This is a genomic window from Nonomuraea sp. C10, from assembly GCF_008017515.1.
Lineage (GTDB): Bacteria > Actinomycetota > Actinomycetes > Streptosporangiales > Streptosporangiaceae > Nonomuraea > Nonomuraea ferruginea.
In genome coordinates this window covers 1301993-1413009 of record NZ_VPFF01000003.1, presented here as the reverse complement: position 1 = coordinate 1413009, position 111017 = coordinate 1301993, and the positions used below count along the sequence as shown (strand labels likewise).

Here is a 111017-nt window from a genome sequence, read left to right as displayed (position 1 = left end):
AGAGCAGCGGCTCCGCGACCTCGATGCGGCACGTACGGCTCATGATCGCCAGGCCGCCGCCGACTCGAAGAGGGTCGCGGAAGCCAACGCCCACCTGAACCGGATGCGTGCCGACTTCGAGACGGGCCGGCCAGAAGCTCTGGAGTGGTTCACCACGAGGGTCCTGGAACGATCGGCGTATCCCAAGGGCTTCCCCAAGCTCTTCCAGGTTGCATACCGCCCGGAGAATCGTGACCTCGTCGTCGAGTTCGAGCTTCCGCCGCAGAGCGTGATCCCGAACGTCCGCGCGTACAAGTACGTAAAGACCAGGGACGCCATCGACCCGGTGCCGCGAGCACAGATCGAGGTCAGGCAGCGGTACGCCAAGCTTCTGGCCTGCGTGGCACTCCGCACGCTCCACGAACTCTTCGCCTCCACACCGGGCGATCTCGTCGAGGCGGTGGTGTTCAACGGCCGCGTCAACACCGTCGACCAGGCGACCGGCAAGAAGGTACGCCCACATCTGCTGAGTGTGGAGGCCGAACGGAGCGAGTTCGAGGATCTTGTGCTGGCCGAGGTGAACCCGGTGGCATGCCTGAAGCGGCTCAACGCCCTCGTCTCGCCGAACCCGTACGATCTTGAAGCCGTCGAACCATTCATCACCTTCGATCTCAAAAGGTTCCGGTTCTCCGAGGACATGGGCGTCGTGTCTGGACTGGACTCACGCCGTAACCTGCTCAAGCTCTCACCCACCGAGTTCGAGCACTTGGTACGGGAGTTGTTCGTGGCGATGGGAGCCGAAGCCTGGACCACTATTCCGTCGAAGGACGGCGGCGTGGATGCCGTGGCGACGAGCGACAACCTGTTCTTCGGCGGCGTCTGCCTCATCCAGGCGAAACGATGGGCAGGGCTTGTCGGCCTGGAAGCGGTCCACGCGCTCACGGGCGTGATGGCCGATCACAACGCGACCACGGGCGTATTGGTCACCACGTCGTGGTTCGGACGAGCCAGCGAACAGTTCGCCCAGCGCAACAGGATCACGTTGATCAACGGTGCCGAGCTCAAACACCTCATTAAGAGGCACCTGAACATCGACGTCATCCCGGGCACCACACCGCCGCGCAACGCCAAGGCGTCCGACAACCGGCAAACCGGCCGGCCTGGCCCAGCTGTTTAGTCTGCTGAACCTGACCGCACGAAGCTCGCCCCAGGAGCGGCCGTAGAGATTCTGCGTCTTCCGGAAGGCATCCACGCAGGTCAGCCCCTAATCACCCAATCGCAAGGGTGGGCGAATTAGGCGTTTTGCTATGCTTTGAACGATTTTTAAAGGGCGTCGTGACCCGGTATAAAGGTCATCACAGAACCTTCGCCCTCATCTGGGCTGGAACGTTCTACGATTCCCCATGCCCCTGCGGCGCTTACCTCATCATGCTTGTAGGCCGGTTTTTCGACATCTATGGCTTTTGCGGCTTTCCATCCAGGTGCCTTGAAGGTAGGTAGCGATGACCACGACATCCCCCCGACACTCAACATCCGGCCGCGACAGCGGCCCCGTACCGACGACCGTGCAGCGCGCCGTCGTGGCCGTATGTCGTGACGCCTTCTACTTCCGAGACGACGTTCGTGCCGTCTTCCTCCAAGCTGGGACGCCTCGGACTCTCTATGACAAATATGACGACCCGACTGTGTTCAGCAAGGCAAAAATTGCCCGAACCGTGCAGGACGAACTGACCAGTATGGGTCAGCCCGGCTTCCTGATCCAGCGCAAGATCGTCGAAGAACTCTGTCGGATGACACGTCCGCATTCCAAGGCAACCGACCAGCACGCGGGAGCAGCTGCTTTGGAAGAACTCAAGCGAGAGGCTCAGGCCGGACTGATCCTGGTTGATCCTGAGCAAGCCGCAATTGACGCGCGCCGAGCAGCCAGCCAGCGTCGAGCCACCGCTCTACAGGAGCGTCAGCAGCGCTTGGGAGACCTGCGCAGCGCCTTCCTCTCACAAAGCAGCCTGGTCCCGCGGACTGATGGCGAGCGGCAGGAACGCGGCTACAAGCTCGAGCGACTGCTGGCGGACCTGTTCCGGCTGCACGACCTGGAATACCGGCCGTCCTACAGATTCAAGGGCGAGCAGATCGACGGCTCCTTTCATTTCCGGGGGTTCACCTACCTCACCGAGGCCAAGTGGCGGATCTCGACGCCGACAGCTGGGGACCTGCTCGAATTCAAGGCCAAGGTAGACGGCAAGATCGACAGTACGCGGGGCCTCTACATCTCAATGTCCGGGTTCGATGACGACGCCGTTGAGCACGCACTGCGAACTGCCCGAGGTACACGCAACAACCTGATCCTTGTCGGCGGCCGCGACATCGCCCTCCTCTTCGAGGGCCGCTTCGGACTTGTCGACGCGTTGACCTACAAGATCGACGCGGCAGAGCAAGAAGGCAAGATGTGGCACCCACTGCATTGAGCTGGAATCCGTGAACACCCCCCTGACATGTGGACCCCCCTCAGCCCGTCCTGCGCGTGCCGAGGCGGCATGGTCCATCCCGAACAGCAAAGGAGACACGAGGACTTGTACATCGCGCGAGTACGGCTGCAGCGTTTTCGTGGATTCGCCGAACAGGTGATCATCCCCCGGCGACACGTGGCGATCGTCGGAGAGCCCCGGGCAGGCCGAACAGATCTGATCACAGCCGTGCGCCGGGTGCTCGACCCACGCAGCACGTCCCGCGCCCCTGATCTGTCCGACCTGCACCAGTCTCCGACACCGGCACAGGGCAGTGAGGAGGTGCTGGCGACCGAAGTCGAGGTCACCCTCCTCGGCCTCGACCCGGCCAGAGAGCAGGACCTTCACGAACGTCTCGAACTCATCGACCCCAACAGCGGCCTGCCAGCCGACCAGGAGCAAGGCCATCAAGGACAGTTGGGCGTGCGAATCTGCTACCGGCTGTATCTGGACGAAATCACAGGCGAATACGAGCACATGTGGCTGTACCCGGCCACGGGTGCGGCTGTCCCCAGAGCTGAACGCCTGCTGCTGGCAGTAGTGGTCATCGGATCCAGCCTCCCACTGCAACTGCGTGCGGGAGGCGTACTGCGCCGGCTCGCCAACGACCTGGACGCCGATGGGTTGGCGACGGCTTTTCGGGCCTTGGGCAAGGACGTGACCGCGGCCACGGGGAAGCTGGCAAAGGTGAAGGGCGTCGAACAGAGCATCACTGCGATCCTCGGCACTGGAGCCGCCCAATTGCTCGAATTGGACGGACCGAACCCTCAATCCGCATTCGCGTTCACGAGTGACGACGGTTCCGGTGAGGCCGTTCTGCGGCGATTGCAGGCGACCTTGGCACTGGACGGCCCCGTCGCACTCCCCTTGTCGTCGCACGGGTCCACGACGTCCGCTGTGCTGTCGGTGGCCGAGGCTATGGTCGCCTCAGCCGCCGATCTCCCCGGCGCCATCATCCTGGCCGACGACTTCGGTGACGACCTCGACGCGGCAGCCGGCGAGACATTGGCCGCACTGCTCCGTCGCAAGAGCGGCCAGGCCTGGATATCCACCCGACGCCCCGAGGTGGTGCGCGCATTCGACCCCACCGAGGTGCTGCGGCTGACGTGCAGCCATGGCGAGCGTCGTCACCATCAACTCGTGCCGACCACCGATCGCAAGCTTCGCGTGGGTCGCCGCTCCCTCTTCTTGCTCCTGCCCGCGATGACCACAAAGGCCGTAGCCCTGCTGGAAGGGCCTCATGACCTGGAGGGCTATGGCGCGGTCGCCGCCCGCCGCGTACAGGACAGCGGCACCTTGCCTCCTTCCGCCTTTGGCGTGCGGCTGGTCGCCCCTGGAGTTGCCGACGGCGGCAAGGACCAGTTGCCCAAGCTGGCCCGACTGGCCAACGACCTTGGATTCCACGTCCGTGTCGTGCTCGACAATGACAAACCGGGCAGCGATGAGGGGCTGATCGAGGAGCTGAAGCCGCTCGTCGAGCAGATCATCCGACTGCCCGCGTGGACGGCCATCGAGAAGGCTCTCGTCCGCGGCCTGCTTCCTGATGACTTGAGGTCGGTGCTGGCCTCGCTCAATGACGATTTCGGGCTTGGCCTGGACGTCCTTGCTGTCGATGACCTAGAGGGCTGCCTCGTGACGCAGCTGAAGAAGAAGGGCGGTCTGCACCAGCCTTTCGTTGACGCACTCCCATCCGGAGCCATCCCGCCGCTGGCCGCCGCGGTCCTCGACGCCCTCAGCCGTCCCTGTGATACACAGGTCCTGGTGGAGGTTGGCACCGCCTCATGAACTACCGGCCGACTCCCTCCCAGCGAGCCGTGATCGACGCCTCGGACCCAGTACTGCTCGTACTGGGCGGCGCCGGCACCGGCAAGACCACGACAGCAGCCGCTGCTGTCCGATCGACCCTGCAAAGGCTCGACGAACAACTCCAAGGCGTCGAGCCATCGAGACTTCTCCGAACGCCGCCCGCACGCGCCCTGTTCGTCTCATTCTCACGCGCGGCTGTCGCCCAGATCCTGGAACGCACGGCCGAGATCCTCGGCCCCTTCCAGTCGAGAGTGGAAATCACCACCTACCACGCGCTCGCCTACCAGCTGATACGCCAATACGGCACCGCCATCGGTCTGCCCACGCCGACGCTCGCGACAGACTCGGAAGCCAGGCTGTTCGCACAGCAGTCGACGCTTCGCTACACGGATCTGCTCCCCCACGCGCTACATCTTTGCGGGCTTCCGGCGATCGCCGATCATCTGCACGCACGTTGGTCTCTGATCGTTTGTGATGAATTCCAAGACACCAACGACATGCAGTTCCAGTTTCTCAATGCCATCCGCGGCAACGCCCAGCTGCTCTTGCTGGGCGACCTCAACCAATGCATTTACATCAATTTGCCCGGCTCCACAGGGGTCGGTCCGCAGCGGCTTACCGACGCTCTCAGCCTGCCAGGTGCACGGGAGCTGGAGTTGCCTGACGTATCTCACCGCGATCCCAGCGGGGTTCTGCCTGCTGCGGCCGCTGCAATCCGGCGCCGGGAGTTCGGGCACCAGGCCGTGATCAAGGCCATTGCCACCAACCGTCTGGAGGTGCGAGCGGATCTTCCACAGGACCATGAAGCGGCTGTCGTGGCGTCCGTGGTCCGCGAATTGCGAGACGAAGGCCGTACTGTCGGAGTCTTCAGCCACCATGTCGACTCCACCACGATGCTGTCCGATCAACTGTTGATCCATGACATCGACCATGAGGTCATCGGACTTCCCGACTGCATGATCGCGGCCCTCGACGCCCAGCATGCCATGGTGTCCTTCGCGTGCGGCGAGATCGAGTGGACCAATGTCCGGCAGCGCCTGGCAGTCTTCGTCTGCAGTTGCGTGCGCGGTAACGCGATCCCGCCTCTCGCCCACGCTCTGCTGAGCAGAGCGACCTTCACTGACCTCGAGGTCGGTCTCGGCATGCTGCGTATGAGACTGGCCGGCTGTGATCCGGTCGCCGCCACCGACCTGGCGAGCCAGGCCCACGCGATGCTGAGCCTGCCCCGCGGGCAGCGCCACTGGCAACGCGCCGCGCAGCTACTGAATTCGATGCTGAGTCGCAGCATGCGTGTCACTCGATCAGCTGCCGTGCTCACGAATCTTGCCAAGGCAGTAGAGCAACAACGGGCGGGGTTGCTCACCCATGCCACGGGAAACCGACCTGCGCCTGTACAGCTCATGGGCCTCTATCAGTCCAAGGGGCGCGAGGCGGACGCCGCCGTCGTGGTGCTGCGCAGCACCGACTACTTCGGCAACGAGCCTCCACCCTACGAGTCTGGGTCTCGGCTGCTGTATGTCGTCCTCACCCGGGCTCGCCGTAAGACAGTCATCCTGCTCTTCGGCAGTTCTCCACCGCCACTCATCGAGCCTCTGGCTGAACTCGGCCGGCAGACCAGACTTTCAGCGGAGGACAGCAGCTTGGATTCGGAAACCTGCGCTGACTCAATCGTCGTAGGTCCATGAGGCGTCCTTTCCAATCGACAGTCCGAAAGGTCGCGGATGAGCTACTTATAGAGCCAGGCAATTCCTGGACTCATTAGTCCGGCTCAATAACCCAAACATCGATAGTGGCCCCCGGGAGCTCGCCCGCCCCTGCAAGGCGCTTGACAGCCGAGATGCGTTCGACTCTGTCATCGGCGGGCTGCGGCGCCCCTCGCCATGCCCGTGTGCCGAAGATGCCCTCCATCGCATCGAGGGTGGGCTTGATGAGGTTATCCAAATCCCAGACCTCGTTCGCATTGCGGGCCGTAGCAAGCCGGAACTCCAAACGGATCGCGAAGCGCGCAACCTGCGGCTCCACTCCGCTCTCAACGACGGCCAATCGAACAGCATCTTTCCAGGGCTTTTCGTGAGCGGTGGCGAAGGTAGCAGGCCGACCGGTCACCTGAATCGTCACCACGTGCCGATCTGTCATGCGCTCCAGGATCGCACGCAGCCTGGGCGCGGCTAAGAAGACTCCGGCTACCTTGTCCCGCATCCGCGACCAGGCCTCCCACCTCGTTTACGGGCAGGAGGCTGAATGCCTGGTTGAGTGTCTTAGGTGGTTTCCAACCGCTCCAGTAGAGCGGATCGGCATGAGAATCGCCGTTCTACGGAGCCTCGCTGCATGTCAGGGTCCCGCCACCCCGCTTGCCAAGATCCTTCCTTCAGAGGCAGAATAATGTCCCTACGGAGGTGTTCCAATGGGAAATGGATACGGCACGTGCACTTACTGCCACAACGGTCGGCATGACATGTGCAATGAGAACCGGTGCGCTTGTGCCGATAACCACCACATGTGATGTGGTTTCTCCGGCTCAGTATGGGATGGGGAACGGTTTGGTAGCTGCGACAGAGCCGTCTACTGAACAGAGCTGACAAGCACGAAGGCCCGCTCCAGGTTCCCCCTGGTAGCGGGCCTCTCTGCTGTGCGCAGCCGAGAGAACTCTAACCCCCAACCTTCTGATCCGTAGCCGGATCAAGGCTGTCCATGGATGTCCGCATCAGCCTTCTCCTCCTACTAACGGCTATGCGGCTCCTCCGGAGATTCCACTACCGTCCATGGTCATCCAGGAGCGTTGTTAGCATCCGCGTTAGCAAGACCGCTGCTTAGCCCGCGCGGCTCGGTGGCAAGCGGACCCGGAGCACAGGCCCCCAAGGCCCGAGCACCGGAAGCCGCGCGGCAGCACTTCATTATGAGATGCCATGATCGTCCACGTTGGTGCACTGAGGTGCTCCGCTGCCTGTCACCGTCACTTTCAGCGAACCAAGAATCGCTCGGTGTCCCGCCCGCTGGTAGACCCGCCCGGATGACCCTCCTGAATGCTCACACTTCGAAACCTAGCGGCACGACAGGCATGCCGCCCGAAACAACGTCACACTGTACAAGGTCTCCAAATCCTTGAGCGTCTCAGGGTGGCCTTCCCCATAGCGCCTCTGATCCATTGATGCTGCTTCCTTAGCAGCATCAATGGCCTCGTCGTGGCGATGCAACGCAGACGCAGCTAGAGCCAAATGAACCAGCACTGAAGGAAGGACCTGAACTGCAGGTCCGCTGGCGGGGCGCAATATTTCTATGGCACGCGTCAGATCCTCGTATGATTGCTCCAAAATAGCAAGATTGTCCGGAGCTCCGCGATGCAGCTGGAGCCTACCCCTAATGCCAAGAAACTGACCCATAACCGGGTGGCCATACATCCATTCCGCCATTTCTTCATGCGCTTGGGTCAAGAATTCTTCCGACTCGGAAAGGCTCCCTGCATCAATATTTGCGTCAGCCAACGATAGCAGCATTCCTATGCGGCCTAGCCTCTTAGACCGAACCTGGGAGGCCGGCTCGCTGATGGAAAATACCGAATGTTCATGCCTCAATAGCGCGTTCAGGTCCATGCGATCCCGAGCCAAAAGAGCAGCGTCCCCATGAATAGCCTCGTGGATGTGAGCCGGAGTCTCAGGAGTTGTCTCCAGTAGGCGAAGTGCACGCCGGTTTTCATCGATCGCTTCATCCCTTCGATTGAGCAGCCACAGGAGTTGCGTCCTTGAATGCATGACAACTAGACGCGTCAAAGGATTCTCCTGAATGAAGTCGTCCACGTTAAGCAGCCTAGTCAGAGCTTGGTCGGCAATGGTTCTATCGCCAGCCCATATAGCAACCCTAGCCAGCATTAGCCACCCTTCGACGATATCCTCATCGCGACCGTGAGATATCAGGAGGTCCATATTCTCATCGAGCAAGAGAAGGGCTTCATCAATCATTCCTAGACGCGTCATGGCGGTCACAGAAAAAAACCTAAAGCTATATGGTGCATGATAAGATATATCGCCTCGATCCGCACGCTCCACGCATTCGCTAAGAAGCGGCCCGATGTACATCTGTGCCGATTGATAGTCATGCATATCGAGAAGGTGCTTTACGACCTCAGAGCCTGCGGCGATAACACCAGGCCCGTACACATCCAGCTCAAGTGCTATCTGAAGGCTTGCCTCGAGATGTATTCTGCATGCTTCCTGGGTCAATTCATCCATACCACCACCGTGCTCTTCGTCCGCAACGATTGGGCAGAGCAAAAGGCCGAGAGCTGCAGTGAGCCATTCCTTTGGCGTTGCACTTTGATCAAGGTTTCGAGCAATTAGCCTCACCATGGGGTGAGTAGTAATTCCAGTGGAGTCGCGACGGACAAGGGATAGTCTTATCAATGCCTCCAGGGCGGCATCAAACTTCTCCCTGTGAGATAGGCTCAGCCGACTTTCCCATGCAACTCCAGACATACGGTTTGCCTTTGAAGTGTTTGGCTGTTCATTTTGGTCTGGATATTCTCCTACAAACGGCCATAGTCCAATGAGAGAGAATATATCTTCCGGAAGCCCGCTGGATCCCATATAAGAGAGAATGGCGAGCAGGCTGCGCGCCAGTGGCTGCTTCTCCTCTGCAGCCGCCATGCTCAACCTAATTGCTTGAACGATGGACCGCTGATATCCGCTCGCTTCACCCTTCTCTAAGATCTCGACGGGGGTTCTGTCGATCCTAGAGATATACTCTGGAATGCTGTATGTCATTAGTCTGCAGTAATTGACCGCTTGTGCTATGGCCAAGGGGTGGTCGTGAAGCTTGTTTGCAAGAAGATCCAGATCTGCAGTCGAATGTCCTGGCAGTAGTCCCTGTGCATAAGCAACACTCTCACTTCTAGTCCACGAGTCAAGCGCAATTCGGCTGTATCCATCGTCTACGTTCGGGATAGTGCTCGTAATTATTACCCTGCAGAGTGATCGTCTCGGGATGAGGCCTTGGATAGTGCGCGGATTGACAACACCATCCAAAATTAGAAGCAAGCTGCCATTTTCTGGAAGGCTTGGAGTAACCGGACCTCCGCCTCCAGCAACCGCAGGGCTCGAATGGAGGGCTAGATCGGAAAGCCCCAGATGTGTCAAAACGTTGATCACTTGCGATCGCATACTTGCGTCAATATAGATTGGGCGGAAAGCATCTCTGGTGGCCGCGTAATGCAAGGCGAGAAATGATTTGCCTGTACCGGTTAGACCGTGAATCACAACAGGCGAGACCGGCATGCCACTACCTGGGGCTAGCAGTTCATCCAGTTTCTCCAGTTCTTTCTGCCTGCCTGCGAATAGGGGATCGGCTGTCCAACGTCGCCCGACGTCGGATGGTCTTAGCCCTTGGGATTCGTCGTAACACTGTAGAAGTTGTGCGCGGATCCTGGCGGCCGATATATACTGGCGATGACTCTGGTAATCGCGTGTCAGGATTACGTGTTCACGCGTGGTAGCTCCCTTCGCGGCTTTAGTTGCATCGCGACTTTGCGGAATATCAGTGCCAGCCATTCGAATGATATTCAACAAAGCCAGATACACTGTATCTGCATGGGAGCGAGTCCTGCCCTGTGAGATCAAGAATTCCTCAATCCGTCGGACCGCTACGTCCGTTATCTCCTTGCGTCGTGGCAGCGGCTCCAACGGCACTGACATTGCCGAAATGAACTCAAACGCTTCGTCCGTGGTGCAGCCTATTCTTTTAGCAACGGTCGGTGCGATTTTTGCTACATCTTCGGGCGAATGTGTGGTGCACGCCTTCCAGAGGTCCTTGGCGGGTCCCGAAAATCCAGCATTGCTGACGAATGCAACATATGCTTGTTTCTTTGTTGCTAGCCATGCGGAGTAGAGATCTTCAAGAACGGATTCTTTTGAGAGCGTGGCCCATGTCCAGTTTGAGTCAGCCTTGTGGTTCGGTTCGCGGTGCTTTATTGATACTAGTTCAGGGCGGCCTTCGTGGGGGATAAGAATGAAGTCGGTGGAACGCTCAACGTAGATACCCATCAGAGCGGGACTCATCAAATGCGTTGCTAGAGTGATGGCAATGCATTCGTCCTGGTACTCATATCTTGCGCGTGTTTCAGGCGCAGTGTTGGCCAGATCTGGCGACAAAAAGGTCGATACATCACTAAGTCGTCCATTTTCGCCTACGTGAGCGTGATGCGGCCCCATTGCACAAAGGTAATACCAAGTGGTTGCTGGTGGAAGCCCTGGAGGGCTCGCATGATGACCACGACTGGCCACTGTGCGTGCGGGCGGCGCTGGCCGCGACCGGCCGAAGAGCCGCAGCGCGGCCAGCGACCGCCCGACACACGGCAGGCCGCCGCGGGCGGCCTGCCCTTGAAGACGTAGAGAAAAGTCTCATCCGGCGATCTTGAGAGCCTTGAGAGCCTTGTCGGGTCCCACTTCGCCATCGGTGCTCGACCTGATCAGCATTTACGTGCGGGCCAGGCTCGCGTCGACCTGCTGCAGCCCCGCTACCGGCACGTCCGGCGACGTCACCACCCACGGTTCCCTCCGGCCGGGCTCCGCCGAAGTCCGTCCGTGACAGCGTTGAGATCTTCATTCGCGAAGATCTCCCACGGCCTCCGTTCCGGACGGCACGGAATCGAGCGGGGAGTGCATGAGCATGGGTCGATGGACGATCGGGCTGGCTCTCGTGCTGACAGCATCGGTCTCGGTCATCGGCCCGCACGCCGAAGCCGTCACCGCTCCCGGTCCGGTCGCGGCGCTGAAGCGGCAGCTCAATGGTCATGGCGGGGTGCGGGAGACTTCGGTCTACCGAAGCGTCTGGGGTCCGAAGAAGGATAACGTCACCACCCGAGGGCGGGCCGTCTACAAGTTCGGTGGCGGTGGAATCGTGGCCGTCGATGTCCGCTACTCCAAGCCCTTACCTGGCGGCCCCTCCCGGGGCATCGGCTTCCCGGATCGTTCCTACGGCTGGTACCCCGACCGCCCCGCCTACCTGCCGGCGGGCAAGTCCTGGGTCTTGGAAACCAAGAAGAACGACCTGTCCCTGGAGTGCGGGCAGATCAGGCTGAGCGATCCCGCCACCCTCCGGCACGTGCTGTCCACCGCGGCGGCCAAGCGGCCCGCCGGCGTCTATGACGGCACCCGCACCACCCTTTATGAGGGCAGCACCACCATCGGCGAGCTGTACAAGCTCAATCCGCGTCTGTGGGTGGGCATGCTCGAAAAGCCCACGGGACGGTACGCGAGCTACGCCAAGTTGCCGGTCAAGTGGCGGCTGTGGCTTGGCTCGGATCAGCTCGTACGCAGGTGCCAGACGCGGTATGACGAGCCCGACTCCCCCTGGAAGGTCAAAGACCGCACTCTCCGAACCGCCGATGTGCGGTTCTCCGGCTGGGGCGACGCGATCGACATCAAGCCGCCTCCCGCCGAGGAGGTGGCTACGCAGGATGAACTGGACTTTTCCGACTTCGACTAAACGCGGCGATGGTGGGGGGGTCCGCTCGGTTGCGCTCGCTGCGCCGCTCGCGCCAGTATTCGCGTCGATACCCGGAACGATAGCGAAGCTTGCACTGGCTAGGGCTTCAGGCCGGCTACAGCGGTGAGACGCGGAACCAGACGGAAACCGCGCGGTGAGCTGCCTCCGGGACGCGCTGCCGCCGGACCCGAACCACGGCAGGCCGACGAGCCGATCCGCGTGCAGCGGCGCGTCAGCAGCCGCGGCCAGCTCTCCATCGCAGGCCAGCGCATCCGCGTCGGCATCGGCATCGGCATCGGCCACGCTGCCACGACCGTGACCATCGAGGACACCGACGAGACCTTCCGCATCACCAGGCATGCCAGCCAGGTCATCGCCGAGGTCGCCCGTACCACCATCAAGCCGATCGCCTGGTTCAAAGTCCGCAAGCCCCGGCACCAACGGAAGGTCACCTCGGGCGGGTAGAACTGCGTCCATGGACGTGATCAAGCTGCAGCAGGCATTGGACGACCTCTTCGACCAGTCCCTGCTGCGGCACGGCTTCGTGGATCACATGCGCGACTACCAGCTCGCGATCCTGCCGATGCCCGATCCCCGGACCGGGACCACACCGGCGCCGCTGCGTTACCTGTTCCGGTACTGCGTGCAGGCCACCTGCACCACCGCGCTGCCGGCCCACACCTGGCGGGTATCGCTCGACGACCGGCTCACCACCTACGAAAGCGGCGTCGAGCTCGACGGATACGTCTGGGGCGTCAACTTTCAGAGCCTTTATCCCGGTGCCACGCTCGTCAGCGACTCACCCATCGCCCGCAGCTGGGCCGCAGCCATCGGGATCGATTTCCATGAGGTCCGGATCGAGACCAACGTGCACGACCTCACTCTGGTCTTCTCCGACCTGCACATCGAAGAACTCCCGCCCCCTACGTCGGGACACGGTCACGAATTCCCGGTTCAATAGGCACCAGGAGAACGACAGATTATCTAGCCGGAGTGTCACCCACTCCCGAGCCGGATCTGTCACGCAGGTCCTGAGACCTGACACGATCTTGAGAGCCTTGATGACCTTGGCCCCCGGTCTGCGATGTCCGGCTGTCTGGACGGCACTCTACGGTTCCCTGGTGTGCTGAACCGGTCGGCTGCAATTAGGCGCTGGGCGGGTTGTCGCCAGTGCCGGGTTCGGTGCGCTGGCCGACGAAGCTGCCCAGGTTGGGGATCGTGTAGATGAGCTTCTCGTCGCGTAGCCGTTGCATGGCCTTGCGGAGGGTGCCGCGGGCTACACCGAACTCCTGCATGAGCTGCACTTCGGACAGCTTGTGTTTCGGGGGATAGGTGCCGTCACTGATCCGCCGGCGGAGGGTGTCGGTGATCTGCTCCCACCTGAAGCGATCCGGCTCGAACTCCATCACGGTCTAACCATAGAAATACCTGAACATACGTCTCGTTCCAGCCCATGCTTTGACATGGCATGGACAGGCTTGAACAGGGCCGCTACTGTGCCCGTATGGCGATGCCCGGCTATGACACCGACACGTTCCGCGTCGGCGGTGAGCAGATCAGACCACTCGTTGCCCCACATGGGGTCAGGAACGCAGGGCGGTGAGATCGTGACTCGTCTGGGTTCTCGTTCCGAGTACCACGGCGCCCACGCCAGAGCTCCAGAGCCGGACGCAGAACCGGTCGACTGGAGCCCGCCAACGCGCCGGGCTCAGCGGGTACGAGTGCGCGCACACACCTGTTGCTGTCGTCGACCCGCCTTCGAGTTGTGCGCGGCCGCCGGCCTGTGGTTTGTGCGGCGCATGACCGACAATGGCGTGGCCATGGAGAGCCCCTGGACGTCGCCACGGGCCGCAATGGAGCTGTGGGAGCAGATCCTCCGTGGTCAGGCGCGGTGAATGGATGGCCTGGCCCGGTGATTGGGCGCCGCCGCTCGTGGGTCCTCGAAAGCGCGGACAATTCGGCGAGCGGCCCCGGCAGGCGTGATCTCGTGGGTGCGGAAGCGGCAGGTGAACAGGCTCTCGTCGTAACGGTTCAGATCGGCCATGGCTTCGTCCCACGCGCGCAATCGCTGAACAGTGTCGTTGTCCCCGCGCTGGCGGGATCGCTGTTCGCATACCTCACGCGGCACCCACAGCAGGACGAGCAGCCACGGGCCGGAGTCGAGCAGGCGGCGGATGTCGGGGATGCTGCCCATGTGCACGACCGGTACCTGCTTGGCCATGGCGATCCGCTCGACCTGGTGGCGGTCGACGGCGTAGGCGTTGCCGTATCGGTGACTCTCGACCAGCAGCCGCCCGGCGGTGCGCAGCTCGGCCAGGCGCTCGAAGCTGACGAACTCGTACTCATCGCCGTTCCGGGTGCCGGCCTTGAGCTTGCGTAGCAGCACGAACCGGGGATCGAGCGAGGTCAGGGCGGCGGTCAGGGTGCTCTTGCCACTCGCCGGCGGCCCGTACAGCACCACGCCTCTCACGCGAGAATTCGTTTCAATGTCTCGCGGGTCTGGTCGGCCAGGCTGATCGCGGCTCCGAGGCGGTTGTCGACGGTGATGTGGGCAGTCTCGGGGCTGCTGTCGGTGTCGAGGCCGCTGATGTACGTCTCCCAGTTCTGCAGCTTCCACGCGTCCCGAGGGGCGCCGCGGAACTCGATGTACTCCCGCATGGACTCGACATCGCAGCGCACCCAAACCACCGCGACATCGATGCCCTTGGCGGCGCACCGGTTGGTCAGCCGGGAGATCCAGGCGGGGTCGGCCAGCTCGGCGATGAACGGTGCGGCCAGGATGGCTGAGGTGCCGACCTTGAGGTTGTCGAACGCGGTCTCCATCAGGCACCGGTACTCCAGCGGCCGGACCTCGCTCAGGTAGAGCTCGGTGTGCCGGTCGTGTGGGTCGCCGCCGAGGGAGACGAGCAGCCGTTCGACCATGGCGCGGGTGATTGAGTCCTTGTCCAAGAAGGCCCAGCCGGTGATGTCGGACAGGAAGCGGGAGAACTCGCTCTTGCCCGATCCGGCGTAGCCGCCCACGAGAATCAGGATCGGTTTGGGGCTGCCCTGCCCGTGTCGGCGTCGCCAGGCATCCACGACGCGGTTCAGGAGGGCGTTCTGCTCAGCGTTGGCGGGGGCGCCGGAGACTTTGACGAGTGTCTCTTCGATGACCTGGGCGGCGGCGTTGTCAGCGGCGGGGTCGGAGGGTTGAGGCAAATCCGAGATGGAATTTTCCACTTCGGCTATTTCGCCGGGAAGCGGCAGCCGGAAACCCAGGGTCGGCTCATTCGCCTGATAGAGCAGGCAATAGGCACGGCGGTAGTGAGGTCCGGGATATACCGATCCCTGTTCGTGTGCCCAGAGTGTCTGGAAATTGGCGGCCGGTGCGGACAGGCCGTGCCTGCGGGCGACCTGGCGGAGCTGGTCACCTGCGGCTTCCAAGGTGAGGCCGTGTGCCTCGCGGTGCTGGCGCAGGATGATCGGCTGCCATCCGGGGCGGTGAATTGTCTTCATCGCATCCTTTTGACGCACTTCGAGGGGCGGGCATGTGTAAGAGCATGTGTAACCGCCGTGCAGGCAGCAATGCAGAAGCTTAGCTAACGCTCCGTGATACTCAAGAGCGCGAATCCGCGGTGAACTATCGGCATCCCCGCCGGGATAACGACCAGCCAGAAAAGGGGTGCCGAAATGACCGCAAACAAAGAACTGCTGGACGAGCTTCGTGCGATCCGGTCCGAGATGGAGGAGCTGGCCTGTCGGGTCAGCGAGATCGCTTCGGCTCTCGGAACACGGCCTTCTCAAGGTCGGCGATCCGCTCGCCGAGATCCGCCAGAGCGCCGCGCATCTGGGCGAGCTGCTCCATGAGCTCAGAAGAGCCGGCCTGCTCGGATCGGTCGGCCTCCTCGGCTCGGGCCGCGGCGTCCTCGCGCACGAAGACGCCCTTGCCCTGCTGGCCGACGATAAGCCCCTCGGTACGAAGCACGCTGATGGCCGCCTTGACCACGCTGGCGGACACGTCGTAGCGCTGGCCTAGCTGGGCGGTCGACGGCAGCGCGGCGCCGGGCGCGAGTGAGCCCGATCTGATCTGCGCGCGCAAGTCGTCGGCTATCTGGAGATAGCCGGGCCGACCGGTCTTCTCGACCATCCGCCGCCTTCCACGAGGTGCCTGTCTCTCCAGTTCAGCACAGGCGACACGACATGCCAACCAAGTCTGCGTGGAAGCCCTTGACAACTTGGAATGCTAAGCGTTCTATGTATGCAGAGAGTCACTGATCCGATACTCGAAGGAACCCGCCATGCGTACCGTCCCCATCCCTGTCGACACGAACAAGCTCACGATCACCTGCGTGAAGGCCCCGCGCCCTCGCGTCCTCAACCGCGACACCGGCGAGATCAAGACCGACAAGAACGGCAACACCGTCTACGAGGTCACCGTCTCCGTGGAAGACGAGACCGGCCGGATCGAACTCGTCAAGATCGGCATCACCGGAGAGCCGCCCATCAAGGCCGGCGACCCGGTCAACGCTGTCGGCCTGCTCGGCTACGTCTGGGAGATCGCCGGCCGCTGGGGCATCTCCTACCGCGCCACCGCCCTCCTCCCGCTACGGGAGGCGGCCGATGTCTGACCTGCTCTGGTGGGCGCTCGGGGTCCTGGCCGCGGTCGCGGCCGGGCTCTGGGCCTGGCGCCGCTGGCACTACCGGTCCTTCTGGTTCGTGGTCGGCTTCCCGATAGTGGCCATCACCGTGCGGGCCACCTGGCGCAAGGTCGCGCTCGGCTGCGGCCTGACCAAGAAGCGGCAGCGCTTCTGGTTCACCACCGTCCCCGGCCTGGTCTCCTCGACCGGCGTCGTCCGCGTCCGACGCAAGTTCCAGCGCGTCGCCGTGGACACCAAGCCCTGGATGTGGCTGCCCCTGCCGACCCGGCACGGCTGGCGCGTCACCCTGCACACCCTGGAAGGCCAGATCCCCGGCGACTACGCCGACGTCGCCGAACGGCTCGCCCATTCCTGGGGCGTGCACGCCGTGCGCGTCTCCTCCGACAAGCCCGGGCGGGTACGGCTGGCCGCGACCATGCGCGACCCGCTGGTCAAGGTCGACGAGCTGCCGCCCTCGACCGAACTGCTCAAGGTCACCGTCGGCCGGTTGGAGACCGGCGGGCCGTGGGTCGTCGACTTCAAGACCGTCCCGCACTGGCTGAACGCCGGAGCCACGCAGTCTGGCAAGTCCAACCTCGCCAACGCCCTGATCGTCGGCCTGGCGCCACAGCCAGTGGCGCTGGTCGGCTTCGACCTCAAGGGCGGAGTCGAGTTCACCCCGTACGCGCCGCGCCTGTCGGCGCTGGCCACCAGTCGAGCCGAGTGCGGCGGGCTGCTCGATGACCTGGTGGCGCTCATGACCGACCGGATGGGCGTGTGCCGGATGGCCGCCGCGCGCAACATCTGGCAACTCCCGCCCACCATGCGGCCGGTCCCGGTCGTGGTCCTGGTCGACGAGCTCGCCGAGCTCTACCTGATGGCCGACAAGAGTGAGAAGGACGAGATCGCCAAGACCTCGACCGCGCTGCTGCGGGTGGCGCAGCTCGGGCGGGCGTTCGGCATCTACCTGTTCTGCTGCGGCCAGCGGATCGGCTCCGACCTCGGGCCTGGCGTCACGGCGCTGCGGGCGCAGTGCTCGGGCCGGATCTGCCATCGGGTCAACGATCCGGAGACCGCGACCATGACGCTCGGCGACCTCGACCCGGCCGCGCTCGACTCCGCCCGCGCCATCCCGTCCGAGACACCCGGTGTCGCCATCGTCGCGAGCCAGGACGGCCAGTGGTACCGGGCCCGCTCCTTCTACGTCAGCGAAGCCGCGGCCGAACACGCCGCCCGCACCTACGCCGGCCTCGCCCCGGCCTGGGCGGACGTGATGGCCGCGCAGCCTCACGAACTGCCCGACTCGCAGACCGCCTGACCGCCTGACCAGAAGGGAGGAATCGTGATGTGCCGCTTGGCCGCCTGGCTGCTCGACACCGGCCCCGTCCTCGTCCTGGCCCTCATCGCCGGAGCGGGCTCGTTCACTCACATCCGCGACACCGCCACCGAGCACGGCCAGCACGGCTGGATGGCCTGGGCCGTGGCCGTCTGCATCGACCTCACGTGCGTGATGGCCGCTCGCGAGCGCCAGCGTGACAAGAAGACCGGCCGCATCCGACGGGGCCCGGTCTCCTGGCCGGTGCTCGTCCTGGCCGGCGGCGTCGTGCTGTCGCTGGCGGCGAACCTGCAACAGGCCGACTCGACCGTGTGGGGCTGGATCACGGCAGCCACCCCGGCCGCTGCGTTCCTCGTCGCCGTCTCCATGCTGGAGCGCCGCGCCGCTGCCAACCGCCTGGAGCCGTCCCCGGACGTGCCGCAGACGTCCCCGTCCTGGACGGCGGCGTCCCCGCCCGTCCCCGAACGTCCGCAAGCCGTCCCGTACGAGGACCGTCCCGCGCTCGTCCCCGCCAGCCAGGACGGCCAGGACGACCGGCAGGACGACGGGCCCACGCCCGACCCGGCACTCGTCGACTACGCCCGCCGCGTCGCCGACGAACATCACACCACCTACGGCAAGCCCATCACCCGCGACCAGCTCCGCGCCCGCCTGGGCGTGTCCAACCAGCTCGCCTCAGACCTGCTGCGCACCCTCCGCACCGCATGACAAGGAGATCACCGATGACCAACGACCGCACCGCGTTCATCCACGGCCTCATCCACCTGGCCGTCTTCCTCCAAGCCAACCCCGACGCGCCCACACCCCGGAGGGCCGTCGTCCACTACTTCGCGCGGGACGCCGACGACGACCAGATGCGCGCCCAGATCGACGCCATCGCCGACCTTCTCGGCAGCCCGGTCGACCCGGGCGGCGGCCACTACGCCACGTCGGTGTGCTTCGGCCCTGTCGAGTACCGGGCCGTGGCCATCCTGTCCGACGCCCGCGCCCGCCACGCCGCCCACGACAGCTACCGCGACTGCATCACACCCGACACCAACTGAAGGAGAACCACCATGCGCATCCGCCTCGAAGGAAACCGCGCCGAGATCGCGCTCGGCATGCTCCACCTGCGCGAGGTCTTCGACGTCACCTCGATGTCGCGGGCCTACCCCGACCGCGCCCGGCCCCGCAGCTACCGCATGTACGTGACGATCACCCCGCGCAAGAGCCGGTGACCGCCATGACCGAACAGCCCTGGGCCGACTGGCCCGAGATCCTCGACGCCATCCCGATCGTCCGCTACCGCTGCTGCACCTGCGGCGGCACCGGCCTCACCGACGACACCTGCGCCGACTGCCACGGCACCGGCATCGACAACCACGGCGCCTGAATCGCTGTAGCGCCCCCCGCCTGGCCACACATCCGCCAAGACGTCCGCCAGGCCGGGGGCCATCCCACACCAGCAACACTGGATAGGACGGTCCCATCTTGCCCTGCCTTGCCCACTCCCACGCCGTCGCCGGAATGATCGACCGGCTCAACCACCCCGACTACGACCGCTGGGCCTCCCAAATCCGCGCCACCGGCGGCTGCCGCCAGCCCATCCACCTGCGCGGCAAGGTCGACCACTACGACCAGGCAACCGGCCAACTCCTGCACCGCTACACCACCCGCACCGAACCCGACGGCATCCTGCGCGTGCCGTGCAAGACCCGCCGCGCCTCCCGCTGCCCGGCCTGCGCCGAGACCTACCGCGCCGACACCTACCAACTCATCCGCGCCGGCCTCGTCGGCGGCAAAGGCGTCCCGGAGACGGTCAGCGCACACCCGTGCCTGTTCGTCACCCTGACCGCCCCGTCCTTCGGAGCCGTGCATGTCCGGCGGGAGAAGAACGGCAAGGTCCTGCCCTGCCACGCCCGCCGCAACGCCGACACCTGCCCGCACGGACAGGTGATGTCCTGCACTGCCCGGCACTCCGCCGACGACTCCCGACTCGGGGAACCGCTCTGCCCGGACTGCTACGACTACGAAGGCTCAGTCCTGTTCAACGCGATCAGCCCCGAGCTGTGGCGGCGCTTCACCGAAGCCCTACGCCGCCGCTTCGCCAAACTCTCCGGCCTCACCCTCAAGACCCTGCGTGAGCAGGCCGTCATCTCCTTCGCCAAGGTCGCCGAGTACCAACGGCGCGGCCTGGTCCACTTCCACGGCGTCATCCGCCTCGACGGCCCGGACGGCCCCACCTCACCGCCCCCGGCCTGGGCCACCGCCGACGCACTGGCCGACGCCATCCAACACGCGGCGACGGTCGTGACCGCCGAGGTCAAGCCGCTGGCCCGGACCTTCCGCTGGGGCGAGCAGCTCGACATCCGCCGCATCACCCTGGACGGCGAACTCACAGAGCAGGCCGTCGCCGCCTACATCGCCAAGTACGCCACCAAAGCCGCCGAGTGCGTCGGCACCCTGGACCGGCGCATTCAGTCCCTCGACGACCTCGACGCCCTCCCGATCCGGCCCCACGCCCGCCGGCTGATCGACGCCTGTATGCGCCTGGGTGCCCTGGAAGACCTGGCCGATCTCCGGCTGATCCAGTGGGCCCACATGCTCGGCTTCCGCGGCCACTTCTCCACCAAATCCCGCCGCTACTCCACCACCCTCGGTGCCCTCCGCGCCGCCCGTGAAGAACACATGCGCGCCGAGAACATCACCACCGGCCGCCTGCCCCTCTTCAAGGAAGACACCGTCCTCGTGATCGCGCACTGGGAGTACGCCGGACAAGGCCTCACCCTAGGAGACCAGATCCTCGCCGCCGCCCTGACCGGAACCCAGCTCGGAGCCCCAAATGACCTCTGAACTGCTCACCGTTCCTCAAGCCATGGCCGTGCTGAAGGTCAGCCGCTGGACTCTCTACAACCTCATCCGCTCCGGCGAACTCGCCTCCATCGTCGTCGGCGTCCGCTGCCGCCGCATCCCGTCGTCCGCCCTGGACGCCTACATCACCCGCCTGTGCGAGGAGGCCATCTGATGGGCAAGCGCTCAAACGGCGAAGGCTCGATCTTCCCGTACAAAGGCGGCTGGGCAAGCTATATAGGCTCTTCGAAGTTAAGCGGGGTTGAGGCAGCCGCGGCTTTTTCGTGTGGTGGCGCAGCGAGTGCGCAGTCGTTGTGATTCGGGGTTGCGGAAACCGTAGGCGTCACGGGCGACGGTCTTGATCACGCGGTTGGTCCCCTCGGAGCCCGCGTTGGTGATGCCGGTCCGGATGAAGGCGAGGATCTGTGGCCACCAGGTCTCAATGGTGCTCGCCAGCCGTTCGAGTTCGGGCAGGCCGGAGGCTGCGCACCGATCGTAGAAACGGAACAGCCGGTCGGCGATCACGGTCCGGTCGGGGTGGGCGCGCGCCAGCGCGAGCACATCCAGCAGATCTTCCTTGGCATTCCACGCAGCCAGAATCGGCGCTCCGAGCCGTCTGGGCAGGGCCATCAGATCGTCCAGCATCGGGTCGAGCTGCGAGCCGTGCATCCGGGCGGCCGAGCGCGTCAGCCGGTTGCGTAGCTCCCACTCCCGGTTGCCCTTACGGCCACGCCGCCCGCGCACCTGCACGGTCAGGCGCCGCCGGACCTCGGTGACAGCGGCGTTGGCCAACTGCACCACATGGAAGTGATCGACGACCAGGACCGCGTGCGGCAGCGCGGCCCGCACGGCCGCCTTGAAGATCGTGCACATGTCGATCGCGACGTGCGCCACCTGCTCCTTCCACTCCTGGCCACGTGCCTCCAGCCAGTCGACGACCGCCTGCGTGGTGCGGCCCTCGACCTGGCCGAGCAGGCCCTGACCGTGGGACAGGTCCACGAACCCGACATGCCAGCGGTCCACCACCGCCTTCCACGCCTGCGCCGCCTCGTCATAGACCCAGCGGGGACGGCCACGGCGCGTCTCATCGATCCCCAGCACGGCGACCGGCTCCGGCTCGGCCGGCAGCACCCGCCCGGCATGGACGGTGAACGCCGCCGAGGCCACCGGCCAGGACACCCTGTGATCCCGTGCCGACTGCACGATCGTGCGACCGCCGTCGGCCACCGCCGCACCACTGGACCGGCGTAACCGCTGGGTCAGCCTCGCCCGTGCCGGGATCTGCGGCACCTGCTCGGTGAACGTCTTGCGCGGACAGTCAGCCGAACAGATCCAGCGCCTCTTGCGCCACAGCAGCTGGCAGTGGCGGCCGGCGATCGGCAGATCGCGCGGCTGGGTGGTCACCCACTCCTTCATCCGGGTGGCCATCACCCCGCAGCCGGGGCACACCCGCGCCCGCTCGTCCATCGTCGCCAACCAGACGATCGGCCCCTCACCAGCGTGTTCATCTCTTGCGATGACCTCGACGACGGCCAGGCCATCCAGGCCCAGCAACCGCGTCGTATCGTTGACCATGCTCGCGGCTCTTCTGTTGTGATCTTCTGCGTAGACAACAGAAATGATCGACGAGAGCCGCGAGCTCCCTCAAGAGGCGATCTCACCCCAGCCACGCGACCGGGGGCGGCAGGCAGACCTCAACCCCGATCAAGTTCGAAGAGCCGCTATATATGGGTCACCACACCAGAGGGCAAGCGCACCCGCAAATGGGCCTACGGCAAGACCCGCGAGGAAACCCACGAGAAGTGGCTCCAGCTCCACGACCAGGCCCGCAAAGGCCCCGTGGCCACCAAGCACGAGACCGTGGCTGCCTTCCTCAAGCGCTGGCTCGTCGAGGTCATCGAGCCGAACCGGGAGCCGACGACGTACGTCGCCTACGAACCGCTCGTGCGGCTGTACATCATCCCCGGACTGGGCAAGAAGCGGCTCGACAAGCTCACCGTCCGCGACGTCCAAGCCTGGCTCAACACCCTGCCCACCCTCTGCACCTGCTGCGACCAGCAGAAAGATCACAAGCGGCCCGAGCGCAAGCGGCGGTGCTGCTCGATCGGTAAGTGCTGCAAGGGTTACCTCTCCCGCAGCAGCATCGCCGGCATCCGCCGAGTCCTACGCGCTGCTCTCGGTCATGCCCTTCGGGAAGAGGTGATCACGAAGAACGTCGTTTCGCTGACCACGCTGCCAAGCGCCAGCAAGACCAAGAAGAAGCGCCAGCACACCGTGTGGACCGTCGACGAGGCTCGCAAGTTCCTCGAACATCTACGGGAAATCGACGATCCGCTCTATGCCGCCTACGTGCTCATCCTCGTCCTGGGCCTCCGCCGTGGTGAGGTCCTCGGCCTCGCCTGGGACTGCGTCGACCTCGTCGGCGAACAACTCTGGATCTCCCGTCAGCTCACCAGGGTCGGAGGCCAGCTCCTGCATCGGGAGACGACCAAGACGGAAGACTCAACGGCCTCCCTGCCGCTCTTCGGCCTGTGCGTCACCGCCCTCCGGCACCGTATGCGCACCCAGGAACAAGCACATAAGACGGCCGGAGACAACTGGAAGAACTCGGAGCTGGTGTTCACGACACGGACAGGCACACCCATCGAGCCGCGCAACTTCAACCGGGCCTTCGAAAGCCACTGCCGCCGAGCAGGCGTCCCGCGCATCCGCGTCCACGACACCCGCCACACGTGCGCCTCGCTCCTGGCCGCCCTCGACGTCCACCCACGCGTGGCGATGCGCATCCTGCGACACTCGCAGATCTCGATGACCATGGACGTGTACACCCAGATACCGAGCCCCGAGACCCGAAAGGCCCTCGACCGGCTGAATCAGCGTCTGACTACCGAATCAGCCGATTAAGCTCGGCCGCGTTGCTGTATAACGCTGCTGTACGAGATCGAAAAAGGCCCTCCGGGATCATCCCAGAGGGCCTTTGACCAGGTGCGCGGCCGAGAGGACTCGAACCCCTAACCTTCTGATCCGTAGTCAGATGCTCTATCCATTGAGCTACGGCCGCTCGCTGCGTAAGCAAGCATAGCGGGTTCTGAGCGATGCCTCGAACCAGTTACGGCTTTCATGACCCCGCCGGTTCCTCCTTCTTGGGCCACAGTGTGTAGCTGACCGGCCAGATCAGGGCGATCAGCGGGACCTTGGCCGCCTGGCCGAGGAACATGTACAGCTCCCCCATGCTCCCCGGCTTCCCCACGAGCCAGCCCATGACCAGGACGACCGCCCAGGCGATCCCGTACGCGAGGACGATCCGCAGCCAGAAGATCCACTCGGAGCGGGTTCTGGCGGAGCCGGCCTCGGGCGGGCGGGGCGGTGGGGGGCCGCCGGCGTAGCGGTGGTGGAATTTGGCGTCGGCCCACTTGAGCGTGCTGTGGCCGAACACGATCGAATAGGCGAGGTACGCGGCCGCGAGGCCGTGTTTGAAGTCCGCCGGGGCGCCGCCGCGCATGTCGATGACCGCCGCCGCGAGCAGGATCACGTCCAGCAGGGGGACGCTGATCAGCAGGATGTTGCTGAGGGTGCGGCGGTTCCACAGGTAGCGGCAGGCGAGGCCGAGACCGAGCAGGATCCAGAAGCCGATCTCGCAGGCGATGATGACGGCGACAATCACGATGTCCAGTCTTCCGGCTCGTACAGGGAAAACATCCTCTTGGGGGACGGCCTGTGGATACATCGAAGTGTGTATCCACAGGCCGTCCCGCGAAGGATCGAATTCGCCGCGCGACGTGGTGGGATGTGGGCATGAACCGCGTGGCGCTGGGTGCGGGCCTGGCCTTTCTCGTGGGCCTGGCGCTGATCGAGTCCGGGGCCCGCATCGACCGCGGCGTGCCCGATTGGGTGCTCGCCATCCCGCTGGCGATCACGTGTCTGGCCGTGCTGCTGCGTTACCGGTCGCCGCTGGGCTCGCTCGGGCTGGGCACGGTGGGAGTCGTCCTCGACCTGTTCGTGGGGCCGTCGCTGGGCACGGTGCTCGTCTACACCGACAATCTGTACGCGGCCGCGCTCTACGGGCCGGCCCGGTTCTCCCGCTGGCTGCTGGTGATCACGACGGTGGCGGCGGTGGGGACCGGGGCGGTGACGGGGTTTCTCTGGGCCGACTGGCGGGCGCTCGCGCTCACCGTGGTCCAGCTGGGGCTGATCCTGGTCACGCCGGTGACCACCGCCCACATCCTGCGCCAGCACCGCGACCAGGCGGCGGCCGAGCGGGCCAGGGCCGAGCAGGTGGCGCGGCTGGCGGAGCTCGACCGGCAGGCGGCCATCACGTCCGAGCGGACACGGATGGCGCGCGAGCTGCATGACATGATCGCCAACCATTTCAGCGCCATCGCCATCCAGTCCACCGCGGTGCTGTCACGCAAGGACCTCGACGCGGCCACCGTGCGGACGATCATGGAGTCCGTACGGGAGAACAGCGTGCAGGGCCTGGCCGAGATGCGTTCCATGATCGGGCTGCTGCGGCAGGAGGGCGACGAGGGCGAGGCCCTGAGACCTCGGCTGCGCGACGCCGAGGGCCTGGTGGAGCGGTCGCGCCAGTCCGGGCTGGCCACCGAGCTGAGCGTCGACGGCCCGCCCCGTGACCTGCCCGCGCCCATTGACCTGGCGGCCTACCGGATCCTCCAGGAGGCGCTGACCAACGCGCTCAAACACGGCGACTCGCCGGCCAGGGTTCATCTGGTGTACGAGCCGGACCAGGTGTCGATCACCGTCGACAACGCGGCGAGCAGCCGGGACGACCGGCTGCCAGGGGCCGGTGCGGGCCTCGTGGGGATGAAGGAGCGGGCCGGTCTCGTGGGCGGGACGTTCGAGGCCGGGCCGCACGCGGACGGCTGGCGTGTCTCGGCGACGCTCCCGGCGCCGGGCCGGGAGGCGACGTGAAGTCCTCCAGGGTGGATGAAGGGCACCGTCGCCGGACGGACGGTGGCAACGCGGCATACGTCAAGGGGATCGCTGGGCGAGCTCGCAGCGCGGCATACGTCGGTGAGACCGGTGGACGAGGTTGCAGCGCGGCATACGTCGATGGGGCCGGTGGGGGAGATTGCAGCGTGGCATACGCCGGTGGGTGAGCTGGTGAAAGGCGAGGTGGGCCGAGTGGGCATCAAGGTGCTGGTGGCTGACGATCATGCCGCCGTGCGGGCCGGGATCGTGCTGATCCTGGATGGCGACGAGGACATCGAGGTGGTCGGGGAGGCGGCCGACGGTGTGGAAGCGGTCGCCATGGCCAAGGAGCTGCGGCCCGACGTGGTGCTGATGGACATCCGCATGCCCAGGATGGACGGCATCTCGGCCACGGCGGAGCTGGCGGGCATCACCGATGTGCTGATCCTGACGACGTTCGACGTGGACGAGTACGTGTTCGGCGCGTTGCGGGCAGGGGCCGCCGGGTTCCTGTTGAAGAACACGGACGCGGACGCGCTGGTCGACGCGGTGCGCTTGGTAGCCGGGGGTGACGGGCTGATCTCGCCGGGGGTGACGCGCAGGCTGATCAAGGCGTTCGGGGAGCAGGCGCCGGCGCGGCGGGAGCCGGTGGATCCGAAGACGCTGACGCCTCGGGAGCGGGAGGTGCTGGCGTGCATCGGGCGGGGGCTGTCCAACGCGGAGATCGCCGAAGAGCTCGCCATGGCCGAGGCGACGACGAAGACGCACGTCAGCCGGGTGCTCCACAAGCTGGGCCTGAAGAGCAGGGTGCAGGCGGCCATCTACTACTCAGAAGGGGAGATAGGGCCGTAATGTGGGCGTCGTGTCCATGCCACCGCCTCAACAGCCACAGCAGCCCCGGTCCACCGGCGTGGTCGTGGGGCTCGCGGTGGTCGGGCTCTTCGCCTACATCGTGGTCAACGTCTTCGTGGGGGTCGTCGCCGTGTCGATGGCCACGAACGTGGTGCTGGCACTGGCGGCCGGTTTCCTGGCCGTCGGCGCGCTCGGGGGCGGGGTGGTGTTGCTGTCGCTGCGCAGGCCGTGGTCCAAAGGGCTGGGCCTGGGGTTGATGATCGGCTGGGGGTTGGTGTCGATCGTGTCGGCCGGCTGGTGCACGGGGCTCAATCCGGGGTTGTACGCCTGAAAGCGGACGTCAACCGGCGGGTTCCATCCTGTTCGTCGGCCAAGAGGGAGAGGGATGACGACACCACCGCCGGACGATCCCGGCAAGCACGATCCGGGCCAGGAGGGACCGACCCGAAACTTCCGTGACGGGCTGCCGGGACAGGTTCCGCCGCCACCGCCACAGGGAGCGCCGTGGCAAGCGCCTCCCCCGGAGGGTCCTCCCTGGCAGGGCCCGCCGCAAGGCCACGCGCAGGAGCCGCCGCAGGGTCCTCCCTGGCAGGGCTCACCGCACGGCCCACCGCAGGGCCCGCCGCACGGCCCACCGCAGGGCCCGCCGCACGGCCCACCGCAGGGCCCGCCGCCCGGGCCCCCGTACGGTCCCGGGATGGGCGGTTGGGCGCCGCCCCCTCCCCCGCCGTCCACCGGCGACAAGGTCGGGATCACCATCGGGATGGCATTCGTAGGCTTGACCGTCTACAGCGTCATCAACGCGATCCTCGGCTTCTTCGTCTTCCTCGGCGCCATCAGCACTCCCGAACACAGCCGACCCATGCTCATCGCCGGCACCGCGACGCTGGTGGGCCTCGGGCTGGTCGCGGGCCTCGTCCTGGTGCTGATCCGCAGACCCTGGACGCGCGGGATCGGGATGGGGCTGATGATCGGCTGGGCACTCTGGTCGATCTGCACGGCAGGGCTGTGCACGGGGCTGAACCCTGCACTGTACGGCGCGTGACATGCCGCTGCACGAGATCTTCGTCGGCCTCGGCGTCGCGGTCGCCTCGGTGGTGTTCTTCTACGAGGCCCGCAGCAGGGGCGCGCTCAACGAGCAGTCGCTGGTGGCCGTCACCGGCGCGCTGGTCGGCGGCGCCATCGGCATGCGCCTGGCCGGCTGGCTGGAGACGCTGGACCTGCAGCAGCTGTGGCTGTACGGCTCGCGCAGCGTCCTCGGCGGGCTGGCGGGCGCGTACGTCGGGGTCCTGGTCGCCAAGCGGATCATCGGCTACAAGGAGCGCACCGGTGACCTGTTCGCGCCGGCGGTGGCGCTGGGCATGGCGGTCGGCCGGATCGGCTGCCACCTGACCGAGGCCCCGGGCCGGCCGACCGGCCTGCCGTGGGGCGTCCACGCCCCCGCGAGCACGCCCGACTGCCCCGGCTGCCTGGCGGGGCAGGCGATGCATCCGTCGTTCCTGTACGAGATCGTCTTCCACCTGGCCGCGTTCGCCGCCCTGCTGTGGGCGCGCAAGCGGCTGACCCGGCCCGGTGAGCTGTTCACGTTGTATGTCGCGGCGTACGCGTTCTTCCGGTTCTGTGTGGAGTTCACCCGGGCCAACGACATCCTGTGGCTGGAGCTGACGGGCCCGCAGTGGTTCCTCCTGCCGGGGATGCTGCTGCTCGGGCTGAGGCTCGCGTACGGGTGGCGACGCGGCTACTACGCTGCCCTCTTCAAGCGAAAGGTCATGACATGAGCACGGGGATGGGTCTCCGAGGCGACCGCATCGTCCGCTACGTGAACGCGTTCTGCCCCCACTGCCACGGCCGCGACCTCGACCGGATCGAGCGGCTGAGCGGCTACCTGGCGGTGCGCGACGGCAAGGTGTGGCTGGAGCGGGGCTGCCGGGAGCACGGGCTGGTGCGCACGCTCTACGACGAGGACCCGGAGATCCTCGCCTACCTGGAGGAGTGGACCGCTCCAACCAAGCAGCACGTGCCGGATCTCGCGGGCAACTTCGATCCGGTGCCTGCGGCGTACCTCAAGGGGCTGCCCGAGCTGCAGACGCAGCACACCTGCATCCTGCTGGAGGACATCGCGGAGGCGTGCAACCTGCGCTGCCCCACGTGCTTCGCCGACAGCTCGCCCGAGCTCAGCGGCGTGGTGCCGGTCACCGAGGTGCTGGCGAACGTCGACCAGCGGCTGGCCAGGGAGAACGGCAAGCTCGACGTGCTCATGCTGAGCGGCGGCGAGCCGACCCTGCACCCCGAGCTGAAGACGCTGCTGCACGAGCTGGCCGCACGCCCGATCACCCGCATCCTGATCAACACCAACGGCGTGCTGATCGCCCGCGACGACGCCCTGCTCGACCTGCTCACCGAGCACCGCGAGCGGGTGGAGGTCTACCTGCAGTACGACGGCTCCTCGGCGGAGGCGTCGAGACACCACCGCGGCGGTGACCTGCGCAGGCTGAAGCAGCAGGCCGTGGCGCGGCTCTCGGAGCGGGAGATCTTCACCACGCTGGTGATGACGGCGGCGCTCGGCGTGAACGACGGTGAGATCGGCGACGTCGTCAAGGTGGCGCTCGACACCCCGTTCGTGGGCGGCGTGTCGCTGCAGCCGCAGTTCGGCTCGGGCAGGTCGGGGACGATCGACCCGATGGACCGGCTGACCCACACGGGCGTGCTCAAGCGACTCGGCCCGCAGACCGGCGGGCTGGTGACGTGGCGTGACCTGACCGCGCTGCCGTGCTCCCACCCGCACTGCTGCTCGGTCGGCTACCTCATCCGCGACGACTCGCAGCGGTGGCGCTCGCTGGTTGCGCTGATCGGCCACGACCGGCTCAAGGAGAACCTGGGCCTGGTCGCCAACCGCATCGCCGACTCCGAGATCCCCCGCGAGCTGCGCCTGGCGGTGCAGGAGTCGCTGCTCGACCTGCTGTCGGAGCAGTCGTCGCTGTCGCATCCGCAGATCGGCGAGCTGTGGCGCAACATCTGCGAGAACTGCGACCTCGGCGTCTCCACGCTGCTCACGCTGGCCTCGTCGGCGCTGCCGGGCCGGCGCAAGAAGCTGCGCCGGATGATGGGCGAGCGGGTGGTCCGGATCACGATCAAGCCGTTCATGGACATCTCGACCATGATCGAGGAACGGCTCACGCAGTGCTGCGTGCACGTTGGCACACGGTCGGCCCAGGACCAGTGCGCGCCGTTCTGCGCCGTGCAGGCATGGCCGCAGCTGTCGGCGCAGCGACTGTCGGCGGTGGCGTCCGAACCGCGGCTGCGGCTCCCGCTGGAGGTGCTCCCGTGACGACTCCACCAAGCACGCCGTACGATCCGCTCCGGTTGTGCGTGTACGCGACGATCGCGCTCCTGGCTTGGGTGTTCGGGCCATGGGCGCTGCTGGCCTTCGCCGGGCTGGGGTTCGCGGGTTACTGGAAGGCGCGGCGGGCCGGGCTGACCCGGAGCAAGTGCCTGCTCCGGGACACCCGGCTGGTCCTCGCCTACCTGGGCGTGCTCGCGCTGGCGGCGGTGACGGCGATCGTGCTGTCCTTCACCTGACGGCGAGCAGGTTCACCACGGTCAGGTTCGAGCCTTCCCGCCAGGAGAAGACCGTGGGGACGCCGCCGCCGGACTCGGCCTCGTCAAGGCCCACGACCTCTTCGGTGGTGAGGTCGTACAACGCCTGGATGACCGGCCCGGAGGACAGCCGGCCGAGCACGAACCGGTCGGCGGGCAGGCCTTCGAACACCAGAGGGCGCAGGTCGGCGGGGATCGGCCGGCGGTCCGATCCGTCGGGCCGCTGGCGGAAGGGGCCGCCGTCGAGCACGCCCGCGCACCACTGGATGCCGCAGATCAGACCGCGGGCTCCGCTCGGCACCGAGACGTCGGCCGACCGGCCGGTTTCCAGGTTGACCGTGCGGTTCTGGTTCCGCTCGTGCGACTCACCCGCGGTGTAGCCGGCGGCCAGCGGCCATGACCTGAGATGGAGGCCGTCGGTGCCCTTGATCTTCTCCGGCTTGCCACCGGTCAGCGGGAGCCGGTAGACGCCGCCCCGCTCGACGGAGAACACGATGTGGTCGCCGGTGATGTCGACGGCGTCCACCTGGGCCAGCTCTCCGGTCAGCTTGGCGACGTGCCCGGACTCGCCGCCGGCTCGCGGCACGTACCAGAAGTCGGCCCATGCGCCTTCGCCGGCGTGAGGCGTCTCGCCCCACCAGACGATGTGATTGTCCCTCGCCTTGACGTCGCGGAAGCGGTAGCCCGGCACGTTGGGCTTCGGCATGCTGGTGACCGTCCGGAACTGCCTGATTCCGGTGTCGAACACCTCCAGGCGATCCGGCTTCACGCCGGGTGCCACGGCGCTCACCAGCACCTCGGCCGGGCTGATCGCGGCCATCGGCTGGTATTCCCGGCCGTCGACGGCCGTGCCCGGCACCGTGAACATCGCCTCGGGCCAGACCTCGGCGGCCTGCTCGACACCCCGGGTGGGCTCGGCCGCCGGTCGCGCCCGCCCGCCGCCGTCGGACAGGACCGCCGTCGTGCCTCCCGCCACCAGCACCACCGCGGCGGCGGCCAGCGCCGTCCGCGCCCACCCCGCACGCCGGCGCGACCTGCGGCGGGCGGCCACCGAGGCCGCCAGCGTGGGCTCCGGCTCGGCGTGCCCGGCGGCGGTGCGCAGGGTGCGGATCAGGTCCTCTTCGCTTCTCATCGCGCCTCCTCCAGCGCATGCGTGATCCGGAGCTTGCCCAGGGCGCGCGCGGCCTGGCTGCGCACGGTGCCGCGGGAGACGCCGAGGATCTCCGCGATCTCGTCGTCGGGGAGATCCTCGTAGTAGCGCAGCACGAGCACGGCACGCATCCGGCGGGGCAGCCTGCCCAGCTCGGCCCAGAGGTCGGCGTCGTCGTACCGGTCGAAGTCGCCGCGCTCGGGCACGGCGGCGACGAGGTCCTCGCGATGGCGGCGCCGCCAGGCGTTGATGTGCAGCCGCACCATGGTGGTGCGCACGTAGCCTTCGGGGCTGTCCTTCTTGCGCACCCGCGACCACGCGTTGCCCAGCCTGGCCAGCGCCTCCTGGACGAGGTCGGCCGCGTCCTCGGTGTTTCCGGTCAGTACGTAGCCGTACCGGAGGAGAGCGTCACCCCTGGCTCGGACGAACTCGTCGAACGATTGGTCCACGGATCCAAGGACCGTGAGAGGGGCGCTTCTGTTGCATCACTCGGCGGGCACGTACAGGGAGAGGGTCTCGGCGACGCAGGCGGGGCGGCGCTCGCCCTCGACCTCGATGGTCATCTTGAGCGCCGACAGGTAGCCCGCCGGGGTGCCCTTGACGCTGGTCAGCTCGGCGACGGCGCGCACGCGCGAGCCGACCGGGACGGGGCGGGGGAAGCGGACCTTGTTCAGGCCGAAGTTGACGCCCATCTGGATGCCCTCGACGCGGATCAGCTCGAACATGAACGACGGCAGCAGCGACAGGCTCAGGTAGCCGTGGGCGATCGTGCCGCCGAACGGGCCCTCCTTGGCCCGTTCGGCGTCGACGTGGATCCACTGGTGGTCGTCGGTGGCGTCGGCGAACAGGTTGACCCTGTCCTGGGTGATCGTGCGCCACTCGGTGGGGCCGAACGTCTCGCCGACGCCGTCCTTGAGCTCCTGGATGTTCGCGAAGGTCCGCATGGGCCGAACGCTATTGGGCAGGTGGGACGGCTGCCAAGTTGAGCACCCGGAACTCGTCCGGCTTGTCCCCCTTGGTCGCTCCCCAGTAGAGGATCGTGCTGGGCTCGGACGAGGTGCCGGTGCCGTACCAGCCGGTCGGCTCGTCGAGGCGGCCCAGCTTGTCCGTGGCGAGGTCGTACACGTCGCTGTCGACGAGGAAGCGCTCCAGCGCGGGATAGGCGTGCATCCTGACGCCGCGGACCTGACGCGACCGCGGCGTGCCGGTGCCGTCGGCGCGCTGGATCAGCAGGCCGTCGTCCCTCTGGCCGTGGCACCAGACGGGGCCGCACCTCCAGCCGGTCACGCCCGGCGGCGCGGCCGTGGTCCGGGTCGTGCCGTCAGCGAGGTTCACCAGCCGGGTCTGGTTGTGCTCGAAGCCCTCGGGGCCCTTGGCGACGTCGGCGGCCCAGGGCCACGCGATCAGGTGGAGGCCGTCGCCGCCGGGGACGCGCTCCGGGTCGCCGCCCGCGAGCGGGACGCGCCACAGGCCGCCGTCGGTCTCGGACCAGACCACGTGGCCGCCGCCGATGGAGATCCCGTCGAGGTCGGCGTCCTCGCCGGTGCGGGTGGCGAGGAGCCTCGCCGCGCCGCCGGCCAGGGGGGCGGTCCAGATCTCGCTCACGCGCGTGCCGTCAGCCCGTTCGCCGGATCCGGACCAGGCGATGTCGGCGGGGCCCACGGTCGCGGACTGGGGGAAGTACCTCTTCAGGCCCCTGCCTCTCGGCACCTGGGCGACCACCCTGGCCGTCCCGGTCCCGGTGTCGTAGATCTCGAACGCGCCGGCCTTCTCGAACGAGGACTCGGCGGCGAGCAGCACCTGAGTGGCGCTGAGCGCGGTGACCGGGCGGTAGCGCCAGCCGTCGGCGTTGGCCGCCGGCATCGTGAACAGCGCCTGCGGCCACAGCTCCGTCACCGTCGCCGCGACGGGGGCCACGGTGACCATCGCGGTGGCCGCCGGCCGGGAACCCTCTCCTTCCCCCGGGCCGAGACCCCTGACCACCGCCGTGCCCGTACCCGCCACCGCGATCACCGCCGCCGCGGCGAGCACCTGGACCCGCCGCATGGTGCGCCTTCGGCGGAGCCGTGCGACGCCTGCCAGCAGATCCGTGTCGGGCGCGCCCGCCGCGCCTTCGCGCAGGGCCCTGACCAGCTCTTCCTCGGTCCTCACGAATGCCTCCCCTCGAAGACGGCCGGCCGTACCCGGAGCGTGTTGAGCGCACGGAAGGCCAGGCTCCGAACCGTTCCGCGTGAGATGCCGAGGATGTCGGCGATCTCCTGGTCCGACAGGTCCTCGTAGTAGCGCAGCACCAGCACGACACGCTGCCTGCCCGGCAACGTGGCCAGTTCCTTCCACAACTCGCCGGTGGAGTGGGCGTCGGTGTACGAGCCCTCGGGGACGTCGTCCGTGATCCGCTCGCGCCGCCGCCTGCGCCACCAGCTCACGTGCTGCCTGGCCATGGTGATGCGCACGTACGCCTCGGGGTTGTCCTTGTTGCGCACCCGCCGCCAGGAGTCGCCCAGCTTGAGCAGCGCTTCCTGTACGAGGTCGGCGGCGTCGTCGGGGTTGCCCGTGAGCACATACCCGTAGCGCAGCAGGGCCGGCCCGCGGGCGCGGACGAAATCCTCGAACTCCACACTTCCATGACGCACGGGGGCGCGGAGCTGTTGCGAAGATCTTTACCTGAAATCATCGCGCACCTGTTCGAGTCCGCGCTACAGTCGTACCAGCGCGAATCGAACAGAGGTTCGGCCTGGTGAGAGGGGGTGTGTCCGGTGACGGTGCTCGCGATGCCCCCTGCTCGGACACGCCATCACACTTTCTTCCCGAATCTAAGACGCCCGCTATATGGCGCAATAAAGTCGGAGAGCGTGGACCCCGTGCGCAATCCTTACGCCCCCGGAGCCGGGCAGCGTCCGCCGGAGCTCGCCGGGCGCGACCGTGAGCTGCAGCAGTTCGAGGTCGTGCTGGAGCGGGTGGCCCGCGGGCGGCCCGAGCGCAGCATGGTCATCACCGGCCTGCGCGGCGTCGGCAAGACCGTGCTGCTCAACACGTTCCGCTCGATGGCCATCCAGCGGTTGTGGGGCACCGGCAAGATCGAGGCCAGGCCCGACCAGTCGATCCGCAGGCCCGTCGCCGCCGCCCTCCACATGGCGATCCGCGAGCTGGCGCCGCGCCACCGCGCGCCGGAGCGCATCGAGGAGTTCCTCGGCGTGCTGAAGGCGTTCGCGATGCGCGACCCGTCCGCGGCCAAGGGCACCTCCCACTGGTCGCCCGGCATCGAGGTGCCGGCCACGCGTGGCCGCGCCGACTCCGGCGACCTGGAGATCGACCTCACCGAGCTGTTCGTCGACGCCGCGGGCGTCGCGACCGACCTGGGCGTGGGCATCGCGCTGTTCATCGACGAGATGCAGGACGTCCAGTCCGCCGACATCTCGGCCCTGTGCGCCGCCTGTCACGAGCTGTCGCAGACCGGCGGCCCGCTGATCGTGGTCGGCGCCGGGCTGCCGCACCTGCCGAGCGTGCTGTCGGCCAGCAAGAGCTACTCCGAGCGGCTCTTCCGCTACGCCCGCATCGACAAGCTCGACCGCGAGGCCGCCGACCTGGCGCTCATGCTGCCCGCGCGCGAGGAAGACGTCGAGTTCACCCAGGAGGCGCTCGACGCCCTCTACGACGCGGCCGACGGCTACCCCTACTTCGTGCAGGCCTACGGCAAGGTCGCCTGGGATCTCGCGCCGCGCAGCCCGATCACGCTCGACGACGTCCGGGTGTCGGCGCCGGAGGCCGAGGAGGAGCTGGCCGTGGGCTTCTTCGGCAGCCGCTACGAACGCGCGACCCCGGCCGAGCGCGACTACATGCGGGCCATGGCCGAGATCGGCGACGAGCCGGTGGCGACCGCCGACGTGGCGGAGTCCCTGGGCCGCAAGCCGTCGAGCCTGTCCCCCGCCCGCGACAGCCTGATCAAGAAGGGTCTGATCTACAGCGCCGAGCGCGGGCTGATCGCGTTCACCGTGCCGCATTTCGGGAGGTTCCTGCGTGCCCAACCGATCTAGACGGCACCCCTAGACCTCTATTGGGTTGTCTAGAGGGGAAGCTAGATAGCCCAATAGAGTTAAATCGTCATGCCCGTCGAGAGGAATCTAGCTCTCTCTAGCGTCAGGCCGATACTGGCGTATACGAGGGCAGAGACTCGCTGTCCGCCTCGACCACCGCCACCCTGACGGCCGGTCGGCGGCCTGCCATGAAGACGGCGAACACCACGTCGTCCTGCTGGTGGTTCTTGAACGCGAAGAACCGCCAGCACAGCTCGCGCCAGCTGTCGTAGGGCTCGGCCGTGGTCAGCTCCGCCCGGTGGGCCCGCCACGTGCCGCTCGACCGCAGCCGCGCCAGCATGATCCCCTCGGCGGGCCCGCGGCGCTGCTCACACGGCGCCCGGTGGCGGGCCCGCTCGATCAGCTCGTCGATCTCGGGCGAGAGCACGGCCAGCACCACCAGCCCAGCCAGTGTGAACTCCCACGACGGCTGGGCGAACGCCACCCAGCCGGGCACCGGCGCCCACACCGTCACCACGGCCATGCCGGTCAACGCCATGGTCCTGGCGATCGACCGTACCCCGACCGGAGCCGAGCTGACCTCGCCGAAGCACCCGCAGCCCGCGTCGGGCCGGCGCCTGCGCAGCTCCAGGAGCACGTACGTGGACATGGCGAAGAACGCGACCGTCGCGAAACGGAAGATCGGGTGCGTGGTGAGCAGCAGCCCGGCGGCCAGCACCAGCTCCGCCACCCCGCACGCCAGCAGCGCCGGGGCCCGGAAGCGGCCGGGCACCAGCACGGCGGGGCCGAGCCTGGCCAGCGCGTTCGGCTCCCTGCCGGACCGTATGACGGCCACCTTCGCCGCCGTGCCGAGGCACAGCAGGACGATCAGGACCGGCAGCTGCGATGCCAGCATGTACCTCACCCCAAGCCGATCTGCGCGTTGAAACACCCTTTGACCAGGTCGCCGCCAAGTTCGACGTACGAGAGGGGCGACAGCTCGGCGATCCGCCCGCGCGGCGAGGTGTCGCACTCGACGCAGCGGTCGCAGAAGCGCCCGGCCAGGCAGCCGCACGCGACGATCGGCACGTTCACCGAGCGGCCGTCGCACACATTGTGCACCTGCAGCAGCGAGCCGATCGCGAGGTAGGGCAGCCCGGCGCAGGACACCCCGGCGTCCGGGCAGCCCGCGTCGGAGCGCTCCACCATGGGGTAGGCCGCGCCCCGCTCGTCCTCGTCGAAGGCGTCGGCCCAGGTGACGGTGCCGGAGATGCGGGAGGTCATGCCGCCGTAGGCGGGCGGCGGCGCCGGCACCGACCGCGCCGGGTAGGCGGGCTGGGAGGTGGCGGGCAGCATGGCCAGCGCCGTGCCGTCCTTCCTGATGCCGATCGCGTCGAACAGGTAGCCCGGCTCGAACTGGGGATGGCGCACCCGCAGCCTGCCGGTCGCGCGGTACGGGATGAGAATGGTCCGGCGGCCCCGGTGCGGCCCGCAGTCGAGCTCGACCGTGACGTCCTTGCGGCCTTCGACGGACATGATCGTGCCGGTGATGCGGATCGTGTCGGCCCAGATGCGCTCGACCACGCGGCCCTCGCGCGTACGCATGACGACCCTCGCCCCGACGGGCAGGTCGGCGGGCGTGACGTCGGCGCCGTGCCAGGCCTTGGCCCACGGCGCGATGACCAGCCGCTCACTCCCGCCCTCGGGGGTCTCGACGAGGATGAGGTGCGGGCTGACGTCGCGGATCTGCCCGGTGACCGCGCGTAGCGGCTCCCCTTCCGGGCCCGGGCCCGGAACTCCCGGCTCGCGGCCCAGCACCGCGGCGGCCAGCACCCGCCTGCGGTCAACGCTCGGATACGCCATGCGTTCTAGGGTCACACGGCCGGAAGAGAGGTCGCGCCGTACGCCGCAGACAAGAGCAAAATACGCATCCCCCAGTGAAGGAGATGACATCCGGCGTCGAACAATCTGCCACCGACCTTGACGGACCTTTGTCGTCGGCGGGCCGAATCCTGGATTGCGGGTCAGCCTGATCAGGGCTCTGGGCTGCGATTCTGGCCACGATGCAGACGGCCAGGGTGGAAGAAGAGTTCCGCGAGTACGTACGAGCGCGCGGTCCGGCGCTGCTGCGTGCCGCGAACCAGCTCACCGGGCACCCGCTGGACGCCGAGGATCTGCTGCAGAACGCGCTCACCAAGACCTATCTGGCCTGGGACCGCATCCAGGACAGGGCCGCGCTCGACGGGTACGTGCGGCGGGCCATGGTCAACATCAACATCTCGCAGTGGCGGCGCCGGAAGCTGGAGGAGTACCCGTCGGACGAGCTGCCCGAGACGGTCATCGTCACGGACAGTGCCGGCGGCGAGGTGCACGAGCGGCTGGAGCAGGCGTTGCAGGGGCTGCCCGCGCGCATGCGGGCGGCGGTCGTGCTGCGGTACTACGAGGACATGACCGAACCGGAGATCGCCAGGAGACTCGGCATCAGCGTGGGCACGGTGAAGAGCACCGTGTCGCGGGCGATGGCCAAGCTCAGGACTGAGCTGTCACCTCTACAGCCCCCGCCGTAGCGCAGGGCCGCACGACGCTCCGGATCTTGCGGAGCGCGGCCAGGAACCCGTCCAGCTCCTCCCCGCTGAGCAGGCCCGTGAGGAGCTCGTCGACGTCGGCCAGGTGCTGGGGCAGCACCTCCTCCAGCTTCTCCCGGCCGGCCGGGGTGAGCGTGGCGTACGAGGCCCGGCGGTCGGTGGCGCACGCCTCGCGGATGACCAGGCCGTCACGTTCCAAACGATCGACCACGCGGGTCACCCCGCTCGTGGACAGGCCGGTCTGCGCCGCCAGGTCGGTCATGCGCAGCGCCTGCCGGGGCGAGCGGCCGAGCCTGATCAGCGTCTCGAAGTCGATCTCCGACAGGCCCGCGGCGTTGAACACCGGCTGCAATCTGGCCGTCAGCCCTGCGTAAACCTCCGTCAGCAGCCCGATGGCTGTCAGCCGAGGGTCGTTCATGTTGGTCACATCCATACTGTAGACGACGTTAGTTGACGGAGGGAATATTCCTCGTGTAGATGTTTGTTGTCGCAACTGTCCGCACAACAAGCACACTCCTGAAGGACTTCTTCTCATGACCACTCGCACCTGGAACGGCCTGACCATCCCCGTCGCGGGCACGTACGCTCTCGACGTCGCCCACACCCGCATCGGCTTCGTCGTCAAGCACATGATGGTCAGCAAGGTCCGCGGCAACTTCTCCGAGTTCTCCGGCAGCATCACGATCGCCGAGGACCTCCTCCAGTCGACCGCCGAGCTCACGATCAAGACCGAGAGCATCAGCACGGGCGTCGGCGACCGCGACGGCCACCTGCGCAGCGACGACTTCCTCTCCGTCGAGAAGTTCCCCGAGATCACCTTCCGGAGCAAGCGCGTCGTCGCCGACGGCGGCGACGAGTTCAAGGTCGTCGGCGACCTCACGATCCGCGACGTCACCAAGGAAGTCGAGCTCGACGTCGAGTACGGCGGCGTCGGCACCAACCCGTGGGGCCAGCCGGTGTGGGGCTTCTCGATCAGCACCGAGTTGGACCGCGAGGAGTTCGGCCTGACCTGGAACCAGGCCCTGGAGACCGGCGGCGTCCTGGTCGGCAAGAAGGTCAAGATCGAGATCGAGGGCGAGGCCAACCCGGCCGCCTGAGTCCTGGGTTATCCACAGGCTTGAGCCCGCCCTCGACCAGGGGCGGGCTCTTTTCCACAGCCCGTTACCCACAGGCTGTGGATGACTCGCCCCCACGGTGGACGGGTTACCGCTTTGCCGCCTGGGCCGAAGGCCGGTACTCTAACTCTGGCCACACGGCTCCCGAGGAGGATTCGCCTAGTCAGGTCTATGGCGCCGCACTGCTAATGCGGTTTGGGTTTACCGCCCATCCGGGGTTCAAATCCCCGATCCTCCGCTCTTCGAAGGCCCTCTTCCCCTGGACGGGGAGAGGGCCTTTTCGATCTCTGTTGCGGACATCGAAAGCTAGCCAGCCTCGATTCCCGGCAATCGGTCATACCCACGCCCTGATGGACGGCGGCCACCAGCACGCAGCCACCGGCGCGGCCCGCAGCGCAGCCGAACACCTCGCCGAGCCCACCCCCGATGACCTGTAGATCTACGGATCTCTGCTGCTCCACGGAGCCACACCTCCCCCGCCTTCCTCATGTGGAACCGGTACGACAGGGCCCTGCACATCCTGCGCGCCGCACCCCACAGGAAATCGTCCGCCGCCCCGCTGCCCTCCGGCTGGTACGTGACATCCTGGCAACAGCCCCGATCAGCGTCCGCCGCAAAGCCCGCGACTACGCGGCAACCCTGGGAGTCATCGCGTGACCCGACCCGGCCAAGTCCTGTACACCATCGTCTGCGCCGCAGGACCAGCCCCAGACGTCGGGCGCCTCGTCACCCTCGCCCAAGCCGCCGGCTGGACCGTCCAGATCATCGCCACCCCGTCGGCACTCGACTTCATCGACGTTGCCGAACTGGAGAAGCAGACCGGCCGCCCCGTCCGGAGCCAGTACCGCAAGCCGCACGAGCCCAAGTCACCGCGCGCCGACGCCATCATCGTCGCCCCGGCCACCTACAACACGATCAACAAGTTCGCCCAGGGCATCGCCGACACCTACGCACTCGGTGTCCTGTCCGAAGCCCCAGGGCTTGGCATCCCCGTCGTCATCCTGCCCTTCGTCAACACCGCCCTGGCCGCACGCGTCCCCTTCCAGCGCAGCGTCGAGCAGCTCCGTGCCGAAGGCATACGTGTACTGCTCGGCCCCGGCCAGTTCGAGCCGCACCCGCCAAGCTCCGGAGCAGAACGTATCGAGGACTATCCGTGGTCGCTGACCTTGGAGAACTTGCCGAATTAATCTGTTATGGATCAAGGGCAGCGCGCAGCGCCGCCAAGCGGCCCCATGCTGCGCGTGCGGCCTGAGGGCCGTTCTCGCGTGCGCCCGCGCTCGGGCCGCGTCTGCGCAGCATTCCGACTGATCCTCTTCACGGCTAGCCTCGCAGGGTGGATGCGATCCAGCTGTGGAGTGACGCCGAGCTCGCTGTCGGAGCCGGCTTCGCTGTTCTGTTGATCCTCTTACCCACCATCATCTGGCTCGCCAGGGTGATGCTGCGCCGCCCCAGATAGTGCCTCCGGTGGGGCGCTCCGGCTCCGGGATGATCAGGCGGGAGCGCGTGGCTCGGGCGGGAATTCACTGCTCAGCAAGCCGTGGAAGATCGAGACTGGACTGTATTTTGATCGTTCCTCTACGCCAAGACATAGGCGGTTCGCGATGACGCGCCCCGAGAAATCATCGCCGCTCACGGTGAATGTCACGCCCGAGGCTCCCCTACCCTCGTCGACAGCGACCATGAGCCCGTTCATCCTGGTCGGGAGGTTGATCAGGTGGACGGACTGGAAGAGCAGTTCGACATGGGGCGTGTCAGGCTCGAACTCCGTCCGCACGACGAGGCCGCTGTGTGTGGGCACGTAGCTCCAGAGGCGGAAGCGGCGGTTCGGGAAGGCAAGAGGAAGCGCGAGCTCGCCGGGGTACCAAACTTTGCTCACGGCAGTGAGCCCAGCACGGCCGGACCCGCATAGCAAGTGATCGGCGCATGATCGTCGTGTAATTGGACACAGGTGACGAGCGGTCAGTCACGGTCACTCACAGACACGCGTTTTCCCAGTTCGCGGCCATACGGCGCAAGGTCGGGCCGATTTCCAAGCAGGAAGCCAGGAGTTCGAATCTCTCTTGGGCTCCACCCACCAAGAGGCCCAGGTCGGCCCGCTCTTTTGCAGTACCATCAGCTTTCATGATGACCGGCCGTCGGACTTTCTTGGTGTTAGGAACCTCTTTCCTCCTGCTGGCGGTTTTCGGATCATGCGGCGCAATGGAGGGCGGGTCCCCAGCACAGCCGATCCGTGAGGTAATGCAGATCTTCGCCATTGCCGGAGTGGGATTCATGATTGCCGCCGTCGCGATGGCCATTGTTGAGCAGCACCCCAAACGACAGCCCTCAGCAGGGACTCATCTTCGGGATGATCACGAAGACACCGTTTAGTGGTCAGCAGCCGAGGCGAATTTTCCAATACGCCCGGCGACACACATCCGCCATGTCGCCATGAGCAGCAGAACCCTAGGGAGGCGCTCCGGCTCAGTTGTCCCCGTCGCCGGACAGGAGGCGATCGGCGATGGCCCTGAGCGTTCTGGCGTCGTCCGGGCCGAGCCGGTCCAGCAGGTGGCGGCGAGTGGCCATCTCCAGTGTCGGCAATGTCGCCTTGATCGTGTTTATGCCTTCCGGGCGTAGCGTGACCTCCACCCCGTTCGGAACCTTGTCGCGGGCCACGTAGTCGCGGTCGGCCATCCGGGTCAGCAGGTGCGACAGCCGCGTCCGGTCCCAGCCGAGTGCGGCGGCGAGGGCGTTCTGCCGCAGGCTCCCGCCGGACTCGTGCAGGCAGACCAAGACGCTCAGTTCCGCCTCGGAGAGGCCGGACGCCGCTGTGGTTTCGGCGATGACGGCGGCACGGACCAGCTCATGAGCGCGTTTCCATCGCAGCCACAGCTCAGTCGCCTCACCTTGGCTAGCTGTTGACATGTCAACACCGCCTTTCTAGTGTTCGACCTGACCATACGGCTCATGCGAAGGACTTCTCCGATGCTCGATGCTCGACGGCACTACGCCAGCCTCCGCCTGCTGGCGCTGTTACCGCTCGTTCTGTTCCTGCCTGCCGTGATCGCCTTCTTCACGGACCCGGACGTGGCGTGGGGAGAATACCTGGGCGTCTTCTTCCACCTCTCGATCCTCTTTCTGGTGTCCCGCCTGGAGGCGGCGCCCTGGGCCAAAGCCGCGGGCTACGGCTGGGTGGTTCTCGATGTGCTCGCCGGCATCCTCATGATCAACGCGGTCGAATACGACACGGCCTGGGCGGTCCGGCTCGGCGGCCACGTCCTCGCCGGCGTCTGGATTGTGGCGAGTTCCCTGGTCAGCCACTCCTGGCCGATCCGCGTGGTCGGCGTCGTCACTGGCGTCTGGCTCGCCGGTTACTCCTTCGTCGGCACCCTGCTCGCTGAGGAGTACCTGCGCCCGGCCGGAATCATGATCCTGGTCTGGTTCGCCCTCCTGGCGATCTTCCACCGCGACGATCCGGGCCACCCGCCGGCACCGGCCATCCCAGCGCCGGCCTGACATGTCCGTCCGGGTGCACATCGCAGAGCTGCGGCAGCTCGTGCGCCGACACACCATCTGTTGCAGAGCGCGGCGCCCGGGCGTTCACCGGCGTCCTTCGTCTGAAGGGGTGCCACAGTGTGCCTGGCGCCGGCCCCGCCGTACCAACCGAACGCCCCAATTCATGTCCGGTCGCTGAATCAGCGGTGTCGCCCGTACTGCAGATAGACGATCCCGTTGCTGGAGGCGGTGCTGGAGACCAGGTCGAGCTGGTAAGACTTGGGGACGCCGTCGAACAGCCGGGTGCCCTCACCCGCGACGTAGGGGAACATGCTCACCTGGAACTCGTCGATCAGGTCGAGCCGCATGAGCGACTGCCAGAGGCTGACGCCGCCCCAGACCACGATGTGGCCGTCGCCGCCCAGCCTGAGCTTGTCGATCTCTTCTGCCGTGTCACCGGCGGCGACGGTGGTGTTGGCCCAGTCGGCCGTCTTCATGGTCCGGGAGAAGACGACCTTGCGCCCGGCGTTCAGAATGTCCGCGAACGGGTGGTCGGTGGTCGTCATGGCCCGGGCCATGCCTTCGTACGCGGTGCGGCCCATGAGGTGCGCGTGGGCGCTCTGGAGAAAGTCGAGATGCGCCGGGTCGTCGGGCTCGCGGTTCTCGGGCAGGCCGAAGCAGAACTCGAAAAACTCGGTGCCCTCGTCGGCGAGGAAGCCGTCGAGGGAGTAGTTGAACACTGTCGCTATCAGCTTCCGCATGATCAGAACTCCGTGGTCTCGGGTCGTCTAAGACCCACGGGCCGCAACTCTCGCGGGGGCGCGGCGTCCGTGGCCTGTCGCTGATGCTGTAGACGACGCCGCCGCCCGGAATTCATCGGTGCCACGGAATGTCAGGTGGCGGCGGGCGGTGCCGGCTGCGACGGGGTGCGTGGGCTTTGCTGTGCCGGGGCGAACCACGTTTTCGCCGGAGGAAGCAGGAGGAGAGTCACGATGAGCGCGGACCAGGGTGCGGTGAGGACCCACCCGAGGGTGTCTGAAATCAGGAAGTCGATGAAGTCGAGCAAGGGGATGGTGAGCTGAACTGCGATGGTGGCGTGACGGACCCACGGGCGACGGGTGTGCCACTGGTTCGCCAACCAAGCGGCGGCGAGTGGTGGAAGGTAGAAGGGGGCATAGGACAGTCCTTCCACGGATTCACCGGGTTCTAAGACCAGGCCCATAATGAGCAGGACAATGCCGAGCAGGGTGATTGTCGCCTGGAACCAGATCAGGTTCCGCGCGACTTTTACAGACAGGGGCATGCTGGGGTCCTCTTTCAGAGAGTGTTTCGGTGGTTCCGTGCTCCGTGTCCCCTTGACCGTCCCGCGCTTGGCGTCGTTTCGCCGGATGACACTGACCGGAGTGGAAGGCCCAGATCTCGGAGAGAAGCACTGGCCAGCTTAATGACATGCGGCTGTGATCATCGCCGGGCAGGATGGCCACTCATGAAACTTGTGATCACTTTCGTGGCCGGCGCGGCCCTGTTCCTCGCGCCGTTACCCGCACAGGCCGAGTCCGCCGCCAAGAATCCCGTGTCCGCGCTCAAGGCACAGCTCAAGGCCGGGAAGGGCGTCCGGTTCACCGACGCGAGCGCGTTCGTCGGCAGCATCAACAAGGACCCGCTGGTACGCCGTAAGGGTGTCGTCCAGTTCGGCAAGAAGGGCATCGTCGCCTCCGACGTGCGGGGCACGTTCGCCTCGCCGTTGTTCGAGGGGCACACCACCAAGCCCGAGCGGACGATCATCATAGGCAAGGACGCCTGGCGGTCGGGCGGGAGCCTGGCCGAACGCCTCCCGAAGGGCAAGACCTGGTACAAGACCTTCAGCCTGTTCAACATGGGGACCGTCAGCAGCCTGTTCGGCCAGGTGGTGAGCCCGCTCGAACCCGCCACGCTGGCGGAGCTGGTGAAGCGCGGCAAGCGCAGCGGCTCCTCCTACACAGGGACGATCACCTTCGAACGGCTCTCCAACATCTCCCCCTGGTTCAGGGAGACGATTGGGCTGACGCGGTCGACCGAGGCCACCGTCGCCTACACCCTCACCGTGGACCGCAGGGGCCTGCCGAGCAAGCTGAAGACCTCCTGGGTGGCCACCGACCTCGCCGCCATCCCCTCATGGGAGGAGAAGACGGTCGTGACCGAGACCCGCTACACCGGCTGGGGCGCCAAGGTCTCGATCAAGCAGCCGCCCAAGAGTCAGGTCACCAGCAAGCTCGAGGACTGATGCACAGGCCCTCACCCCCCGTCGCGGGGAGAGGGCCTTATCAGTCGCAGTTGGTGCGCGTCTTCTTCACGGTCGTCGAGCCGATGGTCCCTTGCCAGCTCATGCAGGAGCCCATGGCGTACATGTACACCGCTCCGGATCATGATGCGTCCCCGGCTTCCAGAGCGGCTTCTGTGGCTCTGGTCAGCGGATGCTCCGCTCCGAGCTTGCCCCGTTGTAGACGCAGCACCTCGCGGAACTCGACATCGGCGGCCTCAAGGCTGCCTGACGACCTCAACACAGCCGCCAGACTGCGCCGAATGATCAGCGTGTTCGGATGGTCTTCGCCATAGACTCTGGTCGCCATGGTGACCAGGTCACGCAGTTCCGCCTCGGCTTGAGCGAAGTCTCCTTGGTGACGCATGGTTTCCGCGAGTTCGAATCGGATGTCCAGCGTGGTGAGGTCGTCTGCGGCGTGGGCTTGCCGCCAGTCAGACAGGACCTGGCGGTAGACGGCTTCGGCCTCCGCGAAGCGGTCCTGCAACCGGAGGCAGACCCCCAGATTGAGTGCCGTGGCTATCGTGTCGGAATGCTGTTCGCCGAGCACCCGACGGCTGTCGTCCAGCAGGGCTCGCAGTTCCGCCTCCGCACCGGCCACGTCGCCGCTTTCCCGAAGCGTGCGGCCAAGGTTCAGCCGGATGCCGAGGACCGTCGGGTGGTCACTGCCTAGCGCGCCCAAGGCGGCGGCCAGAAGCTCGCGGAGCATGGCTCTCGCTCGTGCGTTGTCGCCGCCGTCTCGTATGGCCCGCGCGCGGTTGTTGCCGATCGACAGAGCTTCGGCGCTGGCTGGGCCGATGGCCTTCTCGGCGACATCAAGGAGTAGTGCGTAGTCGATGGATGCCTGCAGGTAGTGACCGGCCATGTATCTGTACCAAGCCGCCCTCTCCGCCGCCGGCAGGAAGGTGCTGACGAGGCCGGCATCGCGAATCTCCAGTTGCGCCATCAGTTCGAGGGGGGCGGTGCAGTGGCTTGCCAGGAGAGACCACCTGGGCCAATGGTGGGCGTTGTCCGGGACGATCGTGGCCGTCACCTTGTCCAGCGCCACGGCGAGAACCGCCAGGTAGTCCACCAGCACGCCCTGACGCTGCAAGTTCTGTCGCGTGACAGTGCGTACGAGCGGATGCATGGTCAACCGTGATTCCCAGGGATCCGCATTCTCTCTGTGGACTTGCGTTCGCGGTGCGAGATCCAGCGAGATCAATCCCAGGCCGTCGAGCGCTCGCAAGGCGCTCCCTATCCTGTGTGCCGTCGGCCGGGGGAACAAGGTGGTGTCCGCCAGCACTTCCGGCCTGATGACGGCTCGGTAGGGAACAGGTGACACACCACAGCACGAAAGCAGCCGGAGCAGCGGCCGGGCGAGGTCATGACCTTGACGCTCGAGCAGGTCAAGCGAGATCTCCCATGTCGTCGTCAATGCGCGTCTGGCCGACTCCCCCGAGCTTCCTGCTGGCATGTCCACATGTCCCAGTCGTGTGTCGAAGTTGATCCGGTAGGCGTTGAACGATGTGTGGGTGTCTTCACCGGGGAAGGGATCCGTCGCCGCTGCCGCCAGGTAGCGGCCTGCGAGTTCCAGGGCCAGAGGCACTCCTCCCAAGGCGCCGGACAGAGCCACCGCTTCCTGTTCGTCACCTGCGCGGGGAGCGAGATCGGCAAGGACCCGGGCCCCGGCCTCCGAGGTAAGGGGAGGGACGTGGCACATGCGAATCCATGAGGCCCAGCGTTCCGGCCTGCCGTTACGACTGGAAATGATCACGCCGTTCCTGTGCGAAGCGGGCGGTCGCAACCACTGGGTTCCTTCTTGGACACCGCCGCTGGAGCTTCCGAGAGCGGCCGGATCGTCGGCGTTGTCTATGACGAGCAGCCAGGCGTGATCCAGGGAGTTGAGGTATCGCCACAGGACGTCAGAGGGGTGCGCGTGATCGAAATCCTCGTCTCGCGCGCCGAGGGAGAACGCGAGCGCATAGAGCGCGGACCGCATGCTTTCCACGTCGTCCGCGGGAACCCACCAGACCTGGTGGTTGGCCCGGATCGCGCGGTGAGCGAGTTCCAGCGCCAGAGTGGTCTTGCCGACGCCACCAAGACCGTAGAGAACCATGACCCGCGGCTCGGAGGCGACTCCGGGGCGCGGCATGCCGATGAAGTCACCCGCGTGTTCCAGGAGTTCGGCGCGGCCGCGCAGAGCCTGCGAGGCGATCTTCAATTGTGGAACCACGATCGGTGGTGCCGTGGCGGCGACAGAGCGGGCCTGATCCGCGCCGATGAAGATGTTGTACTGGATACCCGATTGCTGCGCGGCCTGCTGGGCCTGATTCAGCGCGTGTGAGGACTGCACGACATGCGGCGACGCCGGTCCACTCTGTGGACTTCCGCCGCGATCACCGTCGGCCCGCATCTTCTGAATTCACTGCCTGTGGGAGTTGTTGGTCTTTTCTGATATTCGGCTGATAGAATTCAAGTATATTGAGCTTTGCATCATGGGCACCGATTTTTCCATGAGCTCGTCGGTCACCGCCGCGTACGCATGAACCAGTTCAGCGTCTTCCACAAGGCGCGCCTCACGCAAGGACGCAGAACGCTTATCATAAATCAACGCAATCACGCGTTCGCGGTCGAACAGCACGAAATCAGAAATGCCCGTCTCATCCAAGAGCGGACGCACGTCGACAGCCTCTACCAGGCGGATTTCCTCACCACACTCGATGTCCGCGAGATAGGCCGCGAACTCGTAATGTTCAAGATAAGGGCTCAGAGGTAGCTCGCACACACGTATGCGAGTCATGGCGATGCCATGTTCGACGGCGTGACCATAGAGCTCTCGCTGACCCAAGACCATCTCACGCACACGCCTCGCCGCCTCATCGTAGTCACCATTCCTGAAGGCATCGTACGCGGAAAAGCCCGACTCGTCGTATTCCTGCAGACATTCGACCTTTACCCAGCTTCTTCGCAGATCCCGAAAGAAGGCCATGAAATCATCCACGCCGCCGGCTGTGGTAGCCAATCGGCGATATTTAGTGGGCGGATATAGCGCCATATATGCTGCCCCTCCCGATCGCAAGCCATACGCGGACGCGCTGGCTGATACGCCGCCAGCGCACTTCACTGTATCGATGCGGGTGCGCTGGCATCGCGCACTTGAGACGCAAAAGCAGCGCTTATTCCTGCGGAATGTTCTCGCGTGCTTTTATCAGGACATGCCGGGGCAGCACTACGATTCCTTCGCCGGGGTCGAGAAACGCGTCGGATGGCAGGTGCGGACGTAACTGCGCGGTCCGCTCCATCCCGATGACCGCGAAGTCACCCGATTCGAGCTCCCAGATGTCGGGACAACTGTTGGCCGCGGCGCTTCCATTACCGCCACCTTCATGTGGAGGCGGGCCGATACGTCTTTTGAACATGGATCCTCCAGACTGCGGTCACGTGAATGCGAGTCTTTTTCATATTAACATCAATCCATTGTCCACGAAAGCCACAGATGGCTTACGCGCTTTAGGCTGAGCTGCCAGCACCATTAAGTAAGGCCTCGAAGCCTATATACCGACAGAGGCCACATGTACCGGGGGCACTATTTCGACCACGCCAGGAGGAGAGCGCGGCGGGGTTCATGACTATCTAGGTGCTGCACGAGTGGCCGGTGGCATCGGCTGCCTACTCGCTCGACTTGTGGAAGGTGTTGCTTTGGTACCCATGCCCCTGGACCGCCTGCTGCGCGTTATCAACGGCCGAGGCGATGATCGTGAGCGTTGCGACAGGTGCTGCGGAGTCTCTTGCGACTGCCAGGAAACCCCGAATATCCTGAATCAATGCGGCGTCCTGCCGCATCACCTCGCGGATCAGCACATGCAAAGTCATCTGGAGATCAGCATCGTCAGGCCGGTCAGCCAGATCGCGCACGGGTGCGGGGGCGTCATGCTCGTCCCGCGTTCCAAAAATCCGCTGAAGCATCTTGCGTCCCCATGCGACGCCGGCCTCGGCGCTTTCGTCTTTGGCCTTATCCAGCACCGCCGCGCCATACGCCGCCACGGCCGCTGTGACGTAGGGTGAGATGTCGCCGACCAGCTGCGTTATGTCCTCGGCCATGTCTCTCCCGCGGCTCGACAGGTCGGATGACGCGACTCGGGTCAGCATCAATGTAACCGGCCTTTTGCTATCAGTCACCGTCAGCCGGAAGGCTTCCTACGGATTTCTGGTCCAGGATTCGGCGAATACGTCTCATGTCGATCACGCCGAACCGAGCCGGTGCAGACCAGCGGCAAGCGCTTGGCCCGCGCCCGCAACCTCACGGTGACCAGGCCGAGATCAACAGTCGCGGATGATGGTCGCATGAGGAGCTCATGCGCGCTGCTGGGCGTCGTGTCCCTGTTGCTCACGTCACCGCCGGCAACCGCCGCTCACGCACAGACTCGTGGATCTCCGGCTGCGGCGATATCCGCGTTGCAGGGCGAGTTCGCCCGCAGGAGCGGCGTGGTCTTCTCGCAGAGAATCCGCCGAGGTTCTGGCGAGGGCGCCGTCCTGACAGTGGCGCACGGCAAACGCCGCTTCGTTCCCAAGACAGGCATGTACGCCGTCGATGTCTCGACGTGCTCCACCTTCGCCCGAGGCGGCGACCCGATCCGCTCGCGAACGGTCCAGGTCGGCCGTGACATCTACTCCCAAGGCGACTGGACCGACGTCCCTCAAGGCAAGAAGTGGGTTCACAGGGAGGACACTGATGCCCTCCGCTGGACTCGGCACCTGATCGAGCCCCTGAACCCGGAGTTCCTGCGATTGATCTCCCCGGGCGCCAAGAGAATATCCACCCGGGACCGTTACGACGGCGTACGCACGACCCGCTATGACGGCTCGGTGCAGGTCGACCACCTCAGCTCTTACTGGGCCGGCCACCTCTACGGGACGGGAGCATGGACAGGAGGCCGCATCAGGTGGAAGCTCTGGCTGGGCCCGGACGACCTGCCCAGGCGTTTCCAGGCCGAGATCATCACCGAACCCTACGGCCCTGAGGAGAAAGCGGACGCCGTACGGATGAACGTCCTTTACAAGGGCTGGAGAGCGCCCGTCCGCATTCAGATCCCGCCCGAGAACCAGGTGGCAGAAGCCGAGTAGAACTACCCGTGGGCATCGGTGGACTCGATGCCGTTGAGGATGATCTCGACGGCGTCGAGGAACTCGTCCTCCCCCGTCGGCTGGTCGGCCTCCAGGACGGCCAGCACGCGGGTGAACGCGGAGTCCCCGCCGAACACCCGGAGCCGGGCGGCGAGGAACTGCGTGGTGTGACCTTCCCCGGCTGCCGCGAAATGCGCGCTCTGCTCCACGTCGCCCCGCGTGTAGGTCCACAGCAGCGTGAGCACGGTGATCGCGCGCGGGCCGGACAGGTTGAGGTCGCCGAGGCACTCCAGCCCCGTTTCGAGTCTGCGTACGTACGAGGGGAGCAGCGGTTCGGTGGCGACCGGGACCGCCGTCAGCCAGGGGTGGTCCCGGTAGACCCGGCGCAGGTCGAGCACCCAGGCGCGCAGGCGCTCGCGCCAGGTCGCGCCGTCCGGCGCGGGCGGGGGCGGGGTGCCGAGCGCGTGGTCGGCGGCGAGGACGACGAGGTCCTCTCTCGACTCGACATAGCGGTACAGCGACATCGTGCCGCTGCCGAGCTCTTTCGCGAGGCCGCTCATGGATATCGCGTCGATCCCGCCCCGGTCGCCGAGGCTGACGGCGGCGTCGAGCAGCTGCGCGAGCGTCCATCGGGGTTTCGGGCCCTTGGTCGGGGCCGGCGCGAGGTTCCAGGCCAGCAGGACCGCTTTCGGAACCCCGCGGAGTTCCGGCACGTCGTCGTGCGCGCTTCCCATGCGGCCATATTACTGCGTAACCCTTGCGCAGACATACTGCGTAAGCATTACGCTGTACGTATGACAGCACCGCATGCGATATCGGTCCACGACATCCACAAGCGCTATGGGGATCGCGACGTGCTCCGCGGCGTCAGCTTCGACGTCCCCCGGGGTCAGGTGTTCGCCCTGCTGGGGCCCAACGGGGCGGGGAAGACCACGCTCATCCGCATCCTCACGACCCTGATCCGCGCCGACTCCGGCACCGCCCACGTCCTCGGGCACGACCTCGCCCGCGAGGCGCCCCGGGTACGCGAGCTCATCAGCGTGACGGGCCAGTACGCGTCCGTCGACGAGGAGCTGACCGGCCTGGAGAACCTGGTCATGATCGGCCGGCTGCTCGGCCGTACCAAGAGCGCGGCGAGCGAGCGCGCCGGGGAGCTGATCGCGGAGTTCGGGCTGACCGACGCCGCGTCACGTCGCGTCGGCCACTACTCGGGCGGCATGCGGCGGCGGCTGGACCTGGCCGCCGGTCTCATCGACTCGCCGCCGGTGATCTTCCTGGACGAGCCGACCACCGGCATGGACACCCGCAGCCGGGGCGCGCTCTGGGACGTCGTCACCCGCCTCGCCGAGCAGGGCAAGACCGTCTTCCTCACCACCCAGTATCTGGAGGAGGCCGACGTCCTGGCCGACCGCGTCGCCGTGCTCGACGCCGGCGCCATCGTCGCCTCGGGCACCGCCGCCGACCTCAAGCGCCAGGTGGGCAGCGAATCGATCGAGCTGGTCCTGGACGACGGGACGACCGTCCGCGAGGTCACCGACGGCGACCCCGAACGCGTCAGGGAAGTGCTCAACCGCCTCCACCACCGGGGCCGGGTCGTCCGGACGTTCTCCGTCCAGGCTCCCACCCTGGACGACGCGTTCCTGGCCCTGACCGGACACACCACCACCGATCGGAAACTCCCCTGATGAGCACCGCGGAACTGGTCTTCACCAAGCGCAGCGTCATCCACTCGCTGCGGAACCTCGACAGCCTCGTCACCGCGATCGTCGCGCCTGTCGCCATCATGCTGCTGTTCGTCACGGTCTTCGGCACGGCGCTCGGCGGCGCCGTCGGCGGTGCGTACGCCGACTACGTCACGCCGGGCGTCATGCTGCTGTGCGCGGGGTTCGGCGCCGCGCTCACCGCGACCTCCGTCCACACCGACGTCTCCAAGGGGTTCGTCGAACGGCTGCGCACCATGCCCATCCGGGCGTCCGGGGTGATCTTCGGGCATGTCCTCGCCAGTGTCCTGCGCAACCTCGTGTCCACCGCCATCGTCATGCTGGTCGCGGTGGCGCTCGGCTTCCGCCCCACGGCCTCGCCGGTCGGGTGGCTCGGCATCGCGGCCCTGCTCGCCGCCTACATCCTGGTCTTCACGCTCATCGCGGCGGCGTGGGGGCTGGCGGCCAGGTCCGTCGACTCGGCCGGCATGTTCAGCTTCGTCGCGCTCTTCCTGCCGTACCTCTCGACCGCGTTCATCCCGGCCGGGAGCCTCCCAGGCTTTCTCCAGGGGTTCGCGGCCCACCAGCCGGTCACCCTCGTCACCGAGTCCCTGCGCGGGCTGGCCACCGGTGCTCCCGTCGCGGAAACGCTGCTGTGGTCGGGTCTCTGGCTCGCCGCCCTCGGCGGCGGCGCGGCGTTCCTCGCCGCGGCGCTGTTCCGGCGCGCGGCGCGCGGGTGAGCCGGGCCCGGCTCACCCGCGCGCCGAGGTCAGCGGGCCAGGCCGCCGAGGATGGCGGCCACGTCCGCCGGCCTGAACACGAATCCCGCGTGTGACGTGTCAAGGGTGTGCACGTCGTACGGGTTGCCGGGGGTCAGCGCGTCCGCCTCGGCGATCAGCCTGTCCTGCATGGCCAGGGGAATCGACCGGTCGCCGGTGAGCCGGATGTAGGAGCGGGCGATCGTGCCCCAGGTACCGGCCTGGACGCGGGCGTCGGCCGTCATCACCGCGATCGACTCGTCCGGCTGCAGGATGTTGAGGAAGGCCAGGAACTGCTCGTCGGTGACGTCCGCCAGGGTCGCGGCCTTGAGGTCGGCGAGCAGCTTCGGGTCGGCGGTGCGGTAGTTGGCCCGGCCGGCGCCCACCTCGGCCGGGTCGCCGACGTTGAACGCGGCGAGAGGCGCCATCAGGTTGTCCGCGAACTCGGGCTCCCCCATGTACGCGACGGGGTTGGCCAGCCGGACGCACGACCAGGCGGAGATGTAGACGAGCCGGTCCACCAGCTCGGGGATGGCGTTGCCCACCCCCGAGATGGTGACGCCGCCGAGGCTGGCGCCGACCAGCACCACCGGCCCGTGCTGGGCGGCGCGGCGCACCACGTCGGTGACCAGGTCGACGTTGTCCTGGAGCGTGACGCCCGCCAGCGTCGACGGCTCGGCCGCCCACGCGTCGAGGTCCTGCGGGGCCTGGTAGGCGACGGGGTACTGCGCGTCGAGGCCGTGGCCGGGCAGGTCGACGGCGAGGCTGCGGTGGCCGAGCAGCGCGAGCTCGCGCTGGATGGAGGTCCACATGAACGAGTTGGAGCCGGAGCCGTGGACCAGCACGAAGGTGTTCGATGACATGTTCAGTCCGTTCGCGTTGAGCTGAGGCGGACGCGCGCTGCCGTACGGGCGCGCCGAGCCGCCGATGATCACGGTGGCGGCGCTGAGAGCGCGGCGACCACCGGGTGTGAGAAGCCGACGGGACGGGCGACGGGCGGCTCGCGATACGCGACGCCACCATCAGATCGCCTCGATGGGGAACCCGTCTCAGGCAGTGCGCGAACGGATGAACTTCTCAAGCATGATCCTGACCCTACACGAGGAAGCCCCGCCGATCTGGGGCGGGGCTTCTGCTCGTTCACTCCGTGCGCAACGTCTTCCAGTGCGACGGGGTGCCCTCGTACATCACGTCGTTGCAGTCGCAGCTTCCGCAGCCGGGGGTCATCGCGATGCTCCTCCTCGCCCTAAGAGATGGGGCCTTCGTACCCGCAGTGACGATCCCGGACGCTTACGTGACGGTGACGGTCACCGGACCACGGGCCGCCGGGGAATGCTGGAGGCATGGATTCCAAAACGGCGCGGCGGATGTTCGCGGGCGCGCGGGTCGCCCGGCTGGCGACGGTGGGCGCCGAGGGCAGGCCACGCCTCGTCCCCGTCACCTTCGCCGTCCTCGGCGACCGGGTGATGACGGCCGTCGACCACAAACCGAAGCGGACCACCGACCTGCGGAGGCTGCGCGACATCGGCGACAACCCGAATGTCGCGCTGCTGGCCGACCATTACGAGGACGACTGGACGCGCCTGTGGTGGGCGCGGGCGGACGGCCGCGCCGCCGTCGCGCCGGACGGCCCGGAGCGGGCCGCCGCGCTGGACGCGCTCGTGGCCAAGTACGACCAGTACCGCGAGCGTCGCCCGGCGGGGCCCGTGATCCTCGTGGAGGTCACCCGCTGGTCGGGATGGCGGTACTCCGGGGGGTGAAAGCGCTCAGCCTCGCTCGCCCGGGCGGTCGACGATCATCGACGACAGCAGGGCCGTGCGCCACACCGCGCCCTTGGGCAGGTGGGAGTCGCGCAGCCAGACCGTCGCGGTGCCCAGGTAGCGGTAGGTGTCCGGGTCGAGGATGTCGTACCGGCGGACGTCGCCGCCTCCTTCCCGCCAGATGCCCAGGCCGGAGCGGCCCGCGGCGTCGGTCACGCCGTGTTCGATCCGGACGCCGGGGATGAGGGCCAGGGCCTGGAACATGGCCGCCTCCAGCCGCGGCGGCATCGTGCCGTACCTGCTCAGGTAGAGCGTGATCACGCGGTAGGCGCGGGCGTCGGGCGGTTCGGCGTTCCGCGGGACGCCCTTCTCCTGCGGGAAGTCGATCCAGTGGCGGTCGCCCGTGACCTTGGCCAGCAGTTTCCTCGGGTCGGTCGGCAGCCCGCGGAGCTTGGCGTCGTACTGCCCCGGCGCCAGGTCGTCGTCGCCCGGGTCCGGAGGGACGTCGGTGACCACCAGGTCGCCGTTCTCGCCGAAGCCGGCGGTCTGCTTGCCGTCGTAGCGGATCCACCTCTCGTAGGTCTGGGCCGTGTCCGAGGTCGGCTGCTTGTCCATGGACCTGGTGTAGTGCCACTGGGTCGGCGCCGGCCGGGGGGCGTCGCCGCGCTCGCTCGCCACCTTCGCGGCCTGGGCCAGCACCAGGCCGGGGTCCAGCCGCACGGCCGACGACGGGGTGACGGCCGGTTCCGTGACGGAGGGCTCGGACGGCAGGGCGACCACGGCGAGCACGGCCACGGCCGCGCCGGCCGCCCCGACGGTGATCAGGCGGTGCGCCCACGTCCACCTGCGCCGCCGGATCCGGGTCAGGAGCCGCCGCCGCTGCGGGATGGACCACTCCTGGTCCGGCTCGGGCACCTCGGCCCGCCACTCGCGCAGCGATCGCAGGTCATCCATCCAAAGACTCCTCTCGCGTCACGGTGGGGTCGGCTCCGCCGAGCGCCTGGCGCGTCCGGGCTCTGGCCCGGTGCAGGCGGGACCGGACCGTGCCGATGGGGATGCCCAGCGCGCGGGCCACGTCCTCGTAGGACATGTCGGCCCACGCCATGAGTAACAGCACCTCCCGGTCGCCGGGCGACAGCTCGGAGAGGGCCGCCGCCAGCCCGGCCTGCTGCGCCGAGACCCGGTTGTCGACGCGGTCGGCGTACGGCTCGGTGATCTCGTCGACACCGGTGCGGACCAGCGCGCGGTAGAACCGGATCTCCACCCGGCGTTGCCGGCTGACGAGCCGGGCGGCGATGCCGTACAGCCACGGGCGCGCGTCAGGGTGGCTCGTGTCGTAGCGGTGGCGGCGCCGGAAGGCGGTGAGGAAGACGTCGGAGACGATGTCGTCGGCCAGGGACGGGCCGAGTCGCCGGGCGACGTAACGCCGCAGTGCGGGGGCATGCCGGTCGAAGAGTCCGGCGAAGACCTCCGGGTCGTGCCGCGAGCGCCGTATGAGGTCGGCGTCGGCCGTGCCAGACTCTTCGGCGATCACCCGGTGCTCCCGTTCGCTGCGCAGTGCATTCGACGGCTTTCGCCCGTACGACCACCGCGAGTTCGCGAAAAGGAGTGTGAACTACGTCACATACTTGGCTCAGATGCTCAGCGGCACGTGGTGGATCTCGTCGGCCGGGTGGCCGGCGCGTTCGTGGATGCGCAGGACCGCGTCCGCCGTGGGCGCCTCCGAGAGGCAGTAGATGACTCCTTCCTCCGGGTCCGCCCAGGCGTGCTCGAAGGTCACTCCCTCCTCGTCCTGGATCTCGACGTCGGCGGAGTGTGCCCGTTTGAGCTGGTCACCGGTGATGCCCGCCATGCCGCGGTGCATGTCGAGGAACTTCGCCATCACTGCCTCCCCCAGGCAAGCTGTCTCCTCCAGCGTAGGTTCGCCCCCGCAGCCGGCACACCAAGTGGGACCCAAGAGGGCGTATCGGGCCACTCGTACGAAACAGCGTGCCCGGCGACGTGGGCCGGGCACGCTGGGTTCGGGTGGGAGATCAGCCGGTTCTCAAGGTGAGGCCGTACGCCGACAGGATCTCGTTGACGGGCTGGTGGTACGTGGTCCCGCCGATGCTGCAGTTGCCGGAGCCGCCGGAGGTGACGCCCTGGGCCTGGCTGCCGGAGATGAACGAGCCGCCGGAGTCGCCCGGCTGGGCGCACGCGCTGGTGCGGGTCAGGCCGGAGACAGTGCCCTGCGCGTAGCGGACGCTGGCGTTGTGCTGCTGGATGGTGCCGCAGCGCCAGCCGGTGGTGGAGCCGGAGCGGCAGATGGACGCGCCGACCGACGCCTGCGTGGAGCCGCGGACGGTCACGAGCGCGCCGCCGGAGCCGCGCACGTACGGGGTGGCGTTGTGGCCGGGAGCGGCGACCCAGGCGTAGTCGTTGCCGGGGAAGGACGAGCCCTGGAAGGTGCCGGTCGGGTTCGTGGTGCGCGAGCCGGCGCGGCCGCAGTGGCCGGCGGTGACGAAGCCGGGGGTGCTGCCGCGGGTGACGGAGAAGCCGACGCTGCACCGGCTGGAGCCGATGTAGAACGCGGAGCCGCCGATGATGTCCATGAACGGCTGCGGGCTCTCTGTGGAGACGGCGACCTTGACCACGCCCTTGTCGACGCCGGCCGCGGCGGCGAGCGCCTCGCCGGCTTCCTGGGTGGCGGCCAGGATGACGACGCTGTTGGTGGTCACGTCGACGTACCAGAGGGAGGCGCCGGTCTTGCCCTTCTGGGCGGCCAGGTCGAGCTGGTCCTTCACGGAGGTCAGCTGGGCCAGGGTGCGGCCGACGACGACCGGCTGGGCGCCCTTGGCCTCGATGGCCGGGGCCTCGGCGGCGTCGGTGGTGGCGACCATGAGCTTGGAGGCGTCGGCGTTCAGCCAGGAGCCGCCGTAGGAGTCGCCTAACGAGGCGGTGAGGGTGGCCTCGGTGGCGGCGGCGCGCTGCTCGTTGGCCAGCCGGGTGACGACCTGCCGCTCGGTGAGCCCGAGGTCGCGTTCGAGCGCGTCGATCACCGACGGCGGGGTTGCCGGGTCCGCCATGGGGGCCGGGTCGGCCATGGCGGGGACGGCGAGGGGGAATGCCAGGCAGGCCACGATGGTGGCTCCTGCCAGCGCACTGCGTTTACCCAACATGCGCACTCCTTGGTGGGGGGTGCTGTCAAGTTATCGGCTGGCGCTGGCAACGACACGTCCTCAAAAAGGCCGTATTTCGGTCTTATGGTTCATGTCCTGAAATATCTAGACACACGGTGAACATTGCGGTCAGCCGGTCCACGTCCGCCGGAGTGGGCGGCTCCGGGCCGAGCGCGCGGCGGACTCTGGTGATGCCGGTGAGGAGCGCCGCCGCGGTGCGCGCCCTGGCCATCGCGTCGGGGTCGTCGCCCAGGAACTCCGCAAGCGGGGTGATGATGGCCGTCCGCAGGCGCTCCCGTACGAGCTCCTGGATCTCCGGGTCGTCGGCGGAGTGGGCCAGGGCGCGCAGGATGCGGCTCTTCGGGTCAGCGTGCATGCGGCGGGCGGCGAACTCCGCGAGCCGGCGCGGCAGCCCCGCCCGGTCGCCTTCGAGGACGACCCGGATCGTCGGCTCGTCCCGCAGGACCTCGCCGAACAGGCCCGCCTTCGACCCGAAGTAACGCCCCACCAGAGCGATGTTGGCGTCCGCCGCCGAGGCGATCATGCGTACGGTCACGCGCTCGTACCCATACTCGGCGAACAGCGCCCTGGCGGCGTCGAGCAGCCGCAGACGGGTGGCCGCACGATCCCGGGGGCGGGCCTCAGCTCTCATGCCCGGGAATATATCGGCTTGCCGAAACACTAGTAAACAGGCGTATACTTCCATGCGGAATACGAGGGGATGTGGTGACTTGGCGGGCCAAGCGGCGGCCGCAAGCCCCCAGAAGCAGTACACCCACCGCGAGGTCCTCGAGGTCATGGCCGGGCTCATGCTCGCCATGCTCACCTCGATGCTGTCGACGTCCGTGGTGGGCACGGCGCTGCCGACGATCGTGGGGGAGCTCGGCGGCCAGGACCAGTACTCGTGGGTGGCCTCGGCGACCATCCTGACGATGACGGTGTCCACACCGCTGTGGGGCAAGCTGTCCGACGTGTTCGGCCGCAAGCGGCTCTTCCAGGTGGCGCTGGCGGTGTTCGTCGGCGCGTCGCTCGCCGCGGGGCTCTCGCAGAACATGGGCCAGCTCATCGCCGGGCGCGCCCTGCAGGGCGTGGGCGCGGGCGGCCTGGGCGCGCTGGCCCAGGTCATCCTGGGCGACATCGTCTCCCCCCGCGAGCGCGGCCGCTACTCCGGCTACATGGGCGCCGTCTTCGGCGTCTCCACCGTCGCCGGGCCGCTGCTCGGCGGGTTCCTGGTCGACGCCGAGATGCTCGGCTGGCGCTGGTGCTTCTACGTGGGCGTGCCGCTCGCCGTGGTCGCCGCGGTCGTCGTGCAGAAGGTGCTCAAGCTGCCGCACGTCAAGCGCGACACCCGCATCGACATCTGGGGCGCCACCACCATCACGGCCAGCGCGACCTCGCTGATGCTGCTGCTCACCCTGGGCGGCACCGAGTTCGCGTGGAACTCGCCGTGGACCTACGTCCTGGCCGCCGTCAGCCTCGTCTCGCTGGGCCTCGCCGTGCTCGCCGAGCGCACCGCGGGCAACCCGATCCTGCCGCCCCGGCTGTTCAGCAACCGCACGTTCATCCTGACCAGCCTCGGATCGCTGTTCGTCGGCGTGGCGATGTTCGGCGCGATGATCTACCTGCCGCAGTACCTGCAGGTCGTCCAGGGCATGAGCCCGACGGACTCGGGCCTGATGACGCTGCCCATGGTGATCACGCTGTTCCTGTCCGGCGTCATCTCCGGCAAGACCGTCACGAGGACCGGGCGGTGGAAGATCTTCCCGGTCGTCGGCATGCTGCTCGTGACCATCGGGCTGTTCCTGCTGTCGCGGCTGCACGTCGACTCCAGCCCGTGGGTCATCGGCCTCGACATGGCGGTGCTCGGCACCGGGCTCGGCCTGACCATGCAGATGCTGATCCTGGCCGCGCAGAACGGCGCCGAGGTCCGCGACATGGCCTCCACGACCTCCGGCGTCTCGTTCTTCCGCTCGCTCGGCGGCGCCATCGGCGTGGCCGGGTTCGGCGCGATCCTGACCAACCGGCTCTACGCCGAGATGCCCGCGGGGAGCGCCAGGCCGTCGCTCGGCAGCCCCGACGAGATCCAGGCGCTGCCCGAGCCGGTCAAGCACCTCGTGCTGGAGGCGTTCACCCGCGGCCTGGAGACCGTCTTCCTGGTGGGCGTCCCGATCGCCCTGCTCGGCTTCCTCGCCGTGGTCTTCCTGAAGGAGCTGCCGCTGCGCGGCGGCGCCACTCCCCCGCCCGCCGCCCCGCCGCCCAGCAGGGACGACCTGGTGCTGGCCGGCCTGCTGCTCGAACTCGTCGCCCAGCGCGTCGAGCGCGTGAACGGCCGGCCGTCGGCGCTGCTCACGGCCGTGGCCAAGATGGCGCCGCCGGACGACCGTACCGAGAAGGAACGCGCCAGGGCCGTGGCGCGCGAGGTGCTGCGCCCCACCTCGCGCGCGCTCATCGCGCAGGCGGCGCCGCCGGCGCCCGCGAAAGATCTCGTGACAGGAGGGATCCCGCAGTGATCCGCAAGTTGGTCGGCGCCGTGCTGGCCGCGCTGGCGGCCATGGCCGGGTTCTGGCTGATGGTCGCGCCGTTCGCGCTCGGCACCCAGCCCGAGGGCGCGGCCTGGAACTCCGCCACCACGACGGAGTTCTTCACCGGCCTCGGCGTCGCCGCCGTCGGCCTCGCGGGCGCCGCCGCCTTCGCCGCCGCCATCCACGCCGAGCTCGCCGCGCGGGGCCTGGTGACGGTACGCGAGCGCCAGCGGGAACCGGAGCCCGCCGCCCCCCAGACCTCGTCCGCCGAGCTGGCCGCCCTGCTGGCGCCCCTGGTCGAGGCCCTGCGCGAGGACCTCGACGCGACAGACCGCGAGCGGCGGCAGAACGGATCCACGACCCTGGTCGCGTCGGAGGACCAGCGATGAGGGCCAAGCTGGGCGTGACCGCGCTGGCGCTGCTGTTCCTGACCGGGCTCTGGCTCGTCGCCGCCCCGTTCGTGGTCGGCTACCAGCCCAGGGGCACCGCGCTCACCGCCGCGACCGTGAACGACCTGTGGATCGGCGGCGCGCTCGCCGGCGGGTCGTTCCTCGGCCTCGTCTGGTACGCGGCCGACCTGTTGCACGAGCTGACGACCCGGCGCGGCAAGCTGCGTCGTACCGGCTGACCTGCTGGAACGTGTCGTATCGTGGCGGGATGAAGCGTGCTGCCACCCTGGCGCTCGTGGTGCTCGCCTCCGTGGCGTGCGGCGGGCAGAGCCCGGTCGCGTCGGCCAGACCGGCGCCGCCGACGACCTCCGCGACGCCCTCTGAGCCGACGCCCACCGCGAAGACGCCCACCGCCACCGAGCCGCCCTCGTTCGACGCCGAGGTGAGCCAGGTGACCCGCGACCAGCTGCGGTATTCGTGGCGTGAAGGCTGCCCGGTCCACTACCGCGACCTGCGCCTGATCAGGATGACCTACTGGGGCTTCGACGACAAGCCGCACACCGGTGAGCTGGTCGTGCGCAAGACCGTCACCGACGACATCGTGCAGGTCTTCGAGAAGCTGTACGACTGGCGCTGGCCGATCAGGCGGATGGAGCTGATCGACGTCTACAAGGGCGACGACTACGACTCCATCGACGCCGACAACACCTCGGCCTTCAACTGCCGCCAGGCCACGGGGTCGAGCAGCTGGTCCAAGCACGCCTACGGCGAGGCGATCGACATCAACCCGCGCGAGAACCCGTACGTGACCGCCGACGGCAGGACGGCCCACTCCAACGCCCGGAAGTACACCGAGCGGCCGATGAAGGGCAAGGGCGTGATCAACCCCGGCGACAAGGTGGTGCGGGCGTTCGCGCAGGTGGGATGGCAGTGGGGCGGCAACTGGTCGGGCACCAAGGACTACCAGCATTTCAGCAAGGGCGGCGGCTGAGAGAATCGAGACATGGCTGACAAGGACGGCGACGGCTGGACCGAGTGCGGGCGAGGACACCGCCACTGGGGGCTGCACGGCGCCTCGGGGCTGCTCGCCGTGCACCACGACGAGCTCGGGGTGCCTCACGTGCTGATGCAGAAGCGTTCGGCGTGGAGCCACCACGGCGGCACGTGGGGGCTGCCCGGCGGGGCGCGCGACAGCCACGAGGACGCGGTGGCGTCCGCGCTGCGCGAGGCCCGCGAGGAGGCGGCGGTGGCGGGCGACCTGCTGCGGGTGCAGGGGGTCTACCGCGACGACCACGGCGGGTGGGCGTTCGAGACGGTGATCGCGGAGTCGGCCGAGCGGCTGGCGGCGGTCTGCGCGAACGGCGAGAGCGACGAGCTGCGCTGGCTGCCGCTGGGCGAGGTGGCCGCCAGGGAGCTGCACCCCGGCTTCGCCGAGACGTGGGGCACGGTCAGCGGTGCGATCAGCCCGGAGACCCTGGTGCTCGACGTGGCCAACATCGTCGGCGCGCGGGCCGAGCGCGGCTGGTGGAACGACCGGCTGGGGGCCGCCACCCGGCTGCTGGAGGAGGTGTCGGGGCTGCGGCTGTCGCATTCGGTGCTGGCGCAGTGGTATCCGCGGATGGTGGCGGTGGTCGAGGGCGCGGCCAGGGAGGTGCCCGACATTCCCGGGATCCAGGTGGTCGCGGCGGCCGGCAGCGGCGACGACGCGATCGTGGACGTGGTGCGCCGGGCCAAGCCGTGGGAGCGGGTGCTCGTCGTCACCGCCGACCGGGAGCTGAGGGAGCGCGTCGCCGAGCTGGGGGCCGAGACGGCGGGACCCAAGTGGCTGCTGTCACAGCTGCGCGGGTAACACGTCGTCGAAGACGGCCTTGAGCCCGGTCACCTCCAGCACCCGCTGCAGGACCCCGTGCACGCCGGTGAGCCGGAGCGTGCCGCCGCGCCCGCCGACGGCGCGCTGGTGCTCCACCAGCGCCCACAGGCCGCTGGAGTCGCAGAACTCCAGCCCGGAGGCGTCGATCACCACGTCGAGCGGTCCTTCGGCGGCGAGGGCGTCGAGCCGCTTCTTGAAATCGGGAGCCGTCAGCTTGTCCAGGTCACCCCGCAGGCGCACGGTGGCCGAACGCTCCGCCCGTGCCACCTCGATCTTGAGATCCGCCACCACCTGAACGTACACCGGCGTCACCGCAGCCGCTATCGTGGTGTCGCACTGGAGGGTTCGCATAGTGGACGAGTGCAGCCGCCTTGAAAGCGGCCAGGTCAGCGATGGCCTCGTGGGTTCGAATCCCACACCCTCCGCTTCCCGACGAAACCCGCTCACCGGCCGGTGAGCGGGTTTCGTGCCGTCTACCGGCCGGCGCCGGCGAAACCGTCTCCGATGCTGGCGGCGAGCTGCAGGTAGGCGTCCCTGGTCGCCTCCTGCAACCGGTCCAGGTCGATCTCCGCGCCCTCCTCCAGATGCGGGTCGTACGGCACGCGGACGACGGCCCGGCACCGGGCGGCGAAGTGGCCCTCCAGCTTGTTGATGTCGACAGCCGACTTCGACCTCGGCCTGACGCTGCACAGCACCACGGTCGCGTCGCGTACGAGATTCTCGTAGTGGTGGGCCTCCAGCCAGTCGAGCGTGGCCGAGGCCGCCCGCGCGCCGTCGACCGACGCGGAGCTGACCAGCACGATCTGGTCGGCGAGGCCGAGCACCCCGCCCATCGCGGAGTGCAGCAGGCCGGTGCCGCAGTCGGTGATGCAGATCGAGTAGAAGTTCTCCAGCACCTGCGAGACGGCCTGGTAGTCGGCGCCGCTGAACGCCTCCGACACCGACGGGTCGCGGTCGGAGGCCAGCACCTCCAGCCGCGACGGCGCCTGAGAGGTGAAGGCCCTGATGTCGACGTACCTCTTGACCTGGTCGGCCTCGTTGAGCAGGTCGCGGACGGTGGCCGAGGTCTCCAGCTTCAGCTTGTCGGAGAGCGTTCCACGGTCGGGGTTGGCGTCGACCGCGATCACGCGGTCGCCGCGGATCTGGGCCAGCGTGGCGCCCAGGCCGACCGTGGTCGTGGTCTTGCCGACACCGCCCTTCAGGCTGAGCACGGCGACGCGGTGGTGGCCGGTGGCGACGGGCGTGCGCGCCCTGGCCATCAGCGCGCGGCGGCGCCTGACCTCCGGCGGCTCGCCGGGCTTGATCCAGCCGCCGGACGCCTTGTAGACGATCCGGCGCCAGCCCTTGGAGGGGGCGTTGCGGCGGCCGCGCAGCAGCGTGTCGGGGTCCAGGCTCTCGGCGGTGGGCCTGCCGGTCGCCGGGGGCCTCGGCGGGGCGTTGAAGACGGGCACCGGGGCCGGGCGGTGACGCGGCTCGGGCTGCCTCGGCGGCTCCTCTGCTCTCGGGGGCGCCTCCTCCGCCGGGCGCGGCTCCTGGAACCTGAGGTGCTCGTCGAACGTGCGGGCCTCCCGGCCGGCGCGGGGCTCGTCGAAGGCGCGCTGGGACGGCTCGGCGAACGGCGGGCTCGGCTGGTCGAAGGTGCGTTGCGGAGGCTCGGGGAAGGCATGCTGCGTGGGCTCGGGGAGCGACGGGGGCGGCAGCGACGGGAGGGACGGGAGCGTTTCGTCCGGGGTGTGCTGGGCCGCCTCCTCGCGCGCCGGCTCGGCGGCGGGCTCGGGCGGGGCGGGCGTCTCGCTGGCCCAGGCCGGTGGAACGGGCCAGGAGAGGTTCTCCTCGGTCTTCTCCTCCACCTTCTCCGGCTCGGGGAAGGACGCCAGCGCGTAGCTGTCGGTGTCGTCCGGCCGGGGCAGCGGCTTGAGCGGGGCCAGGAACGCGTCGTCGATCGCCGGTTTGGTGTCGGCGCTGTCATCGGCGGGCGGATCGTCCCCCGTGTCGGCCTTTGTGTCGGTCTTGTCGCGCGGGCTCGCCTTGTCCAGCCACTCCCCCGCCTCGCTCTCGGTGGCGGGCACCGCCTCCGACCCGTACACCGAGTCGACCGCGGCGCGGAAGAGCGGCGGGGTCGGCGTGTCGTGCTGCGGCACCGACGCCCACGGGTCCTGGGGGTAGGGCGAGACGACGACGGTCTCGTCGGCCGGGACGCCCGGGCCGGTCTTGGCGCTCACCTTGACCGGCGCCTCCTCGGACTCCTTGATGGCGTCCAGCCAGGCGAGCTGTTCCTCGAGAGCTTCTTCTCGATCGTGTCTTGCCACCGTGTTCCCCCTCGGGCGGGTCTAAAGGGGTGGTAAATATCTTGCAGATTAACGCCAAGCGCTCCGGGGAAGGCCGGCAACCCTCAACTTCTCTGCCCCGTTACCGTGGTGCGCATGCGAGCCATCGAGATCACCCGCAGCGGCGGGCCAGAGGTGCTGGAGTGGCGGGAGGTCCCCGACCCGGAGCCCGGGCGCGGTGACGTGCTCATCGACGTGGCCGCCTCGGCGGTCAACCGGGCGGACGTCCTCCAGCGCCAGGGCAACTACCGACCCCCGCAGGGCGCCTCGCCCTATCCGGGGCTGGAGGTGTCCGGCGTGGTCGCGGCGGTCGGCGCGGACGTCGAGCACTTCAAGGCGGGCGACGAGGTGTGCGCGCTGCTGGCCGGCGGCGGCTACGCCGAGCGGGTGGCCGTGCCGTGGCAGCAGGTGATGCCGGTGCCGCGGGGCGTCCGGCTGGAGGAGGCCGCCGGGCTGCCCGAGGTGGCCTGCACGGTCTGGTCCAACGTGTTCATGCTGGGCCGGCTGCGCAAGGGAGAGACCTTGCTGGTGCACGGCGGCGCGAGCGGCATCGGCACGTTCGCGGTGCAGCTCGCCAAGGCGTTCGGGGCGAACGTCGTGGTCACGGTCGGCTCGTCCGGCAAGGGCGAGCGGGTCAAGGAGCTGGGCGCCGACGCGTACGTGAACTACCGCGAGGAGGACTTCGCCGAGCAGGTCAAGGCCGATGTGATCCTCGACATCATGGGCGCCAAATACCTGGCCGGCAACCTGCGGGCGCTCAAGACCGGCGGGCGGCTGGTGGTCATCGGCATGCAGGGCGGCCGCAAGGCCGAGCTCGACCTGGGCGTGCTGCTGGCCAAGCGGGCCTCGGTGCACGGCACCACGCTGCGCGCCCGCCCGGTCGAGGAGAAGGGCGCGATCGTCCGGAGCGTCGTGGAGAACGTGTGGCCGCTGATCGACGCCGGTGCGGTGCGGCCGGTGGTGTTCGCCGAGCTGCCGATGTCCGACGCGGCCGAGGCTCACCGTATGGTGGATTCCGGCGACCACGTTGGGAAGATCCTCCTAGTACGGTGAGACTTATGAATGCTGAGGACAACAACTCGCCTCACATCGTGGTGGTGGGCCCCGACTTCCAGGGTCAGGACGATAACGGCGAAGACGAGCGCTCGGTGGCCAACCTGGTCGAGCAGCCGGCCAAGGTGATGCGCATCGGCAGCATGATCCGGCAACTCCTCGAAGAGGTGCGGGCCGCCCCGCTCGACGAGGCCAGCCGCAAGCGGCTGAAGGACATCCACCAGTCTTCGATCAAGGAGCTGGAGGACGGCCTGGCGCCCGAGCTGGTGGAGGAGCTGGAACGGCTGTCGCTGCCCTTCACCGAGGACACCGGCACCGCGCCCAGCGACGCCGAGCTGCGGGTGGCGCACGCCCAGCTGGTGGGCTGGCTCGAAGGGCTGTTCCACGGCATCCAGACGACGCTGTTCGCCCAGCAGATGGCGGCCCGCGCCCAGCTGGAGCAGATGCGCAGGGCGCTGCCCGGCGGACGGCCCGAGGAGCACCCGCGCCCGCCGGGCGGCTCGGGGCCCTACCTGTAGAGCTCCTCGAGCACCAGCGCGACGCCGTCCTCGTCGTTGGCCGCGGTCACATGATCGACCGCGGCCAGCACGCCGGGGTGCGCGTTGGCGACCGCGTAGGAGGTGCCTGCCCACGTCAGCATGGGCAGGTCGTTCGGCATGTCGCCGAACGCCACGACCTGCGACTGCTCGATGTCGTGCCGCTCGGCGAGGGTGGCCAGGGCCGTGGCCTTGGTGACGCCGATCGCGCTCATCTCGATGAGCCCGCGGCCGCTGGAGTGGGTGGCGGTCACCAGGTGCCCGACCAGCTCGTGCACGGTCGCGTGCAGCTCGTCAGGGCCCAGCTCGGGGTGCAGGGCCAGCAGCTTGACGCAGGCCCGCGAGGTGAGCGACTCGCCACGCAGGCGGGCCCTGCCCGTGGTGGCGCCGTCCCAGGTGCCGAGGCGGAAGTCCGACTCGTGCGCGTGGCCTCCCTCGTACTCGACCGAGAACGAGAGATCGGGGACGTTCGCTCGAAGCTGAGAGACGACTTCTTCGAGCACCTCCGGGTCGATGAGGTGAGACTTCACCACCCGTTCGGTGTGCATGTCGTAGATCAGCGCCCCGTTGGCGCAGACGGCGAGGCCGCGGTGCCTCACCGCCCCCGCCACGGGGTGCATCCACCGAGGCGGGCGGCCGGTGACGAACACCAGCATGGCCCCTGCGTCCTCGACTCTGGCGAAGGCGGCGGCGGTGCGGGGAGACACGGTTCCGTCCGTACGGAGGGCGGTGCCGTCCAGGTCGGTGGCCACCAGGCGGGGTGCGCGTAGGTTGTGCATAACACGTTCCAGTTTGCCCGCTGATGCGCCCAGCCAGAAATCTTCGTTCGACGGGAACACCAACGCGCCAGAATGGTGTTAGATGTGGAGGCGTTGTATTAGCTATCCCGTAGTGAAAACCAGCATGACATTGTCTGAGCCACCCCGGGTGCTTGCTGTACGACACACCGGGATCCACGAGGTGTGGGTCCCATAGATTCACATCCTGAGGGAGAGCTTTTATGGCTCAGGGAACCGTCAAGTGGTTCAACGCCGAGAAGGGCTTCGGCTTCATCGCCCCGGACGGCGGCGCGCCGGACGTGTTCGTGCACTTCTCCGAGATCGTCGGCAACGGCTACCGCAGCCTTGAAGACGGCCAGCGGGTCGAGTTCGAGATCACGCAGGGCCAGAAGGGGCCGCAGGCCTCCCAGGTCCGCTCCATCTGACCTGTAGCAGCGAGACAGGCCGGGGTTCGCTTCCAGCGGACCCCGGCCTTTCGCGTTTGTTATGGCCTTGACCGGCCGTTGTCACGGGTGTGACTCGATTCACAGGCCAGGCGAACCCCGGCACCTTTCCGCACATCTAGCGATATATGAGGTACGCCTGGTTATGTCACCCCGTAACAGTGACCTCCGTGATCGTCCTGTTACTCAACGATCACATCCTCAAGCACGCCTGGCCCGGGTTCGTCACGGCCAAGCTGAGTGACCTCGCCGGACTCGTCGTCGCACCGCCCCTGGTGGCGCTCCTCCTGCTGCGCCGCGCCGATCTCGCGGCCACCATCCTGACCGGTGCGCTCTTCACGGTCGTGAAAACGACGGAGACGGGCGCTGAGGCCGCCTCCCAGATCTGGACCACCCTGGCGGGCTCCTCGCGCGTCCTGGCCGATCCTGGGGACCTGCTGGCCCTTCCTGCGCTCCTCCTGGCCTGGTGGGTGCGGCAGCGCAGCCGGCGGGCGGTGGCCGCGCGGTGGCGGGTGCTCACCGCCGTCCCCCTGGCCGTCCTCGCCGTGACCGCCACCGCGGGCCACCCCGGCATGCCCGGCGCCGAGGTCGTCGACCTCAGGGACGGCGTCCTCGTGCTCGACTCCCGGTACGCGTCGCACGACGGCGGCGCGACCTGGGAGACGTACGTCGCCTCCGACGCCTACGCGGGACCGGAGCGCGAGTATCAGCCCGGCCAGCGCGCCGCCTGCCTGCGCGAACACTGCTACCGGCTCGTCCGGCATCACGTGAAGGTGCTGCGCTCCGGCGACGGCGGCCGCACCTGGGAGCCCGAGTGGGAGATCCCTCCAGGCCGGGTCACCATGCTCGAACGCGAGCTGGTGGGCGGGCGGCCCGACGAGGACCCCATCGTCTCCAGGACGCTCGTGGTCCAGGACCGGCCGGGCGGGCACGTCGTGGTCGTCGCCAACGGACGGGACGGCGTCGCCGTGCGCGGCGTCGACGGGACGTGGCGGCGGTTCGGCTTCAGCGCCGACGGCCGTCTGCTGGAGTCGGCCGCGATCCCGCTCGACCGGCCCGCCGACGACGACGCGGAGATGCTGGTCGCCGGGCTGGCCGCCGCCTGGGCGACCCTGCTCGGCCTGGCCGTTCAGTCGGTGCGGGCGCGCCGCGCCCGCCCCTGGCTCGTCGTCGTGCTGGGCGGCCTCGGGGCGCTGCTGATCGCGCCGTTGCCGTACGAGCGAGTGTTCGGACCGCACCAGAACGTCATGACGGACTGGAGCCCGCTGCCCCCGCTCCTCGCGGCGCTGGGCGCGGCCCTGCTGATCTGCGTGGTCGTCGTGGCCTGCTCGCTGGTCTCGGACGGCGGCGTCGGGTCGCGGGGCGCGGTGGACGCGCTGGCGCTCGGCGTGGCGGTCGGGCTCTGCGTGGCGGGACCGTTCAAGGCGTGGAGCACGGGCTGGATCGACCACGGCGCGGCGCTGGCCGTCGCCGTGGTCGCCGCGCCGCTCGTGTGTCTCCTCGGGGCGCTGGCGCTGCGCCCCCGCCGCTACTTGACCGGCTCCAGCACGTCGAGCCCCACGTAGGGGCGGAGCGCCTGGGGGACCACCACGGAGCCGTCGGCCTGCTGGTGGTTCTCCAGGATGGCGACGATCCACCGGGTGGTGGCCAGCGTGCCGTTGAGCGTGGCGGCGTACTGCGGCCTGCCGTCCTTGTCGCGGAAGCGCACGCCCAGCCGGCGGGCCTGGAACTCCGTGCAGTTGGAGGTCGAGGTCAGCTCGCGGTAGCGGCCCTGGGTCGGGATCCACGCCTCGCAGTCGAACTTGCGGGCCGCCGACATGCCGAGGTCGCCCGCCGCCGTGTCGATCACGCGGTAGGGCACCTCGATCTTGGCCATCATCCGCCGTTCGTACTCCAGCAGGCGCTGGTGCTCGGCCGCCGCGTCCTCTGGCCGGACGAAGGAGAACATCTCCACCTTGTCGAACTGGTGGACCCTGATGATGCCCCGGGTGTCCTTGCCGTAGGAGCCCGCCTCGCGGCGGAAGCACGACGACCAGCCCGCGTAGCGCAGCGGGAGCTGGTCGGCGGGCAGGATCTCCTGCGCGTGGTAGCCGGCCAGCGACACCTCGGAGGTGCCGACCAGGTAGAGGTCGTCCTCGGGCAGGCGGTAGATCTCCTTGTCGTGCGCCACGTGGAAGCCGGTGCCCTGCATGGTCTCCGGCTTGACCAGGACCGGGGTGATCATGGGCACGAAGCCGGTCTCGATGGCCTGCTGCATGGCCATGTTGAGCAGGCCGAGCTGCAGCCGGGCGCCCTGGCCCTTGAGGAAGAAGAACCGCGAGCCGGACACCTTGGCGCCGCGCTCCATGTCGATCGCGTCGAGCCGCTCGCCCAGCTCCAGGTGGTCCTTCGGCTCGAAGTCGAACGTGCGCGGCTCGCCGTGGGACTCGAGCACGACGTAGTCGTCCTCGCCGCCGGCGGGCGCGTCGGCCTCGACGATGTTGGGCACCGTCTGGAGCAGCCCGTCGAGCTCGGCGGCGAGCTTCTCCGCCTCCGCCTCGGCGGACCGCACCTGGGCGGCGAGGTCCTTGGCCCGCTGGAGCAGCGCGGCCTTCTCCTCGCCCTGCGCCCTGGAGACCTGCTTGCCGAGGCTCTTCTGCTCGGCGCGCGAGGACTCGAACGAGGTCAGCGCGGAGCGGCGGCGCTCGTCCAGGTCGAGCAGCGAGTCGACGACCGAGTCGTCCTCGCCGCGGGCACGCTGCGACGCCCGCAGCCGGTCGGGGTCCTCACGAAGGGTACGCAGGTCGATCACAAGGAAAGGCTACCGGCGCGCGGCGAGCACCCGCTCCCCGATTATCAGACCTGGCCGGCGCGGATCCTGGCGAGCCACTCCTTCGCCCCGGCGAACTCGGGGTCGCCCGTGCCGCGCTTGATCCGCGGAGCCACCCCGTCGGCGCGCGGATAGCTGCCCAGGAAGCGCACCTCGCCGCAGATGCGGTGGAGGCCCGCGACGGCCTCGCCCACCCGCGCGTCGGCCACGTGGCCCTCGAAGTCGAAGTGGAAGAAGTAGCGGCCGATGCCCTGGCCGGTGGGCCGCGACTCGATGCGGCTCAGGTTGACGCCGCGCACCGAGAACTCGGTCAGCATCTCCAGCAGCGCGCCCGGGTGGTCGTCTGCCAGGAACACGACCAGGGTGGTGCGGTCGCTGCCGGTCGGCTCGGGCAGCGGGCCCGGCCTGCTCACGCGTACGAACCTCGTCACGGTGTCGGACCGGTCGCCGATGTCGCTCCGCAGCTCGACCAGGCCGTAGTGCTCGCCCGCGATGCGGGCGGCGATCGCGGCGTCGTACGGCGAGCCGGGCAGCGACACCTCCTGGGCCGCCGCCGCCGTCGACGGGGCGGACACCACGACCGCGTCGGCCAGCTCGCGGTTGAGGAACCCGCGGCACTGCGTGATCGCGGCCGGGTGGGTGTAGACCCGCTTGACGTGCACGATCTCGGTGTCGGGCCGGGCCAGCAGCGAGAACCGCACCGGGAGCAGCAGCTCGGCGGTGATCAGCAGCGGCTCGCCCCAGGCGAACTCGTCCAGCGTCGTCGTGATGCCGCCCTCGAGCGAGTTCTCCAGCGGGACCACCGCGGCGTCGGCCTCGCCGGCGCGCACGGCGTTGAGCGCGGCGGTGACCGTCGCGCAGGGCAGCCGCTCGGCTTCGGGCTCCAGGAGCGTCAGGGCCTCTTCGGTGAAGGTGCCCTCAGGGCCGAGGTACGCGGTTCTGGACATGATTACAGGGTATCCGCAGGTTGACGTGCTAGGTGGGGCATTCGGGACTCCTCGGCACGTCGCCCCGGCAGCCAGTGCGCCAGCAGCCAGACGAGGAAGATCGCGCCGAGGCCGAAGCCGTTCTGCAAGATCTTGCCGAGCACCGGGCTGACCACCGGGATCTCCGCCGCCTTGATCGCCACGCCCCACCAGGGAACCGGCACCACGTAGTACAGCCACACCCCGGCGGCCACCCGCAGCCGCACCGGGTCGCGCCCGTCGCCGACGATGGCCCCCAGCACCACGACCACCCAGGCCAGATGGTGGATCCAGGCCACCGGCGAGAGCAGCACCGCCATCAGCCCCACCAGCGCCACCGCCGTCAGCGTGTCGCCGCGCCGGTACGCGTCGCGCGCGCCGCGGAACCCGTACCAGCCGACCGCCGCGACCGCCGCCAGCCAGATCACGGTCGTCAGCAGGTCGGGCAGGTAGAGGCGGATGAGCATGCCGCGCATCGACTGGTTGGTGGTGGCGGCGTTGGCGCCCAGCCGCTCGGAGTCCAGCAGCGCGCCGAACCAGAAGTCCACCGCGTCCTGCGGGATCACCGCGAACGGCAGCAGCGTCAGCAGCGCCGTCACCAGCGAGGCCATGAACAGCGTCCGCCACTGCCGCGTCACCAGCAGGTAGATGAGGAACACCCCGGGCGTCAGCTTGACCGCCGTGGCCAGCCCGATCAGGAACCCGCGCGGCCACCACGGCCGCCGCGCCACGCAGTCGGCCAGGCAGAGCGCCACCAGCAGGATGTCCACCTGCCCGAACCGCACCTGGTCGCGGATCGGCATCAGGAACGTGCACGCCACCATCAGGAACGCGAACACCCACGGCGCGTGCCGCCCCAGCGACTCCCTGAACGCGAACCCCACCGCCACGCCCAGCGCCGCGAAGATCCCCGCCGTCCACACCCACTGGGCGGTCACCCACGACATCGCCGCCAGCCCGCTCGCGAACAGCGCCGCGACCGGCGGGTAGGTGAACGGCAGCAGCTGCGGCGCCGGCGTGAAGAACCCGTAGACCGGACGTCCGTCGAGCACCATCTGACCGCCGGTACGGTAGACGTCGAGATCGACGAGACGCTGGTCGCCGGGGTTGGTCAGCCAGTGCTCGACCAGCGGCCACACCCCGGCGGCGACGACCACCGCCGCCAGGGCCCACGCCCACCATCGCCGCCGCATCGGCGTCTCGACACCCGTCACGCTGTGGCAGGCTACCGTGGCGGTTGACCGAAGGGCGCGCCGACTCAGGGGGTTCAGCACGATGCCGCACAGGTTCCGCTCCCTGTTGCGGCTGGTGGTGGTCGGGCTGCTCACGGTCATGGGGGTCGCCGTCCCGGCCTCCGCCGCCGTCCAGGGACGGGTGGCGGTCGTCGGCGTGCCGGGGCTCGAGTGGAGCGACATCGACCAGACGCGTACGCCCAACCTGTGGAAGCTCGCCGGGCAGGGCGGCACCGCCTCCCTGTCCACCCGCGCCGTCCCGCCCCCCGGCCGGGGCATCACCTGCGCCGTCGCCGGCTGGCTGACGGTCTCGGCGGGTCAGCGCGCCGGCACCCCCGGCGAAGGCTGCCCCGAGACCCCGGCGCCCACCGGCGATCCCGGGGCCCCCGGACACTCCGTCACCGTGCCCGGCTGGGCGGAGCTGGTGGCTCACCAGGCCGGCACCGGCTACGACGCCCGGCTCGGCACCCTCGCCCAGACCGTCATCGACGGCGGCGGGAAGGTCGCCGCCGTCGGCCCCGGCGCCGCCCTGGCCGCCGCCGACGAGACCGGCCGCGTCGAGACGTACGCCGACGCCCCGGCCCGGCTCGGCGACCTCGCCTCGTACGCGCTGATCGTCATGGACGTCCCGGACCTCGCCACCGCCTGGGCCGCCCAGCCGCGGGACGAGTACGGAGTCCCCACCGGCATGCCGCAGGACGTCCGGCAGGAAGCGGCGGCGGCGGCCGACCGGCGCGTCGGCGAGTTCCTGGCCGTCCTCCCGCAGGACACCACCGTCCTGGTGGCCGGGATCTCGGACGTCTCCCCCGGCGCGCACCTCCACGTGGCCATGGCCACCGGCGAGCGCTACCCCGCAGGACACCTGACCGCCACCTCGACCAGGCAGGACGCGCTGGTCGCGATCCAGGACCTGACGGCCACCGCCATCCACCTGACCGGCCTCGAACCCCCGCGGCAGGTCGTGGGCCGCCCCTGGCAGCCGGGTGGCGCGACGGGCCCCGCCACGCAGGAGACGGTCGCCGAGCTGGCGGACGCCGACCTGGCCAGCCAGGTGCTGCGCGAGGTCCGCGGCCCGTTCTTCGCCGTCTTCGTCGCGGTCCAGCTCCTCTTCTACGCCTTCGCGGCCCTGGCGCTGCGCCGCCGCAGATCGGCCGCCCCGCCGGACGCGCGTCCCGACGCGCGTCCCGCCGGAGCCGGCGACACCGCCGCCGAGGCCGGTGCCGCCGGGGGGATCGACGTGGCCGGGGCGTCGCGGTTGCTGGTCACCGTGCAGGTCGTCTCCGTGATGAGCGGCGGCATCGCCGTCGCCACGTTCCTGGCGCAGCTCGTGCCGTGGTGGAGCCTGCCCGCGCCGATGGCCGCGCTCATCGTCACGATCGTCGCCATGGCCGGGCTGATCACCGGCCTGGCCTTCGCCGGTCCGTGGCGCGCGCACGTGCTCGGCCCGCTCACCGTGGTCGCGCTGGTGACCTCCGCGGCGATGCTGGCGGACGTCATGACCGGCTCCCACCTCCAGGTCAACGCCGTCTCCGGGTACGAGCCCGTGACGGGCGGACGGTTCTACGGCTTCAGCAACATCGCCTTCGCCATCTACGCCACCGGCACCATCCTCGGCCTCGCGGGCATCGCGCAATGGCTGCGCGGCAAGGGCGCGCCCCGGGCGGCGGTGATGACGGTCTGCGTGCTGTACGGCGGACTGGCGGTCTTCGCGGACGGGTCGCCCGCGTGGGGGGCGGACTTCGGCGGCGTGCCGGCGTTCGTCGCGGGCCTGTCGGTCTTCCTCATCCTCCTCTCCGGCGGCCGGGTGTCGTTCGTGAAGCTCCTGGTCGTCGGCCTGGTGGGGGCCGTGCTCATCGGCGCCATCTCGGTCGCCGACTGGGCGCGCCCGGCCGGGCAGCGCACGCACCTCGGCACGTTCGTGCAGCAGGTCATCGACGGCCAGGCGTGGACCGTCGTGAGCCGGAAGTTCGGCGCGATGGTCGGGGTGACCGTGGGGAACTGGTCGCTCACCCTGCTCTCGCTGGTCGCGCTGGCGTTCTTGTTTCTGGTGCTGGCGCGGCCGTCACGCTGGGGGGCGTCGGCGCTCGGGCAGGCGTACGCGCACGCGCCCGCACTCAGCGCCGGCCTGATCGGCGCGCTGACCTGCGCCTTCATCGGCTTCCTGATGAACGACTCGGGCATCGCCATCCCCGCCATGGCGCTCACGGTGGCGGTGCCCCTGACGCTGGCGTCGTGCGTACGCGCTCTGCAGCTCGCCACGCCCACCACAGCAGGGCAGCCGTCAGCGCCAGCAGCAGCCACGGAACGACCTGACTCCGCACGACGGTCGTGAGCCACCCGAGCTCGGGCGGCTGCCCGGCGACCCGCGCGGGCAGGTAGGCCAGCGACAGCACCAGCAGGTGGGCCACCACGAACCGGTCCAGGGCGGACGCCGCGGCCAGCGCCAGCACCCCGAAGGCGAGCCCGTCGTACCAGGGCAGCACGTACGGCGAGGCGAACAGGTAGGCGACCACCATCACCGCCGCCACGGCCACGGCCGCCTGGCCCCCTTCGCCCTTGACGGCGAACCACCCGCGCCCCGGCGCCGGGGAGGCCGTGAGCAGGGGGCGGGGGATCGCGCGGAAGAGGGCCCAGGCGATGAGGGCGAGCAGGAGCAGGGAGCCCACCTGGATCTCGCTGCGGTAGGCGTGGCCCATGCCGACGACCGACTGGAGCCAGCCCTGGACGAGCTTCCAGAACGAGGCGTTGGAGATGGACTTGCTGGTGCGGGCCACCGGGGCCAGGGCGTCGAGGCCGGAGGCGGCGTAACCGGCGGCCACCACCGCCAGGGCGACCCCGGCCGTCAGCGCCAGGCGGCGGGGGTTTCTGCGCAGCTCCCAGGCGGGACCGAGAGCGACCAGGCCGGCGTTGAGCTTGATGGCGACCCCGAGCCCGAGCAGGGCGCCTCCGATGACAGGCCGCGACCGGGCCAGGAGGGCGGCGACCATGCAGGCGACGGCCAGGGTGTCCACGTGCATGCCGGCGACGAGCTGGTAGAGCAGCAGCGGGTTGGCCGTCCACAGCAGCGCGCCCCGCAGCCGCGCGGCGGGCTCGCCACGGGCGAAGCGGTCGATCAGGAGGCCGGTGGCGATGAACACCGCGACGTTGACCAGGGCCAGCAGGAAGATCGTCAGGCGGACGGAGTCGCCGGCCAGCCAGCTCGCGGCGGCGTGCGTGGCCGTGGCCACCGGGCCGTAGACCGAGGGCTCCTCGCGCCACGGCGCCTCGACGGCGTCGGTGACGGGATCACCGGGAAGGTCGTCGGCGCCGTGGGTGTAGGGGTCGATGCCGAGCGAGGCCAGGCGGCCGTAGCCGGCGTAGTTGAGATGGTCGCCGGAGCCCGACGGGGGCAGGAACGCGAGCAGCCCGGCGGCCAGGCAGCCGAGCAGCACGAGCGTGCCCGGCAGGCGCGCGGGGAAGGACGCGGGCGGCACGGCCAGGGCGCCGAAGAGACCGAGCCCGCCGAGCACCAGAGCGGCCACGGCCAGGGAGATCACCAGATAGGGGTGAGGACCGGCGGCCAGCGAGTAGGGCGGCTGCCAGCTTGGCCCCGACAGGGCCGGGACCATGGCGGACGGGCCGAGCACGCCGATGAGGGCCGTCAGCAGGATCGAGGCGGCGATGCAGGCCAGAGCCGGCCACATGAGCCGGTGGGGGGAGCCGGCCCGCGTCTCGGAAGTCACCCGCAAATTCCAGCACACCCGCCACAGGGCTCCGTCCGCCCGTCCCCAGCCTGTGGACAACCCCGGGAAGGGTCAGCGCCTGGGGCGGAGCTTCGCGAGGTTGTCGGCCACGAGGGGTTCGCGGGTGGCCAGGGCCAGGGCGACGTCGCGGAGCTGCCTGGCCCGGTGGAGCTGGGAGCGCCAGTCGGAACCGGTCGCCCGGTGCGCCATGTCGACCTCGACCTCGACCACGCGGAACCCCTTGCGGATCAGGTCGATCGTCAGGGCGGTCTCCACGCCGAAGCCGTGGGCCAGCGGGCGGGCCGCCTCGAACGCCTCCCTGGTGAGGCAGCGCTGGCCGTTGAGCGGCTGGGTCGCCTCGAAGCCGGTGGCGCGGCGGATGCCGTCTCTCGACAGCCGGACGACGATGCCGTGGCCGGCGAGCTTGACCCGGTTGGTGAAGGCGGCGATGGTCATGTCGGCCTCGCCGGCGCGCACGGGCCCCGCTAACGCGGCCGCGGCCTGGGCGCTGCCGGCCAGGTCGGCGTCCAGGAAGAGCAGATGGCGGGCGTCGCCGTCGAGAAGGCGCACGGCCTCGGCGCCCGTCTCCATGGCGGCCGCCTTGCCGCGGTTGCGGCTGTGGCGGACGACCTTGGCGCCCGCCGCGCGGGCGACCCGGCCCGTCTGGTCGGTCGAGCCGTCGTCGACCACGACGACGAGGTCGACGCCGGGCAGGCCGAGGGCCGAGGCGACGGTGAGGCCGATGCGATCGGCTTCGTTCTTGGCCGGGATGACGACCGCGGTGTCGCCCGCCGTCATGACTTCTCGGAGAGAAGGAACTCCTGCGGCACCTCGTCATGCACGGTGAACACCGAGTCGAGCCCGGTGACCTGCAGGATCTTCTGCACGGCGGGGCGCGGCGAGGCCACTTCGAGAGTGCCGCCCTGCTCCTTCATGCGCTTGAGTGCCGACAGCAGCACGTTCATCCCCGTGGAGTCGCAGAAATCCACGGCGGACATGTCTATGACCACGCGGCCGGGCCCCTCCTGGAGCAGCCGGGTGAACTCCGACTGCAGGTGGGGTGCCGTATAGAGGTCGATTTCACCGGCAATCACGACAAGTGCGTGGCCGGCATGTGATCGAGTCGAGACCTTGAGCTCCACAGAGGCAGGCTAGCGGCGTGAGGGCTCCGGGTCACGTTGTCACGCCGATACGTGAATGACGGCATGGATTCCGGGTGGCGACGAGAGTGGCCATTTGGGCTCCACGAAGACGGAGAGTAGGCGAAACTTGACGGTGCGCCACCATGGCGGCCGGAGAGGGGGCGGGCCTGAGCTCCGGATCCGGTCACCACTTCACAGGAGGAGGCTGGGCGAGCTCACGGGCCCGATGACCTATGAACACAGACCAACCGGAAGATCCTCAGCGTCGGAGAATCCGCGAACAGCTGGAAGCCATTCTCATCCGCAGCGAGAAGGCGACCTCGTGGCACGACGAGGCGGCCCGCCTGCGCGGGCTGGTCAACCACGAGGGTTACGTCCCCGTACGCACCAAGCTGGCCGGGGAGGACCTCGACTTCCTCTCCGGGGCCCGCGACGAGCTGCTGATGTTCTCCGAGCTCGGGTTGCGGCTGCTCGACCTGCATCAGCCGCGTGACGCGGGCGGCATCACCAGCGACGCCGCGCACCCCATCCTGCGGTGCCGGAGCTGCATGTGGAGATGGCCCTGCCCGACATTTCGTGCAATGTCGGAGTCGTTCGGCTCCACCTGCGAGTCCATCCTCCCGGAGACCGCCTGATCCACCCCGTCATCCGAGAGGGAGGCGGATCTCGAACCGGCAGCCCGGCCCCTCGTTCACCACGCCGATCACCCCGTCGTGCGCCTCCACGATGCCCCGGGCGATCGCCAGCCCCAGCCCGGCCCCGCCGTCCGCCGTCGGGGTCCGGGCCGCCTCCCCGCGGAAGGCCACCTCGAACACCCGCGACAGCTCCTCCTCCGGGATGCCGCCGCAGCAGTCGCTGACCGACAGGCAAGCCATCCCCGACTCCACCCCGGCCCGCATCACCACCGGCAGGTCCGAGGGCGTGTGCTTGACGGCGTTGACCACGAGGTTGCGCAGGGCCCGCCCGAGCGCGCCCGCGTCGGCCTCGACCGGCACCGACGCCGCCGCCTCAGCGGTGAGCACCACGCCCTTGGCCCTGGCCAGCGGCTCGGCCCCGGCCAGCGTGTCGGCGACCAGGTCGGCGAGCCCGATCCTGGCCCGCGACAGCCGCAGCGCCCCGGCGTGGATCCTCGACAGCTCGAACAGGTCGTCCACCATCGCCGACAGCCGTTCCACCTCCAGCTTGATCTGGCGGTGGTAGCGGCCGACCGTCTCGGGGTCGGCCGCGACGCCGTCCTCCAGCGCCTCGGCCATGGCGCGCATCCCGGCCAGCGGGGTGCGCAGGTCGTGGCTCACCCAGGCGACGAGTTCGCGCCGGGCGCCTTCGAGTGCGCGTTCGCGCGCGTACGCCTCCTGCAGCGCGTCGGCGATGGCCTGGAGCTCGGCGGGCAGCCCCCGCGGCGCGGTGAACGGCGGCTCGCCGACCGCGGCCACCAGCCGCCTGCTCTCCGCCACCACCCGCCTGGCCACCACGAACGCCACACCGAGCCCGACGAGGCCGCCGACGGCGATCACGCTGAGCACGACGTCCCTGGCCGGGCCCTCGATGATCATCCGCATGGTGATCGCCACCACGCCGGCCAGGGTGGCGGCCACCGCGACGACCACCACGATCGCCATCATCACGCCGATGGAGCGGGTGCGCAGCCACCACATGACGGCCAGGCCCGCCGCCGCCACCAGCAGGCCCAGGCCCGCGGTGACCACGACGATCATGCCGAGGCTCACGCGGGGCCCTCCAGCGGTTCGTACCGGTAGCCGACCCCCCAGACCGTGACGATCCTGCGCGGGTCGGTCGGATCGGGCTCGATCTTCTCCCGTAACCGTCTGACGTGCACGGTCACCGTGGAGGAGTCGCCGAACGACCATCCCCACACCTGGTCGAGCAGCGCCGCCCGGCTGAACGCCTGCCTGGGGTTGCGCATCAGGTAGGCCAGCAGGTCGAACTCGCGGGCGGTCAGCATGATCTCCGCCCCACCCAGCCGTACCTCGTGGGCGCCCACGTCCACCGTCAGGTCGGCGTCGCGGAGCACGCCGGTGCCGCCGGTGACGGCCGCGCCGCGGGCGCGGCGCAGCACCGACCGCACGCGCAGGGCCAGCTCGCGCGGGCTGAACGGCTTGACCACGTAGTCGTCGGCGCCCGTCTCCAGGCCGACCACCCGGTCGATCTCCTCCCCGAGCGCGGTCAGCATGATCACCGGCACCGGCCAGCGCTCCCTGAGCTTCCTGCACACCTGCAGCCCGTCGAGCTGGGGCAGCATCAGGTCGAGCACCATCAGGTCGGGCGGCCTGGCCAGCGCGCGGCGCAGCGCCTCCGCGCCGTCGCCCACGCACTCGACCTCGTGCCCGTCGCGCTCCAGATAGCGTGCGACCACCTCGGACACGTTCGGGTCGTCGTCGACCACCAGGATGCGGGTGTTCACGCCATCACGGTACGGCGCTGCGGCGCGGGCGAGGCGATCACGTCATCGCTTCGTAAGCCTCGCACGCGGCACCGGCACGACGTACGGTGGCGTCATGGGTCGAGTCATCATGCTCGTGGCGGGTGCCGCGCTGGCGCTCTTCGTGCTGTTCACCTTCATCATCCCCATGGTTCTGGGGCTGCTGAAGATCGCGCTGATCATCGGAGTGATCGCTCTGCTGGTCTTCGTCGTCGTCACGCTGGTCGGTAAGTCGTCCTCGCCGCAGTGACGGCCTTCCTGTTCGATCCGTGGCTCATCGCCGTCACCATGGTGGCGGTCCTGCTGCTGGTCTCGTGGGCGGCCAGGCTGCTGCCGGCCTGCGGCGGTGAGCCGTCCGGGTTCCCCCTGGTGTACGCGCGGCGCACGGCCTTCCAGCGCCAGCGCGATCCCGACGCGGCCGGGAGACCTAGACCGCGAGCTCCTTCACCGCGCCCCGCTTCCTGTTAGGCGGGGCTCGGACCCGAGCCCTGGAAGTCTCCATGGGAGAAGGGCTCATGATCGATTCGCTTGTCTCGTTCGTCATCGGCGTCTCCGGGGGCCACGCCGCCCTCGGCATCGTGCTGTTCACCCTGGCCGTACGGCTCCTGCTGCTGCCGCTGGGCATCCGCCAGGCACGCAGCGCCCGCGTCAGGGAACGCCTCGCGCCCAGGCTGCGCGAGCTGCGCAAGAGGTTCGGGCGCGACCCGGAGCGGCTGGCGAAGGAGACGTCCGCGCTGTTCGCCAAGGAGGGCAGCTCGCCGTTCGCGGGGATCCTGCCGGGGCTGGCCCAGTTGCCGTTCATGTGGCTGATGTTCAGGGTGGCGACCCACCCGACCGCGCTGGCGGGCCACGACCTGTTCGGGGCTCCGCTCGGTCAGCAGGTCGCGGCTGTGCTCGCACATTACGGTCTGTTCAGCGGACCATTTTCGGTCTTCGCTTTGGTGCTCGTGCTGATGGCCGTGGTGGCATGGCTGTCTTCCCGTACGGTGAAGTCGGCGCTCACCGACGACCAGCCGGAGCTCATCCGAAGGGTGACACCGTTGCTGCCGTTCGGCTCGGTGCTGGCCGCGGCGGTGCTCCCCCTGGCCGCCGGGCTCTATCTGCTGGTTTCCACGGCGTGGACCGCGGGAGAGCGCGCCGTGCTCGCTACCCGGCCTCTTTGAGCGCGTGAACCTGCCCGTTCATCTGCTTCTGAGGTGCGGGCAGGATCGCCCACACCGTTGTCGTGTCGCCGTCATGCCGCACGCCCCAGCTCTCCGCCACATACTCGACGATCCCCAGCCCGCGGCCGCCCAGCGAGGACAGGGCCGGCCGGCCCGCCCTCGGCTCGGTCGCCGCTCCCCCGTCGCTGACCGCCACCTCGATGTGACCATCGTTACGCAGCCAGGACACCCTCACCATCCCCGAAGGCAACGGGTGGGCGTGCCGTAGCGCGTTGCTGAGCAGCTCGCTCACCACGAGTACGGCATCGTCGATCGCGGGATCGAAGACCCCGCAGTCCTGAAGATCGTTGCTGAGACGCTGGCGGGCGACGGCGACGCTGGACGGCGCGTACGGCAGTAGCACCACGCTTGACACACCCACCTCCCCGTCTCCCAGTGCCCCCCGCGGAAGCACCCCCGGTACGACCGAAATGCCCCGTTACTCGATCCCAGAAACCGCATCTCGATCACAGCTTGTACACATCGGACGATAGATCAGCGCAACCGTGACCACCTCGTTACCGCACCGGTGTGTCGGATCCGATAGTAGAAGCGGACCTGAGCTGGAGCTTCATCCGGGTGCCGCCACCGGGGCGCGGATGCGCGCTCACCTCGCCGCCCTGCGCCCTGGCCAGGCTCCGCACTATGTAGAGGCCGAGCCCGACGCCGCCGAACCTCCGGCGGTCGCCGGTCTCCACCTGGACGAACCGTTCGAAGATCCGCTCCCGGTCGGCCGGCGCGATCCCCACGCCCTCGTCGTCGACCACCACGACCACCCCGCCGTTCTCGCGCCAGGCGCCGACGCTGATCAGCCCGCCCTGCGGCGAGTACTTGAAGGCGTTCTCCAGGAGCTGGCCGAGCACGATGTCGGTGGCCAGCGGATCGCCCATCACCCACGGCAGGCCCACGGCGATGCCGACCTCGATGCGGTGCCTGTCGGACAGCACCGGCAGGCCGAGCGTGGCCGCGTGCAGCCGCTCGGCCAGGTCGAACGGCTCGTCGCCGACCACCTGCTCCTCCGCCCCCGCTCTGGCGCCGAGCAGCAGGTGGTCCATGAGGCTGCCGAGCGACTTGGCCCGCTCGGCGATCGTGTGCACGGCGGAGCGGCGCTCGGCGTCGCTCAGCTTGTCCCAGCGGGCGTCGAGCGTGCCGGCGAAGCCGCGGACGACCGTGATCGGGGTGCGCAGCTCGTGGCTGGTGGTCGCCAGGAACAGGTCCTTGGCCTCCTCCAGCTCCTTGGCGGCGGTGACGTCACGGAAGTCGACGACCAGCTCGCCGGTCTCCTCGATGCGCGCGCACACCACGTCCAGCCAGCGCCCGCTGGGCAGCTGGTGGGTGACCTTCTCCCCAGGTCCGGGCAGCGGGAACGGCGGCGGGCCGCCAATGACCTCCTCGGCGCTGACGGCGGTGAGCTCGGCCGCGGCCGGGTTCCACCGCAGCACCCGGCCGTCGCCGTCGAGCACCGCGATGCCGTCGGCGCTGGCGTCGAACACGGCCCGCTCGTGCGCGCGCTGCCGCACCGCCTCCTGGTAGGCGACCGCGTTGCCGACCGCGATCCCGGCGTGCCCGGCCAGCAGCTCCAGCAGCTCCAGCTCCAGGTGGCCGGGCTTGCGCTTGGCGAACAGCGCGTAGAGCGCGCCGTACGGGCGACCGCCGACGGCGGCGAGGCCGAGCGCGATCGTGTGCAGACCCTTCAGCCGCGCCCACACCAGCCGGTCCAGCCCGGCGGACTCCAGCAGCACGGTCCTGCCGGTGCGCAGGAGTGTGCCGACCAGGCTGGTGTCCAGGTCGGTGGTGGCGTCCTTCAGCGAGTCCGGCAGCCGGTAGGTGCTGACCAGGCGCAGCCGGTCGCCCTCGATGAGCACGAACCCGCCCGCGTCGGCCCCGGTCAGCTCGGTGAGGCTGGCCGAGATGCGGTCGAGCACGGCGGGCAGCTCCAGCTCGGCGTTGATGTCGCCGACCACGTCGGTGAGCCTGCGCACCAGCCTCGCGCGGCGCGCCAGGCGGCTCTTGGCCGCGTGGTCGGCCTGCACCAGGTGGTAGACGCAGACGTATCCGGCCGTCGCGCAGCCCACGCGCAGCGCGCTGATGTCGGCCCGCACGTCCAGCACGCCGCCGTCGGCACGCGCCCGCTTGGTGCGCAGCGACACCTGCCCGCCGGTGCGGACCCGCTCCAGGGCCGCGTGGTGCTCGGCCGCCAGCTCCTCCGGCACGATCGGCGCCCTGCGCCCGAGCACGTCGGCCGCGGGCCAGCCGAAGAGCGCCTCGGCGGCCGCGTTCCAGACCAGGACCGTCTGGTCCCGGTCGATCGCGACGACGGCGTTGGGTGAGCTGTCGAGCACCGCGCGGACCATCTCGTCGTCACTCGCACCCCTTGGGTCCCCCACGACTCCATAGTGCCCGCGGCGTGGCGCTCGCGTCGGGCGATCCGTCCGATACGCTGCGGTCACGGCTTTTTCATGGCGGGTGGAGGTGAAGGCGTGTCGGGCGACCTCGAGGCCCTGCTGCGGGTGACGTCCGACACTTATCGGGGTGACGGCCAGCTCGACGTCGCGCTCGGCACCTACGACGGCGCGGTGGGCAGGCTGGTGCTCGCGGTCACCGCGCGCGGCCTCGTCGCCTGCAGCTACGAGGACGAGCACGTGGTCTTCGAGCGGGTGTCCAACCAGGTGGGCAGCCTCATCGGCACCGACGCCCGGCGGCTCGACCCGGTACGCCGCGAGCTAGACGCCTACTTCTCCGGCCGGCTCCGCGCCTTCTCCACCCGGGTCGACCTGACCCTCGCCACGCCGTTCGCTCGTACGGTCCTGCAGAAGACGATGGCGGTCCCGTACGGCACGACCACGACGATGGGCCGGATCGGCGAGCTCATCGGCAGGCCGCGCGCGCTGCGCGCGGTCGGCAACGCGCTCGGCGCCAACCCCGTGTGCGTGATCGTGCCGTGTCACCGGGTGGTGCGCGACGACGGCGAGCCCGGCGACTACGCGGGCGGCCCCACCGCCAAGCGCCATCTGCTCACCGTCGAGCGACGCGGCGCGTGACCAGCCCGATCAGCAGCGTCGCCAGGGCCGCGACGATGGCCGCGCCCAGCGCGCCGTTCATCCACGGCTCCCTGGTGAAGCCGATGACCTCGCGCACCCCGGCCCAGAAGCCGTCCCACGGGGCGACGGTCGGGGTGGAGGTGGTCAGCCAGTACGCCGCGAAGCCGAGCGCCCACGGCACCAGCATCGACCAGCGGGCGGGGGCGTCGGCGTCGGTGTTCCACCGGGCCGCGCCGCCGAGCAGGAAGTAGTCGACGGCCAGCACCGCGAACATCGGCACGAACACCGCGCCGATCACGCCCAGGAACGCGCCGTAGGAGGTCACGTCCACCACCAGCGCGATGGCGACGGTGAGCAGGCCGATGAGGGTGCTGATGATCCGCCGGTCGACGCGCGGCATGAGGTTCTGCAGCGAGACGGTCGTCGAGTAGACGTTCGCGAACGACTGATCGGCCTCGCGGAGCACCAGGATCGCGAAGAACAGCGCGCCCAGCGGCACCGCCACGAACGGCCCGAACACCGCCGTGCTGTCGGCCGCCACCGCCTCGGCCCCGGCGATCGCGACCGCGTACACGCCCAGGGCCAGGCAGGCGACCTGGGCGAGCGTGTAGCCGCCGACCACGCCGGTGAAGGCCGCCCGGCTGGACCTGGAGTGCCGGGCGAAGTCGGCGGCCAGCGGCACCCACGACACCGACAGCGCGATCACGTAGTCGACGGCCGGGGCGAACGCCTCCCAGGACCCTCCGGTCCGCGGCTGCGCGTCGCCCAGGAACTGCACCGCGAACCAGATCATCGCGATGATCACCAGAACCGTGATGTAGCGCCTGATCAGCCGGACCGCGCCCAGCGGCCAGACGGTCAGCACCGTGGTGATCACCCCGGCGACGATCACCCACACCGCGTACGGGACCGTGTCGCCGAAGATGGCCAGGGCGCCCTGGGCGATCACCCAGAGCTCGAACGCGCCCCAGCCGATCATCTGGATGATGTTGAGCACGGTGGGGAAGTACGACAGCCGCGCCCCGAACAGCCCGCGCAGCAGCACCATCGCGGGCTTGCCGGTCTGCGTGCCGGGAATGGCCGCCAGGCCCACCATGGTGGTGCCGATCAGGCTGCCGACCACGGTCGCGACCAGGGCGGCCGTCACGGTCAGCGGCGCGCCGCCGAGCGGGTCGATCAGGAACAACGCGCCGGAGAAGCCCAGCAGGCTGACCGCCAGGTTGGCCCAGAGCGCGCCCTGGTCGAGCACTCCGAGCGTCTTGGGGGGCTCGCCCTCCAGGGTCAGCGGAACTTCCTCGCCATGGATGGCATGCGACATCGCGCACTCCCTACGCCGGCATTACCCGGACAGGTTCATGCGGTCGGCAGCGGCGTAGCTGCCCTCTCAGCCCGGTTGGCCCCGAGCTCCCGCGGTGGGTCGTCAACAGCCGGAGATCAACTCCGGCTGCCGCCCCCATGATGCACTATTAGTCCCGTTTCGGCCAGTCGGGGTCAGGCGACCATCGGCGGCCGGCCGGTCTCGCTGACCATGGGACGCTTGTCGAGCTCCCAGGCCTGCATGCCGCCGCCGACGTTGACCGCCTCGCGGCCCAGGCGGTTGAGCCAGGCCGCCACCTGCAGCGAACGGCCGCCGACGCGGCACACGACGTAGACCGGACGTCCGGAGGGGACCTCGTCGACCCGCGCCTGGATCTGCGTCATCGGGATGTGGACCGCCTCGGGGGCGTGGCCCGCCACCCACTCGTACTCCTCGCGCACGTCGAGCAGGTAGGCGTCGTCGGGCACGTCGCGGACCTCGACCTCGGGAACCGTCATGCGCCCATTCTTACCTGCCGCGCGTCATGCTCGGCACGTTACTTGAGCAGCTTGGACATGCGGCGGTCGGCCAGCGGCTTGCCGCCGGTCTGGCAGGTGGGACAGTACTGCAGCGAGGAGTCGGCGAAGGACACCTCGCGGATCGTGTCGCCGCAGACGTCGCACGGCTGGCCCGCGCGGTTGTGCACGCGCAGCCCCGACTTCTTCTCCGCCTTGAGGTCCTTGGCCGCCAGGCCGCGCGCCCGCTCTACCGCCTCGCGCAGCGTGGTCACGATGGCGTCGTGCAGGTCGGCGATCTGCGCGTCGGTCAGCGTCGCCGCGACCTTGAACGGGGACATCTTCGCGGCGTGCAGCACCTCGTCGGAGTAGGCGTTGCCGATGCCGGCGACGACCTTCTGGTCGCGCAGCAGGCCCTTGATCTGGGTGCGGTTGCCGCCGACGATGCGTTTGAGCGCGGCGACGTCGAAGGACTCGTCGAGAGGGTCGGGGCCGAGCGCGGCGACACCCGGCACCTCGTCCGGATTTTTCACGACATAGACGGCCAGGCGCTTCTGCGTGCCCGCCTCCGTCAGCTCGAACCCCGGCGCCAGCCCGTCGGCGTCGGGCGCGAGCCGCACCCGTACGGCGAGCGGGCCCTTGCCCGGACGGACCGGCCTGGCGCCCGACAGGTCGTCACGCCAGCGCAGCCAGCCCGCCCGGGCCAGGTGGATGACCAGGTGGAGCCCGTCACAGTCGAGGTCGAGGAACTTGCCGTGACGGGACACGCCCGTGACGGTCAGCCCGCCCAGCGCGGTCACCGGCGGGTCGAACGTCTTGAGCGCCTGGAAGGCCACCACGTCGACGCCCGCGATCGTGCGGCCGACCGCCCGCTCGCCCAGGAACGCGGTGAGCGACTCCACCTCGGGAAGTTCAGGCATGCTCTCCAGACTACGCGGCGCTACGGCACGTCCCAGAACGCCAGCTCGTGCGCCATCCCCTCCGTGAACATCGCCTCCGCCCGGTCAGGATCGACGTCCGTCTCGTCGATCATCTGGGCGATCCGCTCGGCCAGCGCGGCGAACCCCGGGTCGGCGTACGTGTCGACCCAGGCCCGGTAGCGCGGCTCGGCGGGCGGGTTCTCCGCCAGGATCCTCCCCAGCGTCGAATATCCCCACATGCACGGATACAGCGCCGCCAGCCCCTCCCCGTACGAGCCCGCGGACTCCAGCAGGAAGGACGTGTACGCGACGCAGGCCGGCCCCTTCACCGCCCCCTCCAGATCGGCCCCGAACTCGGCCGACAGCGAACGGTGCAGATCCAGCTCCTCGTGGTAGGTCGAGTGCGCCAGGTCCACCAGGTCGCCGACGTGCGCGTCAGGAGCCTGCCAGGCCAGCTTGGCGAACACCCGCACGTAGTCGAGCAGGTAGAGGTAGTCCTGCTCCAGCCACGACCGGAACACGGGCTCGGGCAGATCGCCCCGGCCGATCCCGGCAACGGTGGGATGGGCCAGCTGAGCCTCAAGCAGGGGACGGCCGACAGCGTGCAATTTTTCCGAGATGGTCATGCTCGCACGTTAGTGTCAGAGGATGAGCGTGACGATCGCGGAGGAGATCCTCCTTCTCGCCTTCGGCGAGGACGACGGCAGGCAGCTGCTCTCCACCATCCAGCTCGACCCCGCCGTGGCCGGCGCCCTCCTGGCCGAGCTGGCGATCAGCGAGCGCATCACGCTGCGCGACAAGAAGGTGACCGTCCTGGACCCCGCGCCGCTGGGCGACGACGAGCTCGACGCCGCGCTCGCCCGCATCGCCGGCAGCCCGAAGGAGCGCAGGCCCGCCTGGTGGGTGCAGCAGCTGCAGTCGGGCAAGCTCCGCACCCGCCTGCTCACCCGGCTCGCCGCCGCGGGCGTGCTGGCCGAGGAGCGCGGCCGGGTGTTCGGCGTCTTCCGCACCACCCGCTGGCCCGAGCTCGACGGCAGCGTCGAGTCGCGGGTACGTGAGCGGGTCGCGGGCGCGCTGGGCGGCGCCGAGCCCGACCCGCGCACCGCCGTGCTCATCGCGGTCATGCACGCCGCCAAGCTCGACCGCAAGGCGTTCCCCGGCGCCGACAAGGGCCGGGTCAAGGAGATCGCGGCCGGCGCGTGGGAGGCCGAGGCCGTGGCGCAGACGATCGCCGCGATCAACGCGGGCATCTCGATCGCCGTCACCACGGCCGCCATCACCGCGACGGGCTAACCCGCGTCGAGGATCTCCTTCGGCACCGGCTGGTCGGCGGCCAGCGCCTCGAACAGGGCCAGCGCCTTGGCCCTGTCCCACTTGACGGCCTCGCCGCCCGCGACGTTCTCGGTGCCGCCGAAGGGCACCACCGTGGTCACCGGGCTGTCGCCCATGGCCAGGCCCAGCGAGAGCATGTCGAACACGCCGGTGTCCTCGTCGACCGCCACGGCGTCGGTGGCGCTCATCGCCAGCGGGATCGAGGTGAACGGGTTGATCAGGGTGCCGGGGCTGGCCGCCTTCTTCACCACCGCGCTGAGGAACTGGCGCTGCCGCTTGGTGCGCTCGTAGTCGGGCAGCGCCCCGCCCTTGCGGGTGCGGACGTAGCCGAGCGCCTGGGCGCCGGTGAGGGTCTGGGTGCCCTTCTTGAGCTTCAGGCCCGCCTTGGGATCGTTGACCGCCGCGCGCACGTTGATCTCGACGCCGCCGACGGCGTCGACGATCTCGACGAAGCCGGCGAAGCCGATCTCCATGTAGTTGTCGACGCGGATGCCCGTGACCGTCTCGACGGTGCGGACCAGGAGCTTGGGGCCGCCGATCGCGTAGGCGGCGTTGAGCTTGTTGCGGCCCTGGCCGGGGACGGTGACGGCGGAGTCGCGCGGCAGGCTGACCAGCGTCGGCCGGTCGCTCCCCTCGGGCAGGTGGAGCAGCATCATCGAGTCGGTGCGCTGGCCCTCGCTGTTGCCGGTGGCGAGCTTCTTGCGCTCGCGGGCCGACAGGCCCTTGCGGCTGTCGGAGCCGACCAGGAGCCAGTTGGTGCCGGGGGTGTCGGCCGGGCGGCCCTCGTAGTCGTCCAGGATCCCGGCGGGCAGCCCGCCCAGCCGCCCGTCGATCCAGAAGAGCATGCCCGCGGCGGTCACCACCAGCGCCACCAGGAGCGCGAGGAGGATCTTGAGAACGGTGCCGCCCTTGATCCGCCGGCGCGGCGGCCGCTGTCCGGGCGGCGGGGGCGGCCGGTCGGAGGTGCGCCGCATGGGCCTGACGGGGCTGCTGCCCGACCGGCGCTTGCCGTACACCCGCGAGCTGGACCGCGGCACATCGTCGGCGACCGGCTGCTGCGGGGGCTGCGGGAAGTGGTGCGCCGGGGCCCCCGCCGCACGCGGCCCGTCCTTGCTGGAAGGCAGCGGGCGACGCTCGCCCGGCGAGCGCATGGCCCGCGTCCGGTCGTCCTCAGCCACGTGGCTCCTTCTTCCCCTTGCTTGACATAGTCGCCCTGACATAGAAGCTACGTCCAACACTTCGCTCAGTGCAGTCCACCGGCCATTGTTCCGCCACGGAAAAGTACGTAGAACCAGGCAGATAAGACCACCGGAAACACAGAGGCCATCCGCATCGTTAGTTTTATGGACCAGCTCTAAAGAAGGGATGATCGTGTCCACTGCGGACCCATGGAGTAGCCGCCCGTGCACATGCACGGGTTCCCCTGAGAGCTCGCAGCGGTGAGCGCCTATCTGGGCCTGATGGCCCTCTTCCTGCTCACAGCCGCGACGGGCTACTTCGTCGCCCAGGAGTTCGCCTTCGTCGCCGTCGACCGGGCCGTCCTGCGCGAGCAGGCCGCGGCCGGTGACCAGGCCGCCGAGAAGGCACTCCGCGTGACCTCACGCCTCTCGTTCATGCTGTCGGGCGCCCAGCTCGGCATCACCGTCACCGCCCTGCTGGTCGGCTTCCTGGCCGAGCCCGCCATCGCCGTGATCGTGCGGCCCTGGCTGACGGACGCCGGCCTCTCCGACGCCCTCATCACCGGGCTCTCCGTCGCCATCGGCGTGGGCGTGGCCACCGTGGTGCAGATGGTGCTCGGCGAGCTCGCGCCGAAGAACCTCGGCATCGCCAGGCCGGAGCAGGTGGCGAAGTTCCTGGCCGGATCGACCCTCGTCTACCTGGCCGTGGTCGGGCCGGTGATCCGGCTGTTCGACTCGGCGGCGACCGGGCTGCTCAGGAAGGTGGGCATCGAGCCCGTCGAGGAGGTGGAGCACGGCGCCACCCCCGAGGAGCTCTCCCGGATCATCGAGGAGTCCACGGAGGCCGGTGAGCTGCCGCCTCGCCTGTCGGAGCTGCTGGAGCGCGCCCTGGAGTTCGGCGACCACACGGCCGAGGAGATCATGGTGCCGCGGCCCCGGGTGGTGGCGCTGCGCGCCGCCCAGCCGATCTCCGAGCTGCTGGAGACCATGCGGCAGTGCGGCCACAGCCGCTACCCGGTGCTCGGCGACGACGGCGACGTGGCCGGCGTGACCGGCGTGCGCGAGCTGCTCGCCTCCGGGATCGAGGAGGGCGCCGTGCGCGACATCACCCGCCCGGCGCTGCTCGTGCCCGACTCGCTGCCGCTCCCCGCGGTGCTCGACCGCATGCGCGTCGCCAAGGACGACATCGCCTGCGTCATCGACGAGTACGGCGGCCTGGCGGGTGTGATCACCGTCGAGGACCTCGCCGAGGAGCTCGTCGGCGAGCTCGTCGACGAGAACGACCCGGACCCGGTGGGCGCCGTGCGGCAGCCCGGCGGCGTCTGGGAGGTGCCCGGCAGGCTGCGGCTCGACGAGGTCGAGCGGGCCACCGGCATCGCGCTGCCCGAAAGCGACGACTACGACACGCTCGGCGGCCTGATCCTGGCCGAGCTGGGCCGGATGCCCGAGCCCGGGGACACGGTGACGGTGCCGACCGTCGTCGAGGCCGACCCGTTCGAGTACGACGACGGCGGCGACCGCCACGTGGCCGAGCTGACCGTGATCTCGCTCAACCGGCGCGTGCCCGAATGGGTGCGGCTGGCGCCCGCCCAGCAGCCCGCGGAGGCGACCCGATGACGATGATCATGATCAGCGTCGCGCTGCTGGCGTTCAACGCGCTGTTCGTCGCCGCCGAGTTCGCCTTCGTGTCCTCCCGGCGGCACCGCCTGGAGGAGATCGCGGCGGGCGGCAACCGGCTCGTCAGGATCGCGGCCAGGTCGGCAGCGGGCGGCAGCCGCCAGCTCTCCCTGATGCTGGCCGGCGCCCAGCTCGGCATCACGCTGTGCACGCTGGGCCTCGGGTACGTGACCGAGCCGGCCATCGAGCACTACCTCGAACCGGTGTTCGCGGCCATCGGCGTGGCAGAGCCACTGCGCATGCCGATCGCGCTGACGCTCTCGCTGGCCCTGGTGACGTTCCTGCACATGGTGGTGGGCGAGATGGCGCCCAAGTCGTGGGCGCTGACCCACCCCGAGCAGGCGGCGCTGCTGCTCACCCTGCCGTTCAGGGCGTTCACCTCGGTGATGCGGCCGCTGCTGTCGTCGCTCAACGGCCTGACCAACCTCGGCCTGCGGCTCTTCGGGGTGCAGCCGCGCAACGAGCTGGCCACCACCAGGACGCCGCGCCAGCTCGCCATGCTGGTCGGCGAGTCCGGCCGGATGGGCCTGCTCGACCGGGAGGAGCACGACCTGCTGACCCGGGCGCTGCGGTTCGAGGCCGAGGGCATCGAGCGCCTCATGGTGCCGATCGGCCAGGCGGTCACCGTACCCCCGCGGGCCGGCACGGCCGAGATCCGGCGCGTGGCGGCCGGCAGCGGCCACCTCAGGCTGCTCGTGAGCGACGGCGGCGAGGTGGCGGGGGTCCTGCACGCCCGTGACGCCCTGCTGGAGCCCGGACGTACGGCGAGCGAGCTCGCCAGGCCGGTGCCGAAGCTGCCGAGCCTCACGCAGGTCCCCGAGGCCGTGGCGGCCCTTCAGGAGGCCCGTGCGCACCTGGCGCTGGTCACCGGGGGCGACGGCGCGGTCATCGGCATGGTGAGCCTCACCGACCTGCTGGGGCAGTTGTTGGACACGCGCAAACTGGCGGCCTGACCTCAGCTTCGCTCTGAGCGAAAACAATGGGCCCCGGCCGGAAGCGGTTTGAAAGCGAGCTGCAACCGGCCGGGCGTACCTTTCGCCCGGCGGGTACGGCCGGGAGGCCGCAAGCGGACAGGATGTCGAGGAAAAGATGAAGCCCCGGCTCTTGCGAACCGGGGCTCTTCTTCGCCAGGGTGGGTCTGCCGATTTTCATCGACCCTACCGAGGTGGGCGAGGAGGGATTTGAACCCTCACGTCCTTTCGGACACACGGACCTGAACCGTGCGCGTCTGCCGTTCCGCCACCCGCCCTTGTGGGTGCGGAGAAACACTAGCACGTAACAGCCACTGGTACTGAACCCGGATACGATCGCATAAGACACGGGAGCGGAGGAGCTGGGCGCGAGTGCCTCAGGAGCGCCGGGGGCCGCCGCCTCGTGGTTCGAGCGGAGACCGGGCGCCACGCGCGCCAGGGGGCCGCGATCATATGCACGGAGGAAGGGAGGTACCCGGTGGGAGTCCTTCAGCGCTTCGAGCGACGGCTCGAAGGCTTGGTTGAGGGGGCCTTTGCGCGGGCGTTCAAATCTGACCTTCAGCCGGTCGAGGTCGCCAGCGCGGTGCAGCGGGAGATGGACGAGCGGGCGGCGATCGTCGCCCAGGGCCGTACCCTCGTCCCGAACGACTTCGTGGTGGAGCTGTCCACGACCGACGCCGAGCGGCTAGAGGTCTACGCCGACAGCATCAGCCACGAGCTGGCCAACCTCGCCAGGGAGTACGCCAAGGAACAGGGCTACTCCTTCGTGGGACCGGTCCGGGTCCGATTCGAGACGGCGGGCGACCTGGCTGTGGGCTTGTTCCGCATCAGGTCCGGCGTCATCCGGGGCGCGACGGTCGAGCAGGACGAGATCCGCCAGCCGGCGAGCGACCTGCCCCCGTCCCGTCCCAACGCGTTCGGCGGGCGGCCCCGGCTGCTCGTCAGCACCCAGGACGATCCGCAGGGCGACCGCTCCTACGAGCTCACCACACCGGTGACCTTGCTGGGGCGCGGCACCGACTGCGATCTTCGTCTCGTCGACCCCGGCGTGTCCCGCCACCACGCGGAGCTGCGCGTCGAGGGTCAGCAAGTCGCCCTGGTCGATCTCGGATCGACCAACGGCACTTTCGTCAACGGCCAGCCGGTACGCAGAATCGAGCTCCAGAACGGCACGCGAGTGACGCTGGGGCGCACGACTCTGGTGTTCCGGCGCGATTAGAGGTAGACAGACGGTCCATGTCCGAGCTCACGCTGCTGCTGATCCGGCTCGCATTCCTGGCGGTGCTGTGGTTTTTCGTCATTGCCGCAGTCGGCGTGATCCGGACTGACTTGTTCGGGTCACGTACGGCTCCCGCCGGCCCGGGCAAAGGGGCCAAACCGGCCAAGCCCGCGCCCAAGCCCAAGAGCAGGAAGGGGGAACCCCGCCAGCTCATCGTGACAGGTGGCCCGCTGCAAGGCACCACCATTAATCTCACGGAGACGCCCATCACCATTGGCCGGGCGAACGACGCCACGCTGGTAGTCAGCGACGACTACGCATCCAGCCGGCACGCCCGGCTCTTTCCCCAGGACGGTCAGTGGATCGTGGAAGATCTCGGCTCTACCAACGGCACGTATCTCGACCGCTCGAAAGTCACCCGCCCGACCCCGGTGCCGCTCGGTGTTCCGATCCGTGTCGGCAAGACAGTCATTGAATTGCGCAAATGACCATCGCACTCCGCTACGCCGCCCGCTCGGACGTCGGCCTCCTCCGCGAAGGAAACGAGGACTCGGCGTACGCCAGCGGCCGCCTGCTCGCCGTCGCCGACGGCATGGGCGGGCACGCACACGGCGAGGTGGCGAGCTCCGTCGCCATCGCCGCGATGGCCTCTCTCGAAGAGGCCCAGCAGGGGGGTGACCTGCTCAACGCCATCGAGGCAGCCGTACGCGACGCCAATCGCAAGCTGCACGAGATGGTGGGACGGGATCCCAGCCTCAAAGGCATGGGCACCACGCTCACCGCCATGCTCTGGAACGGCACCCAGGTCGCGCTGGTGCACGTCGGCGACTCGCGCGCCTACCTGCTCAGACGCGGGGAGCTCTACCAGATCACCCATGACCACACGCTGGTCCAGCAGCTGGTCGACGACGGGCGCATCACGCCCGAGGAGGCCGCGACGCATCCGCAGCGCTCGATCCTGCTGCGGGCGCTCGACGGCAGCGGCGAGGTCGACCCCGACCTGACACTGCGCGAGGCGCAGGTTGGCGACCGCTACCTCCTCTGCTCCGACGGGCTGTCCGGGGTGGTGAGCGCGGAGACGCTGCACGCCACGCTGACCAACCTCGACGATCCCGAAGAGGCCGTACGCCAGCTCATCGACCTGGCCAACCGCGGCGGCGGGCCCGACAACATCACGTGCGTGATCGCCGACGTGCTGGAGATCACCGACGGCCAGCAGGTGCCCGTCGAGGCCTCCGTCGTCGGCGCCGCGGGCATGACCCGGCTGCACGGCGGCGAGGAGCCGGCGCCGGGGCGAGCGAGCGCGGTGACCGCTCCCCAGCCGGCCATCACCGATGACGACTACGACGAGCCGGTCGCGCGAGCGTCCCGCAAGTCGGGCAAGCGTCGCCGGGTGTGGCCCGTGCTGGTCACCGTGCTGTCCGTGGCCGCCGTCGTCACGGGCGTCGGCGGCTATTTCGGTTGGAAATGGACGCAGGACCAGTTCTACGTCGGGGCCTGGGCCGACGAAGTGGTCGTCTTCCAGGGCATCCAGCAGGAGGTGGGCCCCGTTCAGTTCTTCAAGGTGGCCCAGCACACCGGCAAGGCCCTGTCCCGGCTCTCGCCGCCCGACCAGGCCCTGGTCAAGGACGGCATCGAGGTCGGCGACGTGGCCGAGGGCCTCACCAAGATCAACACGATGAAGTTCGCGGAACCCACCCCCACCGCGAGCGCGTCGCCATCTCCCACTCCCACAAGGACGAAACCTCAATAGATGAGCGAAGTGGCCGCAGCCCCCGTGCCCATGCCCGCCAAGCGACGCATGGCCCAGCTCGTCATGCTCGCGTTCGCGGTCGTGATCACGATGGGCGCCTACGCCAACGTCGGGCTGGCGATGGACGGGGCGATCCCCTCGGGCATGCTGACGTACGGCTTGAGCCTGGGCGGCCTGATGCTGGCCGCCTACCTGGTGCTCGCCAAGTTCGCGCCGTGGGCCGACCCGCTGATCCTGCCGCTGGTCACGCTGGTCAACGGTCTCGGCCTGGTGATGATCTTCCGGCTGTCGGAGACCGACTCCACGCTGCCGTCGGCCACGCTCGCCTCGCCCAACACCCAGCTGCTGTGGACGCTCATCGGCATCGTGCTGTTCAGCGTCACCCTGATCTTCCTGCGTGACCAGCGCGCCCTGCAGCGGCTCACCTACACCGCCGGCGCGCTGGGGCTGCTGCTGCTGGTCTCGCCGCTGATCCCGTTCCTCGGCCAGGAGATCAACGGCGCCCGCATCTGGATCGGCATCTCCGGGCTGGGCCAGATCCAGCCCGCCGAGTTCGCCAAGCTGGCGCTGGTCGTCTTCTTCGCCGGCTACCTCGTGGCCAAGCGCGACGTGCTCGCCCTGGCCGGGCGGCGGCTGCTCTTCATCGACCTGCCGCGCGCCCGCGACCTCGGCCCGGTGCTCATCACCTGGGGCGTCAGCCTGGGCATCCTGGTCCTGCAGAAGGACCTGGGCTCCTCGCTGCTGCTGTTCGGCACGTTCATCGCGATGCTCTACATCGCCACCCAGCGCATCTCCTGGGTGATCATCGGCATCCTGCTCTTCCTGGGCGGCGCGATCCTGGCCGGCATGGTCTTCGACCACGTCCAGCAGCGCTTCGAGGTCTACCTCGACCCCGCCAACGAGGAGCTTTACAGAGCGGTCGGCGGCAGCGAGCAGCTCATGCAGGGCCTGTTCGCCATGGGATCCGGCGGCATCCTCGGCACCGGGCTCGGCCAGGGCCACCCCGAGCTGATCCCGCTGGCCTTCTCCGACTTCATCTTCCCCGCCACCGGCGAGGAGCTGGGCCTGACGGGCCTGATGGCGATCCTCGTGATCTACGCGCTGATCGTGCAGCGCGGTCTGCGCACCTCGCTCGCCGCCCGCGACCCGTTCACCAAGCTGCTGTCCGCCGGCCTGTCGTTCCTGCTGGCCTGGCAGATCTTCATCATCGTCGGCGGTGTCACCAACCTCATCCCCCTGACCGGCCTGGTCACCCCCTTCATGTCCCAGGGTGGCTCGGCGCTGCTGTCCAACTGGATCCTCATCGCGCTGCTCGTGCGCATGTCCGACGCGGCGCGCAGGCCGCCGCCCCAGGCGATCCAGAACGAAGGAATGACGCAGGTGTTCCAGCGATGAACCGGACTATCAAGCGCGCCGCCGTGGCCTGCCTGGCCATGTTCGGCCTCCTGATGATCAACGTGAACGTCCTCCAGGGCGTCCGCGCGCAGAGTCTGAGCGACGACGCCCGCAACACCCGCAACTTCTACGAGCGGTACGCCGTGCAGCGCGGGCGCATCACCGCGGGCGGCAAGGTCATCGTGGCCCAGTCGAAGGAGGCCAAGGGCGACTTCCGCTTCATCAGGCAGTATCCCGAGGGCCGCCTGTACGCGCACGTGACCGGCTTCTTCTCGCCCGAGAGCGAGTCGGCCATCGAGCGCAGCGAGAACGACCTGCTCGACGGCTCCAGCGCCGACCTGCTGCTGCAGCGCGGCATCGACCTGTTCACCGGCGAGCCGACCAGGGGCGCCAACGTCGACCTGACGATCAACCCCGAGGCGCAGAAGGCCGCCTACGACGCGCTGCGCGAGAGCGGCAAGCGCGGCGCCGTGGTGGCGATCGAGCCGAAGACCGGCGGCATCCTCGCCATGGTCTCGCTGCCCACCTACGACCCGGCCGAGCTGTCGGGCACCAACAAGTCCGAGGTGTTCGGCCGCTACGACGAGCTGGCCAAGGACAAGAGCCAGCCGCTGCTCAACCGCACCATCGAGAACACCTACCCGCCGGGCTCGACGTTCAAGGTGGTGACCGCCGCCGCCTTCCTGGAGGACGACTCCAGCCGCGGCTCCGACACCACCGTGGACGCCCCGCAGGTGCTCGACCTGCCCAACACCACCGCCGACCTGCCCAACTACGGCGGCGCGGCGTGCGGCTCCGGCCAGGTCACGCTCCGCTTCGCGCTGGAGAGGTCCTGCAACACGCCGTTCGGCAAGATCGGCATCGACCTCGGCCACGAGGCGATGGGCGAGCAGCTGGAGAAGTTCGGCGCGGGCAAGCCGCTGGCCGTCCCGATGTCGGTGGCCAAGAGCGACTTCGGCCCCAAGGAGGACGCGGCGGCCGTCGCCCAGGCCTCCATCGGCCAGCGCAGCAACCAGATGACGCCGCTCCAGATGGCGATGATCGCGGCCGGCATCGCCAACGAGGGCGTGGTCATGAAGCCGTACCTCGTCAACAAGATCACCGACCCCAACGGCGACACGATCGACGAGGCCGACCCCGAGGAGTTCAGCGAGGCGGTCAGCTCCGAGACGGCGGGCGAGCTCACCGACATGATGATCAGCGTCGTGGCCAACGGCACCGCGAACCGCGCGCAGATTCCCGGCGTCCAAGTAGCTGGGAAGACCGGAACCGCCGAGACCGCTCAGGGCCAGCAGCCGCACGCCTGGTTCATCTCGTTCGCCCCCGCGAACGACCCGAAGATCGCGATCGCGGTGATGGTCGAGTCCGGCGCCGTGCGCGGCGGCGGGGAGGCGACGGGTGGCGGAACGGCCGCGCCCATCGCGAAAGCGGTGATGGAGGCGGTGCTGAAGTAATGGACGGTAACGTGCTGAATCATGCGGCTCGGTAACCGCTATCTCCTGATCTCCCGCATCGCCGCCGGCGGCATGGGGGAGGTTTGGCGTGCCCGCGACGAGCTGCTCGGGCGCGAGGTGGCCGTCAAGGTGCTCCACAGCCACATCCACGCCGACCCCGCGTTCCGCGGCCGGTTCCGCAACGAGGCGCGCATCACCGCCGGCCTCGCCGACCCCGGCATCGCGCAGATCTTCGACTACGGCGAGCAGGCCGACCGGGCCTATCTGGTGATGGAGCTGGTGCACGGCGAGCCGCTGTCGACCATCCTGGTCCGCAACGGCCCGCTCGGCGCCGAGGTCACCCTCGACGTGCTCCACCAGACGGCCAAGGCGCTGCACGCCGCCCACTCCTCCGGCGTGATCCACCGCGACATCAAGCCGGGCAACCTGCTGGTGACGCACGAGGGCACGATCAAGGTGACCGACTTCGGCATCGCCAGGGCCATGGAGGCGGCTCCGGTGACGCAGACCGGCACCGTGCTCGGCACCGCCCAATACGTCAGCCCGGAGCAGGCCCAGGGTCTGCCGCTCACGCCATCGACAGACCTCTACTCCCTGGGCGTGGTGGCCTACGAATGCCTGTCGGGCCGGGCCCCGTTCCACGGCGACAGCGCGGTGGCGATCGCGCTGCGCCACCTCGGCGAGCAGCCGCCGGCGCTGGGCGTCGACGTGCCCGCCCCGGTGCGCGAGCTCGTGGCGGCGCTGCTGGCCAAAGATCCCGCGCATCGGCCCGGCTCCGCGCGGGAGCTGGCCGATCGCGCGTACGTGCTGCGCGAGTCGCTGTCGGCCGGCGGCGCCGACCTCGGCTCGCTGACCGACCCCTCGGGCTTCCCGATCCGTCCCCGCCAGGAAGACCGGACGGCGGACGGGCCCGCGGCCATGGGCGCCGAGCCGGTCACGGAGCTGCAGGAGACGCCGCCGCGGCGCCGGTTCGGGCGGGTGCTGACGACGGCGGCGGCGGCCGGGACCGTCGTGGCCGTGGGTTTCAGCGCGTGGGCGCTCACCCCCGCCCCTCAGACTCCGCCGCTCGTCGTTCCGGAGACGACGACGCCTCCGCTGCCTGCCTCCGACAAGCCCCGGCAGAAGCCCTCACGGACCAAAACCGAGACCCGTCGGCCCCCTGTGGTTACGGTCAAGTCGTCGAGGCCGGTAGCCTCGCCGTCGGCTACGGTAAGCAAGTCGGCTACGCCGACGACGCAGCCGACGCCGAGCCCGACCCCGACCAGGACCCGTACCCCGACCCCCACGCCGACCCCGACCCCCACCACGACGCCGACGACCCCGACACCTTCCGCCTCGCCGGACCCGGGTGACTCGAACCCGCCGAAGGAGGAGACGTGACGCGCCAACGGGTCGATGATGGACACCGGCGGCCGCCCCCCGAGCAGGCCGGCACCAAGATGAACGGTAAGGGACAGTGCAGGAAATGACTCAGCCTCGGCTTCTCGGAGGTCGCTACGAGCTCGACGGTGTCGTCGGGCGCGGCGGCATGGCCGAGGTGTATCGCGCCAGAGACATCCGGCTGGACCGGATCGTCGCGATCAAGACCCTTCGGTCGGACCTGGCCCGTGATCACACCTTCCAGGCCCGTTTCCGCCGTGAGGCCCAGTCTGCGGCGTCGCTGAACCACCCGGCCGTGGTCGCGGTCTACGACACCGGCGAGGACGTCACCGACGGCGCCCCCGTGCCCTACATCGTGATGGAGTACGTCGACGGCAGGACGCTGCGCGACCTGCTCCGCGCCGACCGGCGGCTGATCCCGGAACGCGCGACCGAGCTGGTCGACGGCATCCTGCGCGCGCTCGACTACAGCCACCGCGGCGGCATCGTGCACCGCGACATCAAGCCGGCCAACGTGATGATCACCACGGCCGGCGACGTCAAGGTGATGGACTTCGGCATCGCCCGCGCGATGGCCGACTCGGCCGCGACGATGACGCAGACGGCCCAGGTCATCGGCACCGCGCAGTACCTCTCCCCGGAGCAGGCACGCGGTGAGCGCGTCGACGCCCGCAGCGACATCTACTCAACCGGTTGCGTGCTCTACGAGCTGCTCACCGGCCAGCCGCCGTTCACCGGCGACTCCCCCGTCGCGATCGCCTACCAGCACGTCCGCGAGGAGCCGATCCCGCCGTCGCAGATCGACCCGGAGATCCCCCAGTGGGCCGACGCGATCGTGCTCAAGGCCATGGCCAAGGATCCGGCGCACCGCTACCAGAGCGCGGCCGAGATGCGGGCCGACATCCAGCGCGCCATGTCCGGCATGCCGGTCGACGCCCAGACGATGGCGATGAACGGCTACGGCCAGGGCACCCGCATGATGACGGCCACCCAGGCCGCCACCGGCCCGGCCACCCAGCACTCCAGCGCCGTCCCACCCTACGAGTACGACGAGGGCGGCGGCCGGGGCGGGCGCCGCCGGGCGAACAACGGCGGCGGCAACGCGGTCAAGACCGCCCTGTGGATCATCATCCCGCTGCTGGTCATCGGTGCCTTCATCACCTTGGGCTACGTCATGTTCAGCGGCGGCGGCAGCCCGACGGCCCCGACCACGGTCAAGGTGCCGGGGCTGGAGGCGAAGACGCGTGAATACGCCGAGAGCCAGCTGAAGCAGCTCGGCCTCACGGCGGAGGTCACCGAGGAGTTCAGCGCCGAGTACGACAAGGACACGGTCATCGAGACCGATCCGGCCGAGGGCACCGAGGTGGAGAAGGGCGCCACGGTCAAGGTCGTGGTCTCCAAGGGCGCGGAGAAGGTGAAGGTCCCCGCCGACCTCATCGGCATGACCACCGAAGAGGCCAACGCCAGGCTGACCGAGCTGGGGCTCAGCAGCACGATCAAGACGCGCGCGTCCAGCCAGCCGGAGGGCAAGGTCTTCCGCACCGATCCCAAGGCCGGCGCCTCGGTCGCCAAGGGCGACACGGTGACCCTCTTCATCCCGAAGGAGGCCGTGGCCGTACCGAGCGTCCAGGGCATGACCGAGGAGGAGGCCCGCCGCACCCTGGAGGAAGCGGGCTTCAAGGTCAAGGTCGTCACCCAGCCGAGCGACCAGGCCCAGGGCACGGTCATCCAGCAGAACCCGGGTGAGGGCGCCAAGCTCCAGCCCAACATGACGGTCACGATCGTCGTGTCGCAGGGCCCGGCGGCCCCCACCCCGACCGAGCAGCCGTCGGACGACTTCCCGACCGACGACTTCCCGACGGACGACGTCCCGACCGACGACGGCGACGACGGCTTCCCGAGCCAGGACGAGCCCCCAGGCGACGTAGGCGACGGCCTAGGCTAAGAAAAGGGCCGCCACCCCTACGGGGCTGGCGGCCCTTTTCACGTAAGAACCCCTCCGCCCCACCATTCGAATGATCGCCTCCGGCGCCCGACCTCCGTACAGGGAAGGTCTTGCGAGGAGCGCCGGTGTCTGGACTGAGGAGAGAGGGAGCGCAGCGACCGAACGACGAGGGAAGACACCGGGTCAGAGCGACGAGCCGGCGATCCGAAGGATCGCCAATCAAACACGAGCCGGCGATCCGAAGGATCGCCAATAAAGAACGCCCCCGCCGCTCGGGGGCAACGGCGGGGACGCTCATCTGTCTGTCGCTCTGAGGCTCCGGTTCGTTACAGCGTTTTCTCCAGCCAGTTTCCGAGCAGCCGGTGGCCGTGCTCGGAGAGCACCGACTCGGGGTGGAACTGGACGCCCTCGATGGGCGCGGCGCGGTGGCGCAGGCCCATGATGACGCCGTCGCCGGTGCGGGCGGTGACTTCGAGCTCCTCGGGGACGGTCTCGGGGAGCACGGCCAGCGAGTGGTAGCGGGTCATGCGGACGGGCGAGGGCAACGTCGCGAACACCCCCTTGCCGTCGTGGCTGATCGCGCTGGTGCCGCCGTGCACGAGGTCGGGGGCGCGGGCGACGGTGGCGCCGTACGCGTGCGCGATGGCCTGGTGGCCGAGGCAGACGCCGAGCAGCGGCTGCCCGCGCCGGGCGGCGTGGCGGACGAGCGGGACGCTGACCCCGGCGGCTTCGGGTGTGCCGGGGCCGGGGCTGATCAGGATGCCGTCATAGCCGTCGGCGTCGTCCACCCGCACCTCGTCGCGGGGCCGCACGTCGCAGCTCGCGCCCAGCACCTTCAGGTATTGGACGATGGTGTGCACGAAACTGTCGTGGTTGTCCACGACCAGCACGCGGGTCATCGGCGCACCGTCACCTCGTCGAGCGTCACAGTGGGTTCCAGGAGCGGGAACACCGAGAACCAGAGTACGGCCATCGCCGTGGCGACCAGCAGGGCGGCCCACAGCAGCCGCCGTCCTGGACCGCCGGGGAGCCTGCGCCACAGCCAGCCGTACATCGTCATGCCTTCCTGGGCTCGGTGTCCTTCAGCACCCCGTACACGATCAGCCGTTGCGCCGCCGAGTATTCGGGGTGGCAGGTCGTCAGCGTGATGTACGCCCGGATGGGCCGCAGGCCCGGCATGCCGGGCACCGGGGCGAGCACGTCCACCTCGCCGGGCTCGACGATGTCCTGCGAGGTGACCCGGTAGGTGTAGCGGGCCTCGCGGGCCTCGACCACGAGCTCGTCGCCGCGTTCCAGCTCGTCGACGCGGTTGAACGGGGCCGCGTACGTGGTGCGGTGGCCGGAGACGACGAAGTTGCCGACCTGGCCGGGCATGGCGGTGCCGGGGTAGTGGCCGGGGCCCTTCTTCAGGTGCTCGGCCCGTACGCCCTCGACCACCGCGTAGCGGAAGTCGTGGCCCAGCCTGGGGATGCGCAGCAGCGCCACGGCGTCGCCCAGCTCGACGGCGGGCGGCCGGGCGGCGTTCTCGGCGGCCAGCGCGCGCTGCAGCAACAGCTGCTGGCTCGCCGTGTAGGCGCCGGTGCCCCAGAGCAGATAGGCGCAGAAGAGCGCCAGAACCAGGCCGGCGGTGATGCTCAGCTCCCCCGTGGTCCGCAGCACGATCCGCACCCGACCAGGGTAAGCGGGACGACTCCAGGCGCCGGGGATCGCCATCCCGTGCGCGTGGCGACTATCCTGGGGCTCGCTACCACTACCCTTTACGCAGAGCCTGCGGACGATCCGGAAGCCCAGGCCCTCAGCAGGAGTCATCCAGTGCCCAAGCCCAAGACGCGCAAGAAGGCGGTTTACACCCCGCCGCAGAAGACCCAGCAGATCAAGGTCAGCCCTCGCTGGCTGGCGCCGACGATGGTCGCCTCGTGGATCATCGGCATCCTGTGGATCGCCACCTACTACGTGGCCCCGCGGGCGCCCTTCATCGGCGATCTGCAGAACTGGAACCTGCTGATCGGGTTTGTTTTCATCATCTTCGGTGTGGTTCTTTCCACCCGCTGGCGCTAGTTCTTTTCCACAGCTTTTCCACAGCTGGGGACGTCAGCCCAGGATCGCCATGGTGATCATGGGAATTCTGACGACCACGAGCACGGCGAGCAGTGCCACGAATCCCGCGACCGCAGCCGCCTGCCACACGGCGCGGTTCTCCCGGGGCGCGTAGGCCAGCGCCGCCGACAGCGCTGCCCCGGTGACCAGGCCGCCGATGTGGCCGGTCCAGCTGATGCCGGGGACGATGAAGGTGATGGCCAGGTTGATCGCGATCAGCACGGCGATGCCGCGCACGTCCAGGTTCAGCCTGCGCCCCACCACGAACACCGCGCCGAACAGGCCGAAGATGGCTCCCGAGGCGCCGACGGTGAGGATGCGCGGGTTGTCCATCCACAGCCCGAGGACCGACCCGCCGAGCGCGCTCACCAGATAGAGCGCGACGAAGCGGACGTGTCCGAACGCCCGCTCCAGGTAGGGCCCGATCACGTAGAGGGCCCAGCTGTTGAACAGGATGTGGAACATCCCGCCGTGCACGAACGCGGCGGTGATCAGCCGGTAGTACTCGTCGCCCAGGGCCACGAAGAGGGAGTTCATGCCCAGGAGGCGCTGGATGTCCGGCACGAAGTACTGCGCGACGAAGACGAGCACGTTGGCCGCCAGGATGGTCCACGTCACGTAGGGAGCGCGGACCACCGCGCCGCCGAACGTCGACTTCGCCTGCCGGATCCCCCGGTTGCCCTCGGCCACGCACTCGGGACATTGGAACCCCACTGCCGCGTCGCGCATGCAGTCGGGGCAGATGGGCCGGTCGCACCGCTGGCAGCGGACCCACGTCTCCCTGTCGGGGTGCCGGTAGCACGTGGGGACCGTCTCCGCGGGCTGCTCGGGCTGCGAGGGCGGGAGGGGCGGCTGGCTGGTCATGCCCGCAGCCTAAAGCCTGCGGGCCACTCCCGCGTCCGCTGCTCGGACGGGGTGACGCCGCCTCCCGCGTGCCGGGCCGGCGCGGCCCGGCTTCCGGGAAGGGGGGCCTGGCAGAGCGCAGTAACCCGGAAGGCCGGACAGGCGGCCGCGCGTCAGGCCGGGACGCGGTCGATGGTGACCGACTCCAGGACGACTTCCTCGACCGGCTTGTCGTTGCGCCCGGTCTTGGTCTTGGAGATGGCGTCGACGACGTCCTGCCCCTCGACGACCTCTCCGAAGATCGTGTGGCGGCCGTTGAGGTGCGGCGTGGGCACGGTCGTGATGAAGAACTGCGACCCGTTGGTGCCCTTCCCCATCTTCTTGCCCGCGTTGGCCATGGCCAGCAGGTAGGGACGGTTGAAGTAGAGCTCGGGGTGGATCTCGTCGTCGAACTCGTAGCCCGGCCCGCCGAAGCCCTCACCGAGCGGGTCGCCGCCCTGGATCATGAAGTTGGGGATGACACGGTGGAAGATCGTGCCGTCGTAGTAGCGGTCGTTGCTCTTCTCGCCGGAGCCCGGGTGGGTCCACTCGCGGGAGCCTTCGGCCAGCTCCACGAAGTTTCGCACCGTCTTGGGGGCTCTGTTGGGAAAGAGCTCGACCTTGATCATGCCGCGATTGGTCTGCAGATTCGCAATCAGCTTCTCAGCCACGAGACAGCTGCCTTCCTCTATGCACAGGGTGGAATTGTGGTGTTTTGACAACCATGGCCCTAAGGCCTCCGCTGCCATCCTCCCACGGCGGGCCATGATTGAGCCGCTTTGTATCGGGAAGGTCACGCGCGGGGCCCCAACGACAGGGGAGGTAGTCGTGTCCCTGACACTGAGAAGACGACGCCGCGTGGTCATAGAAGTGCCCACCACGTGGCAGGGCCGGATGAAGGCCCAGGCCATGAAAACCGGCGCGCGCATGGCGCCGATGGCCGACCAGGCCAAGCTGGCCGCCAACAGGCGGGTCGACGACGCCCGGATGTGGGCTGCACCCAGGCTGAAGAAGGCCGCCCACCGGGTCGAGGACCAACTCGCACCGGCAGTCAGCTCGATGCTGAACGACGCCGCGATCCGGGTCAGCCCGGTCCGGCGGCAGCAGTCGCGGCGCTGGCCGACGGCCGTCCTGGTGACCGGTCTCGCCATCGGCGCGGCCGGCTTCATGTTCTACCGGCGTAACGCCCAGCAGTGGACCGAGCACATGAAGGACTCCGCGTCCGACGCGTCTCGCTGGGCACACGAGCGGTCCGACAGGGCCGTCCAGTCCACGGGCCCGGCCGGCGCGCCGGTGTCCGAGACGACGGATGAGGCATCTCACCGGATGCCATGATCCGCGATGAAGGCGCGCCCCCGGTTCCGGGGGCGCGCCTTTTCGTCTGTTCGTACGTGACATTCATCACCATATTTGGCCTTATAGGGTCATTCTCATGCTGTACGGCCGAGCCACCGAGATCGCCGCGATCCAGGGTGTGATCGACGCGGCGCCGGCCGGTGCGGGACAGGCCCTGCTGCTGCGGGGCGAGGCCGGCATCGGCAAGTCGGCCCTGCTCGATCTGGCCGCCACCCTGGCCGGGCCGCGGCTGACCGTCCTGCGCGCGTGGGGCGTCGAGGCCGAGGCCGACCTGGCGTTCGCCGCGCTGCACCAGCTGCTGCGGCCGGTGACCGGGCTGCTCGACGCGCTCCCGGCGCCGCAGCGCCAAGCCGTGGCCGGGGCGCTCGGGCTGGCGGCGCCGGCCGAGGACCGGTTCCTGGTGGCGGCCGGGGTCCTGTCGCTGCTGGCGGAGGCGGCGGGGGACGGCGGCGTGCTCTGCCTCGTGGACGACCTCCAGTGGCTGGACCGGGCGTCGGCCGACGCGCTGCTGTTCGCGGCCCGGCGCGTCCGCACCGAGCGGGTCGGGATGCTGCTGGCGGTCCGGGGTGACGGCGTCCACAAGGGCGTTCCCGAGCTGCGACTGCGCGGGCTGGACGACGAAAGCGCGGCCACGCTGGTGGACTCGCTGGCCCCGGCGGCGTCACCGGTCCGCGCCCGCCTGGTGTCGCTCACCGGCGGCAACCCTCTCGTCCTCGGCGAGACCCTGGCGTCCCTGAGCCCCGACCAGCTCGCCGGCCGCCTCCCCCTCCCCGACCCCCTGCCTGGCGGCGCCCAGCTCTTCGGCGACCAGGTGACCCGCCTCTCGGCCCCGGCCCGCCGCGTCCTCCTCGCGGCATCCCTGGAGCCGGACCTCACCCTGACCCTCCGCACCGCGTCCCTCCTGGACTCACCCGTACAGACCCAGCACGAGCAACCACCGACCGAGACGGAGACCGACGCAGATGCGCCGGCGCGCGCAACCGCCCCACCCGAGACGGAAACCGCCGTGAGAGCACGGCCGAACGAGACCACGCCGTCCGGGGCGGAGACCGACGTACGGGCATGGCCGAACGGGGATGGTCCGTCCGGGGAGGCACCCGCGAGGGCGCGTGTGACGGAAGCGTCGGCGCGGGCACCCGCACGGGAGCTGCCTGCGGCGATGAGCCTGCGCGAAGAGGTTGCTCTGGCGGGGCTCTATGAGGCGGAGAAGGCGGGGCTCGTGGTCGTGGACGGGGCGGCGGTCCGGTTCCGGCATCCTCTGGTGCGGTCGGCGGTGCACGTGGCGGCGGGCCCGGTGGAGGTACGGCGGGCGCACGCGGTGCTGGCCGAGCTGGTGGAAGGTGACAGGCGGGCCTGGCACCTGGCGGCCGCCACCATGGGACGGAACGAGCCGGTGGCCGCCGCGCTGGCCGCCGCGGCCGACGGAGCCCGAGCCAGGGGCGGGTACGGCGACGCGGCGACGGCACTGGGCCGTGCGGCGGAGCTGACCCCCGACCCCTGGACCCGCGCCCGCCGCTACACGGACGCGGCCACCGCAGCCTGGCTCGGCGGCCGTCCAGGCCAGGCCCAGACCTACCTCGCCGAGGCCCACGCCCTCACCCAGAACCACCCACCCCACACCCCCACAGAACCCCTCCACGAGACAACACCCGCACACCAGGAAGAAGGCTCACCCCTCACGCCCCCGAACCACCCAACGCCCCGTCCCGCACCAGAGACCGGCGACGAGAGACCACTCGCTCACGAGCGGGCAAGGGCGCCGGAGACGGAAGCCACATCCCCTCACACAGTGCACCGTCCCTCAGCGGACGCCCGGGACGAGACGACCGCTGGCAGAACGCCCACCCGGGAACAAGAAGGGCCGCCGGCAGCCACCCCCTTGACCCGGTTCCCGACCGGCGGGAGAACACCCGCTCGGGGAGGAGGGCCGTCCGAAGCCACGCCCTTGACCCGTACCCCGGAGGAGACCCGCGCTGAGACCGCCCGGGGGAGGGCGCCCGTCCAGGAGGGGGAAGGGTCTGCGAAGGCGGAAGCCACATCCCCTCACAGAGCGAACCTTCCCCCAGCAGACGCCCAGGACGAGACGGTTGGGGGGAGGAGCGCTCCCAAGGGGTTCGGTGGGTTGCGGCGGGAGATCAGGCAGTTGCGGGGGCGGTTCGAGTTGAACTCCGGGGACGCCGCGGAGGCCGTGCGGATCCTCGCCGGGGGCGACAGCATGGAGATGCTGGCCGACGCCGCCGAGGCGGCGAACTACGTGGGCGACATCCCGGCTCTCGTGGAGATCGGGCGCAGGGCGCTGGCGCATCCGCCGGGGTTCCTGCGGGACGTGGTGGCCGGGATCGGGGCGCGGCTGGACGACGGCGGCGGGGCGGAGCTGCTGCGGGGCGCGCTGGCGAGGACCGGGGAGCTGCGGGAGGCGGCCGAGTTCCTGTGGGCGTCGGCGGCGGCGAGCTATCTGGGCGAGGCGGACGTGTCGGCCGAGCTGGTCGGGCGGGCCGGCCGGGTGGCGCGCGTGTCCGGCATGGTCGGGCAGCTGCCGGTGGTGCTCGAGTTCGTGTCCACGGGCGAGCGGCTCAGGGGCAGGCTGGCCGAGAGCGAGGCCGTCGCCGAGGAAGGGCTGGCGCTGGCCAGGGAGGCCGGATACACCAACAGCGAGGCCGCCCACCTGGCGAACCTGGCCGTGGTGGCGGCGCTGCGCGGCCAGGAGGAGTCCTGCCGGGAGCACGCGCGCCGGGCCCTGGCGATCGCGGTGCCGCACCGGGTGGGGCTGCGCGCGGGCGTGGCCTCGTACGCGCTGGCGATGCTCGATCTGGGGCTGGGCAGGTACGACGCGGCGCATGCCCGGTTCACGGCCCTGGCGGCGGCGGGGCATCCGACGGTGGTGTGGCGGACAGCGCCGGACCGGGTGGAGGCGGCCGTGGCCGCGGGTGAGCCGGAGGCGGCCCGCGAGGCGCTGGACGGGCTGGAGCGGTGGGCGGCGAACGCCGGCACGCCCGAGTCGCGGGCGTCGCTGCTGCGTTGCCGGGCGCTGGTGGACGGGGACGCGGCGCTGTTCGAGGAGGCGGCGCGGCTGCACGGGGAGCCGTTCGAGGCGGCGCGCACGGCCCTGCTCCACGGCGAGCGGCTGCGCCGTACGCACCGGCCGGGGCAGGCGCGGGGGCGGCTGCGTTCGGCGCTGGAGACGTTCACCAGGTTGCGCGCGGAGCCGTGGGCCCGGCGCGCGAGCGGGGAGCTGCGCGCGGCCGGGGAGGCGGCGGGCGACGTGCCGGAGGCCGACCCGGCGGCGGCCCTGACGCCTCAGGAGCTGCGCATCGCGCGCCTGGTGGCCGAGGGGGCGTCGAGCAAGGACGTGGCGGCGCGGTTGTTCCTCAGCCCGCGCACGGTCGAGTATCACCTGTACAAGATCTATCCCAAGCTCGGCATCACCAGTCGTACTGAACTCGCCCGCCTTCTGTAGTGCCCAGTAGTCCTACGGAAGGCACCGGCGCCGGTCGGGGCCAAGCTTGGAGGCATGACAGAGAACCTGATCAACGTGGACGGCGTCGAGCTCTGGACGGAGGAGTTCGGCGACCCCGATCACCCGCCCGTTCTCCTGGTGATGGGGTCGATGTCGCAGGGCGTGCTGTGGCCGGAGGAGTTCGTCGGCAGGCTGGTCGCCGGCGGGCGCAGGGTCATCCGCTACGACCATCGCGACACCGGCAGATCGGGCACCGTCGACTTCGACGCGAACCCGTACACCTGGCTCGACATCAAGGACGACGTGCTGCGCGTGCTCGACGCGTACGGGCTGGAGAGCGCGCACCTGGTGGGCCACTCGGCGGGCGGGCTGCTCGGGCAGCTGGTGGCGGTGGAGCGGCCGGAGCGGGTGCGCACGCTCACCGTGATCGGCTCGTCGCCGCTGGGCGGGCACGAGGGCGAGGTGCTCATGCGGGCGCTCACCGGGCAGCCGCAGCCGGAGGGCAGCCTGCCGCCGCCCAGGCCGGAGTTCACGGCGTTCTACACCGAGGCGATCCAGAGCCCGCCGCCGGCCACCCGGGGCGAGCAGATCGACCGGATGATCGCCGAGGCGCGGGTGCTGAACGGGACGGCGCTGCCGTTCGACGAGGACGCCGAGCGGCGGCTGGCCGAGCGGGTCTTCGAGCGGGCCAGGGACCTGGCGGCGGTGGTCAACCACCGGCGGGCGGCCGCCGCTAACCCCGGCTTCGAGCCGGAGGGCATGCTCGGCCGGGTCGAGGCGCCGACGCTGGTCATCGAGGGCACGCACGAGCCCGCCAAGCCCGGCCACGGCGCGCTCATCGCCGCGGCCATCCCCGGCGCGGAGCTGCTCATGGTGCGGGACATGGGGCACATGCTGCCTGCTCAGGTCCGCGACGAGGTGGCGGACGCGATCCTGCGACACACGGCCGAGCCCACCGCATGAGCGCCGGGCCTGGCTAGGTGAGTGCGGAGATCGCGGCGAGGGCGTCGACGATCTGGCGGGAGTCGGGGGTGCTGTCCGGGTCGAGCAGCCATTGGATCATCAGCCCGTCGGAGATGGCGATCAGCACCGAGACCAGGACCTCGGGCGCGACCGGCAGCGCGACGCCCATCTCGGCGGAGGCCCGCCGCAGCATGCCGACCCCCGCCTCGCGGGCGTCGCCGTACGCGGCCGCGAGGCGCTCGCGCAGCGCCTGCTCGCGCAGCGCCGCGGGGTAGCCCTCGACGCAGCCCATCAGCGTCGGCCGCATCTCGCCGAACACGTCGACCAGCGCGGCCATGGCGCGTTCGAGCAGCTCGCGGGGCGTGCCGAGGCCGCTGCTGAAGATGGCCTTCTCGACCCGCTCGGTCCACCCCTCGAAGCAGGCGATGATGGCCTCGTTGAGCAGGGCGTCCTTGCCTCCGAAGTGATAACCGATGGAGGCGAGGTTGGTGCCCGACGCCGCGACCAGGTCGCGCGCGGTCGTGCGGGCGTAGCCCTTCTCCTGCAGGCAGCTCACCGCACCGGCGAGCAACCGCTCGCGAACCTCTTTCCGTGACACGGCATCCATGCTATCGATATATACAAGCGTCTATGACATACGTACGTATCGGAGGACCTGTGATGCTCCCACCCGGACCGCGACTGCCCGCAGCCGCCCAGACCGCCTGGATCATGCTCGACCCCGCGGGCGCGTTCGACAGGCTGCACCGCGAGTACGGCCCGATCTTCACGGTGCGCTACTTCGGCTTCCCGCCCGAGGTGTACGTCACCACCGCCGAGCTGGCCGAACAGGTCTACCGCACCGACCAGGGCGGCGGCCTGGCCGGCGCCGCGCGGCGCGACTTCCTGGAGCCGATGGTCGGCGCCCACTCGGTGCTGACGCTGGACGGCGACGGCTGGTCACGCCACCGGAAGGCGCTCACCCCGCCGTTAAGAGCCAAGCAGGTGGCCGGCTACCACGACGAGATCGCGGCCATCGCCGCGGAGAAGATCGCGACCTGGCCGCTCGGCGTGCCGATCGCGCTGCGCGACCGCATGCAGGAGATCACCCTGGAAGTGATCATCAGGCTGGTCTTCGGCATCCGCGACGCGGAGCGCCTCGTCCGGCTGCACGCGCTGCTCCCCCGCCTGATCCGGCTCGGCGGCGCGACGTCGGTCGTCATGCTCCCGGCTCGCCTGCGCGAGCGCGCCAAGGGAGTGCCGTTCCTGCCGTACGCGCGCTTCCTGAAGGCACGCGCGGGCGTCGACGCGATCCTGTACGAGGAGATCGCCCGCAGGCGGAGCGCCGGGGCGGACGGCACGGACGTGCTGAGCAGGCTGCTGGAGTCGGGCTTCGACGACCAGGAGATCCGCGACGAGCTGATCACCCTGCTGATCGCCGGTCACGAGACCACGGCGACCAGTCTGGCCTGGGCGTTCGAGCGGCTGCTCCGGCTGCCGCACGTCCTGGAGCGGCTGCCCGACGACGAGCCGTACCTGGACGCGGTGGTGAAGGAGGTGATGCGGGTCAGGCCCGCGGTCTACGAGGCTCCCCGGCTGCTCGACGCCCCGCTCCGGCTGGGTGAGTACGAGATACCGGCCGGATCGTACGCGGGACCGTTCATCCCGCTCGTGCACCGGGACCCGGCGGCTTTCCCGTCACCGGAGGAGTTCAGGCCGGAACGCTTCCTCGA

Annotated in this window: 118 protein-coding genes, 4 tRNA genes, 1 pseudogene and 1 riboswitch (2 of these 124 running past the window's edge); of the genes and pseudogenes, 65 read left to right on the top strand and 58 right to left on the bottom strand. The window is 69.1% G+C overall.

What is annotated here, in order from left to right; all coding sequences use genetic code 11:
• The 4 genes from FR742_RS45470 to FR742_RS38320 all read left to right on the top strand — a co-directional run.
• Positions 1–1156, top strand: partial view of a restriction endonuclease gene (locus tag FR742_RS45470; RefSeq protein ID WP_222709259.1) — the 3' portion only. Its footprint begins 443 nt before the window's first position; only the last 1156 of its 1599 coding nucleotides appear in the window; its start codon lies beyond the left edge, outside the window; it ends in the stop codon at positions 1154–1156.
• A 325-nt stretch (positions 1157–1481) separates the two neighbouring features.
• Positions 1482–2444, top strand: coding sequence for a restriction endonuclease (locus tag FR742_RS38330; RefSeq protein WP_148036136.1), 963 nt, complete (start codon positions 1482–1484; stop codon positions 2442–2444).
• A 105-nt stretch (positions 2445–2549) separates the two neighbouring features.
• Positions 2550–4268 (top strand): hypothetical protein, encoded by a 1719-nt coding sequence (locus tag FR742_RS38325; RefSeq protein ID WP_148036135.1) that lies wholly within the window; start codon positions 2550–2552, stop codon positions 4266–4268.
• A complete protein-coding gene (locus FR742_RS38320; protein WP_148036134.1) occupies positions 4265–5974 on the top strand; it encodes a UvrD-helicase domain-containing protein in 1710 nt (569 codons plus the stop codon). Before FR742_RS38325 ends, FR742_RS38320 begins: the two co-directional genes overlap by 4 nt.
• A gap of 73 nt (positions 5975–6047) precedes the next feature.
• On the opposite strand, the gene FR742_RS38315 is transcribed toward FR742_RS38320, so the two are convergent.
• On the bottom strand, positions 6048–6425 hold the full coding sequence (locus tag FR742_RS38315; protein WP_148036133.1) for a RusA family crossover junction endodeoxyribonuclease: 378 nt from the start codon (positions 6423–6425) through the stop codon (positions 6048–6050).
• Between the two features lie 905 nt (positions 6426–7330).
• Positions 7331–10321 carry an ATP-binding protein gene (locus FR742_RS38310; RefSeq protein WP_148036132.1) on the bottom strand — a complete coding sequence of 997 codons (2991 nt, stop codon included), beginning with the start codon at positions 10319–10321 and terminating at the stop codon, positions 7331–7333.
• 625 nt (positions 10322–10946) lie between these two features.
• Here FR742_RS38310 and FR742_RS38305 point away from each other — a divergent pair.
• The 3 genes from FR742_RS38305 to FR742_RS38295 all read left to right on the top strand — a co-directional run bounded on the left by FR742_RS38305 (position 10947) and on the right by FR742_RS38295 (position 12726).
• Positions 10947–11765 (top strand): hypothetical protein, encoded by an 819-nt coding sequence (locus tag FR742_RS38305; RefSeq protein WP_148036131.1) that lies wholly within the window; start codon positions 10947–10949, stop codon positions 11763–11765.
• A gap of 219 nt (positions 11766–11984) precedes the next feature.
• Positions 11985–12230, top strand: coding sequence for a hypothetical protein (locus FR742_RS38300; RefSeq protein WP_222709258.1), 246 nt, complete (start codon positions 11985–11987; stop codon positions 12228–12230).
• 10 nt (positions 12231–12240) lie between these two features.
• The gene (locus tag FR742_RS38295) at positions 12241–12726 is read left to right on the top strand and encodes a hypothetical protein (RefSeq protein WP_148036130.1); all 486 of its coding nucleotides are present in this window, start codon (positions 12241–12243) and stop codon (positions 12724–12726) included.
• 184 nt (positions 12727–12910) lie between these two features.
• Here FR742_RS38295 and FR742_RS38290 read toward each other — a convergent pair whose 3' ends face one another.
• The 4 genes from FR742_RS38290 to FR742_RS38275 all read right to left on the bottom strand — a co-directional run bounded on the left by FR742_RS38290 (position 12911) and on the right by FR742_RS38275 (position 15891).
• Complete coding sequence (locus tag FR742_RS38290) at positions 12911–13171, bottom strand: winged helix-turn-helix domain-containing protein (RefSeq protein ID WP_222709344.1); 261 nt, start codon at positions 13169–13171, stop codon at positions 12911–12913.
• A gap of 476 nt (positions 13172–13647) precedes the next feature.
• Positions 13648–14226: a guanylate kinase gene (locus FR742_RS38285; RefSeq protein WP_261809009.1), complete on the bottom strand. Its 579-nt coding sequence runs from the start codon at positions 14224–14226 to the stop codon at positions 13648–13650.
• 5 nt (positions 14227–14231) lie between these two features.
• A complete protein-coding gene (locus FR742_RS38280) occupies positions 14232–15260 on the bottom strand; it encodes an AAA family ATPase (protein WP_148036127.1) in 1029 nt (342 codons plus the stop codon).
• 247 nt (positions 15261–15507) lie between these two features.
• A complete protein-coding gene (locus tag FR742_RS38275; protein ID WP_148036126.1) occupies positions 15508–15891 on the bottom strand; it encodes a winged helix-turn-helix domain-containing protein in 384 nt (127 codons plus the stop codon).
• Positions 15892–16042: 151 nt separating this feature from the next.
• On the opposite strand from FR742_RS38275, the gene FR742_RS38270 reads away from it, so the two are divergent.
• The 8 genes from FR742_RS38270 (at position 16043) to FR742_RS38240 (ending at position 20721) form a co-directional block, all read left to right on the top strand.
• Positions 16043–16372 carry a hypothetical protein gene (locus FR742_RS38270; protein WP_148036125.1) on the top strand — a complete coding sequence of 110 codons (330 nt, stop codon included), beginning with the start codon at positions 16043–16045 and terminating at the stop codon, positions 16370–16372.
• On the top strand, positions 16365–17699 hold the full coding sequence (locus tag FR742_RS38265; protein WP_148036124.1) for an FtsK/SpoIIIE domain-containing protein: 1335 nt from the start codon (positions 16365–16367) through the stop codon (positions 17697–17699). The genes FR742_RS38270 and FR742_RS38265 overlap by 8 nt, the downstream gene beginning before the upstream one ends.
• A gap of 27 nt (positions 17700–17726) precedes the next feature.
• Positions 17727–18425 carry a DUF2637 domain-containing protein gene (locus tag FR742_RS38260; RefSeq protein WP_148036123.1) on the top strand — a complete coding sequence of 233 codons (699 nt, stop codon included), beginning with the start codon at positions 17727–17729 and terminating at the stop codon, positions 18423–18425.
• A gap of 14 nt (positions 18426–18439) precedes the next feature.
• A complete protein-coding gene (locus FR742_RS38255) occupies positions 18440–18760 on the top strand; it encodes a hypothetical protein (RefSeq protein ID WP_148036122.1) in 321 nt (106 codons plus the stop codon).
• A 12-nt stretch (positions 18761–18772) separates the two neighbouring features.
• Positions 18773–18934, top strand: coding sequence for a hypothetical protein (locus tag FR742_RS44905; protein ID WP_187281571.1), 162 nt, complete (start codon positions 18773–18775; stop codon positions 18932–18934).
• Positions 18935–18939: 5 nt separating this feature from the next.
• Positions 18940–19089: a hypothetical protein gene (locus FR742_RS44900; protein WP_187281570.1), complete on the top strand. Its 150-nt coding sequence runs from the start codon at positions 18940–18942 to the stop codon at positions 19087–19089.
• A gap of 134 nt (positions 19090–19223) precedes the next feature.
• Positions 19224–20549 carry a replication initiator gene (locus tag FR742_RS38245; protein WP_148037216.1) on the top strand — a complete coding sequence of 442 codons (1326 nt, stop codon included), beginning with the start codon at positions 19224–19226 and terminating at the stop codon, positions 20547–20549.
• Positions 20539–20721, top strand: coding sequence for an AlpA family transcriptional regulator (locus tag FR742_RS38240; protein WP_148036121.1), 183 nt, complete (start codon positions 20539–20541; stop codon positions 20719–20721). The genes FR742_RS38245 and FR742_RS38240 overlap by 11 nt, the downstream gene beginning before the upstream one ends.
• 77 nt (positions 20722–20798) lie before the next feature.
• Here the strand turns inward: FR742_RS38240 and FR742_RS38235 are convergent, their stop codons facing one another.
• On the bottom strand, positions 20799–22121 hold the full coding sequence (locus FR742_RS38235; RefSeq protein ID WP_148033658.1) for an ISL3 family transposase: 1323 nt from the start codon (positions 22119–22121) through the stop codon (positions 20799–20801).
• Between the two features lie 264 nt (positions 22122–22385).
• On the opposite strand from FR742_RS38235, the gene xerC reads away from it, so the two are divergent.
• A complete protein-coding gene (xerC, locus tag FR742_RS38230) occupies positions 22386–23450 on the top strand; it encodes a tyrosine recombinase XerC (RefSeq protein WP_222709257.1) in 1065 nt (354 codons plus the stop codon).
• A gap of 84 nt (positions 23451–23534) precedes the next feature.
• Here xerC and FR742_RS38225 read toward each other — a convergent pair.
• Together FR742_RS38225 and FR742_RS38220 are read right to left on the bottom strand one after the other, a co-directional pair.
• Positions 23535–23607, bottom strand: a tRNA-Arg gene (locus FR742_RS38225).
• A gap of 57 nt (positions 23608–23664) precedes the next feature.
• Positions 23665–24210 (bottom strand): hypothetical protein, encoded by a 546-nt coding sequence (locus FR742_RS38220; RefSeq protein ID WP_148036120.1) that lies wholly within the window; start codon positions 24208–24210, stop codon positions 23665–23667.
• A gap of 131 nt (positions 24211–24341) precedes the next feature.
• On the opposite strand from FR742_RS38220, the gene FR742_RS38215 reads away from it, so the two are divergent.
• The 7 genes from FR742_RS38215 (at position 24342) to FR742_RS38185 (ending at position 29906) form a co-directional block, all read left to right on the top strand.
• Entirely contained in the window at positions 24342–25475 is a 1134-nt protein-coding gene (locus tag FR742_RS38215) for a sensor histidine kinase (protein ID WP_261809008.1), read from the top strand.
• Positions 25476–25655: 180 nt separating this feature from the next.
• Positions 25656–26327 carry a response regulator transcription factor gene (locus tag FR742_RS38210; protein WP_308249186.1) on the top strand — a complete coding sequence of 224 codons (672 nt, stop codon included), beginning with the start codon at positions 25656–25658 and terminating at the stop codon, positions 26325–26327.
• A 10-nt stretch (positions 26328–26337) separates the two neighbouring features.
• On the top strand, positions 26338–26658 hold the full coding sequence (locus tag FR742_RS44895; RefSeq protein ID WP_187281569.1) for a hypothetical protein: 321 nt from the start codon (positions 26338–26340) through the stop codon (positions 26656–26658).
• Positions 26659–27024: 366 nt separating this feature from the next.
• Positions 27025–27372 carry a hypothetical protein gene (locus FR742_RS38200; protein ID WP_187281568.1) on the top strand — a complete coding sequence of 116 codons (348 nt, stop codon included), beginning with the start codon at positions 27025–27027 and terminating at the stop codon, positions 27370–27372.
• A gap of 1 nt (position 27373) precedes the next feature.
• Complete coding sequence (locus tag FR742_RS38195; protein ID WP_148036117.1) at positions 27374–28105, top strand: prolipoprotein diacylglyceryl transferase; 732 nt, start codon at positions 27374–27376, stop codon at positions 28103–28105.
• On the top strand, positions 28102–29655 hold the full coding sequence (locus tag FR742_RS38190) for a radical SAM protein (protein ID WP_148036116.1): 1554 nt from the start codon (positions 28102–28104) through the stop codon (positions 29653–29655). The genes FR742_RS38195 and FR742_RS38190 overlap by 4 nt, the downstream gene beginning before the upstream one ends.
• Complete coding sequence (locus tag FR742_RS38185) at positions 29652–29906, top strand: hypothetical protein (RefSeq protein ID WP_148036115.1); 255 nt, start codon at positions 29652–29654, stop codon at positions 29904–29906. Before FR742_RS38190 ends, FR742_RS38185 begins: the two co-directional genes overlap by 4 nt.
• Here FR742_RS38185 and FR742_RS38180 read toward each other — a convergent pair.
• The 5 genes from FR742_RS38180 to FR742_RS38160 are packed head-to-tail and all read right to left on the bottom strand — an operon-like array spanning position 29899 to position 33692.
• Positions 29899–31056, bottom strand: coding sequence for a hypothetical protein (locus tag FR742_RS38180; RefSeq protein WP_148036114.1), 1158 nt, complete (start codon positions 31054–31056; stop codon positions 29899–29901). The genes FR742_RS38185 and FR742_RS38180 overlap by 8 nt on opposite strands.
• A complete protein-coding gene (locus FR742_RS38175) occupies positions 31053–31523 on the bottom strand; it encodes a SigE family RNA polymerase sigma factor (protein ID WP_148036113.1) in 471 nt (156 codons plus the stop codon). The genes FR742_RS38180 and FR742_RS38175 overlap by 4 nt, the downstream gene beginning before the upstream one ends.
• 36 nt (positions 31524–31559) lie before the next feature.
• Entirely contained in the window at positions 31560–32018 is a 459-nt protein-coding gene (locus tag FR742_RS38170) for a MaoC family dehydratase (RefSeq protein WP_148036112.1), read from the bottom strand.
• Between the two features lie 10 nt (positions 32019–32028).
• Entirely contained in the window at positions 32029–33225 is a 1197-nt protein-coding gene (locus tag FR742_RS38165) for a hypothetical protein (RefSeq protein WP_148036111.1), read from the bottom strand.
• Positions 33222–33692: a SigE family RNA polymerase sigma factor gene (locus FR742_RS38160; protein WP_261809007.1), complete on the bottom strand. Its 471-nt coding sequence runs from the start codon at positions 33690–33692 to the stop codon at positions 33222–33224. Before FR742_RS38160 ends, FR742_RS38165 begins: the two co-directional genes overlap by 4 nt.
• A gap of 234 nt (positions 33693–33926) precedes the next feature.
• Between FR742_RS38160 and FR742_RS38155 the strand changes: the two genes are divergently transcribed.
• The gene (locus tag FR742_RS38155; protein ID WP_148036109.1) at positions 33927–35108 is read left to right on the top strand and encodes an ATP-binding protein; all 1182 of its coding nucleotides are present in this window, start codon (positions 33927–33929) and stop codon (positions 35106–35108) included.
• A gap of 103 nt (positions 35109–35211) precedes the next feature.
• On the opposite strand, the gene FR742_RS38150 is transcribed toward FR742_RS38155, so the two are convergent.
• Positions 35212–36003 carry a MauE/DoxX family redox-associated membrane protein gene (locus tag FR742_RS38150; RefSeq protein ID WP_261809006.1) on the bottom strand — a complete coding sequence of 264 codons (792 nt, stop codon included), beginning with the start codon at positions 36001–36003 and terminating at the stop codon, positions 35212–35214.
• A gap of 5 nt (positions 36004–36008) precedes the next feature.
• Positions 36009–36950 (bottom strand): hypothetical protein, encoded by a 942-nt coding sequence (locus FR742_RS38145; RefSeq protein ID WP_148036107.1) that lies wholly within the window; start codon positions 36948–36950, stop codon positions 36009–36011.
• Positions 36951–37150: 200 nt separating this feature from the next.
• Here FR742_RS38145 and FR742_RS38140 point away from each other — a divergent pair, with 200 nt between their 5' ends.
• Positions 37151–37654 (top strand): SigE family RNA polymerase sigma factor, encoded by a 504-nt coding sequence (locus tag FR742_RS38140; RefSeq protein ID WP_148036106.1) that lies wholly within the window; start codon positions 37151–37153, stop codon positions 37652–37654.
• Here the strand turns inward: FR742_RS38140 and FR742_RS38135 are convergent.
• Entirely contained in the window at positions 37617–38105 is a 489-nt protein-coding gene (locus FR742_RS38135) for a MarR family winged helix-turn-helix transcriptional regulator (protein WP_148036105.1), read from the bottom strand. The two genes, FR742_RS38140 and FR742_RS38135, sit on opposite strands and share 38 nt — an antisense overlap.
• A gap of 100 nt (positions 38106–38205) precedes the next feature.
• Between FR742_RS38135 and FR742_RS38130 the strand changes: the two genes are divergently transcribed.
• From FR742_RS38130 to FR742_RS38120, 3 genes are all read left to right on the top strand, one after another.
• Positions 38206–38769, top strand: a complete 564-nt coding sequence (locus FR742_RS38130; RefSeq protein ID WP_148036104.1) for a YceI family protein — start codon at positions 38206–38208, stop codon at positions 38767–38769.
• Positions 38770–38935: 166 nt separating this feature from the next.
• Positions 38936–39025: transfer RNA gene (locus FR742_RS38125), tRNA-Ser, on the top strand.
• Positions 39026–39440: 415 nt separating this feature from the next.
• A complete protein-coding gene (locus tag FR742_RS38120) occupies positions 39441–39974 on the top strand; it encodes a flavoprotein (RefSeq protein ID WP_148036103.1) in 534 nt (177 codons plus the stop codon).
• A 302-nt stretch (positions 39975–40276) separates the two neighbouring features.
• Here FR742_RS38120 and FR742_RS38115 read toward each other — a convergent pair whose 3' ends face one another.
• The 3 genes from FR742_RS38115 to FR742_RS38105 form a co-directional block, all read right to left on the bottom strand.
• Positions 40277–40663, bottom strand: a complete 387-nt coding sequence (locus FR742_RS38115) for a hypothetical protein (RefSeq protein WP_148036102.1) — start codon at positions 40661–40663, stop codon at positions 40277–40279.
• Positions 40664–40760: 97 nt separating this feature from the next.
• Positions 40761–41084 carry a hypothetical protein gene (locus FR742_RS38110; RefSeq protein WP_148036101.1) on the bottom strand — a complete coding sequence of 108 codons (324 nt, stop codon included), beginning with the start codon at positions 41082–41084 and terminating at the stop codon, positions 40761–40763.
• 166 nt (positions 41085–41250) lie between these two features.
• Positions 41251–41691 carry a MarR family winged helix-turn-helix transcriptional regulator gene (locus FR742_RS38105; protein WP_148036100.1) on the bottom strand — a complete coding sequence of 147 codons (441 nt, stop codon included), beginning with the start codon at positions 41689–41691 and terminating at the stop codon, positions 41251–41253.
• 60 nt (positions 41692–41751) lie between these two features.
• Between FR742_RS38105 and FR742_RS38100 the strand changes: the two genes are divergently transcribed.
• Positions 41752–42282, top strand: a complete 531-nt coding sequence (locus FR742_RS38100; RefSeq protein ID WP_148036099.1) for a hypothetical protein — start codon at positions 41752–41754, stop codon at positions 42280–42282.
• Positions 42283–42461: 179 nt separating this feature from the next.
• Here the strand turns inward: FR742_RS38100 and FR742_RS38095 are convergent, their stop codons facing one another.
• Both FR742_RS38095 and FR742_RS38090 read right to left on the bottom strand, forming a co-directional pair.
• The gene (locus FR742_RS38095; RefSeq protein ID WP_148036098.1) at positions 42462–43022 is read right to left on the bottom strand and encodes a dihydrofolate reductase family protein; all 561 of its coding nucleotides are present in this window, start codon (positions 43020–43022) and stop codon (positions 42462–42464) included.
• A gap of 131 nt (positions 43023–43153) precedes the next feature.
• Positions 43154–43564, bottom strand: a complete 411-nt coding sequence (locus tag FR742_RS38090) for a hypothetical protein (RefSeq protein ID WP_148036097.1) — start codon at positions 43562–43564, stop codon at positions 43154–43156.
• Between the two features lie 183 nt (positions 43565–43747).
• Here FR742_RS38090 and FR742_RS38085 point away from each other — a divergent pair, with 183 nt between their 5' ends.
• Entirely contained in the window at positions 43748–44524 is a 777-nt protein-coding gene (locus FR742_RS38085) for a hypothetical protein (RefSeq protein WP_148036096.1), read from the top strand.
• Between the two features lie 139 nt (positions 44525–44663).
• Here FR742_RS38085 and FR742_RS38080 read toward each other — a convergent pair whose 3' ends face one another.
• The 4 genes from FR742_RS38080 to FR742_RS38065 form a co-directional block, all read right to left on the bottom strand.
• Entirely contained in the window at positions 44664–46895 is a 2232-nt protein-coding gene (locus FR742_RS38080; protein WP_187281567.1) for a tetratricopeptide repeat protein, read from the bottom strand.
• 69 nt (positions 46896–46964) lie between these two features.
• A complete protein-coding gene (locus tag FR742_RS38075) occupies positions 46965–47543 on the bottom strand; it encodes a DUF6879 family protein (RefSeq protein ID WP_148036094.1) in 579 nt (192 codons plus the stop codon).
• A gap of 175 nt (positions 47544–47718) precedes the next feature.
• The gene (locus FR742_RS38070) at positions 47719–47961 is read right to left on the bottom strand and encodes a hypothetical protein (RefSeq protein WP_148036093.1); all 243 of its coding nucleotides are present in this window, start codon (positions 47959–47961) and stop codon (positions 47719–47721) included.
• A 250-nt stretch (positions 47962–48211) separates the two neighbouring features.
• On the bottom strand, positions 48212–48643 hold the full coding sequence (locus tag FR742_RS38065) for a hypothetical protein (RefSeq protein WP_148036092.1): 432 nt from the start codon (positions 48641–48643) through the stop codon (positions 48212–48214).
• Between the two features lie 384 nt (positions 48644–49027).
• Here FR742_RS38065 and FR742_RS38060 point away from each other — a divergent pair, with 384 nt between their 5' ends.
• Positions 49028–49666: a hypothetical protein gene (locus FR742_RS38060; RefSeq protein ID WP_148036091.1), complete on the top strand. Its 639-nt coding sequence runs from the start codon at positions 49028–49030 to the stop codon at positions 49664–49666.
• A 2-nt stretch (positions 49667–49668) separates the two neighbouring features.
• Here FR742_RS38060 and FR742_RS38055 read toward each other — a convergent pair whose 3' ends face one another.
• Positions 49669–50400: a TetR/AcrR family transcriptional regulator gene (locus tag FR742_RS38055; RefSeq protein ID WP_148036090.1), complete on the bottom strand. Its 732-nt coding sequence runs from the start codon at positions 50398–50400 to the stop codon at positions 49669–49671.
• Positions 50401–50460: 60 nt separating this feature from the next.
• Here FR742_RS38055 and FR742_RS38050 point away from each other — a divergent pair, with 60 nt between their 5' ends.
• Together FR742_RS38050 and FR742_RS38045 are read left to right on the top strand one after the other, a co-directional pair.
• A complete protein-coding gene (locus tag FR742_RS38050) occupies positions 50461–51351 on the top strand; it encodes an ATP-binding cassette domain-containing protein (protein WP_148036089.1) in 891 nt (296 codons plus the stop codon).
• A complete protein-coding gene (locus FR742_RS38045; protein ID WP_148036088.1) occupies positions 51351–52106 on the top strand; it encodes an ABC transporter permease in 756 nt (251 codons plus the stop codon). Before FR742_RS38050 ends, FR742_RS38045 begins: the two co-directional genes overlap by 1 nt.
• Before the next feature lie 29 nt (positions 52107–52135).
• Here FR742_RS38045 and FR742_RS38040 read toward each other — a convergent pair whose 3' ends face one another.
• Positions 52136–52987: an alpha/beta fold hydrolase gene (locus FR742_RS38040; protein WP_148036087.1), complete on the bottom strand. Its 852-nt coding sequence runs from the start codon at positions 52985–52987 to the stop codon at positions 52136–52138.
• A 480-nt stretch (positions 52988–53467) separates the two neighbouring features.
• On the opposite strand from FR742_RS38040, the gene FR742_RS38035 reads away from it, so the two are divergent.
• On the top strand, positions 53468–53884 hold the full coding sequence (locus tag FR742_RS38035) for a TIGR03668 family PPOX class F420-dependent oxidoreductase (RefSeq protein ID WP_148036086.1): 417 nt from the start codon (positions 53468–53470) through the stop codon (positions 53882–53884).
• A gap of 6 nt (positions 53885–53890) precedes the next feature.
• On the opposite strand, the gene FR742_RS38030 is transcribed toward FR742_RS38035, so the two are convergent.
• The 5 genes from FR742_RS38030 to FR742_RS38010 all read right to left on the bottom strand — a co-directional run bounded on the left by FR742_RS38030 (position 53891) and on the right by FR742_RS38010 (position 57694).
• The gene (locus tag FR742_RS38030) at positions 53891–54838 is read right to left on the bottom strand and encodes a CU044_5270 family protein (RefSeq protein WP_148036085.1); all 948 of its coding nucleotides are present in this window, start codon (positions 54836–54838) and stop codon (positions 53891–53893) included.
• Complete coding sequence (locus FR742_RS38025; protein ID WP_148036084.1) at positions 54831–55418, bottom strand: RNA polymerase sigma factor; 588 nt, start codon at positions 55416–55418, stop codon at positions 54831–54833. Before FR742_RS38025 ends, FR742_RS38030 begins: the two co-directional genes overlap by 8 nt.
• Before the next feature lie 99 nt (positions 55419–55517).
• Positions 55518–55766, bottom strand: coding sequence for an SCO4226 family nickel-binding protein (locus tag FR742_RS38020; RefSeq protein WP_148036083.1), 249 nt, complete (start codon positions 55764–55766; stop codon positions 55518–55520).
• A gap of 151 nt (positions 55767–55917) precedes the next feature.
• A complete protein-coding gene (locus FR742_RS38015) occupies positions 55918–57042 on the bottom strand; it encodes a S1 family peptidase (protein WP_148036082.1) in 1125 nt (374 codons plus the stop codon).
• A gap of 82 nt (positions 57043–57124) precedes the next feature.
• Positions 57125–57694: a TetR/AcrR family transcriptional regulator gene (locus tag FR742_RS38010; RefSeq protein WP_148036081.1), complete on the bottom strand. Its 570-nt coding sequence runs from the start codon at positions 57692–57694 to the stop codon at positions 57125–57127.
• Between the two features lie 79 nt (positions 57695–57773).
• Here FR742_RS38010 and FR742_RS38005 point away from each other — a divergent pair, with 79 nt between their 5' ends.
• From FR742_RS38005 to FR742_RS37985, 5 genes are read left to right on the top strand one after another with little or no spacing between them, the layout of a single operon-like run.
• Positions 57774–59552 (top strand): MDR family MFS transporter, encoded by a 1779-nt coding sequence (locus FR742_RS38005; protein ID WP_315970661.1) that lies wholly within the window; start codon positions 57774–57776, stop codon positions 59550–59552.
• Positions 59549–59953, top strand: coding sequence for a hypothetical protein (locus tag FR742_RS38000; RefSeq protein ID WP_148036079.1), 405 nt, complete (start codon positions 59549–59551; stop codon positions 59951–59953). The genes FR742_RS38005 and FR742_RS38000 overlap by 4 nt, the downstream gene beginning before the upstream one ends.
• Positions 59950–60192 carry a hypothetical protein gene (locus FR742_RS37995; RefSeq protein WP_148036078.1) on the top strand — a complete coding sequence of 81 codons (243 nt, stop codon included), beginning with the start codon at positions 59950–59952 and terminating at the stop codon, positions 60190–60192. The genes FR742_RS38000 and FR742_RS37995 overlap by 4 nt, the downstream gene beginning before the upstream one ends.
• Positions 60193–60221: 29 nt before the next feature.
• Positions 60222–60944, top strand: a complete 723-nt coding sequence (locus FR742_RS37990; protein WP_148036077.1) for a M15 family metallopeptidase — start codon at positions 60222–60224, stop codon at positions 60942–60944.
• A 12-nt stretch (positions 60945–60956) separates the two neighbouring features.
• The gene (locus FR742_RS37985; RefSeq protein WP_148036076.1) at positions 60957–61802 is read left to right on the top strand and encodes an NUDIX domain-containing protein; all 846 of its coding nucleotides are present in this window, start codon (positions 60957–60959) and stop codon (positions 61800–61802) included.
• On the opposite strand, the gene FR742_RS37980 is transcribed toward FR742_RS37985, so the two are convergent.
• Positions 61785–62174, bottom strand: a complete 390-nt coding sequence (locus FR742_RS37980) for an STAS domain-containing protein (RefSeq protein ID WP_148036075.1) — start codon at positions 62172–62174, stop codon at positions 61785–61787. The genes FR742_RS37985 and FR742_RS37980 overlap by 18 nt on opposite strands.
• Here FR742_RS37980 and FR742_RS37975 point away from each other — a divergent pair.
• Positions 62162–62248: transfer RNA gene (locus FR742_RS37975), tRNA-Ser, on the top strand. The genes FR742_RS37980 and FR742_RS37975 overlap by 13 nt on opposite strands.
• A gap of 48 nt (positions 62249–62296) precedes the next feature.
• Here the strand turns inward: FR742_RS37975 and FR742_RS37970 are convergent.
• Positions 62297–64132 carry a MinD/ParA family protein gene (locus FR742_RS37970; protein ID WP_261809005.1) on the bottom strand — a complete coding sequence of 612 codons (1836 nt, stop codon included), beginning with the start codon at positions 64130–64132 and terminating at the stop codon, positions 62297–62299.
• A 114-nt stretch (positions 64133–64246) separates the two neighbouring features.
• Here FR742_RS37970 and FR742_RS37965 point away from each other — a divergent pair, with 114 nt between their 5' ends.
• Complete coding sequence (locus FR742_RS37965; RefSeq protein WP_148036074.1) at positions 64247–65203, top strand: NAD(P)H-quinone oxidoreductase; 957 nt, start codon at positions 64247–64249, stop codon at positions 65201–65203.
• Positions 65204–65208: 5 nt separating this feature from the next.
• Positions 65209–65721, top strand: a complete 513-nt coding sequence (locus FR742_RS37960) for a bacterial proteasome activator family protein (RefSeq protein WP_148036073.1) — start codon at positions 65209–65211, stop codon at positions 65719–65721.
• On the opposite strand, the gene FR742_RS37955 is transcribed toward FR742_RS37960, so the two are convergent.
• Positions 65712–66518: an HAD family hydrolase gene (locus FR742_RS37955; RefSeq protein ID WP_148036072.1), complete on the bottom strand. Its 807-nt coding sequence runs from the start codon at positions 66516–66518 to the stop codon at positions 65712–65714. The genes FR742_RS37960 and FR742_RS37955 overlap by 10 nt on opposite strands.
• A 221-nt stretch (positions 66519–66739) precedes the next feature.
• Between FR742_RS37955 and FR742_RS37950 the strand changes: the two genes are divergently transcribed.
• Both FR742_RS37950 and FR742_RS37945 read left to right on the top strand, forming a co-directional pair.
• Positions 66740–66943 carry a cold-shock protein gene (locus FR742_RS37950; RefSeq protein ID WP_101787411.1) on the top strand — a complete coding sequence of 68 codons (204 nt, stop codon included), beginning with the start codon at positions 66740–66742 and terminating at the stop codon, positions 66941–66943.
• Between the two features lie 188 nt (positions 66944–67131).
• Positions 67132–68526, top strand: a complete 1395-nt coding sequence (locus FR742_RS37945) for a glycoside hydrolase (protein WP_148036071.1) — start codon at positions 67132–67134, stop codon at positions 68524–68526.
• Here FR742_RS37945 and serS read toward each other — a convergent pair.
• From serS to FR742_RS37930, 3 genes are read right to left on the bottom strand one after another with little or no spacing between them, the layout of a single operon-like run.
• Complete coding sequence (gene serS / locus FR742_RS37940; protein WP_148036070.1) at positions 68490–69752, bottom strand: serine--tRNA ligase; 1263 nt, start codon at positions 69750–69752, stop codon at positions 68490–68492. The two genes, FR742_RS37945 and serS, sit on opposite strands and share 37 nt — an antisense overlap.
• A 44-nt stretch (positions 69753–69796) precedes the next feature.
• Positions 69797–70717: a prephenate dehydratase gene (gene pheA, locus FR742_RS37935; protein ID WP_396990643.1), complete on the bottom strand. Its 921-nt coding sequence runs from the start codon at positions 70715–70717 to the stop codon at positions 69797–69799.
• Positions 70718–70719: 2 nt separating this feature from the next.
• Positions 70720–71949, bottom strand: coding sequence for a glycosyltransferase 87 family protein (locus FR742_RS37930; protein ID WP_261809004.1), 1230 nt, complete (start codon positions 71947–71949; stop codon positions 70720–70722).
• A gap of 61 nt (positions 71950–72010) precedes the next feature.
• Between FR742_RS37930 and FR742_RS46185 the strand changes: the two genes are divergently transcribed.
• Positions 72011–74299, top strand: coding sequence for a hypothetical protein (locus tag FR742_RS46185; RefSeq protein WP_261809003.1), 2289 nt, complete (start codon positions 72011–72013; stop codon positions 74297–74299).
• Between the two features lie 286 nt (positions 74300–74585).
• Here FR742_RS46185 and mptB read toward each other — a convergent pair.
• From mptB to FR742_RS37910, 3 genes and pseudogenes are all read right to left on the bottom strand, one after another.
• Positions 74586–75575, bottom strand: a pseudogene (gene mptB, locus FR742_RS37920) (polyprenol phosphomannose-dependent alpha 1,6 mannosyltransferase MptB); the annotation flags it as partial.
• A 186-nt stretch (positions 75576–75761) separates the two neighbouring features.
• Positions 75762–76487, bottom strand: coding sequence for a glycosyltransferase (locus tag FR742_RS37915; RefSeq protein WP_148036069.1), 726 nt, complete (start codon positions 76485–76487; stop codon positions 75762–75764).
• Positions 76484–76831, bottom strand: a complete 348-nt coding sequence (locus FR742_RS37910) for an STAS domain-containing protein (protein ID WP_148036068.1) — start codon at positions 76829–76831, stop codon at positions 76484–76486. Before FR742_RS37910 ends, FR742_RS37915 begins: the two co-directional genes overlap by 4 nt.
• Positions 76832–77064: 233 nt before the next feature.
• On the opposite strand from FR742_RS37910, the gene FR742_RS37905 reads away from it, so the two are divergent.
• The gene (locus tag FR742_RS37905; protein ID WP_148036067.1) at positions 77065–77466 is read left to right on the top strand and encodes a hypothetical protein; all 402 of its coding nucleotides are present in this window, start codon (positions 77065–77067) and stop codon (positions 77464–77466) included.
• A gap of 9 nt (positions 77467–77475) precedes the next feature.
• Here the strand turns inward: FR742_RS37905 and FR742_RS37900 are convergent, their stop codons facing one another.
• Positions 77476–78558 carry a sensor histidine kinase KdpD gene (locus FR742_RS37900; RefSeq protein WP_261809002.1) on the bottom strand — a complete coding sequence of 361 codons (1083 nt, stop codon included), beginning with the start codon at positions 78556–78558 and terminating at the stop codon, positions 77476–77478.
• A complete protein-coding gene (locus FR742_RS37895) occupies positions 78555–79253 on the bottom strand; it encodes a response regulator transcription factor (protein ID WP_148036066.1) in 699 nt (232 codons plus the stop codon). The genes FR742_RS37900 and FR742_RS37895 overlap by 4 nt, the downstream gene beginning before the upstream one ends.
• Positions 79254–79347: 94 nt before the next feature.
• Here FR742_RS37895 and FR742_RS44890 point away from each other — a divergent pair, with 94 nt between their 5' ends.
• The 3 genes from FR742_RS44890 to FR742_RS37885 are packed head-to-tail and all read left to right on the top strand — an operon-like array spanning position 79348 to position 80434.
• A complete protein-coding gene (locus FR742_RS44890) occupies positions 79348–79521 on the top strand; it encodes a hypothetical protein (RefSeq protein WP_187281667.1) in 174 nt (57 codons plus the stop codon).
• Complete coding sequence (locus FR742_RS37890) at positions 79518–79739, top strand: DUF6412 domain-containing protein (RefSeq protein WP_148036065.1); 222 nt, start codon at positions 79518–79520, stop codon at positions 79737–79739. Before FR742_RS44890 ends, FR742_RS37890 begins: the two co-directional genes overlap by 4 nt.
• Before the next feature lie 47 nt (positions 79740–79786).
• Positions 79787–80434, top strand: coding sequence for a membrane protein insertase YidC (locus FR742_RS37885; RefSeq protein WP_187281566.1), 648 nt, complete (start codon positions 79787–79789; stop codon positions 80432–80434).
• Here FR742_RS37885 and FR742_RS37880 read toward each other — a convergent pair.
• A complete protein-coding gene (locus FR742_RS37880; RefSeq protein WP_261809001.1) occupies positions 80418–80849 on the bottom strand; it encodes an ATP-binding protein in 432 nt (143 codons plus the stop codon). The genes FR742_RS37885 and FR742_RS37880 overlap by 17 nt on opposite strands.
• A gap of 142 nt (positions 80850–80991) precedes the next feature.
• The gene (locus FR742_RS37875; RefSeq protein WP_148037207.1) at positions 80992–82827 is read right to left on the bottom strand and encodes a PAS domain S-box protein; all 1836 of its coding nucleotides are present in this window, start codon (positions 82825–82827) and stop codon (positions 80992–80994) included.
• A gap of 126 nt (positions 82828–82953) precedes the next feature.
• Between FR742_RS37875 and FR742_RS37870 the strand changes: the two genes are divergently transcribed.
• Positions 82954–83514 carry a methylated-DNA--[protein]-cysteine S-methyltransferase gene (locus FR742_RS37870; RefSeq protein WP_261809000.1) on the top strand — a complete coding sequence of 187 codons (561 nt, stop codon included), beginning with the start codon at positions 82954–82956 and terminating at the stop codon, positions 83512–83514.
• Here FR742_RS37870 and FR742_RS37865 read toward each other — a convergent pair.
• The 4 genes from FR742_RS37865 to FR742_RS37850 all read right to left on the bottom strand — a co-directional run bounded on the left by FR742_RS37865 (position 83489) and on the right by FR742_RS37850 (position 86872).
• Positions 83489–84832 (bottom strand): cytosine permease, encoded by a 1344-nt coding sequence (locus FR742_RS37865; RefSeq protein WP_148036061.1) that lies wholly within the window; start codon positions 84830–84832, stop codon positions 83489–83491. The two genes, FR742_RS37870 and FR742_RS37865, sit on opposite strands and share 26 nt — an antisense overlap.
• A riboswitch (TPP riboswitch) is annotated at positions 84823–84935 on the bottom strand. (Overlaps the previous gene by 10 nt.)
• A gap of 70 nt (positions 84936–85005) precedes the next feature.
• Complete coding sequence (locus FR742_RS37860) at positions 85006–85329, bottom strand: rhodanese-like domain-containing protein (RefSeq protein ID WP_148036060.1); 324 nt, start codon at positions 85327–85329, stop codon at positions 85006–85008.
• Positions 85330–85367: 38 nt separating this feature from the next.
• The gene (locus FR742_RS37855) at positions 85368–86246 is read right to left on the bottom strand and encodes an Fpg/Nei family DNA glycosylase (RefSeq protein WP_148036059.1); all 879 of its coding nucleotides are present in this window, start codon (positions 86244–86246) and stop codon (positions 85368–85370) included.
• Positions 86247–86266: 20 nt separating this feature from the next.
• Positions 86267–86872: a TenA family protein gene (locus FR742_RS37850; RefSeq protein ID WP_148036058.1), complete on the bottom strand. Its 606-nt coding sequence runs from the start codon at positions 86870–86872 to the stop codon at positions 86267–86269.
• Between the two features lie 22 nt (positions 86873–86894).
• On the opposite strand from FR742_RS37850, the gene FR742_RS37845 reads away from it, so the two are divergent.
• Positions 86895–87539 (top strand): GPP34 family phosphoprotein, encoded by a 645-nt coding sequence (locus tag FR742_RS37845; RefSeq protein WP_148036057.1) that lies wholly within the window; start codon positions 86895–86897, stop codon positions 87537–87539.
• Here the strand turns inward: FR742_RS37845 and FR742_RS37840 are convergent.
• Entirely contained in the window at positions 87536–88756 is a 1221-nt protein-coding gene (locus FR742_RS37840) for an LCP family protein (RefSeq protein WP_261808999.1), read from the bottom strand. The two genes, FR742_RS37845 and FR742_RS37840, sit on opposite strands and share 4 nt — an antisense overlap.
• Before the next feature lie 261 nt (positions 88757–89017).
• Here FR742_RS37840 and FR742_RS37835 point away from each other — a divergent pair, with 261 nt between their 5' ends.
• Together FR742_RS37835 and FR742_RS37830 are read left to right on the top strand one after the other, a co-directional pair.
• A complete protein-coding gene (locus FR742_RS37835) occupies positions 89018–90373 on the top strand; it encodes a hemolysin family protein (RefSeq protein ID WP_148036056.1) in 1356 nt (451 codons plus the stop codon).
• Positions 90370–91386: a hemolysin family protein gene (locus tag FR742_RS37830; RefSeq protein WP_148036055.1), complete on the top strand. Its 1017-nt coding sequence runs from the start codon at positions 90370–90372 to the stop codon at positions 91384–91386. Before FR742_RS37835 ends, FR742_RS37830 begins: the two co-directional genes overlap by 4 nt.
• A gap of 213 nt (positions 91387–91599) precedes the next feature.
• Here FR742_RS37830 and FR742_RS37825 read toward each other — a convergent pair.
• Positions 91600–91682 (bottom strand) — tRNA-Leu (locus FR742_RS37825).
• Between the two features lie 200 nt (positions 91683–91882).
• Between FR742_RS37825 and FR742_RS37820 the strand changes: the two genes are divergently transcribed.
• The 7 genes from FR742_RS37820 to pknB all read left to right on the top strand — a co-directional run bounded on the left by FR742_RS37820 (position 91883) and on the right by pknB (position 100550).
• The gene (locus FR742_RS37820; protein ID WP_148036054.1) at positions 91883–92623 is read left to right on the top strand and encodes a DUF3662 and FHA domain-containing protein; all 741 of its coding nucleotides are present in this window, start codon (positions 91883–91885) and stop codon (positions 92621–92623) included.
• A 17-nt stretch (positions 92624–92640) separates the two neighbouring features.
• Positions 92641–93111 carry an FHA domain-containing protein gene (locus FR742_RS37815; protein WP_148036053.1) on the top strand — a complete coding sequence of 157 codons (471 nt, stop codon included), beginning with the start codon at positions 92641–92643 and terminating at the stop codon, positions 93109–93111.
• The gene (locus FR742_RS37810) at positions 93108–94376 is read left to right on the top strand and encodes a Stp1/IreP family PP2C-type Ser/Thr phosphatase (RefSeq protein WP_148036052.1); all 1269 of its coding nucleotides are present in this window, start codon (positions 93108–93110) and stop codon (positions 94374–94376) included. The genes FR742_RS37815 and FR742_RS37810 overlap by 4 nt, the downstream gene beginning before the upstream one ends.
• Entirely contained in the window at positions 94377–95771 is a 1395-nt protein-coding gene (locus tag FR742_RS37805) for an FtsW/RodA/SpoVE family cell cycle protein (protein ID WP_222709256.1), read from the top strand.
• Positions 95768–97225, top strand: coding sequence for a penicillin-binding protein 2 (locus FR742_RS37800; RefSeq protein ID WP_148036051.1), 1458 nt, complete (start codon positions 95768–95770; stop codon positions 97223–97225). The genes FR742_RS37805 and FR742_RS37800 overlap by 4 nt, the downstream gene beginning before the upstream one ends.
• 21 nt (positions 97226–97246) lie before the next feature.
• Positions 97247–98605, top strand: coding sequence for a serine/threonine-protein kinase (locus FR742_RS37795; protein ID WP_148036050.1), 1359 nt, complete (start codon positions 97247–97249; stop codon positions 98603–98605).
• A gap of 85 nt (positions 98606–98690) precedes the next feature.
• On the top strand, positions 98691–100550 hold the full coding sequence (pknB, locus tag FR742_RS37790) for a Stk1 family PASTA domain-containing Ser/Thr kinase (protein WP_148036049.1): 1860 nt from the start codon (positions 98691–98693) through the stop codon (positions 100548–100550).
• A 326-nt stretch (positions 100551–100876) separates the two neighbouring features.
• Here pknB and FR742_RS37785 read toward each other — a convergent pair whose 3' ends face one another.
• Genes FR742_RS37785 through FR742_RS37780 form a run of 3 tightly spaced genes read right to left on the bottom strand, consistent with a single transcriptional unit; the run spans position 100877 to position 102218 of the window.
• Positions 100877–101449 carry an aminodeoxychorismate/anthranilate synthase component II gene (locus tag FR742_RS37785; protein WP_148036048.1) on the bottom strand — a complete coding sequence of 191 codons (573 nt, stop codon included), beginning with the start codon at positions 101447–101449 and terminating at the stop codon, positions 100877–100879.
• Positions 101446–101610, bottom strand: a complete 165-nt coding sequence (locus tag FR742_RS44885; RefSeq protein WP_187281666.1) for a hypothetical protein — start codon at positions 101608–101610, stop codon at positions 101446–101448. The genes FR742_RS37785 and FR742_RS44885 overlap by 4 nt, the downstream gene beginning before the upstream one ends.
• Positions 101607–102218: a class E sortase gene (locus FR742_RS37780; protein WP_148036047.1), complete on the bottom strand. Its 612-nt coding sequence runs from the start codon at positions 102216–102218 to the stop codon at positions 101607–101609. Before FR742_RS37780 ends, FR742_RS44885 begins: the two co-directional genes overlap by 4 nt.
• Before the next feature lie 144 nt (positions 102219–102362).
• Here FR742_RS37780 and FR742_RS37775 point away from each other — a divergent pair, with 144 nt between their 5' ends.
• Entirely contained in the window at positions 102363–102608 is a 246-nt protein-coding gene (locus FR742_RS37775) for a cell division protein CrgA (RefSeq protein WP_148036046.1), read from the top strand.
• Between the two features lie 33 nt (positions 102609–102641).
• On the opposite strand, the gene FR742_RS37770 is transcribed toward FR742_RS37775, so the two are convergent.
• Both FR742_RS37770 and FR742_RS37765 read right to left on the bottom strand, forming a co-directional pair.
• Positions 102642–103511, bottom strand: a complete 870-nt coding sequence (locus tag FR742_RS37770) for a rhomboid family intramembrane serine protease (RefSeq protein ID WP_148036045.1) — start codon at positions 103509–103511, stop codon at positions 102642–102644.
• Positions 103512–103663: 152 nt separating this feature from the next.
• On the bottom strand, positions 103664–104188 hold the full coding sequence (locus tag FR742_RS37765; protein ID WP_148037204.1) for a peptidylprolyl isomerase: 525 nt from the start codon (positions 104186–104188) through the stop codon (positions 103664–103666).
• A gap of 169 nt (positions 104189–104357) precedes the next feature.
• On the opposite strand from FR742_RS37765, the gene FR742_RS37760 reads away from it, so the two are divergent.
• From FR742_RS37760 to FR742_RS37745, 3 genes are all read left to right on the top strand, one after another.
• A complete protein-coding gene (locus FR742_RS37760) occupies positions 104358–104864 on the top strand; it encodes a hypothetical protein (RefSeq protein WP_148036044.1) in 507 nt (168 codons plus the stop codon).
• Positions 104865–104961: 97 nt separating this feature from the next.
• The gene (locus FR742_RS46180) at positions 104962–108342 is read left to right on the top strand and encodes an AAA family ATPase (RefSeq protein ID WP_261808998.1); all 3381 of its coding nucleotides are present in this window, start codon (positions 104962–104964) and stop codon (positions 108340–108342) included.
• Between the two features lie 54 nt (positions 108343–108396).
• Positions 108397–109305 (top strand): alpha/beta fold hydrolase, encoded by a 909-nt coding sequence (locus tag FR742_RS37745; protein WP_148036043.1) that lies wholly within the window; start codon positions 108397–108399, stop codon positions 109303–109305.
• 13 nt (positions 109306–109318) lie between these two features.
• Here the strand turns inward: FR742_RS37745 and FR742_RS37740 are convergent, their stop codons facing one another.
• On the bottom strand, positions 109319–109903 hold the full coding sequence (locus FR742_RS37740; RefSeq protein WP_187281563.1) for a TetR/AcrR family transcriptional regulator: 585 nt from the start codon (positions 109901–109903) through the stop codon (positions 109319–109321).
• Between the two features lie 62 nt (positions 109904–109965).
• Between FR742_RS37740 and FR742_RS37735 the strand changes: the two genes are divergently transcribed.
• Positions 109966–111017, top strand: the 5' portion of a protein-coding gene (locus FR742_RS37735) for a cytochrome P450 (RefSeq protein WP_187281562.1). Its footprint extends 232 nt past the window's final position; only the first 1052 of its 1284 coding nucleotides appear in the window; its start codon is at positions 109966–109968; the stop codon falls past the right edge of the window.

Coding starts and splice junctions, on each gene's coding strand:
- FR742_RS37950 (WP_101787411.1), top strand. CDS start 66,740: ATGGCTCAGGGAACCGTCAAGTGGTTCAACGCCGAGAAGGGCTTCGGC.
- FR742_RS37965 (WP_148036074.1), top strand. CDS start 64,247: ATGCGAGCCATCGAGATCACCCGCAGCGGCGGGCCAGAGGTGCTGGAG.
- FR742_RS37915 (WP_148036069.1), bottom strand. CDS start 76,487: ATGACGGCGGGCGACACCGCGGTCGTCATCCCGGCCAAGAACGAAGCC.
- FR742_RS37960 (WP_148036073.1), top strand. CDS start 65,209: ATGAATGCTGAGGACAACAACTCGCCTCACATCGTGGTGGTGGGCCCC.
- FR742_RS44900 (WP_187281570.1), top strand. CDS start 18,940: ATGACCGAACAGCCCTGGGCCGACTGGCCCGAGATCCTCGACGCCATC.
- FR742_RS38085 (WP_148036096.1), top strand. CDS start 43,748: ATGAAACTTGTGATCACTTTCGTGGCCGGCGCGGCCCTGTTCCTCGCG.
- FR742_RS38330 (WP_148036136.1), top strand. CDS start 1,482: ATGACCACGACATCCCCCCGACACTCAACATCCGGCCGCGACAGCGGC.
- FR742_RS38255 (WP_148036122.1), top strand. CDS start 18,440: ATGACCAACGACCGCACCGCGTTCATCCACGGCCTCATCCACCTGGCC.
- FR742_RS46180 (WP_261808998.1), top strand. CDS start 104,962: ATGCTGTACGGCCGAGCCACCGAGATCGCCGCGATCCAGGGTGTGATC.
- FR742_RS44890 (WP_187281667.1), top strand. CDS start 79,348: ATGGGTCGAGTCATCATGCTCGTGGCGGGTGCCGCGCTGGCGCTCTTC.
- FR742_RS38170 (WP_148036112.1), bottom strand. CDS start 32,018: ATGCGGACCTTCGCGAACATCCAGGAGCTCAAGGACGGCGTCGGCGAG.
- FR742_RS37875 (WP_148037207.1), bottom strand. CDS start 82,827: ATGGTCCGCGCGGTGCTCGACAGCTCACCCAACGCCGTCGTCGCGATC.
- FR742_RS38020 (WP_148036083.1), bottom strand. CDS start 55,766: ATGGCGAAGTTCCTCGACATGCACCGCGGCATGGCGGGCATCACCGGT.
- FR742_RS37865 (WP_148036061.1), bottom strand. CDS start 84,832: ATGTCGCATGCCATCCATGGCGAGGAAGTTCCGCTGACCCTGGAGGGC.
- FR742_RS38035 (WP_148036086.1), top strand. CDS start 53,468: ATGGATTCCAAAACGGCGCGGCGGATGTTCGCGGGCGCGCGGGTCGCC.
- FR742_RS37885 (WP_187281566.1), top strand. CDS start 79,787: ATGATCGATTCGCTTGTCTCGTTCGTCATCGGCGTCTCCGGGGGCCAC.
- FR742_RS38135 (WP_148036105.1), bottom strand. CDS start 38,105: ATGGATGTGACCAACATGAACGACCCTCGGCTGACAGCCATCGGGCTG.
- FR742_RS38050 (WP_148036089.1), top strand. CDS start 50,461: ATGACAGCACCGCATGCGATATCGGTCCACGACATCCACAAGCGCTAT.
- FR742_RS38065 (WP_148036092.1), bottom strand. CDS start 48,643: ATGGCCGAGGACATAACGCAGCTGGTCGGCGACATCTCACCCTACGTC.
- FR742_RS44885 (WP_187281666.1), bottom strand. CDS start 101,610: ATGACGATGTACGGCTGGCTGTGGCGCAGGCTCCCCGGCGGTCCAGGA.
- FR742_RS38260 (WP_148036123.1), top strand. CDS start 17,727: ATGTGCCGCTTGGCCGCCTGGCTGCTCGACACCGGCCCCGTCCTCGTC.
- FR742_RS37905 (WP_148036067.1), top strand. CDS start 77,065: ATGAACACAGACCAACCGGAAGATCCTCAGCGTCGGAGAATCCGCGAA.
- FR742_RS38270 (WP_148036125.1), top strand. CDS start 16,043: ATGCGTACCGTCCCCATCCCTGTCGACACGAACAAGCTCACGATCACC.
- FR742_RS38275 (WP_148036126.1), bottom strand. CDS start 15,891: ATGGTCGAGAAGACCGGTCGGCCCGGCTATCTCCAGATAGCCGACGAC.
- FR742_RS38150 (WP_261809006.1), bottom strand. CDS start 36,003: ATGCTGGCATCGCAGCTGCCGGTCCTGATCGTCCTGCTGTGCCTCGGC.
- FR742_RS37990 (WP_148036077.1), top strand. CDS start 60,222: ATGAAGCGTGCTGCCACCCTGGCGCTCGTGGTGCTCGCCTCCGTGGCG.
- FR742_RS37815 (WP_148036053.1), top strand. CDS start 92,641: ATGTCCGAGCTCACGCTGCTGCTGATCCGGCTCGCATTCCTGGCGGTG.
- FR742_RS46185 (WP_261809003.1), top strand. CDS start 72,011: ATGCCGCACAGGTTCCGCTCCCTGTTGCGGCTGGTGGTGGTCGGGCTG.
- FR742_RS38110 (WP_148036101.1), bottom strand. CDS start 41,084: ATGGCCATCGCGACGGCGGCAATCATGAATCCCACTCCGGCAATGGCG.
- FR742_RS38215 (WP_261809008.1), top strand. CDS start 24,342: ATGAACCGCGTGGCGCTGGGTGCGGGCCTGGCCTTTCTCGTGGGCCTG.
- FR742_RS38055 (WP_148036090.1), bottom strand. CDS start 50,400: ATGGGAAGCGCGCACGACGACGTGCCGGAACTCCGCGGGGTTCCGAAA.
- FR742_RS38240 (WP_148036121.1), top strand. CDS start 20,539: ATGACCTCTGAACTGCTCACCGTTCCTCAAGCCATGGCCGTGCTGAAG.
- FR742_RS37980 (WP_148036075.1), bottom strand. CDS start 62,174: ATGCGAACCCTCCAGTGCGACACCACGATAGCGGCTGCGGTGACGCCG.
- FR742_RS38100 (WP_148036099.1), top strand. CDS start 41,752: ATGCTCGATGCTCGACGGCACTACGCCAGCCTCCGCCTGCTGGCGCTG.
- FR742_RS37985 (WP_148036076.1), top strand. CDS start 60,957: ATGGCTGACAAGGACGGCGACGGCTGGACCGAGTGCGGGCGAGGACAC.
- FR742_RS38320 (WP_148036134.1), top strand. CDS start 4,265: ATGAACTACCGGCCGACTCCCTCCCAGCGAGCCGTGATCGACGCCTCG.
- FR742_RS38105 (WP_148036100.1), bottom strand. CDS start 41,691: ATGTCAACAGCTAGCCAAGGTGAGGCGACTGAGCTGTGGCTGCGATGG.
- FR742_RS37745 (WP_148036043.1), top strand. CDS start 108,397: ATGACAGAGAACCTGATCAACGTGGACGGCGTCGAGCTCTGGACGGAG.
- FR742_RS38195 (WP_148036117.1), top strand. CDS start 27,374: ATGCCGCTGCACGAGATCTTCGTCGGCCTCGGCGTCGCGGTCGCCTCG.
- FR742_RS38265 (WP_148036124.1), top strand. CDS start 16,365: ATGTCTGACCTGCTCTGGTGGGCGCTCGGGGTCCTGGCCGCGGTCGCG.
- FR742_RS38015 (WP_148036082.1), bottom strand. CDS start 57,042: ATGTTGGGTAAACGCAGTGCGCTGGCAGGAGCCACCATCGTGGCCTGC.
- pknB (WP_148036049.1), top strand. CDS start 98,691: ATGACTCAGCCTCGGCTTCTCGGAGGTCGCTACGAGCTCGACGGTGTC.
- FR742_RS37800 (WP_148036051.1), top strand. CDS start 95,768: ATGAACCGGACTATCAAGCGCGCCGCCGTGGCCTGCCTGGCCATGTTC.
- FR742_RS37860 (WP_148036060.1), bottom strand. CDS start 85,329: ATGACGGTTCCCGAGGTCGAGGTCCGCGACGTGCCCGACGACGCCTAC.
- FR742_RS38290 (WP_222709344.1), bottom strand. CDS start 13,171: ATGGAGTTCGAGCCGGATCGCTTCAGGTGGGAGCAGATCACCGACACC.
- pheA (WP_396990643.1), bottom strand. CDS start 70,717: ATGTCCAGAACCGCGTACCTCGGCCCTGAGGGCACCTTCACCGAAGAG.
- FR742_RS38090 (WP_148036097.1), bottom strand. CDS start 43,564: ATGCCCCTGTCTGTAAAAGTCGCGCGGAACCTGATCTGGTTCCAGGCG.
- FR742_RS38070 (WP_148036093.1), bottom strand. CDS start 47,961: ATGTTCAAAAGACGTATCGGCCCGCCTCCACATGAAGGTGGCGGTAAT.
- FR742_RS38235 (WP_148033658.1), bottom strand. CDS start 22,121: ATGGTCAACGATACGACGCGGTTGCTGGGCCTGGATGGCCTGGCCGTC.
- FR742_RS38140 (WP_148036106.1), top strand. CDS start 37,151: ATGCAGACGGCCAGGGTGGAAGAAGAGTTCCGCGAGTACGTACGAGCG.
- FR742_RS38010 (WP_148036081.1), bottom strand. CDS start 57,694: ATGAGAGCTGAGGCCCGCCCCCGGGATCGTGCGGCCACCCGTCTGCGG.
- FR742_RS37805 (WP_222709256.1), top strand. CDS start 94,377: ATGAGCGAAGTGGCCGCAGCCCCCGTGCCCATGCCCGCCAAGCGACGC.
- FR742_RS37855 (WP_148036059.1), bottom strand. CDS start 86,246: ATGCCTGAACTTCCCGAGGTGGAGTCGCTCACCGCGTTCCTGGGCGAG.
- FR742_RS37850 (WP_148036058.1), bottom strand. CDS start 86,872: ATGACCATCTCGGAAAAATTGCACGCTGTCGGCCGTCCCCTGCTTGAG.
- FR742_RS38200 (WP_187281568.1), top strand. CDS start 27,025: ATGGGCGGTTGGGCGCCGCCCCCTCCCCCGCCGTCCACCGGCGACAAG.
- FR742_RS38310 (WP_148036132.1), bottom strand. CDS start 10,321: ATGGGTATCTACGTTGAGCGTTCCACCGACTTCATTCTTATCCCCCAC.
- FR742_RS38305 (WP_148036131.1), top strand. CDS start 10,947: ATGGGTCGATGGACGATCGGGCTGGCTCTCGTGCTGACAGCATCGGTC.
- FR742_RS37830 (WP_148036055.1), top strand. CDS start 90,370: ATGACGATGATCATGATCAGCGTCGCGCTGCTGGCGTTCAACGCGCTG.
- FR742_RS38130 (WP_148036104.1), top strand. CDS start 38,206: ATGACCACTCGCACCTGGAACGGCCTGACCATCCCCGTCGCGGGCACG.
- FR742_RS38190 (WP_148036116.1), top strand. CDS start 28,102: ATGAGCACGGGGATGGGTCTCCGAGGCGACCGCATCGTCCGCTACGTG.
- FR742_RS38045 (WP_148036088.1), top strand. CDS start 51,351: ATGAGCACCGCGGAACTGGTCTTCACCAAGCGCAGCGTCATCCACTCG.
- FR742_RS38315 (WP_148036133.1), bottom strand. CDS start 6,425: ATGACAGATCGGCACGTGGTGACGATTCAGGTGACCGGTCGGCCTGCT.
- FR742_RS38295 (WP_148036130.1), top strand. CDS start 12,241: ATGGACGTGATCAAGCTGCAGCAGGCATTGGACGACCTCTTCGACCAG.
- FR742_RS38030 (WP_148036085.1), bottom strand. CDS start 54,838: ATGGATGACCTGCGATCGCTGCGCGAGTGGCGGGCCGAGGTGCCCGAG.
- FR742_RS37810 (WP_148036052.1), top strand. CDS start 93,108: ATGACCATCGCACTCCGCTACGCCGCCCGCTCGGACGTCGGCCTCCTC.
- FR742_RS37785 (WP_148036048.1), bottom strand. CDS start 101,449: ATGACCCGCGTGCTGGTCGTGGACAACCACGACAGTTTCGTGCACACC.
- FR742_RS38040 (WP_148036087.1), bottom strand. CDS start 52,987: ATGTCATCGAACACCTTCGTGCTGGTCCACGGCTCCGGCTCCAACTCG.
- FR742_RS37995 (WP_148036078.1), top strand. CDS start 59,950: ATGAGGGCCAAGCTGGGCGTGACCGCGCTGGCGCTGCTGTTCCTGACC.
- FR742_RS37845 (WP_148036057.1), top strand. CDS start 86,895: ATGAGCGTGACGATCGCGGAGGAGATCCTCCTTCTCGCCTTCGGCGAG.
- FR742_RS38180 (WP_148036114.1), bottom strand. CDS start 31,056: ATGAGAAGCGAAGAGGACCTGATCCGCACCCTGCGCACCGCCGCCGGG.
- FR742_RS38245 (WP_148037216.1), top strand. CDS start 19,224: ATGATCGACCGGCTCAACCACCCCGACTACGACCGCTGGGCCTCCCAA.
- FR742_RS38280 (WP_148036127.1), bottom strand. CDS start 15,260: ATGAAGACAATTCACCGCCCCGGATGGCAGCCGATCATCCTGCGCCAG.
- FR742_RS37955 (WP_148036072.1), bottom strand. CDS start 66,518: ATGCACAACCTACGCGCACCCCGCCTGGTGGCCACCGACCTGGACGGC.
- FR742_RS38145 (WP_148036107.1), bottom strand. CDS start 36,950: ATGGCGTATCCGAGCGTTGACCGCAGGCGGGTGCTGGCCGCCGCGGTG.
- FR742_RS37770 (WP_148036045.1), bottom strand. CDS start 103,511: ATGACCAGCCAGCCGCCCCTCCCGCCCTCGCAGCCCGAGCAGCCCGCG.
- FR742_RS37795 (WP_148036050.1), top strand. CDS start 97,247: ATGCGGCTCGGTAACCGCTATCTCCTGATCTCCCGCATCGCCGCCGGC.
- FR742_RS44905 (WP_187281571.1), top strand. CDS start 18,773: ATGCGCATCCGCCTCGAAGGAAACCGCGCCGAGATCGCGCTCGGCATG.
- FR742_RS38095 (WP_148036098.1), bottom strand. CDS start 43,022: ATGCGGAAGCTGATAGCGACAGTGTTCAACTACTCCCTCGACGGCTTC.